Consider the following 115,343-nt stretch of genomic DNA (forward strand, 5'->3'; position numbering starts at 1 on the left):
TGCTGGCCGATGCAGCCATCCCGTCGCAAGCAGCGCGACTTCTCGCACAGCCTGCTGCGCCGGGACGACGGCGAGTATGTTGCACGGTCTGTGAATCATGCGCTCGCATTCTCGCGGCATGTTTCGCCCGAGTTTTGCTTCTCGCTTCGCCCTCTCTTGAACAGGGCGCAGGGAAAGCCGGGTGCCGATTGCACCCATGGGCCCGGTGCAACAGAAAGCACCGGGGTAGGACCACAGGTGTAACCGGGAACTCCGGCTTTCCCTGCGCGATGGGTTACGGCTTATACGTGCTCCCCGGCGAGACCAGACTTGCTTGTCACCGCCATCAGCAAGGGGCGTAGCCTCTTGCTGATAGGACACCTGCCACTAGGGCGTCAGGCCTGCACGACTTCGCCGTCCGCCTCATGCGCACCCGTCTGTTGCGCAATCGGCGTCCACCGCATCCCACCGCGCGTTCGTGACGTGCGCTCGCCCCTCGATCGGGTGGGACAGGCAAATCTATATCATTGAGTTTTGCTTCTGGAAATCAGAAGCTTTTTTGCGCGAGGGCTTGATAGGTTTTGGCTGAGTTGCCCGTCGGGTTGATTTGTCGCAGGGGCCGCGTCCGCATCGCCCTTGATGTTTGAACTCAAAACGCCACCGCCTACTTTGACTCTGACTTCAGAAAGAGCCGTCTGTCGACTTGGACAGAGCCTCGTATGTCAGCAGTTCCTCAAGGCGTATCTCGAGGGCCGGCTTGACCACTGCAAGCGCGTCGCTGCCGGCCACGAACTGCTTCGGCGGATTGTCCATCCCAGCGATCTTGACCAAGACGTCGCCGAGCTTGGCGGGATCACCCTGCTGGGCGCCGTGATAGCCCGACCACATGTTTTCCGCGGTGCCTTCCGCGGCATAATCCTCGATCGTGCTGCCGGCATATTTGGCGTTGTGAGCATCGAGAAGGTCCGTCCGGAAGAAGCCGGGTTCGACCGTCACGATCTTGATCCCGAACGGCTCCACCTCGTGGGCCACCGACGCCGACAGGCCTTCGACGGCAAATTTTGTGGCGCTATAGGCCCCGCAATGCTTGAACCCGACGATACCCGCAAGGGAGCTGATGTTGATGATCCGGCCCGACCGCTGCTTCCGCATCACCGGAAGCACCGCGCGCATCATGTGCATCACCCCGTAGAAATTGGTCGAGATGAGCTGCTCGATTTCGGCGGAGCTCAACTCCTCGAAATTGCCGAGCAGGCTGTAGCCGGCATTGTTGACAAGAACGTCGATGCGCCCGAACGCAGCGATCGCCGCCTCAATTGCCGCTTTCGCCTGCGCCTCATTGGTGACGTCCAACTGGGCGAACGCAAGGTTCTCGCCTGCGACATCGCGCAGGGCATTGCGGACCTTGTCGAGACTGCGGCCAGTCGCGACCACCCGATTGCCTGCTTTCAGTGCCGCCCTGGCAGTCGCAGCGCCGATGCCGCTGCCTGCGCCTGTGATGAACCAGACCTTGCTCATGTTTAACTCCAGCTCTCGGTGTTGAAGGGCAGCCGTTAGATCGTTCGGTCAACCTGCTGCATCTGCAATTTATTCATACGGCCACAGCCCATCATCGATCGGTCCATTTCGGCCTCTGCGAAACAGATAGGGCTGGCGGCTGCTTTCGATTAGCCGCTATAATTCGCTTGGGCTTATGTGCACGGTGCATAAATGAAACGAGACGATCTGTACGACCTCGCAGCTTTTGCCGTCGTCGCGGAGCAAAGCAGCTTTACCCGCGCGGCTGCCGAACTCGGCATGTCCCAATCTGCTTTGAGCCACGCCATGAAATCTCTGGAGGAACGGCTCGGCGTGCGGTTGCTGTCGCGGACCACGCGCTCGGTGTCGACCACCGAAGCCGGCGAGACGTTACTTCGTTCGTTACGCCCTGCACTGGAGGACATCTCCTCCGGGGTGGATGCGGTCGGCGCTCTGCGCGGGAGACCGTCCGGTGTTGTCCGCCTCACTGCGACCAAGCATGCGGTCTCGACGGTCGTGATGCCTGTCTTGCCGCGCTTCTTGGCGTCGCATCCCGACATCCGGGTGGATATGATCGTCGACGACAATCTGACCGACATCGTCGCCGAACGCATCGACGCCGGTATCCGCTTCGGCGACATCGTCGAAAAGGATATGATCGCGGTCCGCATCGGACCGGATATCCGAATGGCCGTCGTCGGCGCGCCGTCGTATTTCGCGCATCATCCGGTGCCCCGAACGCCCCGCGAACTCTCGGGCCATCGCTGCATCAACTACCGGCACATCAGATCGGGCGGACTTTACGCCTGGGACTTTGAGGACAAGGGGCGGCCGTTCCAGGTTCGCGTCGAAGGCCCGCTCATGATCAACAACGCCGACCTGATCCGGGAAGCCGCCCTGGCGGGCCAAGGCATCGCGTATGTCTACGAGGACGAGGTGTTAGCCGATATCAAGGCCGGGCGGCTTAAGCGAATTCTGGAGAGGTGGTGTCCGACCTTTCCGGGCTACTATCTCTATCACCCCAGTCGGCGGCAAACGCCGCCCGCACTGGCTGCGTTCATCGCTGCGCTTCGTTACAAGCCGCAAGCTCCGTAGCGCGAGTGCCTCTGGCCTCCTTGGTTAGCGGCGTCTCTTTAAAGATCGAAATTCGTGGGCAGCATGACGACGTCGCGAATGGTCATACCGCGGGCCCGGGTCAGCATGAACATCACCACCTCGGCCACTTCGCTGGCCTCCAGCAGACTTCCCTGCTCCCTGGCCTCCTGCAGCTTCTCGGGCGGCCAGTCCGCGAGCAGCGCACTGATGACCGGTCCCGGCGAGATCGAGCCGACGCGAATGCCGTGCTTGAAGACCTGGCGTCGCACCGTCTGGACGAAGCAGTTGATCGCCCATTTGGACGACGCATAAACCGGCTCCCATGGCGTCGGAAAATGCGCCGCCAGCGAACTCGTGACGATGATATCGCCGGTCCGGCGCGCGATCATGTGAGGCAGCACGTCGTGCACATTTTTCATCACGACGTTGACATTGAGGTTCAGCATCCGGTCGATTGCCCCGGTATCGGCATCGATGAGGTCGCCGCCGACATAGGTCCCTGCATTGGCATGCAGGATGTCGAGCTGGCCGGCCGTCTCCAGCACCCTCGGCAACAGCGTCGCGCAGTCCTTGGGGTCGAGCAGGTCGATCACCAGCGGGATCACAGCGTCGCCGTGTTTGCTGCAGAGCGCCTTCAAGGCTCTCTCGTCGCGGTCGACCATCACGACGCGCGCGCCTGCCGCCAACATCGCCTCGGCGCTCGCCAATCCGATGCCCGACGCAGCCCCGGTCACTGCGGCAACCTTGCCTTCCAATTCTCTCGCCATCGGTCTCTACCTTGCTGGATCACAACAACATGCGCCGCACTATAGCAATCGCAAGCGGCGTTGTCGGGGCAAAGGCCGGCCCGCTTTTGGGCCTGATGACCCAGTTGGCTGAGCAGCTTTCTAGCTTGTGGCGGTTGGCTGGGTTTCGCCGGGATGCCGTCCTGCACGCTGCGGCAGCAGCAGGATGCAGCCGAGGATGAAGGCCGCGATGACAGCCGAGGCAATCGGGCGGCTGAGCGCCAGCCCGCCATGGTCGACCGGCTTGTCGAGGAAATCACCGACGGTCGCGCCAAGCGGTCGGGTTAGGATGAAAGCGGCCCAGAACAAGGTCACCCGCGAGATGTTGGTCCAGACATAGGCCGCGGCGAGGATGGCCAGTCCGGCCGCAAACACCAGCGCGCCGCCTTCGTAGCCAAGGCCCGTCGTGTCCGCCGCCCAATCTCCCAGCGCTGTTCCCAGGGTCTGGGAGAAGGTGATGGCGGCCCAATAGAAGGCCTCGACCCTCGGCCGGGTCACGGTCTCCACCGCAATCGACCCCTCGACAAGATACCAGAGAACCAGCGTCACCAGCAGCAGCGCAAGCAGCAGCGACGAACCTCCGGTATAGCCGATCCCCAAGGAACGGTCGGCAAAATCCGCCATCGTCGTGCCAAACGTCGTCGAGGCAACGACCGTCAGCCAATACAGCAACGGGTGGAAGCGCCTCGCAAGAATCTGCGCCACAACCAGGACGATGAGTGCGGCAAGGAAAATCGCCGTTCCGGTCAGGTAGCCCCAATCCAAGGTCATCGTCACGGTGTCCCCGCCGGTTTCTCCGAGCGTGGTGGCGGCGATCTTGATGATCCAGAAGACGAGGGTGACTTCGGGCACCTTGGTCAAAGTGTCACGCAGATCGTGGGATTTGAAAGCGGTCATGGCATCGCATCATGTTGTTGCGGGGAACGGGCGAGATTGCGTCAGGACTTTCCGGCGGGCTCCATCACCGACAAAAGCGCGCTGACAGCCTGCTTGCATGTGACGGCGTCCGGCGTTGCCGCACGCAGCGCTTCGAGCGCACGGTCGATCGCCTTGTCGACCGTGTGCCAGTCGGCGGCCGCGCGCGGCTTCAGGCCGGCTTCGGCGTCGTCCCACTGCACCTCGAGATCCTTGATCCTGGTTTTGGCGCCGGCCAGATCGCCCTTGTCGATCAACCCGGCGACGTCGACCACGATGGCGCGGAACGGCGAGAGGTCGCCGAGCTTCGAGGACATTGCGGCTTCGGCTGACGGCATGACCGAGACGCGGCCGTCCGCTTGCCGGTGCGGTTCGCCCGACATGAGGCTCAGCACGCCGATGGTGGACGCCAGGATCAGTCGTTTCATGTTCACTCTCCTCATAGCGGCCCGCGGCATCGCCGGGTATCTGGTCAAAAACGGTTGGAAGCAGACATCACTGCGCAGGATCAGCGCCTTCGCTGCGATCGCCCTCGAAGGTCACCCACGCGACGAGCGCGATGATCATGGTCAGGAAGGCAAGGCTGGTATTGATGGTGCCGAGGCCGACCCCGCCGTAATTTTGCGATTGCGACAACAGATCGCCGAGCGACGCGCCAAGCGGCCGGGTGAGAATATAGGCCAGCCAGAAGGTGAGGACCGGATTGGCGCCAAGCGTATGGAAGACCGCGACAAAGGCGATCAGGACGCCGAACACGACGAGGCCGAGCGCAAAGCCGAGGCCGAGCGCTTCGGTTGCCAGGTCTCCCGCGGCCGTACCAAGCGCAAAGGTCACAAGGACGGCGGCCCAGTAGAACAGCTCACGCCGCGTGGTTACGATGGTGCGGATCGACAGCGTGCGCTCGACCGCGAACCAGATCGTGAACGTTGCGGCCAATGTGCAGGCAAACACGGCCGTGCTGACGTAAAGGCTGATCTCCAGCCTATCGGTCAGGAGATCGGTGATTTGGGTGCCGACGGTGCTGACCAGGACCACCGTCAGCCAGTAAATCCAGGGAGTGTAGCCCCGGGTGCGCAGCTGCAAGGCCAGTGCGGCAAGCAGCAGGGACGCCATGCACGCCGTCGTCAGGTTTGCCCCGAGACCGACATGGACCGCGAGATAATCGGCACCGGTCTCGCCGACCGTCGTTGAGAGCACCTTGATGGCCCAGAAGATCAGGGTGACCTCCGGAACCTTGTTCAGCATCGGCGATGAGCGGACGGGTGACGTCGTGGACACGGCGTTCTCCTGACAGTCAGATGTTCCCAAGCGACGCCGAGATCATGGCCATAGCCGACTTAGGCGCGACTTAGACTGGTCCGCGACGTCGCCCTAAGTCTGCGCTAAGTCTGGCGCATAAGGGTTGGGCGGCCCGGTTCCGGCCGCGGATGAGGATCCAGGGATGCGCGTTCTGCTGATCGAAGATGACAGGATGATCGGCGCGGCCGTGCAACAGGCGCTGAAGGACGCAGCCTACGCGGTCGACTGGGTGACCGACGGCAAGACCGCCATCGATACGGCGGAAAGCGAAGCGTATGAGCTTGCGCTGCTCGATCTCGGGCTGCCGAAGGCCGACGGCCGTGAGGTGCTGCGGCGGCTGCGTGCGCTTGACCGCAGGCTGCCCGTCATCATCGTGACCGCGCGCGACAGCATCGACGACCGGATCGAGGGGCTCGATCTCGGTGCCGATGACTATCTGGTCAAGCCCTTCGAGATCCGCGAATTGCTGGCGCGAATGCGCGCCGTGCTCAGGCGCGATGGCAGCGGCGCCGCCCCGCTTCTGCACAATGGAAAGCTCAGTCTCGACCCGGCGACGCGCGAGGCGTCTTTTGCAGGCGAGAGCGCGCTTCTCACCGCGCGCGAGTTCGCGCTGCTGCAGGCGCTGTTGGCGCGGCCCGGAACGATCCTGGCGCGCAGCGAGCTCGAGCGGCAGATCTATGGTTGGAACGAGGAGGTCGAGAGCAACGCGATCGAGTTCCTGATCCACACCATCCGCAAGAAGCTCGGAGCGACCGCGATCCGCAACGTACGCGGGGTCGGCTGGATGGTGGATCGCACGTCATGATCAGGTCACTGCGCGGCCGCTTGTTCCTCGGGCTGACCGCAATCATCATCCTGACCGGCGCCACCGGCGGCCTGTTGGTCTACCGCTGGGCGTTCCGCGAGGCCGCGGAGCTACAGGACTCGGTCCTGATCCAGCTGGCGAGCCTGGCCCAGAATGGCAGCTTTTCCTCCGGCCAGCCTCTGTTGGGCGTTGAAGAGGACACTGACGTCTGGCTGATCGAGCTCGGAGCGACACCGCGTGGCCCGGCCGACGACCGTCAACTGTTCGGCCTGAAGGACGGCCTGCAGGTCGTCATGCGAAAGGGGCAGCCGATCCGTCTGCTGTTGCGGACGCGACCGGACGGCAGCCGGTTCGCCGTCGCGCAGCCGACCGCGGTTCGCGATGATACGGCACGCGAGATGGCGTTCCGCACGCTGCTGCCGATTTCCGCGCTGATTCCCTGCCTGATGCTGGTCACGGCGATCGTGGTCGCGCACTCCCTGCGGCCGATGGTCCGGCTGGCCGGCAATCTCGACGCAAGGCGCGCCGACGACCTCACTCCGCTGCCGCAGGCCGGCACACCGAGCGAGCTGCACCCCTTCATCCACTCCATCAACGGACTATTGGTGCGAGTAGGCCTGCTGGTGGATCAGCAGCGGCGGTTCGTCGCCGATGCCGCCCATGAATTGCGGACGCCGATCACCGCACTCAGCCTGCAGGCGGAGAACCTCGGATCGGTCGATCTTCCCGAGGAAGCACGCGGCCGCGTTGCCGCGCTCAAGCAGGGCATGCAGCGCACCAAGCATCTGCTTGAGCAATTGCTTGCGCTGGCACGGTATGAGGCGGCGCCGGCCGAGCGAGGCGAGATGCCGTTGATCGCGCTCGACAGTGCCGTCAAGCAAGTCGTCGCCGACCTGCTGCCGCAGGCGCTTGATCGTGGGATCGATCTCGGTTTCCAGCTTGTCGAGCCCCTCATGGTACGGGGCGAACCAGTGATGCTCGCGACGATGGTGCGCAATCTGCTCGACAACGCGCTGCGCCTGACGCCGCGCGCGGGACGCATCGACATCGGTATCTACAGGCAGGATGAGGCGGCGATCCTGCAGATCGAGGACACCGGCCCCGGCATCGCATCCCCGGACCTGGAGCGGATCTTCGAGCCGTTCTTTCGTGGCTCCAGCCCGGAGGGAGACGGAAGCGGTCTCGGCCTGTCGATCGTGAAGCGCGTCGTGGAGGGGCTCGCAGGCGAGATCGCGCTGGAAAACATTACCGAACCTGATCGCTCCGGGCTGCGCGTGACGGTTCGTCTGCCGCTTGCGGCCGATCGGCCAAACGAGGTTTCTGGTGCCGCGTAAGTGCAAGCGGCTTCGGCGGCTGACGTCGCGTGGCCGCGCGAACTGGATCGGCTTGCTGACGAGCCTTGGCCTGGTGCTTTCGCAGCCGGCCGCCGCCGGGCCGCCCTACGTGTCCGACGATCCCGAACCGACCGACACCGGTCATTTCGAGATCTACACTTTCAACACCGGAACAACGACGCACAGCGGCACGGCCGGTGAGAGCGGCATCGATTTCAATTATGGTGCAGCGCCCGACCTGCAACTCACGGCCACCCTGCCCGCGGGCTTTGAGCACATCGCCGGCGGCGGCACCAATATCGGCATGAGCAATGTCGAACTCGCGGCCAAATACCGCTTTCTGCATCAGGATGCGTTCGGCCTCGACGTCAGCATCTTCCCGCGCGTCTTCCTGCCCAGCGGCTCGACCGCAATCGGCGACAACCATGCGTCCGTATTGCTGCCGGTGTGGGTTCAGAAGGACTGGGGCGGCGGATGGTCTGCGTTCGGCGGCGGCGGATGCGTCTTCAGCGACATCCGCGCCGCGGATTTTTGCGAACTGGGTGCGGTCGTCACCTATCAGGTCCTGCCCAAGCTTCTGCTTGGCGCCGAACTTTTTCATCAGACTGCCGATGCACACGGCACACCGGCGACGACCAGCTTCGGCGTCGGCTGGCGGTACGATCTGGACGACAACTATCATCTGCTGGGTTACGTCAGGCGGGGCGTCGAGAATACGAATGAGACTGATCGCTACTCCTGGTACACGTCCATTCTGTTCACCTTTTGAATCAATGTCCGGGAAAGCAGAGTCTGACCAGCAGTCCTGGCGCGTTGTCGTGCAGCTCGATCCGCGCGCCATGCAGGCTCGCAACCGCGGCAACGAGGCTGAGGCCGAGGCCATTTCCCGGCGTGTAGCGGCTTCGCTCAAGCCGATAGAAGCGCTTGAAGACGTGGTCGTGCTGGTCGGCGGCAATGCCGGGACCGTCATCGGCAACCGCGATCACCGCGCCACCCTCGCCGTTGTCGCAGGTCACGGTCACGCGTCCCCCGGCGCGGCCGTGCTTGATGGCATTGTCGACGAGATTGCCGATCGCGTCGAACAGCAGATCGCGATCGCCGGTCATCAGCACCTCGGGATCGCCGGCGAGACCGAGGCGGGTCGCATCCTGCTCGGCCGCGGCGTCGTAGAGCTCGACCACCTCGCTTGCAATCTCGACGAGGTTGACGGTGTGAAACGCGTCCTTGCGGGCGTGGGTCTCGATGGCGGAAATCCGCGTGATCGATGCGAACATGCCGAGCACCGTATCGAGATCGGCAATGGTATCGCCGATCAGCGCCGCGTCGTTATCGCCGTTGCGCGGACCGTGATAGGCCTTCTCCAGCCGCCCGCGCATGCGGGTCAGCGGCGTGCGCAGGTCGTGCGCGATGTTGTCGCCGACCTGTTTCACATCCCCCATCAGGGTCTGAATGCGGTCCAGCATCAAATTGAGATTCTCGGCGACACGATCCCATTCGTCACGACTGCCGCGGAGCGGGATGCGCTGGTCGAGGCCGGACAGCATGATGGCGCGGCTGGTCGCATTGATGGATTCGATCCGGCCGACCGTACGCCGCGTCACCCCGATGCTCGCGCCGGCCGCGAGCATGAAGATCAGCACGATAACCGCGATCGCCGCCGCCCTGATCCGCGCGGTGAAGCCATCGAGATCGCTGATGTCGCTGCCGACCAGCAACCGGTCGCCGCGCGCCAACGTCTCGGTCACACCACGCACCAGCGGGTTGGCCGGGACTGATGACGGCACCGGCGAGCGGAACTCGCTCCATCCCTGCTCCGCGGCGCCGTCCGGCCACCGTGTGAGATTTCCGGCGAGCGCCACAGGTCCGGACCCGACCAGCAGGTAAACATGATCGGCAAAGCCCTTGTCCGCGACGCGCTGCCCGATCAGCGCGATCAGTGCGTCGCGTCCGGACCGCGTGTAAACGTCACGCAGGCCCGCCTGCTCGGCCATGATCGTGCGATCGGCACGGCTGCGCACATAGGAGGCCGTCGACCAGTAGACATAGGCGAAGATCGCCGAGGCGATCAGGCCGAAGGTGCCGATGGCGATCAGCGCCAGGCGGAACGTCGATGATCTGAGGGTCTTAGCCAGGAGCACGGAGGCAGTACCCGATGCCGCGGATGGTATGGATCAGCGGATATGCTTGCTGGTCGTCGACCTTGCGGCGCACGCGGCCGACATAGACATCGATGATGTTCGTCGAGGGATCGAAATGCAGATCCCAGACGTGCTGCAGCAACATCGCGCGCGACACCACGCGGCCTTCGTTGCGCGCGAGATATTCGAGCAGCTGGAACTCCTTCGGCAGCAGCGGAATCTTCCGGCTGCCGCGGCTCGCCGTCCGCGCGATCAGATCGACCGCGAGATCGCCGACCCGCAAAATGGTCTCCTTGGCGACGGTCTCGCTGCGCCGGCCCAGCGCCTCCAGGCGCGCCAGCAACTCGACGAAGGAGAATGGCTTGACCAGATAGTCGTCACCGCCGGCGCGCAAGCCCCGCACCCGATCATCGACCTCGCCGAGTGCGCTGATGATCAGGAACGGCACCGCGATGCCGTCGTCGCGCATCTGGCGCATCACGGCGATGCCGTCGATATCAGGCAGCATGCGATCGATCGTGATCACGGCATAATCGCGCGCCGCGCCGTGGCTCAGCGCCTCGCGGCCGTTTGATGCCAGATCGACGTCATAGCCGCTGGTGGTGAGCTGTTCGACGAGTTGGCCGGCAGTTTCCGGATCATCCTCGACGACCAGAATGCGGCGGTGGGCTCCGGTTATCATCTTGAACTCTCCGAACACCCCGACGGCCGCCACCAGACTATCCCATTCCGGGGCTGGATGGAAACGCCTGGCGGCGACCGCGACAACGGTGCGGCGTTAATACCAACCATCCCCGCACGCGTTGATCCACTGCCATCCGTAGGGCGTCGCTGTCCGGCGCCAGCAACCGTCGTAATAGCCGTCGTAGTACGCGCCGCCGGAGGCAAAGAAGCGGTGGTGGCGGAAGAAGCCGTGATGGTGCAAGCCATGCGGGCCGTGGAATCCGGCGCCGGCAAAGCGCTGTCCGAAGGCCGGTGCGCCCGCGAAACGCGGACCACCGACATGCGCGGCACCGAAATGTCCGCCGCCACCGACGGCGGCAAAGGCCATCCCGCCGCCGCCACGCATCCCGCCACCAAAGCCACCAGCATGCATGCCGCCGCCAAAGCCGCCGCCATGTCCACCGCCGCCGCCACCATGCCCGCCACCACCGCCGCCTCTGGCGAAGGCCGCCGGTGAAAGCGCGACGCCGGCGCCGATCATCGCCGCCAAGAGACAGGTGAAGAATTTGTTTGTCATCGATTGATCCTCCGTCACTGAACCGCGGCTTTGCCGCAGCAGACGCGGATCAGCAGACGCAAGGCAGAGGCTGCGTTCAACTGACAAATGCGCCAGATTCTGACACCGGATTTAGATTGGGTGAAGGATCGTTGATCCTGATACGTTTTCCCGGATCGGCATCACGCGACATTGATGCTGCGGCGTCATTGCGAGGAGCGAAGCGACGAAGCAATCCATCGTTCCGCATATGCGGAAGCATGATTGGTTCGCGGAGCCTGTCATCGGGCGCGCATTCGCGCGACCCGGTGGCTCGCAATGACGTGAGGAGAGTCCGTAGGGTGGGCAAAGCGAAGTGTGCCCGCCATCGCGAGCAGGCGCGTGATGGTGGGCACGGCGCTCTGCGCCTTTGCCCACCCTACGATATCTACGACGCCTGCCTACGTCGGCTTGCCGCGGCCGTTCTTCTCGGCGGCGCGGCGGAGCGCTTCGGCGAGTGCGCCGCCGCTGGACTGCTCAGTCGGTTTACGCGGAGCGGATGACGACATCTTGGCCGAACCGCGCGAATTGTCGCGCGACGGTGGCGCCGCGTCCTTCTTCGCTCCGACCTCGTCGTCGAGGCGCAGCGTCAGCGCGATGCGTTTGCGCGCGACCTCGACGTCGAGCACCTTCACCTTGACGATGTCGCCCGGCTTCACCACCTCGCGCGGGTCCTTGATGAAGGTCTTCGACATCGCGGAGATGTGCACGAGACCATCCTGGTGCACGCCGATGTCGACGAAGGCGCCGAACGCGGCGACGTTGGTCACGGTGCCCTCGAGGATCATGCCCTTCTTCAGATCCTTGACCTCCTCGACGCCCTCCTTGAACACCGCGGCCCTGAACGCCGGGCGCGGGTCGCGACCTGGCTTTTCCAACTCGCGCAGGATGTCGGTGACGGTCGGCAGACCAAAGGTTTCGTCGACGAAGCTTTGCGGCTTGAGCTGGCGCACCACATCGGAATTGCCGATCAGCGCCTTGATGTCGCTCTTGGTCGCCTCGAGGATGCGGCGCACCACCGGATAGGCTTCCGGATGCACGCCTGAGGTATCGAGCGGGTCCTCGCCATTGGTGATGCGCAGGAAGCCGGCGCATTGCTCGAATGCCTTGGGACCTAACCGCGGCACCTCCTTCAGCGCCTTGCGCGACTTGAACGGCCCATTTGTGTCGCGATGCTGCACGATGCTTTGCGCGAGCCCCTGCCCGATGCCCGACACCCGCGCCAGCAGCGGCACCGAGGCGGTGTTGGCATCGACGCCGACCGCGTTGACGCAGTCCTCGACCACGGTATCGAGCGAACGCGCCAGCTTGGCCTCGCCAAGGTCGTGCTGGTACTGGCCGACGCCGATCGCCTTGGGATCGATCTTCACCAGCTCGGCCAGAGGATCCTGCAGGCGGCGCGCGATCGACACCGCACCGCGGATGGTGACGTCGAGTTCCGGCAACTCCTCCGACGCAAACGCCGAGGCCGAATAGACCGACGCGCCGGCCTCGGAGACCACGATCTTGGTCATCTTCAAATGGGGCAGCCGCTGCACCAGTTCGGTCGCGAGCTTGTCGGTCTCGCGCGAGGCGGTGCCATTGCCGATCGCGATCAGCTCGACCCGATGCTCGACCGCGAGCTTGCCGAGCATCGCCAGCGCTTCGTCCCAGCGCCGTTGCGGCTCGTGCGGAAACACCGCTGTGTGCGCCAGCACCTTGCCGGTCGCGTCGACCACGGCGACCTTGACGCCGGTACGGAAGCCGGGATCGAGCCCCATGGTGGCGCGCGCGCCGGCCGGTGCCGCCAGCAGCAGGTCGCGCAGGTTCGAGGCGAACACGCGCACCGCTTCGGTCTCGGCCGCGGTCCACAGCCGCATCCGCAGGTCGATGTTGAGATGGATCTGGATTTTGGTGCGCCAGGCCCAGCGCACCGTCTCCATCAGCCACTTGTCGCCCTTGCGTCCCTGGTCGGAGACCGCAAAGCGGTTCATGATCCGCAGTTCATAGGCGCCCGGCACACCGGCCACCGGCTCCTGCGCCTCCGGCTTGATCGTGAGGTCTAGAATCTCTTCCTTCTCGCCACGGAACAGCGCCAGGATGCGGTGTGAGGGAAGTTTCGGCAGCCCCTGGCTGAAATCGAAATAGTCCTTGAACTTCTCGCCCTCGGTCTTCTTGCCCTTGCGCACCGTGGAAATGATCACGCCGTTCGACCACATCTCCTCGCGCAGCGCGCCGATCAAATCGGCGTCCTCGGCGAAGCGCTCGACCAGGATCGCGCGCGCGCCATCGAGCGCGGCGGCTACATCGGCGACTTCTTTCTCGGCATTGACGAAGGGGGCGGCGACCAGCTTCGGATCGTTCGCGGGCTGGGTCAGCAGCATCTCTGCCAGCGGCTCGAGGCCAGCCTCCTTGGCGATTTCCGCCTTGGTGCGGCGCTTCGGCTTGTACGGCAGATAGATGTCTTCGAGGCGGCCCTTGCTGTCGGCGGCCATGATCTGGGCTTCGAGCACGGCGTCGAGCTTGCCCTGCTCGCGGATCGAATCGAGGATGGCGGTGCGGCGTAACTCGAGCTCACGCAAATAAGTCAGCCGCTCTTCCAGCGTACGCAGTTGCGCGTCATCGAGCGCGCCGGTCAATTCCTTGCGGTATCGCGCGATGAACGGGACGGTCGCGCCGCCGTCGAGCAGCGTCACCGTCGCCTCGACCTGCTCGTCGCGAACCCCCAGCTCCTGCGCAATCTTCTGATGGATCTTTGCCACGCTCGTCTCTTTCAACAGTCGCGCCGCCGGACCTTCGGCTGTGCGGAGGTCGCTTATGGACCATCCCGGAATGATTCATCAAGGCGCGCTGTGGATCAAATTTGGCGTCCCGCAGGCGCTATCTGCAGGACGGATGCCTTCCGCGACTTGACAAATAGATGCGCGCCGCGTTGCCGCCGTAAATTGCTTCCTTTTCGTCCTTTCCGAGGCCCGCCAGCAAGGTCTCGCTGGCCGCGAACCATTTGGCATAGCCGCCGGCGAGATTGACCACCGGCCAGTCGCTGCCCCACAGCATGCGCTGCGGCCCGAACTGCGCAATCACATGATCAACCGCGTCTCGCAAGTCGCCGACCTGCCAGTCGGGCGCGGCCTCTGTCACCAGGCCCGACAGTTTGCAGACGATGTTGGGCCGCGCGGCGAGGCTGGCGATATCCTTTTTCCATTCCGCGATCTCGCCGGTCGCGAGATGCGGCTTGCTGAAATGGTCGAGCACGAATTGCAGGCCGGGATTGCGGTCGACCACCTGGACAAGCCTCGGCAAATGTCGCGGCAGCGTCAGCGCGTCGAACACCAGGCGATGCTGCGCCATGGCATCACACTGCTCGGCTAGCGCCGGGCGCAGCAGCCAGTCGTCATCGGCGATATCCTGCACCATCGGCCGGAGGCCCACGACAAGCTCGCGCGCCGCGATCGCGTCGATCCGCGCCACGGCATCGGCGGCATCGAAATCGATCCAGCCGACCACACCGCAGACGATCTCGGCACGCTCGGCGATATCGAGCATGAACGCCGTCTCCGCTTCGGTCGCCGCCGCCTGCACCAGGATCGTCCCCTCGATTCCGGCGGCAGCGAGATGCGGCATCAGGTCGGCGAGGCCGAAGTCGCGGTAGAGCGGCACGAGATCCGGCGTCAGCCAACCATAGTCGCCGCGCGCCACCGTCCAGACGTGATGATGCGAATCGATCCGCATCACGCCGGCACCGGCGCATCCGCGTCGAGCAGCCGCTCAGCCTTGAGGTCGCGCCAGAGCGCTGACGGCACCGGCGACGACAGCGCAGTGACGTTGCGTTCGACCTCCTGCGGCGTCTGCGCACCCAGCACGAGGCTTCCGACCGCCGGATGGCCCAGCGCGAAATGCAGCGCGGCGGTCGGTAACGCCACGTCATGCGCACGGCAGACGCGCTCGATCTGCGCCACCTTCTGCATGATGTCAGGCGGCGCATCCTTGTAATTGTATTTGGCGCCAGCGACGGCGCCGGTCGCCAGGATGCCGGAATTGAACACGCCGCCCAGCATCATCCCGATGTTCTGTTGTTGCGCGAGCGGCAGGAACTCGGCCAGCGCTGGCTGCTCCAGCAGCGAATAGCGCCCGGCGAGCAGCATGGTGTCGAACGTTCCGGCCTTGGCGAAGCGCACGCACATCTCGGCCTCGTTGACACCGATCCCGATACCCTTGACGACGCGCTCGGAGCGGAGTTTGTCGAGCGCGACATAAGCTCCGTCCATCGCCTCGCGAAACCGCGCCTCGATCGCATCTGCGCCATGGGTCCAGATGTCGACGTCGTGGATCAGCAAGAGCTCGATCCGGTCGGTGCCCAGCCGCAGCAGCGACTGCTCCACCGAACGCATCGTGCCGTCATAGGAATAATCGACCACCGCGCGGTGCGGTGCCCCGCCGACGAAATTCGAGCCGGAGCCGCGTTCGTGGAACGGATCCATCCAGCGCCCGACCTTGGTGCAGACGACAATCTCGTCGCGCGGCAGGCGGCGAAGCGCGGTGCCGGAGCGGTGCTCGGCGAGGCCATGCCCATAGAGCGGCGACGAATCCAGCAGGTTGACGCCGAGCGCAAACGCCCGCTCCGCCGCAGATATCGCGGTGGCGTCGTCCAGCAACCCGAACAGGTCGCCGAGCGGCGCGGTTCCGAAGCCGAGGACGGAGACATCGAGCCCGGTTCGTCCCAGCCTGCGACGTGGCAGGGCCGGAGTTGCTCGATCGGAGGATTGCTGTTGATTCATCGCCTGGCGCCTCGTCCGCAATTCTTCTTGCTTGTGGAGAGACTAAAGCCTTTTCCATTCCGATGCCAAGGGCCGCCCAAGGGCCCCTGTCCGCGCGCCAAAAATGATATCGCGGGTCTCATGCGGTGACCGCGGCCGCCCCTGCATCCCGGGACTGGCTGCGCACGACGGGATCGTGCCAGATGGCAACTCAACATAATCGGCAACACAATCATTCAGGGAAGTGCGCATGTCGGAGAAGGTCGCGGTCATCGGAATGGGGCAGATGGGATCAGGGATGGCGGGACGCCTCAGGGAGTCCGGCCTCGACGTCACTGGCTTCGATGTCAGCGTCGAGCAGCGTGCCCGCCTGACCAAGGACGGCTTTCAGATGACGTCGAGCATCGCGGAGGCCCTCGCCGGGCGGACGCTGGTGTTGACCAGCCTGCCTGATCCAAAGGCGGTGAACGAAGCCTGGCTCGGCGCCGACGGCATTGTGGCACACGCGGCCCCGGGCACTTTGTGCATCGAACTGAGCACCATCGACCCCCAGACGATGCGGCAGGTCGGCGCTGCCGCTGCCGCGCGCGGCATTGCCGTGGTCGATTGCCCGGTTAGCGGCAGCCCCAACGAAGCCCGCGCCGGCAGACTGGTCCTGATCGTCGGCGGCGAGCAGACCGACGTGGCGCGCGCCGAACCTGTGCTCAAGCTGCTCGGCGCCGACTGGAAATACACCGGCCCGGTCGGCACGGCGAAGGTCGTCAAGATCGTCAACAACATGATGTCGATGGGCAACGTGCTGGTCGCCGCCGAAGCATTTGCGCTCGGCGTGGCCGCAGGCGTCGAGCCGGACAAACTGTACGACGTATTGTCGGTTAGCGGCGGACGTTCCCATCATTTCACCAAGCGCTTTCCGAACGCGCTCAAGGGTGACTTCGCGCCGGGATTCAAGATGGAGCTCGGCGAGAAGGATCTGGCGCTCGGGATCGAGCTCGGGCGCGTGACCCACATGCCGACACCCTCGGCGTCGACGACCCGCGAACTCTATGCGCTCGCACTGGCCGAAGGATTTCGCGGCCAGGACATCGTCGCCCTGCTCGCGATGTACCAGAACTGGGCCAAGCCGGCCTGATCGCAAGAGTACCAGCCGACGTCTCTGATCTATCCGGCTGCCGGCGCCTCGAGATGGGCGAGCAACTTTCGCGTTGCCTGCACCAGCTGCTGCCGCTCCCGCGGGTTCAAAACGGCGAGCAGCTCTCGTTCGCGTCCGAGGTGCTCGCCGACAACCGCATCGACCAGTTGCAGCCCGCTCGCCGTGAGCTCGATCCGCAAGCCGCGACGGTCCTCGGGATCGGGCAACCTCCGCAACAGGCCGCGTGACTCAAGGACGTCCAGGCGGGTCGTCATGGTGCCGGTTGCGACCAGCAGCGACGACGCGATCTGCGTGGGGGAGAGCAAATGCGGCGGTCCGGCCCGTCGCAGCGTGAACAGCACATCGGCTTCGCCGACGCTCAGCTGATGTTCGGCCGCGTGAGCGGCAAGGCGTTCCCCGATCAGCCGCGCCACGTGCAGCAAGCGCGCCACCACCGCCATGGCTTCGACATCCTCCAGGTCCGGCCGGACGACACGCCATTGCGACACCAACTGATCCAAATGGTCTTGGTGTTTGTCGGTCATCGCGGCACCGGCACGAACTCCCACGAAGTGAATGGCGCCACACAAATACCGCAATAAACCCGTTCAATGAATTACTTTTTACAAAGCTACTTTTTCACAAGTTACTCTTAGAAGAGCTAAAAGAATGACGATATCTCAATCACTTAAACTCACCCCGCATGAGTCGGTTACGGTCCGCGAGCACAATCCCGGCCAGCTCGTGGTCGAAGCGGTATACACTCGGGGTGGACGATCGCCGCCGGTGCATCTGCATCCCGAGCAGGACGAGCGCTTCGAGATCATGGCGGGACGGCTTCGCGTCGACGTCGACGGACAGGAACGCGAGCTCGGTCCCGGGGCCATATTCGTGATCCCACGCGGCACGCCCCACAAAATGTGGAACGTGGGCGACGAGCCCGTGCGCGCCATTTGGACGACAATTCCTGCCGGGCGAACCCACGAGTGGTTCACTGCGCTCGACCGGCTGCAGCGCGAGGGACGCGTCAATCGCGATGGAATGCCGCCGTTGCTCGTGATGGGCATCTATTTGACGACCTACCGAGATGTGTTCCGCCTCGCCGGCCCGCAATGGCTGCTCCGCCCCGTGCTGGCGACGTTGGCGATGATCGGCCGTTGGCGCGGCTACGAGGTGCCGTCGCCCGGCCGCGGCGTCGAGAGCTCCGCACAACCCGGTTCTTGATCTTCGTCACCGCACGTTCAAACAGAAGCCTTTCGCGACCAGGCTCCGACAAATGTCGGAAGGGCAAAGACGCCCTTTGATGCGACGACTTCCGCGCGCAGCCGCTCGGCAAAGCTGTCGATGGCAACGTCCTCTTCGGTTGCGACGCCAAGCTTGACGATGTGAGGCAAATTGCTGCGCAATCCACTCGCCATATAGTCGTAGCCGTCGAAGTCAGCGCCTCCACCCGCCGGGGCAAACAGGCTCATGCGTGGCTCGCGAAGACCGGCCGAGGCAAAAACGCCGTGCAGGGACAATCCCATTCGATTGTTCAGACCCGCCCGCTGAAACATCTCCTTCACGTAGCCCCACGCCTGCGACAGCAACGGGGACGGCGGAACGGCGATTGGACCGTCGCCCCAGTCGAGGTCCTGAAACGCCACGATACCACCCGGCTTGAGGTGGTCGAGCAATTGTCGAACCATGGCCGAGGGATCCGGCAGATAGATCAGAACGAGCCGGCCGACGATCGCATCGAAATCCCGATCCAGTTCCATCGCGTTGATGTCGCCGACGCGGAATGAAACCTGACTGAGGCCCAGCAAGCGAGCAGCACTCGTGGCCTCCGCGACGATGACGGGATTGCTGTCAACGCCAACGACCCGGCCGCGTTCGCCGACCAGGCCTGCCGCAATGAAGGACACGTTCCCTGCCCCGCTTCCGATGTCGAGGACCTTCATGCCATCAGAGAGTCCGGCGTCCTTGAGGAGTTGCGATGTGGAGGCATCGTAGAGCTGCGACTGCCGCTTGAGCCTGTCGGTCTCCGCGGTGGAGCGGCCCATCACGTAGTTCGGATCGTACCCGGACGTATCTTGCATAGATGCACTCTGCCTTCGTTTCACCCACCACATCAGCGCGTGATCTTCCTGAACTTGTCCGTGAGACCGTCGAGATAGCCGACCCAGGTTGCGTTGATCGGCTGCTCGTGGACCAGCGCATGAAACCGGATCATGATGCAGATCAGGAACAGCGGCTGGATGAAAGCTGAGCGCAACGTCATCGCCAGCAGCGCCGCGACCAGAATGGTGACCAGTACGCCGTAGTCCCGGATCGCTTCCGGCAACACCATCGTCAGAAAGCCGGCGGGGACCAGCAGCAGCAGGCACAGCAGGATGCTCAGGCTCCGCTCGACGACAACCATCCAGATCGATGTCGTCAGGATCGGCTTGGCGTTCTGGCAGTAATAGACCAGGCCGTCCTGAACATTTCGCCGGGGATCGTCGCCGCCACGCGCCAGGTCATAGGACAGCACCACCTTGTCCAGATAGCGCGTCGCCGCGGACAGAATGGTGTTGACCAGACCGACGATGGTGCTGACACCTGGGGTCGGCAGCCATTCGCCGAGCGTATCCAGTCCGTTGTGAAAGGCTCTTAGGACACTCCGAACAAGCACGCTGATTCCGAACAGCGCCGCAACCTCGCCGAACCTGGCCATGACAATCCGGCGGCCATAGGCGAACTGCCCCTCATTGCCGTCACCAATGCGGCCTCGCGTGATCAACTCCGTCAGCACGGCAACATGGCCGCAGGCAATCATGTGCAGCACATAGCGCAGGATGGCTCCCCAGATCCATCCGCCAGCGAGGAGAACGCCAAGCAACCAGCAGACGCCGAACATCGTGGCGACGTGCGCACCAAGCCAGACCGCGCCCCCGACGCCGATCCCGATCCAGACAACGCACGCGACCGCGAACGCCAGCAGGACGCCCCATCGCGCAAGCGCGTAGGGCAGCGTCTCGACCAGCAGCCTGAACGCGGTTGCCAGACCATGATCATGGACCAGCAACGGATATGAGTGGGCGGCTCCCTGGGATTGCCACCCGGCCGAACCCTCGCCGCTTCGGCCGCCGTCATTGGCCACACTCATCTGAGACATTGCTTTCTCTCTCGTTGCCTGACCGAGAACCTATTGCGGGATCAGCTCGACGCGCCGGTTCTTGGCGCGGCCCTCGTCGGTGACATTGCTGGCGATCGGCGCGAGCGGACCGGCGCCATGGCCCTTCAGCCGCGCTGCGTTGATCCCGTAGGTCGTGACGAGATCGGCCGCCACGGCGTCGGCCCGCGCCTGCGACAGCTGCATGTTGGAATCGAATCCGCCGACATTGTCGGTGTGGCCGACCAGATAGACCTTGCGCGCGGGATCCTGCTTCAGGAAGGAAGCGATCTCGTCGAGCGCGGGCCGCGAGTCCGGCTTCAGCTGCGACTTGTTGAAATCGAACAGGATGCCGGACAGGATCACCTGACCTGATGTATCCAGCCGCTTGGCGATTTCGGTGGCCGAGACCGGGACCATGCCGTTCTTCAGCTCACCGGTCTGAATTGCATCCAGCCGCACCACGACCTGGCCTTTCTCAACCGTGACCATCGGGTTGTAGCCGTCGTCGTACTCCACGATGTAAAGCGCGATGTAGGTCTTCGCTGCGCCGTCTTCCTTTACCGCGGCGAGATAACGCGACTGGTCCGGGCTGTAGCCCACGATCTGGCCGCCCGGCCCCATGCTCTCAAAGAAGCTGCCCTGCGACACGCCGAAGGCAGGGCCCTTCGCCTCATAGAGCACGCGATATCCGGCCGACGGCAGATAGTCCTTGTAGCTGCGGAACACCTCCGCCGAGGACGCGCCTTTCGGGACCGTGTACAGCAATTGCGTGAGCCGTCCCTCGAGATCTTGCTTCGCCTCGATCTCGGCCTCGTTGGTGTGGGAGTCGAAGCCGGTGATCTTGCCGGTCGGCAGCGTGTACTCGGCGAAATTCCTGGAATCGCACAGCGCGATCGCGGAATTCTGGAAGCGCATCATGCCATCGAAATCGCGGCAGCCGGCCTTGTCCGCCGCAGCAGCTCGTTGCGCGGTGAAAGCCAGCAGCGCTGCGGCGGCAAGCGATACGGCGGTGTGAACGAATTTGCGTCGATTCGGAATCATCGGGCTTTCCGGTTGGTTGCTGGTCATCATTGAAACGGTGGTCCGGTTGCCTCACGCGACGGGCACCACAGTGCCAACACCTCGGGGCTGGAAGAGGTCGTTGGCGCTGTGAGCCGGCGCGGCCGCGCCCGGGCAGCCGCTGTAACGATCCGGGAGGAGGACCGATGCAGCGGCATGCGATTACTGGCTTGCCGGCAGCTCCGCGTAGTTGCCGTCCTTGTCCCGCCGGTACACGACGTAGTCGATGAGGGTGATGTCGCCCTTCGGCGTGTAGGTGATGTTGCCGAGCACGGTGTCCCAGTTTCCGGCCTTGATCGTCGCTGCGACCTTCCTGGCGTCCGTGGTCTTGGCGCGGGCGACCGCCTCGCTCCAGATCTGGAACGCGGCATAGCTGTAGAGCGTGTAGCCGTCGGGATCGATGCCCTTGTCCTTGAACTTCTTGATGATCGCCGCCGCGGCCACCTTCTTGCGCGGATCAGGTGCAAAGGTGAACAGCGAACCCTCGGCGAGCGGACCTGATATCGCCGCGAATTGCTTGTCGACCAAGGCATCGCCGCCCATCAGCACGGCATTGACCCCCTGGTCGCGCATCTGCCGCAGGATCAATGCTGCTTCGGCGTAGTAGCCGCCGACATAGACCAGATCGATCTGTTCCTTCTTGAACCTGGACACCAGCGCGGTGAAGTCCTTGTCGCCCTTGTTGTAAGCTTCATAGAGCTTCTCCTTCACGCCTGCCGTGTTGATGGCGCTGCGGGTCTCGTCGGCGAGGCCTTTGCCGTAGGTCGTCTTGTCGTGGATCACAGCGACGTTCTTGGTCTTGTAGTTCTTGATGATGTAGGCGGCTGCGACCATGCCCTGCTGGTCATCCCGGCCGCAGACCCGGAACGTGTTCCACAACCGGCGTTCGGTGAATTGCGGGTTGGTCGAGCCCGGAGTGATCTGCAGCACATTGCCCTCGGCATAGGCGTCGGAGGCGGGAATCGACGCCGACGAACAAAAGTGTCCGGCAACGAAAGGAATCTTCATGCCTGCCATCTTTTGTGCGACCGACACCGCCTGCTTCGGATCGCACGCGTCGTCGCCAATTTCCAGTTTCAGCTTCTGGCCGAGCAAGCCACCCTTGGCGTTGATCTCGGCCACGGCCAATTCGGCACCATTCTTGAACTGCTGGCCGAAGCTCGCCTCCGAACCGGTCATCGGTCCGACCACGGCAACACTGATATCCTGGGCGAGAGCCGCGCCTGATAGCGCGAGGCTCATGCCAAACACGAGAAAGTATCGTTGCAGCGAAAACGTCATCCTGTTCTCCTTGAAGGGTCTCGACCGCCTCAATGCGTGGCGACCGGTGACTCGTTCCGAACGGCACGATCATCCGGCGGCCGCCTTTTAGGCGCGTCGCGGATGCGAGGCTCGGACTGAGGCGACAGTGAATTGGACAAATGCGACATATGCCGACGATTTGAGGCCGTGCAATCGCGCGTGGGCGATTATGGCCGCGTCAATGGCTGGGACTGTTCCGGCTTGACGTCGGCTCCGACCGGCGCCTCCGGCTCGACGGCGCCTTTCAGCTCGACCTCGTAATAGCCGCCGACCTTGATGGCTCCCCATTGCGTCGTAACAGCCAGATTGATCCTCTGCTGCGTCGGCAGATCCGCATCGGTGTGCCGGCGGCCGAAATCACCTTCGGACACAACCTCGATATGGGACAAGTGAACGCCATCCGCGTTCCAGAAGTCGAAGTTGATGTGTTGTCGCATCGGATTGCCGAACAGCCCCATCTCCTTGAAAGCGAGTTCGACATCGACATGGCCCGGCCCTGCCATGAACGTATAATACTGGCCGGGGACATCGTTGGTGATGTCAGCGCGATTGACGCCCAACCCGAGCACCGTCGGATGATGCGGATCGGTGGATTGTGCCGCCGACCGGGCGGCAAACCCGCCGACACACAGAACAAGCACCATCCCGCGCAAGACAATCGTCCAGGACCGCTTCAAAACCGCCTCCATGCGCTGGCGCTTGAGCTCCGCTCCGATGGAATCGGAGCGGAGCTCTAGATTCTCTTTTGACGCGTTTTCTTCACGCGAACCGGTATCCACTTCGCTCGAAAACGCTCTAATTCTGGTTCGGAACGAAGATGACGATCTTCAGATCTCCCGACGGCGTGAAGTTTGTGTGGCGGACCTCGAAGCGCGTTGGTCCGGTCTTCTTCACGCCTTCGGCGCAGAAACTGACAAGGTTCGTGGCCTCACCCTTGTCGACGGTCAGATGGAACTCGCCGATCGGCGCCGCCCAATTGGCACCGGTCGAGAGCACATAGGCGATCGACCGTTCGCTAAAGGGCGGATAGGGAAGCTGCCTCGTCGCACGCGCCCGCTCGATGGTGCGGATCAAATCGTCGTCGACGCAATATGCGGCGAGAAAGCCCCGCGCGTCCGGATAATCGCGCCATTTGTCGGCGCCAATGATGGTCTGGACCGAGCCGCCGACGCTCGGACGATAGGTCTGCTCGAACGTGATCTCCCGGCCGGCAGGAAAAGTCTGCGTCCAGGTGTAGGCCGAACGCAACGTCCAGGTCGGCACCAGATGGTCCTGCATCGGACCGCCGGTGCCGTAAGTCTCGATCGCGCCGACGCCGAGCTTGACCAGCTCTGGCCAGTTCGATTTCGGCACCCGGTCCAGCAACTCGCCCGCAGGCCCCCTGATCGGCATCAACGGAATTCCCAGCTTCCGCAACCGGGCCGACTGATCCACGCCGTTCGCCAGCGCGGTCTGTTCGAGGTGCGGCGAGACTGCCTTGCCGTCCACCACGACGTGGAAATCGAAGATGTTTTCAGGATCGTCGGTGGGGATCCCGATATCCTCGTCGCCTTCCTTGCCGACGATGTCGGGCATCGGGAATGCGATCATGATGGTCTTGTCGCCGGCCGACCTGTTGAAGAATTTGTAGACGATGCGGACCTGCTTCTCCGAAATGAAGAGATCCTCAGCACGCATCTCGATATCGGCGTCATGCTTGAAGCGAAGACCACCCGTCTCCAGCGCGGCCGACGTATCGTTGGCCTGCGCACACCAGGGCATCAACCCGGCGAGCAGCACCAGAACGGTTTGTTTGACCATCCGAGGCATCGTCAATTCTTCTCTTTGCTGCTGACAGGTCTTGCCGGTTCCCCGCCCGCGTCGATCAACGCTATGCACGCGAGAAGGCAGAGCCGTGATCCCGATCGGATGGCCGAAGCCAACATGAACGCAGTCCTTCCTGCAATCCCACTTGAATGAGTGCGCGGATAGTCGAACAGGTTCGCCGCTCGGTGATCACTATCTTGCAAAGATCACGTTCCACGCCGTGCGCGGCTCCGGACGCCGGATCTCGACGGTTCCAAATCCTGCTTGCCGCAGGGCATGCCCCACATCATCGACAGACCGGAAGGTGAAGATGTCTGTGGGAAATCCAAGGCGCGCCATGGCGTCACCAGGCAGGAAACCGAGCACGAGCACGCCGTCTGCCTTGAGCACGCGTCTGATCTCGCTTGCGCCTTCGCCCAGCGAGCGCCAGAAATAGACCGTGTTGATGCTGCAGACCTTGTCGAACTGATTGCCCTCGAGCGGCAGCGCTTCGATCTCTCCAACGCGAAAATCGGCCCGCCCGGCATCGATCGCTGTCTGGAATCGCTCCGTCGCCCACGCCACGACATCGCACGAGCGATCGATCCCCGTCAGATGAGCGGCTCGCGCGATCAAAGGCGCGAGCGTGACGCCGCCGCCGAACCCAATCTCGGCGACGCGGTCCGAGGACTGCACGTCGAGCAATTCCAGCGCAAAGCGATTGATCCGGCGGTTGTACCGGTTCATCAGGCCACCAACAAAACGGCCGAAGACGCCGCGTGGGTGAGCGAGATGGCGAGCGATCAAGCGAGGCGGTGCCATGAGTTGTCCTGGGATTTTGCGACGCGCAACCGATCGCACGTGTGACTCGGTGTCCAGCGGGATGCAGGGACGATCACCCGGGAGCCGCCTTCTAAGCGCTTCGGAGGTATGAGGCTCGGACAGATGCGACGGGGAATTGGACATATGCGACATGGGTCCACGATGTGAACCGACGTTGTCTGCGACGCGAACCGATCGAGCGTGTGACACGGCGCCCATGGCGCGGGTAAACCGATTATCGCTTTATCGCCGAGCCGTGTAAGCTTCGAATGATCAGCGCAAGTTCGCTCGCGCTGCGCGCTGCGGCACCATGCGGATTTCCGAGGGCGTCGCGCCGTAATGGCGACGGAACGTGCGGTTGAAATAGGACAGATCGCCGAAGCCGGATTCGAACGCAATGGTGCCGATGGTGCTGTCGATCCGGCGCGGATCGGTCAGCAGCCGATGCGCGCGCGCCAGGCGCTGGCCGAGCACGAATTCCGAGAACGTCGAGCCGGCGTGTTCGAACAGCCTCTGGACGTGGCGCGGCGTGAGCTTCAGGCGCGCCGCGACGGCCGGAAGTGTCAGCTCGAAGCCGAGATTCTTGCTGATGTCGGCCTTGACCGCGGCGAGCCGTGCGGCTCCCAGCCCGCGGTCCTCCGCAACGACGGTTCCGTCGCGGTTCGCGCCGATGATCAGCGCCGCGAGGTCGGTCAGATGAGTGGCGACGGCACTAGCCAGCTCCGGTGTCGCAAGCTGGTAGCCATCGTCCAGCTCCTTGATATAGAACGCAAGCAACCGCATGGCTTCTGTGTTCGCCGGCAACGGACGTATCAGCATGTCTTCGGGATCGCGAACCAGCGATGCGAGCGCCTTGCGAGGCAGCCGGAGGCCGACGAAGCGGCTTGGCGACGACGGAACGACCATGTTGGCGGCCTCCGCGCTCGACTGCAGCACGGCTTGACCCGGGCTGAGCTCGATGTCCTGGCCGCGCTGAGACGCGCGCGTGTTGCCGCTGGTGATGATCGTCAGAATCAGGTCGTCATTGCCGTCGAGCAGTTCGCGCGGCCTTGCGATCCGCAGGTTGCTGCATGCCCAGGAGCCGATACCCAGCCCAGGCAACTCGCGCATGTTCGCTTCGGCATGGAACGCGCCGTCGGTCAGCGGTTCCGGATCGAGCTTCACGACCATCCGCCCGATCTGTTCCCGTAAGATCGGCAAGCGGTCGCGGTCGCTCCAATCCGCGGTCGAGAACCGGAAATCAATGATGTCCGGCGACTGCACTGTCATCGGGTTATCCTCATGGTGGCGGGATTGCCGCTGGGGTACGGCTGATTTGTGGCGGTCAACCAACGCTTCGTTGCAAACACTTCATCGGATGTGTCGCGCCAGTTGATGCAATGTTCAGCGGGAACCCGGAACACGCCGACGGCAACTCCCGCCGCGACAATGGCAGCGTGACAAGTGACGTGAAGGTGTGCCAGCAGGACATGGCCGCCATGCTGCTGGAACTTTCCAGAAGCGATGGCGAGATTCGCGTCAGTCCGATTTCGCCGCGCTATATCGGATCGAAAGCGCGGATCGGCGGCAGATTGCCGTTGAAGCGCTCCACCTCGACCGTGGTGAGCTGACCGGTGCAGCCCTGCGCGAAGGATGAGGTACCGATGTCGCGCGTGAGCACGTTCGGATTGCCGTGCACGCAGAGCGGGTTCTCGTCTTCGGGATCCATCGGGTCGTACCAGGCGCCGGTCGGAAGCTGCACGATCCCCGGCGCGATGCCGTCGGTGACATGCACCGCGGCAAGGCAGGCGCCGCGCGCGTTGAACAGACGGATGATGTCGCCATCGGCGATACCGCGGACGACAGCGTCGCGCGGGTTCATGCGCGCGACCTCACGGCCGCGATGCTTGGCTTGGAGCGAATGTCCGCCGAAGTCGAGCTGGCTGTGGAGCCGCGTGGTCGGCTGGTTCGCGATCAGGAAGAACGGCGAGCCTGGCTCGGGGACATCGGTCTTCTCGAGCCAGACCGGATGTCCCGGACAATCCGCATCGCCATGATCGGCGATCTTCTTCGAGGCAATCTCGATGCGCCCGCTCGGCGTCGGCAGCGGCCGGGCGACCGGGTCCTCGCGAAAACGACGAAGCGAGCCGCCGTCGTCAAGGTGTTGCGGCACGATCAGGCTGCCGCTGTCCCAGAACTCCTCGAAGCTTGGCGCAGCCAGGCCCTGCGCGGCGAGCGAGGCGCGGGTCGGCTCGTAGAGACGCATCAGCCATTGCCGCGCCGTGCGGCCTTCGGTGAAGGCCTCGCGGGCGCCGAGACGCTCGGCGAGATCGGCGAAAATCTCATAGTCGTCGCGCGCGAGGCCGAACGGCTCGGCGATCCGGTGCATCGCGACCATCAGCGGATCGTTGGAGGAGTAGCCGATGTCCTCGCGCTCGAGCGTCATGGTCGCGGGCAGGACAATATCGGCATGGCGGGCCGTGGCGGTCCAGGCGAGCTCATGCACCACCAGCGTGTCGAGTTTGGCGAAGGCCTTGCGCAGGCGGTTGAGGTCCTGATGATGGTGGAACGGATTGCCGCCCGCCCAGTAGACGAGGCGGATGTCCGGATAGGTGCGCGTCTCGCCATTGTAGCGATAGGTCGTGCCGGGATTGAGCAGCATGTCGGCGATACGCGCCACTGGAATGAAGTCGGCGACGCCATTACGACCCTGCCCGAGCGTCGGCCCCGGCACCGCGTTGACGCGCCGGCCGTAATAGCCGATCGCGCCGAGCGAGTAGGCGTAACCGCCGCCGGGAAGGCCGATCTGGCCGAGCGCCGCCGCCAGCACCATGCCCATCCACACCGGCTGTTCGCCATGTTCGGCCCGCTGCAACGAATGGGAGACGGTGATGAGCGCCCGCCGCCCGGCAAGGCGACGCGCGAGTTTTCGGATGGTGTCGGCATCGACGCCACAGATCGATGCGGCCCATTCCGCATCCTTCACTCGGCCGTCCGCCTCGCCGCCGAGATAGCGCAGGAAGACCGGCCAGCCTTCGGTGTAGCGGTCGAGGAAGGCCTGATCGTGCAGGCCTTCGCTGACCAGCGAATGGACGATGCCGAGCATCAAGGCGGTGTCGGTGCCGGGCACGGCCGTCATCCATTCGGCGCCGGCCTCCGCGGGCAAATCGTCACGCAGCGGACTGACAAGGATGAACTCGCAGCCGCGCCGGTGCGCCGCTTCCATGGCGCCGCGCTCGACATGCTTGCTGATCGAACCACCGGCCACCATGGAGTTCTTCAGCGCCATGCCGCCGAACGCCAGCACGATCTCGCTCTCGGCCGCGATCTGCTCCCAGGTGACGTTGCGCTTGGTGATGTCCTCGTAACCCGTCAGGATCTGCGGCAGCAGCACCGATGACGCGCCTGAGGAATAGGAGTTGACCGAGCGCACATAGCCGCCCATCGCGAAGTTGAGGAAGCGATGAACCTGGCTCTGGGCGTGATGGAAGCGGCCCGCGCTGGACCAGCCATAGGAGCCGCCGAACACCGCACCGGGGCCGCGCGTGTCGCGGATCCGCGTCAGCTCGCCGGCGAGCAGATCCAGCGCCTGCTCCCAGCTGACGGAGACGAATTCGTCGCGGCCGCGGCGGTCGTCGGGTCCGGCACCGCGCTCGAGCCAGCCGCGGCGGATCGCCGGCCGGGCGATGCGCACCTGATGGCGCAACGCGGCGGGGAAGTTGCCGATGATGCCGCTCGGATCGGGATCCCCCGCATACGGCCTGACCTCGAGACCATCCTCGCGGAGACGCGCCGAGAACACCCCCCAATGCGACGTGTGCGGCTTGAAGCCGTCGGACAGGTCGAGGCCGGGATCGGGGGCGCCAATTGTCTCGGTCATCGAGTCTTCCTTCATCCGCAGGCCCGCGGCCGGGCCGCTGCTGTCGCAACACTTGGTCGCAACACTTGGGTCAGTCTTTGGGCCAGTATAATGATCCCATCGGCAATGTCGCCGGGTTCAGGGTTGCCGGAAACGCAGGACGCCACGCGCAAATATCGAAAACAACCCCATGCAAAGTAGCCGGCGGCTGCCGACGTTCGACAATGCAACTTGACACGTCGGGCAACTCAGCGATATTCTTCCAATATTCCGAAATCGTGCAAACGCCCCCTCACCCGCAATAGCGGGCTCGCTGGCTACGATTGCGGCCGCAAACCCTCCCCCACAATTGAAACTGCACCGGCTCGCCGCGGCGAACGATCGCCTGCGCGCTTGTCGCGCGCATGCCAGGGACTCTCAACATGAATGCCGCACCTGAAATCACCGTGCCAACGATGGTCACCGCAATCGACGATATCCAAGCCGCCACAGCCCCGCGAATAAAACTCTCGTCGCACGGTTTCCGCATCGACCATCCTGATCCGCAACTCGGCGAACAGCTGATGGCTGACGCACGGGGGGTCGCCGATCGCGACGCGATGGATGGCATCCTGCGGCAATTGGTGAAGGCCAGCGTGAGCGGCGGGAAACCCGACGAGGTCAACCTCGCCTTCATGATTTCGATGGTGAAGAGCCTTCGCCCACGGGATTCCGTCGAGGCCATGCTGGTGGCCCAGATGGTTTCGGTTCATGTGATGGCGATGCGATGCGCCCATCACCTCGCGCATGCGAACGACCTCGCCCAGCACGACAGCGCCGCGCGCGCCTTGGGCAGGCTCGCCCGCACCTTTCCCGCCCAGATCGAGGCGCTCAACAGCTACCGGAGCCAAGGCACACGACCTGGCGAACCCGCCGTCACCGTGCAGAACGTGAAGGTGGAGGACGGCAAGAGCAGCGCCGTTAATTTGATTCGCCATCATCTGAAAGCCGCTGTCGACAACGAAGAGCTTTCGATCATCAACTTCGCATGCTGGTGGTTTCGCGGCGAGGAAGCTCTTGCCTTGGCATTTTTCAGGGAACTATACGCTGGCCTCGGCCCTTCGCTTGGTGCAACGTTCAAGAAGAATCTTCCGAAGCTTGGTGCGCGCTTGCTGCGCGCGGGTTCAACGGTGGGCGCAGCTATCGACTTGGCCGGCGGAGCCGGAGCCGGCACCTTAGCGACCGGCGCGATGCAATGGGCTTCAGGACTTATCGAGGACAAAGATTCTGTAGACAAATTGCATGCTGAGTTGGCGAAGGCGCTCGCCGATCAAACGAAGCGCTTCCTTATCATAATCGATGATATCGACCGTCTCGCGCCCGAGGAAGCGTTGCTGATCTTCCGCCTGGTGAAGTCCGTCGGAAGGCTGCCGAATGTCATTTACCTGCTGGTTTATGACCGCGCGCTTGCGGAGAAGATCGTGGAAGAAAGGTATCCGAGTGAGGGACCACACTATCTCGAGAAAATCATTCAGGCAGGTTTCGACGTCCCCGAGCCGCGGCACGGTGATCTGCTTCAACGGTTGTTGGCGCAGATTGCGGAATTATGCGGGTCGCCATCCGATGAAGACGCCCTCCGCTACATGAACGTGTTTTACGACGTAGTGGCACCGGAAATTCGAAGTCCGCGCGACCTGAACCGCTTGATGAACGCATTGTCGGTGACGTGGCCGGCGGTCGGCGACGACATCGACGACGTCGACTCTGCGGACTTTCTTGGCATGGAGACACTCCGAATTTTGCAGCCGTCGATTTTTCGCGCGCTTCGCGCGAACAAAGAGGCGGTGTGTGGTGCCGAAGGGGCAGGTTCGTCAAAGCCCAAGGCCGAAGAGATCGATACCCTTTTCTTCGGACCTGAGAAAAGAACGGATTTGGCGCAGCGACGACGGTCGCTCATGCGTCTATTCCCTCGCCTCGAATCTGTCTGGAGCAATCTTTCGTACGGCCACGACTCAGCGGCCGAATAGGCTAAGGAGCGGCGCGTGTGTTCGAAAGCACATTTCGACGCCTATTTCCGATTATCCCTCGATGACAACGCTCTCCCGAGGAAAGAAATCGATCATCTGATCAAGAGCGCGGGCGACAGGGCCACCGTTCAGCGCGTTTTCCGCGACGCGTTGAAGGTCACGCGGTCTCAAGGTACGACCAAAGCCGCTCTGCTCTTGGATGAACTGAACCTACATGCCGCCGAAATTACCGACGAAAATGTAGAGCCGTTGCTGAAGGCCCTCTTTGAGATCGCGGACGAACTAGAAGTCGAGTCAGACGTCAGTCGTGGTTTCGGAATGGCGACGAACAGTCTACGACTGCACTGGTTGCTACGCCGACTGACGCTCGAACGTTTCGGCGTAGCGCAACGCTCAGTGCGGTTTATGGCCGCATGCAAAGACGCCTCGTTGGGCTGGCTAATTGACTTCAGCGAGTCCGCCTACCGGGATTATCATCCCCGAGAGGGCAAAAACCCGTCGCCAGCGGAGAAGTGCCTCGTCTTGTCTGCTGACGCGGATCAACTACGCAAAAGGGAGCTAAAAGCTGTTCAGCAGGCCGCAAAATCTGGGGCTCTTATCGATCATGGCCAACTAACATATCTCCTTTTCCGCTGGCGGGAGATTGCCGGGAAGGACGGTGCAGCAGTCAAGAAATGGATCAATATCCAGCTGAAGAAGGATGACGCGGTGGTGAAGCTCGCTAAAGCGTTCACCTCACACAATTGGAGCCAAGGTATGGGGTTTGGTGGTCTGGGCGATAGAGTTGCAAAGCGGAACATCCGGGCCAGCGTGGATTCCTTGGACCAAATCATGGACAGCGCCGGATTCAGACGAAGGGTCGAGAAACTGGCCGCGAAGGATACCTCGCTGAGATCTACCGATGCTGAAATCGTTCGAACATTCTTAAGCGCTTGGCGGAAATGAGACGACGCTCCCCACGCTTGACGACAGATCCCCACAAATTGAAGGAATTACGGTTCCAGTGCACTGAGTTGCGAACGAGAAGTTAAATGCACTGGACTGGACTGCACCGTAGTTGGGTTTACGCGAACAACGCCGTCTGAAGGTCGCCCGTTGACGGTATTCCATCTATGGAATATTTATTGACTTTATTCCTTCTATGGAATATATAGTTTATGGCATGGAACGTCGAATATACCGACGAATTCGAAGAAGAATTCTGGAACGGTCTTAGCGAGGCCGAACAGGAAGATATCACTGCGACAGTGTCTCTTCTCGAAGAACGCGGCCCGAACCTGCCGTTTCCCTATTCGTCCGGCATCGCAGGCTCAAAGCATGGTCACATGCGCGAATTGCGGGTGCAGAGCGGGGGAAGACCCATCCGGGTTTTCTATGCCTTCGATCCGCGCCGCTCGGCGATTTTGCTGATCGGCGGAGACAAGACGGGCAAGGACAGATTTTACGAAGAAATGGTGCCCGTTGCTGACAAGATTTACGACGTGCATCTCGAAGAGCTTAAGAAGGAAGGGTTGATCTGATGGCTGGACATCGTTCATTCAAGGGACTGACCAAGAGCTTTTCGCCGGAGCGCAAAGCACGCGTTGCTGCTCGCGTGGACGTTCTCAAGAAGGAAATGGCGCTGCACGAGCTACGGCAGGCGCGCGAACGCTCGCAGGAAGAGTTGGCGCGTGAACTAAAGGTAGGCCAGCCTGCCGTCGCGAAACTGGAACGTCGCGCGGATATGTATGTCAGCAATCTACGACGCTACATCGAAGCTCTCGGCGGTTCGCTGGAAATCACCGCGCGTTTCCCGGAAGGAAGCGTGAACATCGTTAATTTCGGTGAACTAGGTGAAAAGCGCGCGCAAGAGTCATAGTCGACAATGCGCCTTCGGCTGTTCGCCCGGACGTTGATCGGAGTCTCCCGGCATTATGAAGCGCGTGTTGCGCTGACGGCGTAGATGCGCGCAAGCGGGCGGTCATTCGAGCGCGATCCGCCCACCTGCTACGGTTTAGACAACAGTGTCGAATCCGGCAGCGGCGCGAATTGCATGTCTGCGAGCGCAGATCCGGCGTACGCGCTGGCGAGCAGGATCATGATCCGAACGATGGCAAACATGGTGCCCCCTGTTGTTCTGGCGTTTGTCTCCATATGCCGGAGATTCCTTGCCAGCCGATGAGGAAAGCTGGTTGCCGGCGTCTTGAGTGGATTGGTGAGCGAAGGGTTATCGGCCGCATTCACCAGGCGGGAACCGTACCGAACGATCGCTCGCTGCACTGAACGCGGTGTTCACCGTCGCGATGGCATCGTCGCCTCAATCAAGAAGGCGCAATCAGCGATGCCCATTTTTAGGACTTTTCTTGCCGCCGTGGCGGCATGCCTTGCTTTTCTTTATGTCTACGATGCCTGTTCGCGCATTGCAGGCCCCGCAGCGCTGGTCGTCGCGGAGATCATTGCGCACCGGTGGCCCGCCCCGGACGAATTCCGCTCAGCCGCGGACTTCAGTTCCGAGGCCTCCGTCAACGCGACGGCGGCAGCGCGCGTTAGGGAAACATTTGCGATGTTCATCCCCCGAGACGAAAGGCGCCCGAATGCAACGGTGCAGCCTATGAAGGCATCAGCCCGGCCGCAGGGATAGAGCCCGGCGGTATCGCCGCGATCCATGTGGGGTGACAGTGTACTTAACTCCCATTCTCGAATGGTTCGCGCGCGGCGTTGCCGCGCTAGGTGACGCGGTGCGGCTAGTCGGGGGATGACGATACGGGCGAGCCGGGATTTAGTACGATGCAAGTCATCGTATCAGGCATCAATTGAGTGCACCGTAAGTCCCACCCACTCCCCCTCATCGGCCGTGAACTCCAATCGGCACGTCGCCCATGACTGCCGCCAAAGCGAGGATCGCGGGCTGATCGTCGCTGGCTGCAAGTTGCTCCTGTATCTCGGCAGCATATGCAGCATCTGTGGTGAGGCACGCTTGCGCCGCTTTGCCTAACGCAGTTCCAACCGCTGCTTTCTGAGCAGCGTTAGCACTCGGCAACAGCCCGATGATAGCCTGGAGAGTTCCCGGATTGGATGCCGCCAGGTCTCTCAAGGCCGCTATCATTGCAGGCCCACCGTTTGGATTGTCCTTCAATATCGGGCGGGATCGGCCAAAAATTTATCGATAACAGGCTGAGCGATCTGCCGGCTTGGGCCAAGGCTAGCCGCGGAAGCAAAATCCCCCGTCATGCACGTCAGCGCAAATGCAAGAGCCATCGCGACGCCGAGCCGGGGTTGAAAACAGCGGCGCTCCATAGCAGCCTCCATGAGCCTCTGAAAACAATGTCAGGAACAAGCTGTACCAGCTACATACGTGCCAGGATTTGTCCGATCAACCTAAACTCCGGGATGAGTGTTGTCGATCAGTCACCTAATTCGAGCGCGGCCTTGAGCGGCTTTCCTGGTTCGCCCGCACTCAATTCGGAAGCGCGGCGTCTTGCCACTGGTATCCCATAAGGATACGAAAGCCTTGCAATACGTATCTCGGTAGGATACGTATTGCCCGTGATCAGGACCTTCAAGGGGAAATTTGCCGAGCCGATCCTTCAGGGCCGTATGGTCCCGAAGGGTTTCCCGGCAAATCTCGCCCGGGTAGCCCGCCGAAAACTGATCATGGTAGACTCTGCCGACCTTCTCGAGGCCCTGAACTCGCCTCCCGGCAACCGCCTTGAAGCTCTCAAGGGCGATTTGGCGGGTAAGCACTCGATCCGCATCAATGATCAATGGCGGATCGTGTTCCGGTGGACCGACGCGGGTCCAGAAGACGTGGAGATAGTGGACTATCACTAGCCCGGATCGGCCGAAGCTACAGAACAGGAGATCGCAAATGGCAAAGAAGCTTCCGCCGATCCATCCCGGCGAAATCCTGCGGGAGGAATTTCTCGTTCCGCTTAAGCTGACACCTTACGCAGTCGCGGCCGCGCTGAACGTACCGCGCACCCGGATCGAACGCATTGCCCGCGAAGAAAAGCCCATTACCGCCGACACCGCGCTAAGGCTCGGCAAGTTTTTCAAGACCGGCGCTGCGTTCTGGATGAACATGCAGGCGCGCTTCGATCTCGAAACGGCCGAAGACGTGCTCGCGCCGCAGATCAAGAAGATCGCGTCTTACGAGGCCGCGTGAGTGCTGCGCAAATCGCGCGGGCCGCGCGTCTTGTACCCGAGGTTACCAAGGTTACGCTGACAGTGTACTTAATTTCCATTCTCGAAATAGTCCGCGCGCGGCATTGGTGCGCTGGGTGACGCGGTGCGACTCGTCGAGCATGACGCCAACCGAAAGGCAGGGTGCACCCCCTCAGGCTCAGGACAATCCCGTTCTCAACCGGAGCCGGTCTTCAAGCCAGTCGAAGATCACTTCATTGGCCAATGTGGGGTTGTCGAGATGTCCTTGCATCGCCGCCGTTTCGGCACGCCGAAACAGGATCAAGCTGGCGTCATGATGAATGTTGCCCAGCTTGTTGCCAAATTCGGTCAGGGCGCCTGGAAGCAGCCAGCCGCCTTCACCCGCGGTGACAAGCAGCGGGCAATCGATACTCCGCGAGATCGAGTTGCACTCTTCCAGACACCCTGTCTGCTCGTGGCCGGCGGCATGCCGGAAAAAGAAACTTCGCTCGTGCGAATCCCAAATTCCGGCGTCACAGACCGCCGCGGCAAATCGGGCGTCGCTTGCGGCCGCCCGGGCAACCAGGGAGGAGCTCCAGGCGTCCGCCACGATGGCGATCCGGGTGTTATCGACCCCGGGCTTCTCCGACAGAAAGTCCAGGACGCGGCTCATGGCGGTTTCGAATCTTTGGCCGAGTCGTTCCGGTGGCAAGGCCACCTGAGTGCCCAGCAGATCCACCGCGAGAAGCGAGAGCCCGCGCTCGTTCGCGTGACCGGCGTACTTCGCGATCAACTCTTCCTTGTAGGACCCGGGCTCGCCGATGCAGACGATGACCGGCCCGTTGTCGCGGAAGGCTGACGGCAGAAAGTAGGCCTGAAGGCATACGTCTTCGGTCCAGGGAATCGAAAGCACCTCGCCGGCGGGAACCCGGCTCTTCAGCAAGTTGGTTGCACATCGCCGCATGCCGTCGACGGCGCATGTCAGCAGATCATCAAGAGACTCGAGAGGCCTTGCGGCAGCGTGAAAGTAGGTCATGGCCCGGAGCCAGTTCCGGCGAGCCGTGATCAGGTTACCGTTCTGGAACGAAAGTTCGGCTCTCGCCTCGTTCAGCTCAGCGGTTTTGATCCACTCCTCCGACCACGAGCTCACCGAAGCAAGGTTGATCCTGCTCAACGTCAGCCAGCATTCGGAAACCGTCGCGCCTCCCTCCTGCGCGGCAGCCAGAAGCCGGATGAACTCCGCGGACAGATCCTCGCGATCCGGCCAGCAAGGCCAGCCCTTGTCATCGAACTCGACGCTACTTGACGAGGCGCCTCGCGCCCCACAGCGACCATGCATATTTCGTCAACTCGTTCGCTTCTCGGAAGAGAAGCTGGTCATGTTATCTTATGGCTAGCCAACGATTTCGCGTGAGCCGGGCCCAGGTCTTTGCCTGCCTGTAGTAGCGATAGCTGCAGCTTGGGGCGGCGACGAGGCCCGGCCATGGCGGGGCAGAGATGCGTTGCGCTCATGCATGTGCGGGTGTGTGGATTGTTGCTGACGCAACCGCCTTCCGTGCGGAAGCTCGACAGCATTCAGGAAAACGCGTTTCTAGATTTTGCTAACCTGGAGTTGGCGCCAGCTTGCTCACAGAATCGCGAGACCGAAGACGTCGGCGGTCACTCGACTGTGACTCAGCGAGAGGGTCAGCGTCGGCAATGTCCCGGCACGGCACGAGGCAACACGCGATGCCACGCAGCCTTCGATGCAATCGCTTTCGGCAGGCTACCTACCGCGTGTGCTGGATCAGGCGCGCTCAACCGGGGATTTGAATCCTCTCGAACATGAAGGATCGTTAATGGTTGCCGCCGACCTCGAGAGCCGGCGCAGCAAGCGGATGGACCCGGGAAGCTCCGGCGTTGCGCAATCTGTTGGCCGCGGTCGCCGGCTCTTCCAACCGCCCGCCGCACCTGGTTCCTGTTCGAAGCAAGCCGCCAGGAAGGCAGCAACGCGGCGTAGATCTCACCCTCTCCCCTTGTGGGAGAGGGTGGATTCGATGCGGTAGCATCGAAGCCGGGTGAGGGGTTCTCTCCGCGGAGACAGACCCCTCATCCGTCGCGGATTGCATCCGCGCCACCTTCTCCCACAAGGGGAGAAGGGAAGAGTTACCGCCTCCACAGCCGCACCAGCGGCCCATCCTTGCTGCGCTATTTGAAGGGGACGATGGCGCTGTCCTTGACCAGGTAGCTTTGCAGCGCCAGCGCGCGATCGCTGGACCTGATGAATCGCTCGACGAGATCGAGAAAGATCGAGAATTCCGAATCGCTCATGCAATCCAGCCAGACGTCGTTGACCCTTGATTGCATGGGCGCGAGTGAGTCCAAGAGCGCGCCGCCGCATGGTGTGACGGTCAGCCTGGTACGGCGCCGATCACCCAGATCCCCTGCTTTCTCGACCAGTCCAAGTTCGGTCAAATGTTGGATCGCCTTGGCGACACCCGCGCTGGTCAAACGGAGATGCTCTGCGATGGTTACGGGGAAGACATCACCTCTGCTCTCGAGATGACGGATCGTGGTCAAAATCATGTACTGCATGCCGGCGATGCCGACACGTTCTGCATAACCCTGGATCAGGTCATGGTGGCGCGATGACAAGGAATGCAAGCAGCCCGTCAGGCGCTGCAGCTCCGGGCCGGCTGCTTTCGCAACGCGATCGCCGCGAGGAGCGGTGCGCAACGCCGGCGAGATATTGGCCGTCGCGGGTTTACGGCTGCGGCGTGATTTTGCAGTTGCCTTCGGCATACCGAGCGACGCTTCCTGATCGGGGCCAGTCGCATTTACATGATATAGTCACATAACAAAAATAAATTTCTGTCCATGGTCGATCTGGGCTGCCTTGCGGCGTCGCCATCACCATCCGCGACCGAACCCAATGAAAAACCTCCGGCAGGGCATTGCCGGAGGTTTTGGAGGTTAGTTCATCAAGACGTTTGAGGTCTCCTCACTAGTGTCGGCGGCAAAGCCAACGGCCGTTTATACATTATCCAATTACATTAGTTAATCACATAATAGAGACTTGTTTCAACAAAAACCCCGACGGTTTTCCCGCCGGGGCTCTGTTAGATCGTGATCAGATCAACCGGTATTACCAGTTGCGCTGGGCGCGGAGCAGCAGGCTGACGCCATCCTGGTCCTTCAGCTGGTACACTGCAGCCGGCTTGCCGATCGAGGCGCTGCCGGGATAGGTGATCGTGCCGGCGTACTTCTGATCCAGATGCTGCCAAGTCAGGTCTGCCGTGAAGGTCAGGTTCTTGACCGGGGTCCACTGGGTCTGCGTACCGAGCTGCGCGATGTTGTAGTCGGGGTTGCAGGAGGTCAGGCCAGCGGTGCCGAAGACGGCGCCGAACGAACCACCCACACCGGTGCCGGTCGGGCCGCAGATGTAGGACTTGGACGTGCTGTTATACATGATGCCGGCGTAGGCACCGTAGATGCTGGTGTTCCAATAGGGGTTCCAGTTGTGGACGTATGCACCACGCATACCCCAGGTCGAGACCAGCTGCTGCGAGCCACCGCTCACGAACACGCTGTCCGGAGCAACGCCGAGGCCAATGCTCTGGTAAGCGCCAGCCACGCTGGTGCCACCGAACATCTGGGTTGAACCAGCGAACGACAGGTCGTTGATGTTGTACCTGGTTGCACCGTTGGTATAGACGCCCTGAACGTTGATGGTGTCGCCGGGTCCGGTCGGGATGTTCTTGATCGACAAGGCCAGTGCACCGGCCCAGCCCCACTTGTCATCCGGATGACCGGTGACTTCGGTGGCGCCGTAGTAGGCCGCGTGGTTGTCATGCGCCACGAACGACGCCTGGAACAGACCCCAGGCCTGGTCGACGCGGAGCGCTGCGATCAGGTCCGGAGCAATCGTGCCGGCATAGTCGCTCGCACCATAAGCGCCGAGCGTACCGGTACCGAGCACACCGAGATTCTGCACGCCAGCCTGGCTGTACGCCGCCTGATCCTGCGCCGACAGAGACAGCGACACGCCGTTGCCGAACTGCGCGGTGTAGGTGAACTGGTTCACACCGGTGACGAAGCCGGCGCCGCCGACGAGACCGTCGAAGTTGTTGCCCGGATAATTGGTCCACGGGGCCGAGAACTGCGAGACCGCCTTACCCATGGTGAAACCGGCGAACTGGATGAAGGCGAGGTAGACGCCGAGCCCACCGCCGGCGACACCGCCGCCCGTGGCGTTGCCCGGAGCAGCGGTCGTGCCGATCGGCGCGTAAACGGTCGAGCCTGCAGCGGCGCCCGCTCCGTAGGTGTCCGACGTCCAGCTGAAGGTCGCATCGAAGTAGGTGCGGACCACGCCGTATTCGGTCGCGGTGCGCGTATCGATGTCGAAGTCTTCACGAGAGCGCCAGGTGTAGCCGTTGGTGAAACGGTTCTGGGCGCCGCCGGCGCCAGCGAACGGACCAGAGAAGTCCGAGTTGGTGTTCGCTAGAACGTCCGCACGCAGGTAGCCGCTCAGCTTGATGCAGGTGTCGGTGCCCGGGATGAAGTAGAAGCCGGGACCATACAGCGAGCAAACCTTCACGTACTCAACCGCCTTGGCCTTGACGGGAAGGTCGGCCGCCTGAGCTCCGCTGATCGCAACGAGAGCCGCCGCCGAGCCGAATAAAAGGCCCTTTACCATCTTCATGTTATCCTCCAAGTGATGCCTTGCGCTGTTGGCAAAGCGACAAAAGAACCCCCTCCCGAAAGCCGCTGCCCCGCAGCGATTTTCAAGATTCTAGTGGTCAACTCGGCCACTGCAGGCGTGAGACGGTGGGTGCCCCCCTCCGCCACCGCACGACTATGCATTAGCCTTTCACATGTTCAACTTATATTAGTTAGTCATTCTATGGTTTAGGCCGCCATGTGTCATTCATGCAACGCCTGGGTGTGAACATTTTCGCCAACCCAGCTTCAAAACGAATTGGATATCTGTGAAGATGACTTTTTCGTAAGGAAGGCCATGACCGAGCGCAAATCGACCGACAAACTGCAGGACGCGGCCGAGCGATTGGCCTGGGAGATCGTGTCGACCAGCACCCGCCTCGACGAATTGCGCGGCATCTGGGCCAAGATGATCGGAATCACCGGTCCTCAATGGATGATCATGATGGTCCTGGCGAACGTCGAGGATCGCGCCGTCGGCCTGCCCGTTGGCGCTGTGTCGAGGGCACTGCGCGTCGACCAGTCGTTCGTGGTGACGCAGTCCAAATTGCTCGAAAAGAAGAACCTTCTGCGCCGAAAAAGCTCGACCGAGGATGCCCGCGTCGTCAACCTGTCGCTGACCGACCACGCCCACAAGCAAATGGCCAATCTGTCATCGCAGCGTAAGGAATTGAACGAGTTCGTCTATGCGGATCTCGATCTCAAGGAGCTGCTCCAATTGACCGGCAAGATGAACACCATCAAGACCCGCCTGGAAAAAGCAATATTGAGGATCTCGGTCGACCTTTAAGGACGGCTATCCCACCTCACGCCTTCACGCTCGCATCGATCAGCAGCTTCGCGACCGCGAACGCCGATTGCGCCGGCCCCTCTTCCGACTGCTGGCCGGTGACGTAGATGCCTTCGATCAGCAGCAGCAGGGCATCGCCGAGCACGGCGGGGTGACGCGCGCCCATGCTGGCTGCGAGTTCGCGCAGGCGCTTGCGGAAGACTTTCTTGTTCGCTTCGGCGACCTGCCGCGCGGGATTGTCCCGCGCCGGATATTCCACGGTGGCGTTGGTGAGACCGCAGCCGCGATAGCCTTCGCAGACGGCCCGGGTGGACAGCTGACGAATATAGGCAAGCACGTGCTCGCGCGCATCGGAATAGGATTTTCCGCCGGGCTTCTCAAAATTCTCCCAGAAGTTCAATTCGTAGTCGCGCATATAGGCGGCCGCGAGATCGTCCTTGGACGCGAAGCTGCGATAGAGACTCGGCTTGGTGACGCCGGCCCGGTCGACCACCTCGTCGACGCCGACAGCGCGGATGCCCTCGCGATAGAACAGTTCGCTGGCGGAGGCGCGGATCCGGTCGGCGGCTCGAGCCGGACGTCCCACAGACGGTTCGACGGTTTTCTTCATGATGCTCTTTCGAATCCTCCCGCGGCACGCTTGACAATGTTACTTACCGGTACGTATACACTCTGCATCGCAATACGTACCGGTAAGTAACATGCCAAATTCCCCACTTCAACCCACCACCGTACAACCTGCCCCCGTGTCGAGACGCCCGTTCGGCCAGAAATACGCCTTCGTCGTCGTCGCCGTGATCTTCCTGGCGCTGCTCTCTTCGGCGGGCCTGCGCGCCACGCCGGGCGTGCTGATGCTGCCGCTGCAACAGGCCTTCGGCTGGAACGTCGGCGTGATCTCGTCTTCGGCTGCGATCGGCATCTTCCTCTATGGCCTCGCGGGCCCGTTCGCCGCGGCCGTGATGCAGCGCTTCGGCATCCGCCGCACGGTGCTGGGCGCGCTCGCGCTAATGTCGGCGTCAACAGGCGCCAGCTATTTCATGACCGCGCCGTGGCAATTGTTCCTGACATGGGGACTGCTCTCCGGCATCGGCTCGGGCGCGGTCGCCAATGTGCTCGGCGCCACCATCGTCAACCGCTGGTTCACCACCAATCGCGGGCTCGTCATGGGGCTGCTGACGGCAAGCACCGCGACCGGCACGCTGATCTTCATGCCGGGCCTCGCGGCGCTGGTGCAATGGGGCGGCTGGAAGCCGGTGGTGCTGACGGTGGCCGCGTGCTGCGCGGCGCTGATTCCGCTGGTGTATGTTCTGGTGCCCGAGCGGCCCGCCTCGGTCGGCCTGCGCTCGTTCGGCAGCCCGCACGACGATCATCCCGCGCCGAGGGCTGAGGGCAATCCGTTCACATCAGCGTTCTCAAACCTCGCGCGCGCCGCGAAGACGCGGACGTTCTGGTTCCTGTTCGCCACCTTCTTCATCTGCGGCTTCACCACCAACGGTCTCGTCGGCACCCATCTGATCGCGTTCTGCAGCGACCATGGCATCGTCGAGGTGCAGGCGGCGAGCCTGCTCGCGTTGATGGGGTTCTTCGACCTGTTCGGCACCACGTTCTCGGGCTGGCTCACCGACCGTTTCGATCCGCGCAAATTGCTGTTCCTGTATTACGGACTGCGGGGCCTGTCGCTGATCTACCTGCCCTACTCGGATTTCTCGCTGGTCAGCCTGTCGGTGTTCGCGGTGTTCTATGGTCTCGACTGGATCGCGACCGTGCCGCCGACCGTGCGCATCGCCAACGAAGCGTTCGGCGACAAGAACGCGCCGCTGGTGTTCGGCTGGGTGGTCGCCGGCCATCAGCTCGGCGCCGCCTGCGCCGCGTTGTTCGCCGGCTTCATGCGCTCCGCCCAGGGCGACTATCTGCAGGCCTTCATGATCGCAGGCCTGACCGGCATCCTCGCCGCCGTCCTGTCGCTGATGATCGGCCGGCGGCCAACGCAACCGGTGCTCGCCGCGGCGTGAGGAGGCGGCGATCTCGATCCGTGCTATTTAATTCCAATCATGCAGCAGCCGGACAGCGAAACCTCATCGCCTGGTGTGTCGAGCGCGCCGGCCTCGACGTTGACGCCCGATTCCGGGCCGGGCGTGGCCTACGGCATAGCTTTCGTGACGCACTTGAGGGACCATGGCGTGAGCGGAGCCGCCATCCTGCGTCCCCTGATCGACGACTTGAATGCGCGCGCCGCAATGTCGCCTTTCGACAAGGCAACGGCCGCGCGCGCAGCCTGCAACGCGCAGGACACGGCGAATTGGGGCGCGGGGCCGGTGGTTGCCATGCCGAACGGCGATCTGATCGTCACGTCCAAAATGGTCGCCAGAGAGGGGCCGGTCCTGATCGTCAAGCCGGACGGCGCCGTCCTGCGCGGCACGGCCAACATCGATATGCTCGACGAGACGACGTATGTCGTGTCGAACGTGATTGAGGGGAAATGGCCCGCCAGGGCAATTTGGATCGAGAGCCCGTCGGCATGACATGCGGGCGCGATCAGGACTTGGCCGCAACGTGCCACACCCTGGGGAAGCCCAGTCAAGTGCTGCGATCAACAGATTGACCTTGACTGGACCTCGAATTCGTCTGGAAATGCGTGGCTGGCCGAAGGCCTCAAATCACCTTGCTCCATTCTCGCCCAGCGATCTGGAAAGATGGCAACCCACACATTCGCATGCATCGATGGGCATACTTGCGGCAATCCCGTCCGGCTCGTCTCCGGAGGTGGGCCGCGCCTGGAAGGCGCGAACATGCTGGAGAAGCGCGCTCACTTTCAGCGGGACTACGATTGGATTCGCACCGGCCTGATGTACGAGCCGCGCGGTCACGACATGATGTCGGGCTCGATCCTCTATCCACCGACGCGGCCCGATTGCGACGTCGCAGTGTTGTTCATCGAGACATCTGGCTGTCTGCCGATGTGTGGGCATGGCACCATCGGCACCATCACCATGGGCATTGAGAACGGCCTCATCACGCCACGCGAATCCGGAAAGCTGTCGATCGACGCTCCGGCCGGCAAAATCGACATCACCTATCGGCAGGAAGGCCGATTCGTCGAGGAAGTGCGGCTGACAAATATTCCGAGCTTTCTCTACGCGGAGGGACTGACAGCGCAGGTTGACGGTCTCGGTGAGATCGTCGTCGACGTCGCCTATGGCGGCAATTTCTACGCCATCGTCGAGCCGCAGAGGAATTTCCGGGATATCGCCGACCATACGGCGAGCGAACTGGTGGGGTGGTCGCCGCGCCTTCGCGCAGCGCTCAACGCGAAGTACGCGTTTGTTCATCCCGAGCACCCGGAGATCAACGGTCTCAGCCACATCCAGTGGACCGGCAAGCCGACGACACCGGAGGCGCATGCCCGCAACGCCGTATTCTATGGCGATAAAGCCATCGACCGCTCGCCGTGCGGCACCGGAACCTCCGCGCGCATGGCGCAACTTGCGGCAAGGGGCAGGCTCAAGGTCGGAGACGACTTCGTGCACGAATCGATCATCGGTTCGCTGTTCAAGGGACGGGTCGAGGCTGCCGCCAAAATCGCCGGCCGAGATGCCATCGTCCCTTCGATCGCCGGCTGGGCGCGTATGACCGGCTACAACACGATCTTCATCGACGACCGCGATCCTTATGCCCACGGCTTTTCCGTGAGGTAACCACTCCAGGGCGAGCCACGTCTTTACCTCGCGCAACGGTCATCAAATCCGGGACTGTCATGACCCGTCCGAGGCGGTCGACGCGACATGACATTTAACAACTGGAACAGCGCACGCTCCGCCTGATATTTGGCGGCCGGTCGGTCACGCTGGCGACCCCGCGCCATCAATTTGCCCGCGTCGTCCCGGACCTCCCAATCCCAGCCTCTCCGCGCACGGTCGATCAACTTTACCTCGAGCATTGCGCGGTCCCCATGGTTGCGGGCGAAACCGAGATCCTCAATGTGAGAGGAAAGGTGGACGCGGCAACCGCCTCGAGAGCCGACTGCTCCTCGGCAAGACGCCTTTCGACGAACTGCCGCTCCAGATCCGTGAGACTGGTCTTCAGCAGATTGCGATAACGAGCGATGTTGTTGCGGTGCGCACGCATGAGTGAAAAACTTTCGTCGATCATGTGACTGCCTCCTAGGCCGCCGCGCGTGCTGTGGAACGAAGACGGCAAGGTTTCCCGCCGGGTGGATTGCGAGGGCTGCCGTCGAGTTCGCGCAATGCTTCAAGGATTTCGTCGATGGTGACGGGAGCCCTCAGCCCGGGAGGCGCTCGCAGCGCGGGACACGATGCGATTGCCGAGGCATCGGAAGCCCAAGACGCGAGAATGGCGCGCTTCTCGGCGACCGATAGGTGGGGATGCGCTACGACATCGTTCGGATGATCGAAGGTCGTTGCAGGGTGGAGCAGCGCATCGAAGTCGAAAACGTTGTCGAACGCGGTCGTCGGCCGCATGGTTGCCTCCATTTCACGACGAGGGTGAGAGGCCGCACATCGGCGATGTGCGGCCTTGATGTTCGCTAAAGCGCGATAAGATCTGGTTGAACCATCATCGCGCTTCAGCTCCTTGTTTGAGCATGATCTTTTCGGAAAACCGCTTCACACTTTTCCGGATTATGCTCCAGCATCAGGCCGCTTTGGCTTCGATCTGATGAACGTTGGCCGTCGATCCGCCGTTGATGGCGATGCGCCGCGGCTTCATGGCTTCCGGGATTTCCCGCAGCAGCTCGATCCGCAACAGCCCGTTGTCGAAGGATGCGCCTTTCACCTGCACGTAGTCCGCGAGGCTGAATTGACGCTTGAACTGCCGGGTCGAAATTCCCCGATAAAGGAATTCTCGATCCGCTTTCTCCGCCTTGTTGCCTTCGATCGTCACGACGTTCTGTTCCGCCGTGATCGAGATCTCGTCAGGGGCGAAGCCTGCGACGGCCAGCGTGATCTGGTACCGGCCGTCCGCCAGCCGTTCAATGTTGTAGGGGGGATAGTGGTCTTCGCCGGCCCGTTGGGCGGTCTCGACCAGATCGAAAAGGCGGTCGAAGCCGATGGTCGACCGGAACAGGGGCGATAAGTCTAGAGTGCGCATAGCCAAATCCTCCAAAGAGCAAGATGGGTACGAGCGGGCACCGGACACCATATCCGGGCGCCCGCCTCATTCGTTCGGGCCCTTCAGCAGCGGCGCCCGAAGCCGTCATATGACGACGGCGAGAAAATAAAAAAGCCGAAAAAAAGTTTCAAGGGGGGTGCTGAATTTTTTGATTGGTCGTTTGCTGGCTGGTTAATCTTCGGTGGGAGCGGCTGGGCGTGTCGCCAACCAGGCGTCAGGTGCATACCGGTTGGATCAGGAGGTCATCATGCCAAAATCGTTGTCAGTCCCCGCGCCTGCGGATGCCGCCGAGAGACGCAGCCAGCGCGCGGTCGTGGTTTATCCGGTCGAGACCCTGCCATCCGCGGATTTCGATGTGTTGAATGCCGCGAGGCAAACCTTGAGAAAGGTGAGTGAGGTCATCGTTCCGCCCAGGGACGCACGCAGCTTCACTGTTCCCCGGGGGCACTTCTTTCGAATTGTCAGCATGGAGGGCTCCCAGGTCGGCGATCTCAATCTCTGGAACGCAGACAACCTGTCCGAGCGTTTCTTCAGCGGCAAGACCCGCGCGCTTCACGCAACCCATGTCAGCGTCGGCGATCGGCTGTGGAGCACCCTGCCCCATCTGAGGCCGATGGCCACCATCACCTACGATAGCTTGAGCTGGTACGGCTGGGATGATGACGGAGCTGCCGTGCACGACGTCATTGGAACGCGTTGCGATCCCTACACGAACCGGCTCCTGAAAGGCGACGACTATCACCATTGCTGCCATTCGAACCTGATACGCGCGCTCTCGGCGGCCAAGGGCATATCGATGCAAGAGGCTGAGCATCATGTGCACGACGTGCTGAATGTCTTCATGTGCACCGGGTTTACGCGGGATACCCACCAGTATTTCATGAAGGCCAGCCCTGTGCGGCCAGGCGACTACATCGAGTTCTTCGCCGAGATTGATCTTTTGGGGGCCTTGTCGGCGTGTCCCGGTGGCGATTGCAGCGCGAGCCATTCGAGCGATGCCGCGGCCTGCTATCCACTGAGGGTCGAGGTATGGCAGGCTGATCCGGATAGCCTCGTCAAATGGGTGTATCCAAGCCCAAGTGCTTATCCCGGGACCCACCGATCGTAAGGCCAGCGATCATCTGTTGCACCGTGAAATGGGATGGTCCAGCGTCGCCACAGCGTATTGCAAAATGCGCTACAGTATTCTATATTGCTGCCGTGGAGGTCCATCATGCCGCGAGCGGTTGAACGCAAGGAGCATCCGCTTTCGATGCGGCTGCCGGAAACTGACATTGCCATCATCGATCGGGCAGCGGCGCTGCGTGGCCGCTCGCGCACGGACTTCGTGCGTGACGCGGCAGTGCGTGCGGCAGAGGACGTGCTGATGGAGACGGCGCCCATTCGAATGAGTCCCGCCGGATTCAAAGCCTTCATGGCGGCACTGTCCGGACCCGCTAGCCCTGTACCGGAAATGGTCGAGCTCTTCCAACGTGCGGCACCGTGGGAGACCAAAGCGTTTTCGAGCGAAGTGGATATCGGTTCGCGTGGAGAAAACGCTTCAAAGAAGAAAAGCGGCTCCAACAAGAGGGGCTGAGACTTGGTCATCTCCGGCCCCGAACCACTGACGCCGGCTCATATTCTGGAAGATTTCTCCTGTGGCAAGCCGTCGCTCGATCGATGGCTCAAGACGCGCGCGCTCTCCAACCAGGAAAAGGGCTTTACGGCCGTCCTCGTCGTCCATGAAGCCAGGCGCGTGGTCGGTTATTATGGCCTTGCGCCGACGGCAATCGTGCCGTCACGCCTGCCGCGCTCCATCCGGACCGGTCAACCGCCCGACCCCGTCCCTTGCCTGCTGCTGGGACAGCTTGCGACCGATCAGAACTGGATCGGCAAGGGAATTGGCTCCGGCCTGCTCAAGCATGCGCTGCAGCGGTGTGTCACGGCCGCGAGCCTCATCGGAGGCCGCGCTTTGATCGTCAACGCGGTTGACATTGAAGCCGCCGCGTTCTGGGCGCGACGCGGCTTCATTCCGTCAAAAGACGATCCACTGATTTTGTTCAGGTCGATCGCAGATATTGCGGCATCGCTTCGCTGAGCTATTCTTCGGGATAGCCGGCATTCCCAAGCCGTCGTCAGGCATGGTCTTTCACCCCGAGAAAAATCAACGCGGATCATTTGCTACCGTCGCAGCGTCGGCAAGCAGGAGCACAGGAATTGGACCTAGATCGAGCGGCCACGATTGCTGGACTAAAGATCAAGGTAGTTCGCGATGCTGTTCGCGAGATGGCTCGCCACGACACGAACGACAGTGGGTGGACGGCAACCTCTTTGGCCGATCACATGAAGATTTCGCCAACTCACGCGGAGTGGTTAAGCGAATTACTGGTCGAACAGAAGATTCTCGAGAGAAAACCACCACCATCCTGGGACAAGGACCCAGCCCCCCGAAATCCGTTATGCGCTTGGCGAATATGGCACAAGGTTCACACTCGCCCGAATGCTCAAGCGCATCGACCGCGCAAAAGTCGACAACATTATCGCCGAGCTTTTGAAGCGGGTCGCCGAGATCAATGCTGATTCAAAACTTTGCTACTTTGTAAATGAAATTCGATTGTTCGGCTGCGCAATAGTCAGCGACGCAGAGAGTTTCGGCGATGTCGATATCGCATATGACATCGGCCACAGAAGACGACCGCCCGAATACAAAAAATGGCACGATTGGGCGCGCGAGCGATGGAAGCTCGCCGGTCGCTCCAATCTGAACTTCATGCAGCAGCTTTGCTACGCAGAGCACGAAGTTTTGCGATTGCTCAAGGGACGCAATCAGTATCTGTCCATCCACAACTTTAATGATCTAGTCGGCATTGGTGCCGACAACATCCGGTTATTCATCCTCCCCGAAGGTCAAATTCAAGCCGAGGACAGCGTCTCGGGCGAGGAGTTGCATCGGGTACGAATGGCGAGCGCGAAGGAACGTGCCGAAAAGAAGGAGCAGACGACCGCCAAAGGAGCGGCGTCCACAATTAAAGCAGAACATTCCCCTGAGCAGATCAAGCGACGGATGATCACCGCCGTGCGATCACTCGCGTTTGATCTCCTTCGGGCTATCGATGAACCGTCACCACCGGAAGCGCTTGAGCAAAGTATCATCGTGGCCCACCAGCGAATTAAGGATTATCGCGAGATGAACCTGCCGGACAGGATACCGAACGTTCTCTGCGATGTGCTATCGAATGACGTCATTGAACAAAACTCCAGACCGGACACGTTCGTATTCTCCGAGGATCGCGAACGTATGGCGCAGGATGGAACCGACAAAGCGGATGCGGCTCACACGCAAATCACGCATGCCGTCCTCAAGAAACTCAAGAGCCGTGTCCTCGGCCACCCGAACTATCGATGGGACGACATTTACGTCGAGATCGAGCAAGCATTTCGGTTAAGGCGCGAAGCCGACTTCGAAGAGTATGAATATCGGCGCACACATCCCCGGACAGAGTTCTACGGCGCTGACTTTCTTTCCGACACCGCAGTTTCCACACTCCGTAGCATCGGAAAAGGCAATACTGAGCGACTCCACAAGCAGGCGTTGGGTATCTTGAGCAAATACGACTTCATAAGACCGTTCCGCAAAAAATGGCGCTTAACCCCAAAGGGCGAGCGAGCGATCAAATATCACGCTGAGAAAGATGCCTTCCATGCGAAGAGAAAGGGCAACGGAACGGGCGGAACGGCTGAGCCGTGACGGAGCCCGCATCGTACAAAGTCGTGGAATATCGCACTCTGGCGCTCCCTAGGGGAATCGAACCCCTGTTTCGGCCTTGAGAGGGCCAAATAATGGATCCGCCTCCATCCGTCACCGTTCGCTGGCATCCAATGATTTCAATAGGTTGACTGTTTAGAATCCGGTATTGTTCGCAGACGTACACCATCATATATTCAACAGATATTCGACGTATAACAGTGCGACAAACGCTATGTCCAAGACACTCACCGAGGCTCAGGTCACGACGGCTAAAGCGCGCTCCAGGCTCGAGCTTGGCTTGCATTGGCGTCGCCTCGATGCGGAAGCGCATCTTGGCTATCGCAAAGGAAAACAGGGCGGCGTTTGGTTTGTCCGCTGGCGTAATCACCACGAAGGCGGCAACTATAAGCAGGTGCCAGTCGGCGTCGCCAACGACGTCAATGACAAGCCCGCCGACGGGATTCTGACGTTCGGGCAGGCCGTGAGAACGGCACGGGAGGCCGTAGCTCGAGCCAGAACAGAAGCCGCGTCGCAGGCGGCGGGCCCGGCTCCTACCGTGCGATCGGCCGTTGAAGCCTACGTCAAGGAACGCGACGCTCGAGAAAGACGCCGAACAGGTCGCGACGTCCGATCCGACGCCGGTACCAAGCTGCGGCGCTACGTTCTTGGTCAAGAAAAGCGCGGCAATCAGGAAGCTGCGGAAGCTGCTCCTCTCGCATCGGTGCATCTGCATTTCATGAAAGAAGACGACTTGATAACGTGGCGCGAGGGTTTGCCGGAGGATTTAAAGGTCACGACCAAGCAGCGGTTCGTGAATGACCTCAAGGCCGCACTAAATGCCGCCTGGCCGCGGCTTTCTGCAGATCGGAAGAAACTAAACCCGACGTTCCTCGCCATTGTGAAGGCCGGCTTCAAAGCCGAGCGGATCGATGATGATGATGATGTGTCGGTTGCTCGGGATAACCAGATTCTCACGGATGAGGACGTTGGCACCATCCTTCAAGCTGCGTATGAAGTCGATCAGGAGCAAGGATTTGACGGCGATCTATTTCGGATCGTCGTATGTCTGGCCGCGACCGGCGCGCGGTATGCCCAGGTCAGGCGAATGCGCGTGGGCGACGTACAGGTTTCTGCACGGCGTTTGATGGTGCCGGGCTCCTACAAGGGGCGCGGCGGCAATAGCGGCTCGGACCCGGTCCCAGTGGGCAACGATGTGATTGAGGTGCTTTTGCCCGCAATCGCCGGGCGGCCGAGCGATGCACCTCTTTTCGAGCGATGGATCCATGAACAGGAGCCGGGGGGTATCGCGTGGAGGAAGTCTGAACGCGGTCCGTGGAAAAGAGCCGAACTTGCACGTCCCTGGAAGGCCATTCGCGAGCGCGCCGGTATGCCGGAGGTGATTCCCTATGCTTTGCGGCACTCAAGCATCGTGCGCGGACTCCGAAAGGGCTTGCCCATCCAACAGGTCGCCAAACTGCACAACACCTCAGTCAAGATGATCGAACGGCACTACGCGAAATACATTGCGACCGCCTTGGAAGACCTCGCAAGGGCGGCAGTCGTGTCCCTGGTGCCGCGCAGTGATGGAAACGTGGTGCCGATGGGAAAACGCGCGTAAGTGGTCATCCTGCGGTCTTGACCGAATTCATTCGTCTGATGGCGCCGGTAGGCGTGTGACTAGCGACGTCAATGCGAACATCTGAGCGCCGGCGCGTACGGCAGCGCGCGGCAACGGCTGTTCGAAGACATTCGGACACCATTGGCGGCAAAAGAATTTTCGCCACCACGCGGGCCGCGGCGAATTGTCGAAGCAGGGCTGTTCAAGTATCTGGGGAGCTGCTCGCAAGAGCTGCCGTGCCGATTCGAGATTGCAGATGAGTCCGACGTGGCGCTCCCTAGCGGAAGGGTGAAAAACCTTGGATATCAATAGGTTTGCCCATTGTTCAGCGGCCAAATAACGCACTGAAACTCAATCGGCATTTTCGCGATTGGCAAACGTCGCGGTAACGATCTCTTGGTTCAAACCTCGGAGAGCAGCAGTATTATCGCTGTTATCGGTTATCGGTCGCCAGATCGCGAGCTTTGAATGCTTGCACTGAAGAACGGCTTAGGAGAGTTGGAACATCGCTTTTCGGGACTGAATACTTAGCGCTGATTGGCGCGCTCGAAGCCGAAGCCGCTTTTGACACGCGGTGATATCCCGCTCTAACGATAGCCATTCGAAAACCGTTGCCGCGGCGCTGTCGCCGGCATTCGCTCCGGTTATTCGATGCCCCGCGACTTGAATGACAGAACCTATACCGTTGTATGGTTCGCCCTATCCCTCGACCCCAATCGACCGCAAGTACGCCTCAACGTAGCGTCGTCGATGCCGTGTGTAAGCGGCGGTCACAGGAGACAAACATGAGCCCAGATTACACCTCACGCCCCGGCAATTCGAGACCCGACGAATTGGTTCCATCGCGCTACGCGGTTCGGGTCGGCGAGATTGACGTGCTGGTGGTCAGCGATGGCGTGCTACCGCTCCCAACCGCAATGTTGGCACACAACGCCAACCCGGCCGTCCGAGCGGCCTGGCTGAACGACATGTTCCTGCCGCCGGACGCTTTCGATTGGGCTCTGAACGTGGTCGTGGTGCGTAGCGGCGGTCAGACCATACTCGTCGACGCTGGGCTAGGGCTCGACCCGGACTTGCACTTGCCGCGGGCCGGGCAGTTGATCAAGCGACTGGAGGCCGCTGGCATCGATCTTGCGTCCGTGACCGACGTGGTGCTGACCCACATGCACATGGACCACGTTGGCGGGCTGCTCGTCGACGGCGTGAAGGACCGGCTGCGTCCGGACCTGCGGATCCACGTGGCAGCCGCCGAGGTCAAGTTCTGGGAGGCGCCCGATTTCTCCCACGTCTCGATGCCGCCGGGGTTCCCGGACGCGCTTCGGTCGACTGCCAAGCGGTTCATGAAAGAGTACCGCAGCCAGTTGCGGCCGTTCGAGGACGAGCACGAGGTGGCGCCGGGGGTGATCGTCCATCGCACCGGCGGCCACACACCCGGGCACAGCGTGGTCCGCGTGGCGTCCGGCGGCGACCGGCTGACCTTCGCCGGCGACGCCGTGTTCTCGGTCGGGTTCGAGCACCCCGAGTGGTACAACGGCTTCGAACACGACCCCGAGGAGGCGGCCCGCGTTCGGGTCCGTCTGTTGCGGGAACTGGCGGCGACCGGCGGGCTGCTGGTGGCCACTCATCTGCCGTTCCCATCCGTCGGCCATGTGGCGGTCGACGGCGACGCGTTTCGTTGGGTACCGGCCATCTGGGACTACTGACCGCTTGTTAGGCCCGAACCAGGGCGTGTCCTCATTGCATTTATGAGTGCACGCCCTAGATCGAGAACCGCCATCGGACGGTCGAACAGGAAGGCTACTCTGGCTCGACCGCTCTCCCCTCGCGATGTCGCGATCTGAACGAGCGCTCCCCTTAGGAGCGAGCACGAGCGTTGCTAGGACGTCGTTGACCTCGACATTTGCGTACTGGCATGCGAACCCGCCGTCGATGGTGAATACTCGGAGTGATTGTACGATCTGCGTTGATTTCCCATACGCTGAGGAATGCCGCATGCGGGAGCCTGTGGTCATCGAGTAGCCAGTGCCAAGAAGGCATGCAACGGCCAGGCCGCGCAGTGATCGATCACCTTCTGTCCCGACTTGCGGCACCGATGTCGGCGCAGACCGCGACCTCTTCAGTAGTGTCCTGCCGCCGTCCGGCGTGAGGATTTCTACAAAGACATAGACAATTAAATCGTTGTCGAATTCGCACTGTCCGAGCTGCGAGATGGTGCCGTGCAACCGATACAGAGCCTGTTTGAAAACTAACCTATGTGATCGCGCATTTTCGCGTATCGGGCTAGCCCAATCTTGATGGTGACCAGCACCGGCGCCGCGAATACAAAAAGCAGGGCGACCGCATTGAACGCCGTGTCGAAGGCGATCACGGTGGATTGACCAGTGACGACCCTTCCCAGCAGGCTGGTGGCAGCGCGGCTGGCGGCCACGGCGTCCATTCCTCGTGCAGCGAGCATGGCTGTCGTCGCCGTCAGCTGCTCGGTGACTGCAGGAACACCCGCGGTGACGTTGGCGCTGAGCACCGCAACGTTGCGAACCACGTTGTGGTCGATCAGGGTCTGAAGTCCGGCGACCCCGATGAGACCACCGAGCTGGCGACCGGCATCGAAGAGACCTATGCCGGCCGCGCGGTTGCGGTTGTTAAGGTTGCTGAAAGCGATCAGCGTGATCGACAGAAACAGGAACCCAAGGCCCAGCCCGCGCAACAGAATGGCTGCCATCATGTCGTCCGCGCCGCTTTCGCCGGTCGAGCCGGACAGCATCCACATCGCAACCATGATCATCAGGATTCCAAAGGGCACTGTGGCGACCGGAGGAACGCCCCGCACCTGCATGAGGAAGGCGGCGATCAGGAGCGCGCCCATGAAAAGCGCACCACTTGGCAACAAAAGCTGGCCGGCGTCGGTGGGCGTGAACGCGAGAACGGACACGGCAAAAGACGGGATCAGGAACGCGCTCCCGAACAATGCCGCGCCGGCGACAAAACTAACGATGAAGGCGAAGCAAAAATCCTCCGATCGGAACAACGTGAAATCGAGCAGGCCTCGGCCTTTAGCCATCACTTGCTGGCCGAGAAAAGCCAACAGGGTGACCGCACCGATCACCGTCAGCCACAGGATGCGCGGTTCCTCGAACCAGACCCATCGGCTGCCCTGGCTGAAGACATAAGTGAAGCAGAACAGTGTGACGGAGATCAGCGACAAGCCAGTCCAGTCAAAGGGACGGCGCACGGTGGTGACGTGCCTCGGGCCGTCCGCGATCAACAGGAGTCCGGCAGCCCCCATGGCCACCGGAACGATACTGAAGAAAATCCATGCCCAGGACTGGCTGTCGACCAACCACCCTTGGAGAGCCGGGGCGATCGTCGCCGGAGCGACGACCGACCCCATCGCAAATAGGGCTTGAAGGATCGGCTGGCGGGATCGCGGATAGGCGAGAAAAATGATCGCCTGACCCCCGACAAGCAAGCTGCCGCCGCATAAGCCCTGTATCATGCGGAGCACGACCAGCAGGTCCAGCCGGGCTGTGAGCGCGGCAGTGCCGCATGCCATGCCCATGACCAGCGTTGAACCGACGATCAGGCTTCTCGGATTGACACGGTTCATCATCCACGGCGCTGCTATGAACCCGATCAGCTTCAGAGCGGTGTATCCGATGTCCAGCCAGGCGGACTCGTCAGGAGTTGCATGGGCGTCGCCGCTAATATAGCCGCGCCCGAGCGACAGGACCGTGCCGGCGATCGCCTCCGTCAATGTGGCAAGCACAATGCCTACGACCAGAATGGGCCCGGTCGCAGGTCTGTCGCGACGCGGCGTGGCGGCGACGGCCGTGGTCATGAGCCACTTCTCAAGTCGATCTCGACACGCGCGGACAGACCGGGCACGAGGCGGCCAGGCAATGGATGGCCAACGAACCGGATCTTCACCGGTACCCGTTGAACGACGCGAATGAAATTTCCTGTCGCGTTGTCTACCGGCAGCAGGCTGAATGCAGAGCCACTGCCGGGCGAAAAACTGTCTACTACTACTGAGTCAGAAAGCCACAGTCCCAAGTATTTTCGAATCAATTATGGAGGTGAATCCGACTTCAGCATAGGGGATTTGGATGGGTCTAGCTGGCGCGCAAGACATTGAGTTGCATTTTACCCGCTATGTCGATGAGCTTGTGAGCGTGATCGGGCACGCGGATCGGGCTGGCCCGTTTCACGACTATTGCACCGGGCTGATGATGCCTGGAGAGCGCAAGAGCGTGGAGCCGATGGCCGCGATCACGGCGCCCGGGCGAACCTCTGCACAGCATCAGTCGTTGCTGCATTTTGTCGGTCAAGCAGCCTGGTCGGACGATGATGTGTTGACCAAGGTGCGCCAGATGGTGCTGCCGCGGATTACGCGCGACGGGTCGATCGATGCCTGGATCATCGACGACACCGGCATTCCCAAGAAGGGGCAACACTCGGTTGGTGTTTCACACCAGTACTGCGGGCAGCTTGGCAAGCAGGCGAACTGCCAGGTGGCAGTGACGCTGTCGCTTGCCAATCGCCATGCGAGCCTGCCGGTGGCGTATCGGCTGTATCTACCGAAGGCCTGGGCCGAGGACGATGGTCGCCGCGCCAAGGCGGGGGTGCCCGAGGAGATCACGTTCAAGACCAAGCAGCAGATTGCGCTCGAACAGATGCGCTGGGCGTGCGAGGTCGGCCTTCCCGGCAGCATGGCGCTGCTGGATGCCGGCTATGGCCACGATTCCAAGCTGCGCGCGGGCATCACGGAGCTTGGAAAGCGCTATGTGGCCGGCATTCAGCCGCAGATACTGGTGTGGAAGCCGGGCAAGCGGCGGGGCCCGGCACCGAAGAAAGGGCGCCGTGACGCGCCCGATACGATCCCGGTCAAGGACCTCGCGCTCGGACTGCGGGCAGGAGCCTGGCACATCATCCGATGGCGCGAGGGCAGCAATGAATGGTTGTCCTCACGGTTTGCGCGTGTGCGTGTTCACGTTGCATCGGACCATGAACGGGCCGGCAAACCGACCAAAGAATGGCTGCTGATCGAGTGGCCCGAGGGCGAGAAGGAGCCGACCAAATACTGGCTCTCGACCTTGCCGGGCAACGTCGCATTCCGCGATCTGGTCGATGCCGCCAAGCTGCGCTGGCGCATCGAGCGTGATTATCAGGAACTCAAGCAGGAGGTCGGGCTCGGGCATTATGAGGGGCGCGGATGGCGTGGCTTCCATCATCACGCCACGATGTGCATCGCGGCCTACGGATTCCTGGTCTCCGAGAGGGAGACGATTCCCCCCTCAGGATCTCGTCCCGCCGCGCGGCTCCCGCAACCTGACGTTCGCGGCCGTTACCGACCCCGGGGATCCCCCATTGCGGCCTGAACGCCACGTCCCAAACTCGATCGCCACCGTGCACCGGCGCATCATCGATGCTCTCGTCAGACGATTGCCACGATGTCCGTGCTGCCGCGCCTCAACCGGGCGACGCCTGCGGTTGAACTTGTGACGCAGTAGTACTACTACACCTTCCAACATTTCGTTCGGGTAGCCATCGATCGCGATGCGGGCGCGCTGACCGGGCCGGATATGTTCGATCTGGGTTTCTTTGAAATTCGCCACGATCCACACGTCCCTGACCGGAACGATGTCAAGCAAGGACGCACCCGGCGCGACAAGCCGGCCGATGCGGACCTGACGGTTGCCGATAACGCCGTCGACGGGCGCATGGACTACGGTGTTGTCTAGATCGATTTGAGCGAGATCCCGCGCGGCCTGTGCCTGTGCCACGGCAGCAATGGCAGCTTCGCGCTGGGTGGCAAGTACAGCAATGCGTTGCTGTTGAGCCTCCACCATTGCCGACGCGGCCGATACGGCGGCCTCGGCTCTCGATAGCGCCGTGTCACTTTCATCGACCTGGGCCTGGCTGACGGCGTTGGTGCGGATAAGTTCGCGGCGGCGATCGGAGGATTTGGTCGCCAGATTCCTATCGGCAACGGTCGAACGTCGCTGGGCTTCGGCCTGTCGAACCAGGACATGCTGAAGCTGGGTGTCTGCATCGACATTGGTGAGGCGAGCCAGGGCAGCCTCGACATTGGCCATTGCTTGCGTAAGCCGTGCTCTGTAGTCCCGATCGTCGATCCGGAACAGGACGTCACCAACTCGGACGGCTTGGTTGTCCTCGACCTCGATGGTCGTGACGTAGCCCGCAACCTTTGGCGCGAGTGAGGTTACGTCTCCGCGAACATAAGCGTTGTCGGTCGACGACTCGCCGATCGACCGAGCCCAAGTCCATCCGGCAACCACGACCACCACCGCGCCGAGGCACAGTAGAAAACCGAGCATCTTTTGCTTTTTCGGTGCGATGATGCTCATCGTTCTACATCACTGCGCGGTCCAGCCGCGTTCAACAGAAATTGGCCATAACATCAACAGCAACTAAGCCAGTCCTGAGCCCAACTAAGCCAGTCCTAAGCCGCCATCGATTGCGACCACCTGGCCTGTCATCCACTCCGAACCAGGGCCGACAAGCCTCACGATCCATTCTGCTACATCGTCCGGGACGCCTCGCCGCCCGAGCGGTATGCGCGCGCGCTCCTGTTCCTTGATTGCCGCTGCCTGTTCCAGGGAAAGTCCCATCATGCCCGTCAGCGCGCCGGACTCGATGGGGCCCGCCGCGACGGCATTCACCCTTACGCCGAGTGGCGCAAGCTCCAACGCCCAGCAGCGGGTCAGGTGCTCCAATGCGGCCTTGCTGGCTGCGTAATGGGCCAACCCAGCCACCGCTTTGTGGCCGAAGGTGCTTGAGACGTTGACGATTGTTCCCCTGTTTGCCCGCAGGTAGGGAAGAGCAGCAGCAGCGAGCAAACTTGGGCCGAGCACGTTGACGGAGAAGATGTCCATGATGCGATCGCCTGTCGTATCTTCCAGCGGAAGGATTGCGCCTGCGCCCGCGTTGTTGACCAAAGCATCCACTCTGCCCCAGATATCGACTGCCTTGGCGATTGTGCGCCTGGCATCTTCGGCGGAGGCGACATCCGCAACGAGGCCCTCGATGTTCGCATGCTCAGCCATCGTTTCTTCGATGGGGCCGGGACGGCGGCCGGTCACGAGCACCTTGTCGCCTTGCCTTGCGAAGCGCCGCGCCGCCGCCCGTCCGATGCCGGAGCTGCCGCCCGTGACGATCACGACCTTTTCATGCAACATGTTCGATCACCTTCTGCGGCCATTGAGGAAGCACGTATGCGGATGATCCACGCTTCGGTTTACGGTCGTGCTGAGATTTCCCCGCATTGAGATTGACTTTCGCTGAGATGACGGTGCTCCGTCTGTCGCGCGCACGGTCTCATGTTTCATCGTGGTGAGTTCCAAATTAATCAATGGTAGGCGAGCCGCGCCCCTGGGCGAGACGCGCGGCCCATTTCACGTGAGATGCCTACACCTCGGTTACATGCTCCGGATTAGCTGACGCGAGCGCAGCGGCACGGTTGGCCTGCGGCGGATAGATCCAGACCGTGTTGATCTCCTGCTTGGTCTTCTTTGCCACGGCACCGACCATCTCGATTTTTCGGTCCCAGCCTCGCGTGAAGAGCGCACCGGCCTCACCGAGATCGAGACAGGTGACGTATGCCTTTTGGTGATATGGCTTGGTCGGGACTCCCAACAGGTCGGCGGCGGCATTGTTGCCGGCAAAGGCGCCCATCCGCGTGGCGTGCTGGCACGACATCAGCGCGTAGTTGCCAACATCGTCGCATGCGGCCTTGGCGGCGTCGCCGGTCGCAAACACGCCAGCTACCGACGGCACGCGCAAATCCCGGTCGACGAGCAGCCGGCCGAAATTGTCGCGCTCGGACGGAATCTGCACCGTCAGCGGGGCGGCTCGAATGCCGGCCGCCCAGATCACGGTCTCGGCTTCGATGCGCTCGCCGTCGGAAAGCGTCACGCCCGATTTATCGAGCGCCGCGACGCCGGCACCGAACCGGGTCTCCACACCGAGCTTGCGCAGTGCCTCCTCAATGATGGGACGCGGGCCCGCGCCCATGTCAGGAGCGATCGCCTCACCTCGATCGACAATGATGATCCGCGGATTTGTATCCTTGCCGAGGATCGCACGAAGCCGTGCCGGCATCTCGGTCGCTGCTTCGATGCCGGTGAAACCACCGCCCGCAACGACGACCGTGTCACGCCCGTTTTGTGCCGGCCGATCCGCTAAACTATGCAAATGCCGGTCGAGGGCGATCGCATCGGCGAGTTGGTCAACGCTGAAGCCGTGCTCGGCAAGCCCGGGAATATTCGGACGGAACAGCCGGCTGCCGGTCGCCACGACCAACCGGTCGTAGGAGATCGACTTCCGCGTGCCCATGGTAGAGGCAACTTCCACCAAGCGGGCTTCGGTGTCGACCGTCTCGGCGCTGCCCTGCACGTAGACAACATCGATAGCGTTGAAGACATCCAGGAGGGGCGCCGTCAGAGTTTCGGGTTTCGGTTCGTAAAGCCGTGGGCGGACCACCAGGGTCGGCTCCGGTGCGATCAGCGCGATCTCGAGCTTTTCGGGCGAAACGCCCTGGATGTCGCGCAGGCGGGCGGCCGAAAGTGCGGCGTACATGCCGGCAAAGCCGGCACCGATGATGACAAGTCGCATGTAATCTACTCCAGTAGTTTGAGTTTCCGGTGCAAGGACGTGAGGTGAAGACGCAAGGCTGCTACGAGCGAGAGGAGTTCGGGTCATCGACGTAGAAACCGGCTTACTCGTTGACCCGTACGTTGCTGATGCCATGGGCACCCCAAGAGCGAGCTACAAGGGTCAGGAGAGATCATCGTTCGCGACCTTTACTCCAGTCCGGCGAGCCTCGCCGATCACCGGCATTCTCATGCCATCGCCTTTCTTCGATCGAGTGCAGACAACACGCGCGCACTCCCAACTCCGCGCGCTTTTGCTCTGTCGACGGAAGTAAAATGAAAATATCGAGGGGCGACACTGTGCGAGGGTCTATCTCGCTGGTCCAAGCGGATAGGTTGACTTATCTACCACCTTAGTTCGACGCGCTTGAGCGTAGCTACGCGAACCTGCGGCCAAGGATGTCTCGACGGCTTTGAAGTCATTCCGAAGACACTAACGAGTGCCCGGTAGGTTCGCCGAATGGTCCACTAAAGTGTGCTCTTCTTGGGCCTACCTTTGCCGCTAAAAGATAGCTTTCTTGACTTCTGAAAGTTTCACAAACGGGGCAAGTCATATGAGCGCTATTCAGAGACCGCCAATAGGGCTTCTCGAAAGATATACTGGTGCAGATTTCCTTCCACTCTATACAGCACGAGTAACATTAATCGGAGGCGAAGCGCGTCACGGACGTGCTTCCGGTATCGCCAAGTCCGATGATGGTGCACTGAGCGTAGATCTCCGCCTTCCTAATGAGCTCGGCGGTCCCGGCGGTGGAACAAATCCAGAGCAGCTCTTTGCTGCCGGATTTGCTGCTTGTTTTCATGGCGCGCTCAATTTGATTGCATCAAAGGGCAAGCTTCCGATACGCGACTCTTCTATTCGAGTCAGCGTTACGTTCGGTCGGGATCCAGCGGATGGCTTGTTTCTGCTCAAAGTTGATACGGAGGTTACTCTTCCCGGGCTTGACCGTACGATCGCTCAGGAGTTGATCAAGGAAACAGAGCGGGTGTGCCCTTATTCGAAGGTGCTCCGCCAAGGTTGCGAGAGTACCATCTGGTTGACGTAGAGAGGCGCGTGCTCTCGGGCAACTCTGGCTTCGCCTCTCTGAGTGTCCACCTAAGAAGGCCGTACCTAAGAACGCTCGAGGCGGATAATCAAGGCTGGCGCGAGGGTACGAGCCAGCCTTTGGGCTGGTTCAAGCGACCTGTTGTACCGGGCGATCGTTGGCTTCGACAGGATGGATTCCCCGCAAACCTATTTGTACGCGGTTCCAAAGATTGATTGCGCCGATCATCAACGTTAGGTAGCCTATCTCTTCCTCGTTGAATTGTGCTTCGACTGGCTCGTAGTCAGTATCGGGAGCGCCTGTCTGAGCGATTTGCGTAAGAGCCTCCGTCCATGCGAGCGCGGCTCGCTCACGTTCCGAAAACAGAGGGGACTCTCGCCAAGCACTCAACATGTGAATTCGCATGTTTGTCTCACCTGCCTTGATAGCTTCCTTCACGTGCATATGGATGCAATAGGCGCAGCCATTGATCTGTGACGCTCGAAGCTTGACCAGCTTGAGCAGGCTCGATTCGATGCTTCCGGCGGCGAGCGCTTCTTCGACTCCCAGCATAGCTTTCACGACATCGGGGGCCGCTTTGAAGATGTTCAATCGAGATTTCATTGGTCGTCCTTGATTGCGAGGTTCTTATTCATAGTCACCGCTATCTATGGTCATTGCGCCCGGCAATTAGCGTTCGTAGGTGGTGAGTTCTGTATCGTTCGTGTCCACCACGAATATGGCTAGGAGCCTAGCAGGGTTCGTGTTGCTTGCATTGCGACTGACCCCGTGATGATCACCTGGGTTTTCGATCCAGAACTCTCCCGCCTTGTAGGTTCGCGGCGGCTGTCCGTTGACACCGATCACTACTTCTCCCTCCAAAACGTAGGCCAGAATAAATGCGGACTTAGCATGAGTGTGAGGCGGCGAAGAAATGCCAGGCTCATACTTGACGAGGACTGTCTTAAGTGACTTCCCTGGTAGATTCGGTATCATGCCGGCGAAATCCAGCGTCACGGATGCTCCGGCGTTCTTGGCCGGATGAGATTCCTGAGCCATAGCGGCGTTGACAACGAGCACTAGGCTTACCGCAAGCCAGGTGAGGTGTTTTCGCATTTGGTCTCCCTTTCGTCGTCGTTTTGGAATTGCCCTCTCTACGATCGGGCCAGAGGTCACTTGTGTCCCAAAGATAGCCCGACCTTTATCCGTCCGGGTTACAGCTGATAGGGCCAAATGGGTTCGAAATGATTGTACCAAGGCGGGTCGAGAAGGTGGCGGGAAGTCTGTATCGGATCTCGACCTTGCTGCGCGGTCAAAATTGGCTCATTCGGTCCAGTTCGCGAAACGCTGCGAGCCGATAGCTAGGTCTATGTGCGCTCGCCTATGGCTTCGATGATCCGACGAGCAGGCGCATTGGATAACGCAGAGGCCGACGCATGCCCAGAGCACCCACGCCCATCCACTCGTCAAGTCGCGTACGAGACCCGCGAATGGAGGGTCGATTGCTGCCAGTAGACTTCCGGCGCATTGCGCCATTCCTGAAAGGCTGGCAGCTTGTCTGACGTCGGAAGAGCGTAAGCTTATGAACGCGAGACCGGCGTCCTCGACGTGGTGGATCGCAGATCCTTAGTAGACAATTCCCTACACCTACCGCTCAGTCAGTGCAGTCTCAAGAAGGGGCTTCAAAGCGGTCCAGGCTTGCTTCGCTGCTGTTTCACGGAGGTTCGTCACCCCCAGGATGAGGCCTTGCTTCGCTGTAGTTGGGTTGGCGTACCAGGGGGAAAGTGGCATGGGGGACAAGTTACGTGCGACAGCTCTCCGGGCAATGTCCACGTCGCTTGTTCCTTGAGGGCAGGGTATTAAGACAGCGAGACCCGCCATAACTGGCTCTGCGGCCTCCCCCCTCATTGCCGTCAGAAGCGCGTCTCGTCGTGCAGCGTAGAGACGCTTCATGTGCCTAAGATGGCGCAGATAATTGCCTTCTGCAATGAACCGTGTCACTGCCAATTGCGTCGCGGTGGCCAGAGACGGTGAGAGATAGGCCGCTGCTTCACCGAACTTTGACGTTATTTCTGCTGGAACGACCACGAAGCCAAGGCTCAGAGAGGGCTTCAGTGTCTTACTGAAGCTTCCTATGTGAATGACTTTGCCGTGAGTATCTTCGGATGCGAGCGCAGGAGCTGCTCGACCTGCCAACTGGAGCTCGCTGAGATAATCGTCTTCAATGATCCATCGGTCTCCTTTAGCAGCCCAGCTGAGTAGTTGATTTCGCCTCTCTTTAGACATAGCGACCCCAGTCGGCGCGTGCTGCCCGGGCGTCACAACGGCCAGATAGGCGTCGGGATAGAGCGTCGCGGCACTTACGTCCATCCCGTGCGAGTCGACGGGTATCGGTGCAGCTTTCATCCCAGCCAACTCCAAACCCCAGCGCGTCATCGGAAAGCCGGGGTCTTCTATGAGGGCGGTTCGTCCAAAAGCCCCCAGTACGTGCAAAGTCAATGCGAGTCCGGCCCGGAAGCCGCTGGTAACGATAATTTGGTCCGGGTCGCAGTGAATGCCACGAGCTATCGCAATATAGCTGGCGATTTGACTCCTGAACTCATTGTTCCCGCGTGGGTCAGGATAACTGGTCGAAGCACTGGCTTCCGCTCGAACCGCCCGCGCATGTACGCGTGCCCAGAGCTTGGCGGGGAAAGCATCTTGTGCTGGCACCCCGGTTTGAAACGGGAGAACCGGAAGACCGAAACCACGCACGATCGTCTCGAGCGGGCGGGCTATCTTGAGGTCAGGAACTTCTACCGTTTGAACGGGCTTTTCCGAAACGTAGGTGCCTGCAGCGCCCGCGGTTACGATCAGGTGTTCGTCGAGGAGTCCTTCGTAGGCAACCCGGACTGTGCCGCGGGCGACTCCGAGCTGAGCAGCTAAGTCCCTCCACGAGGGTAGTCGCGAGCCTGGTCGAAGGCTGCCACCCATGATTGCCGTACGGAGATTATGGTGGATCTGCTCTGCGAGTGATAGCGGTCCTGACTTGTCTATCTGGATATCAAAAGCCGAAGCTTCGAATGGCGCATTCATGATGCTTCACCTTGGTCCAATGTGCGATCACTGGATTAACATCCTCCTGTCCAAATTCACAGAAGATGCTCAAGGTCCAGGGGTGTCTCAGGGGAGACAATCTTAGCAGTCGCGCCCAGATCTGGCGGAACGCGCGACCGAACCGGGGATGCACATCCGCCCAGATGCCTAGGCACCCCGATCCAAATTGGCGGAGTGATCCCCAAGCCCTGTTCTGTACCTGAAATTCGCTGACACAGTCGGGCGAATTTCTGGAGAATGCTGCAGGCGTTGGTTTCGGGTTTGGCTCGCAGAGCTTAGGCCAGCTCCTAAAAAGATCCCGCTGCGTCGGAAGCAGCGGGACAAGTTTGGGAGAGCTTGCTTGCTGGCGAGAAGGCCTTGCTCCTAATATCAGTCCGCCTCACTCCGTCGGAGCGACGCTTTCTCGCTTACCACGCTGTCCTTTCGCTTACTGCCTTCCGAGCCGCTCGATGCGTTTACCAGGCGGGTGACCAGGCCAATTGATTACGCCATTCCGCATCGCAGGCGAGTGAAACAGTCGCTCGGCATATTCAGGCACTTTCGAGCAGTCTTTCCACATCCAATCGTACCCAAGATAAAGAAGACGGAAGAGACTCACACCCCAAAAGATATCCGGCAGAGTAAACCCATCGGGAAGGATCCACTCGCCTTTGCCTTCCGCCAACCTTTGGTCCAATTGCACAATGCTATTCTGCGTTGCAGCGATGATGCCCCGCATGTTCGCTGGCGCCGATATGAACCCACGCCCTGCCTCTTCCTTGATGATCTTGTGCTCATACGCGTCCCGAAGCGCGGAATCGGTTGGGAGGCCTGCCAACCGACTACGCACCAATTCGATCTTCTTGTTGTGCGCGCCAAGCATTCCTGCACGAATTTCTTCAGGCCTATCATCCCCGTCGGGATTGGCTCCGTAGAACAACCCAGCATGTGGTATCGCGTCGACAATCGCCACTTCTCGCCAGACCCTATTCTGCCAATGCAGGGGGACCAAACGGCCCTCACTCAATCTATCGAGGTACGCCGCAATCAGCCGCGAATCCGCAACGACCTCCCCCTTCTCATGATCGACCAACGTGGGCACCGCGAGAGCATCGAAGCCTTCATTCTCGACACTTGAGCCTCCAGAGTAGCCATTCACGAATGGGCGGCTACGTGCTATGGCCGACGCCATGCGAAGCTCCACGTACTCCGCCGAATAATTTTCGCTGAACGGCGGCATGATGATCAGCTCGCTGCTCGCGAATGGAACTCCTATCTGAAATAGAGCCGCGCGAATTTTTTGAGAACAGATCGACATCGTGAAGTGAAATAGCTCAAGCCGTGGCGCGGATGACCGACCGTCTCTCGGCTTCGGCGTAACATTACCACCTGAAACGATGCACCTGCGTTCCGCATCTCCAACCGCGGAATTCCTGGCCCGATCCGCCAGCGTACTAACAGACGCCGCTGATTTAGTTGTCATTGTTCTCCCCGATGCTTGAGTCCTAAATCCAGACTGCTGCTCATCGTTTCTCTGGATCCGATATATTTCTTCGCCATCAAATTAGGGCCAGCAGGGCCCCATTTGAAGCTATGCTTTTCCGAACCAAGCGTTCAACGCATCGGACGATACCTTCGAAGAGCAGACTGCCACGTAGCCCTGACGCCTCTCGGCAATAACTTCAACGTCGTCCTAATCTATAGACGATGTGTCCGACATGGCCCGACTTCCCGGCCTGCTCGTGCTGCATTTACTTCTAGACAGTAATCAACCTCCGTATTTTCGGTTGCTTCGCGGCGGTTGACTCTCAACAACTCTGGAGCCAAAACATGACTCTCCTCTTAGTGATCGAAGCTAGTCCGCGCCACGAACATTCGGCTTCCCGTATATTAACCGCTCAATTCGTGGAGAAATGGGCCCGCTCACACCCGAATGGGTCAGTTGTGGTGCGCGACCTTGTGCAATCGAACCTACAGTTCGTTGATCTACCGTGGATCGGAGCCGCATTTACTCCGCCCGAACAGCATTCGCCGGAGCATGCATCGGCCTTGAAGACATCAACCACCCTCATCGAAGAACTCAAGGCGGCCGACCATATTGTAATCGGCACGCCGATGTACAATTTTTCGATTCCGGCACTCCTCAAAGCATACATCGATCAGATCGTCCGCGTCGGCGTTACGGTTTCGACCGCTTATGAAGGAATGCTGAAGAACAAAAAAGCGACAGTAATCCTAACGACTGGCGGTGATTTCTCGCCTGGAGCACCGTTCGCTTCGGCGAACGTGGCGAGCTCGTATCTTAAACAGATCCTGGGCTTCATTGGCATCTCAGATGTTGATATCGTCCTTGCCGTAAAGACCCTCACTATTGACCAGGGCGAGACAACGCTTGCAAATTTTGCTAGCCAATTCGATGCCGAACTCTCGGCAGCAGCCGCTTAGCTGCGAGGGGCAGTTTAGAATCACTACTGCCCCGCGTTGTTGATATCATCGTGTTCGGATGCTGGCGTCCACTCGTCGCCGGCATCCAGTCTTTCGAGTGACATCTGCAGTTCTGTTTGACAGTTTGTGCTCTGCGACTAGGATGGATTTGGAGAGGGCAGCTTCCCACCCTTCATCGTCGTGCTGCAACCAAAGTAACTGCTCGAGATCGCCTTCCAGCTTGCGTCCGCTGGATAGTTTGCAACTTAGGGATCTGCAGTCGACGGAGCACGACACCCAGCGATTGGTTTCTCCTAGGACCGCAAGGCCGCTGCACGTTTCTGTAGCGTTCCGCCGTGCGCTCCGCGAGAGGTTCGGCAGCATCTTCTGGCAACTGGCTTCATAGGCTTGGCAATCGGCGGATCGGGGAATGAAGGAACGGTGAAGACTTCGCCCTGGTCGAGGCCGATAAGCGCCGCCACCCACCATGTCCTCCGTACCCATCACCATCTCGCGCGGGACATCCGTTAACGGCGTTAACGGCATGCCGGCGAACTCCCAGAAGTCGGTGGCCGTGGCACCCGGCAACACCGGCTGCACTCTCGCGTTCTTCTCTCCAAATCGTGCTGAAGCGAGCGCGTCAGCGCGAAAGGTTTGCTGCCGCCATAGAAAGCATTGAGAAGCCCCCGGGGCGACACTAACAATAGACGCCATATAGAGGATTGTGCCGCTGCGCGTGACGAAGCCCGGCGCGGCGGCATAGGTTACAGGCGCCTAATCTTTCGCCTTACCCACGGGGCAGCCCGCCGGAGGATCGCCGATGAACGTCCTCGCAGAGAACAATTCTGGGAACGGGATTTCTTCGAGAGTTGGAGTCAGCCACGCAATTCCTGAGACGCCGAAGTACGCATTGCGGGATCCCAAGGTACGTCGAGTCAGCATCAGGTGGCGATATTTCCACGTTGTAAATTCCTCCGCAATATCGGCAAGTGTCTCACCCAAGTTCTTGATCTCGGGTCGCTCGTCGTACGCAAGTTTCCAGGCACGTTCGACCTCGGGGCTTGGCGTGTAAAGCTGCGAAAAATCGCGCTCAAACTGAGCCTTTGGAATTGGGAGCTTCTCTCGATGGAGGTATGCTAGCACATCGTCGTAGAGGCTCGGTTCGCTAAGGGCCTCATTTAGCTGTCGCCACCTGTCCGGCTGTGGCTTGAAATGCTCCAAGTGTTCTTTCTGTTTGATGCCAAACAGATAAACCATGTGCCTATAAGTCCAGCCTTGGAGAGCGGTATCGCGTCCAAATGCTGCTCCCGCTGCACCAAGCATCGGAAGCAGATCAGAAGGGGTCATCCATGATAGCGAGCGCCACGTTGCGTTGAGTGGCTCATGCGCATCGACCACCCGGCGCAATGCTTGGTGGGCCTTGGCAAGATTGTTCTGCCTCAGGCTCCGTTGGGCTACCTGAAGTTCTCGTACAATAAGTGCCCAATAGAGCTCCATCACTTGGCAGTTGATGATGAAGGAGTATTCTCCGGGATGGTCGCTCACTGTTCGCTGAAGTGTGTGCAGTATCTCTGTCTGCAACCACATACTGTACGGCGTTTGTTCGGCTCGGTCCTTCTCAGTGAGTTGGATGTTCATGGCTTCGTTCCTCTTGTAAGGGTGTCTTCCTAGTGCGGGGTTCATCAAACGCGCATGTGTTGACCGGATGGCCTTGATGCGCGACATGGCGCGACGCAAGAACCTCCGACCATTGGGTGAACGTCACCGACGCACAGTCGAAGATGCTCAAGTCCTCACGCCAATGTTCGCGGTGTTTCGTACCCTTTGGAAAGACCTTCGAGGGTGAACGCATCGTCTAGGATATTGAACGACAGAGATGTTCGCTTAATCCAGTCGTCTGAAGCAATGTCAGCAATTATCGGCGAGCGCGGAATACCCACGATTTTACTGTACCTGTGGGTATCCTCAGAATTAGGCCGGCCTCGGTGCCGACCCCTCGGCATAGTATACCGTTTCGATGATCTCGCGGTGCGCCCGTGGCAACCGATCAACACTTGTCCGGGCAAGAAACGGATCTTCTTGCAATCGATCTCGACGTCCGGCGCATTTACCTCGTTCTCGAGATCAAGTGCCCTCCGGACAATCGATCCTCTCGTGCGTCCGCTGACGCAGGGTCCCCGAGGCGACGCCACCGCAAGTACGCCAGGATCGCTCGCGCGATTAGGGCTCGGAGTCGCTGCCGATCGAGATCCTGGAGCGCAGATCAGCCTACACCAAAGGATAGTTACCAATTGAGCGGACAATAGGCCAGATGGCCATCCGGCGGTCACACTAAGCGAAAGCCATCCACTTGCCCAAGGCGCCCATAGTCGCGATCGTAGATGACGACGAAGCAGTGCGAGACGCTCTTTCGGATCTCCTACTGGTGCTCGATCTGCCGTGCCGCACGTTCGATCGTGCGGAGGCGTTCATGGCCGAATACGCTCCGGGCAAATTTGACTGCTTGATTACCGATGTAAGCATGCCCGGCCGCAGCGGGCTTGAACTCCAGCAGCGGCTGCATGAACTCGGCTCTTCTATGCCAGTAATCGTCATTACGGCCGACACGAATCCGACAACACGCTTACGCGCCACGAGAGGCGGCGCCCATGCTTTTCTCACAAAGCCAATAAGTGGTGATGAACTCTTTCGTCACCTGCAGTCTGCACTCAACTCTGGGAGTTGCCGAGCCGACACAATGGAAACGCGACGCCCGAATGACTAAAATGATCCCAACGACCACGCCAAGCGGACGCGACATTCCATTCGCCCCCGAATCTCGGCCGGAGCTGGCGGACCATGCTTCGGAGAGCATTATCGTCACCGACATGGGGGGAACCATACTTTATTGGAATGCGGCATCGGAAGTCCTTTATGGTTGGCCGGCAATGGCGGTGGTGGGCCACGCTATCGAACGGCTAGCGTCTGTCGGCATTGGTCACGCCGAACGCCTCCCCTCACTTATGCGCGAAGGGCGCTGGACGGGGATCATTCGTCGCCGCCATCCATCCGGCAGGCAGATCGACGCCAGCGTTCGGCAGATTGTGCGGCATGACGTAGCAGGAACCCCTCTCGATGTGGTGGAATTCGGACGCAACGCCGGAGCGATCTCCGATGCTGCGACCTTGCATTTAGAGGCTGACCCCGAACGCCTTCTAGCGGCATGTTGGGAGCTCGATATTGCGCCTGTTCGCTCTCTCATCGATGAACTCGATGACCTCAAACGCCGCGGCATAATGGTCGACCTCGATCAGCATCCGGAAACAATCGACGAACTGCTGGCAGGGATCCGTATCGTAGCTGTTAACGATCGCGCTGTGCGGATGTTTGGGGCGCTCGCTGGTCCCGACCAGATGATGGGCAAGCCCATTTCATCATTCTGGCCTACCGAAAGCCGCTCAGTGTTGGCCGCAGTGATCGCGGACGCGACAGGAGACCATTCTCGTCATTTCTGCAGCAGCCGCACGCTGATTTCCAATGGAGCAATACGAGATCCCATCATCAGGGCTTGGCCCTCAGACGTGTCGAGACCATTAGAAACTGTCTTTGTTACAGTAAGCGGCTCGTCAGTCGATGACCGCATAGCTTTGGAGCCGCAGGGGAGCCAGAAATGCTACCGCAAACTGATTCAGTATCTTCCCCTTGCCCTTTGGCAAGTCGATTCGCGTGGAACCGGCGAACTGTTCGAGCAGCTAAAGGCAAATGGTGTAATCAATATTACGGGCTACCTTGACGAAAATCCGGACCTCGTCGAACTCGCAAAAGACATTGTACGCGTCACGGAAGTAAATCAAAACGCGACTTCTCTATTTCGTGCCGAGAACGCGGCAGACCTCATACAGCCAGTTCGATACCTCTTTGCGGCCGCGCCTGATCTCGCCAAGCGAGTTATGATTGCCCACTTCGAAGGCAGACGGAATCTAATCGAGCAGACGACGATTCTTGCTCTAGATGGAACCATTATAGACGTTTTGTTCACTGTCACCTATCCAGTACCGCCTGAACAACAGGATACAACTTTCATAACGATACAGGATATTAGCGAGCGATTGAATGCGGAGCAGCAGCTTCGCAAATTGCAGGCTGATTTTTCCCATGCGGGCCGTATCGCGACCCTGGGTGAGCTTGCGACCTCAATCGCACATGAGATCAATCAACCGCTTTCAGCAATCGTAACAAACGGCGAAACGAGCTTGAGGTGGCTGGCACACGCGATTCCAAATGTCGAAAAGGTCACGCAGCTTACGTCGAGGATCGTGTCGAATGCGCGTCGAGCAAGCGAGATTATTCATCGCATACGAGGAATGGCAGCTAGGCGCGAGCCCGAGAAGCATCTAGTCGATCTGAACGAAATCGTTGAAGAGGCGTTGCTATTCATCCATGATGACGTCGATTCCAAGTCAATCTCTCTCGTTACTCAATTTGGTTCTCAACTGCCGCAAGTTTTCGGTGACCGAGTTCAGCTCCAGCAGGTCATTATCAATCTACTTGTCAACAGCGTCCAGGCAATTTCACAGAGTTCAACGCCGACGCGTCGGATCGACGTTCGTACATATATTGACAACGACGGTTCGGTTGCCCTTTCCGTGCTTGATAGTGGTCCGGGAATCGTAGACACGAACATGGAACGCATCTTTGAGAGCTTCTTCAGTACTAAGGAACAAGGGATCGGCATTGGCCTCGCCATTTGCCAGTCTATCATTAGTGCACACGGTGGACGCATCTTGGGTTTAAATATTCCGAATAGCGGCGCGCATTTTCAGTTCAATCTTCCGATCCCAGCATCTGTCGGCAGTTATTTAGGTGTTGGCGACGTAGATCGATAAACATCTGCCTTTTCGCCGGACAACAATAGCCGATAACTATCAAACCGATGGTCATTAGATTTCACCAGCTCCCCAACGTTTCGCCTTCACGACGCCAAGCGTTACCAGCAATCGTAATGTTCATGGGGTCGCTTCCGCCTTTGCGGCGACCGGTCGAGCGCGTGGCGTATGTCCCCCAGTCGTCACTGCGAGTTCAGTGTCGGGTCCTCGTGAGACCCAGATCTAGCAGAAAACTCCCGCTGCCTTCGAATGCAGCGGGACAGTCGTATGTCGGCACGACCAAGTTTGAGATAACAACTCTACCTGGGTAGAACTCTTGGCCCGACCCGCAGCTCCCAAGAAAAGGACTGCAGCTACTTGTTAAACCGAGGCGAAGTAGCGGACGCCGGCGCGTCAGGTGCCCAAATACGAAAACTCAAATTTGCGAACACGCTGAAGCCCTTCGAAATCACTGCTGAGTCTATGCCCGCAATTGGCGTACCACCGGACGCTCGCGCCGACACTTCGTCGAACGCCCAGATGTTCAAGGCAGCTGGGCCGAAGTTGTAGCCTACCAATCCCCCCACAGCCCAGACGTTGTAACGGTTGACATTGACCGCCCCCCCGTAGAAAGCGCTCGAGCTATCACTCCCGACCTGGCCGACATAGTATGCGACTGGTCCGACCGTCCAATTTCCGATTGTCTTGGCGGCTGTAAACTCCGCATGCAATACGTCGCCGCTTCGATAGCCGGTTATCGTGTTCTTCGTGTTGAACTCTTCGAAGACGTTTGCAGTCAGATTCCAACCGTCCTTCAGATACGAGACGATCAGCTCTGGTTGGAAGGTCCACCAAGGGCTTCCCACATTTCCAAGTCCGTTAAAACCGGTTTTCGTTCCGTCCGGCACATACATTCCTAGCCCCGTCTTGACGAAAAAGCCGCTATCTCCAAGCTTCCAACTCAACTCGGCCGGAACAACGTACGTGTTGTGAATACCAGACATCTGCATGTCGACCGGGCTACCCACGCTTGTCATGATAAACGGCTGCACCAAGACGGCTGAATAGGTCGCCCCTAGAAAGTTCCACCCTGGGACGAACAGCAAGCCATTCGCCTCGACCGCCGCTTGGACGCCTGTCTTTGCACCGGAGGGATTCAGCAGTGCTTGCCCCGGTCCGGAAAGATTGGCTTGGTATGTGAACACTTGATTGAAGCTGTAGACGCCGGGTGGCGGATCCCCGGCAGTACCTCCGATAGTCAGGCCAGGCTTCTGCGCCGCTCCCGGATATCCAAATTCAAATGCGTTTGCGATTTGCGTGCTCGCGGCAATAATCAATGTCGCAAGGCTCAAGTGTAAAGGTACTCTCAAAGTCATCTGCCCCTCCAGCTACACGTGGCGGCGCCAACGCCATCACGATGTTATTCGCAAGCGATCGAGATGCCGCATGCGGGAGCATAAAAAGTCAAACTCCGGCGGAGGACAATGTACAAGTGGAATCCATGTCACGTATTTCGCGGATGGTGACGTCGCAGATACAGGGATATCACGCAAGGTACCCCAGCGATTACTCTCAACACATAAGCTACGGTGTCAGTGCTCTGAGTGATCAAAACGAGAGTCTCTGTATTCATTTCAGTCGAAGGCAAACGCCGGGCTTAGGCTCTCCGATGAACTCAACGCCAGCGCCCTCTAGCGCTCGTCGAATCTTTTCTACAGTCCCAAACTGAGCATTGATATCATCAGTCATCCGCTCTATTCGGCGGATAGTCGCGATACCGACGCCTGCGGCAACAGCCAGCTGAAATTGCTCCCACCCAACAAGACAACGCGCGGCTTTGATTTGGCGTGCCCAAACGAGCATTAGCTCACTCCGTACATGCTATCGTTTACGTTCGCAAAACGCACTGCGGAGACGCCGCGTCATTCAACGGAGCCCTCGTTCTCATTCGTGAACCTGGCTCTAAGAGTACAGCAGACACACCCGCGGATCTGGTTCACGGTGGCTCGATCAGTCGAATTCAACGCGCTGCTCGACTGCAGTCGAGTTCGAACCCATGCTTCTGAAGCTGCACCGCGAAATTGATGACATCATGATCGCGACCGCTGCGACCAACAATCTGCAGCCCCGCGGGTGGGGCACCTTTCGTTCGCGGCATTGGTAGCGTCATGGCAGGGTACCCGACAAGGTTGAACGGCACGGTGTAGGCCATTAACGCCTTGCGGATGTCACCGACCCACGATCCAATCCTAACATTGTCCGCTCCGACTAGCGGCGCAGGACACGGGCACGTGGGCAACACGAGGAATTCGATTTGCTCGAATAGGGCTGCTATCTTTAACGTGAATTTGCGCCTTGCTTCTTGGGCGTTGGCAAAATCGTCGATGCTGATTTTTCGCGAGCGCTCAAGTCTGGCAACGGTCCCCATTCCATAGCGATCATTGATTAGCTCTAGTGAACTCCGCGAGAAGTGCACCATTCCTGCTTCTGCCAACACCAGGGTGGCGAAGATAGAGTAGGCCTCGTCGAGGCGAGTATTGATCTCAACAACGTGATGACCTCGACGCAATCTTTCAGTGATTGTTGAAAAATCATTCGCGATGTCGGCATCCACCGGAACATCGCTAGGCATAGCAAGTACGCCAATCGTCCGTCTAACTCTGGAGCCGCCGCTGACGTCATCCAGCGAATCATTCATGGCTAGCGCGCGAGCTAGGATAATGAGATCTTCGGCATTTCGGCAAATTAAACCAACATGGTCGAGCGTGGGAGCGAGCGGAAACACTCCTTCGGTCGGCAGAACACCATACGTTGGCTTGAGGCCGACCACACCACAAAGTGCGGCCGGAATTCGAACCGAGCCTCCAGTATCTGTCCCAATAGCAGCTGGAGCCACACCATAGGCAACTGCAGCGGCCGATCCTCCGCTCGATCCTCCCGGTATTCGGCTTCGATCGGTCGGATTGAGCGTATCACCGAACATCTCGCTGGAGGTCGTGACGCCCCAGGCAAATTCGTGAGTGGTGGTCTTGCCGACGATGATAGCGCCGGCATTCCGTAATCGGCGCACCACTCTCGCGTCGGTCCTGGGGACGTTACCGATGTGAGCAGCAGACCCGTAGCGGGTCTCGAGGCCGGCGGTGTCAATTATATCCTTTACGACTATCGGGATTCCCTCAAGATCTCTCGCCAATCCCTTTGCGTACCTCGAGTCGCTCTCTGCTGCGAAGGTTGCGGCATTTTCATCTATTGCTGCAAACGCATTTAGCTCCGTCGCGCAACGTTTGGCCTTCTCGAGAGAGGCCTCCACCAATTGACGAGAGGTTGTTATACCGGCTTCGAGCTGGGCTCGCATCTCGGTGATGGATGGAGATATCATCCTTGTTCACCATAAGCTTTTTAGCAGAGCATCGAGCTTTCGATCCGCGTCTTCCCCGAGGTCGGCGACTTCCTTCTTGTAATTCGCGCGCAAAAGGTCCGAGATCTCTGGAAGCGCCGAGAGACCCATTTCGAATGATCTCAGCCTATCCGGTAGTCCTAAGTGCGACACGAGCCCTTCTATTTTCGCTGCAAGCGTCGCTCCCGGATTGGATTCGCCTGGTGAGTTGAACATGCGAAGCTTATCGCCGTAACGCCCCTCGCAAGAGCGGATGACCGGCGCAAGCGTTATGCATGACGTAACGCTATGTGGAAATCCAAACGTCCCGCCCAGAATGTGACCGATCCGATGGCTGAGCCCATAGATTACGGATGCCGGGTAGAAGTAGCATTGCCACGCTGCCAACTGGAGCTGGAGCAGATCATCTAGACTGACTGCCCCTTCCTCGACGGCTTCTTTCGTCTCTAGCTTGCTCGGCCAGCGGCCCAGCACATCGAAAAATTTGCTTGCCCCGGCCGCGGCCATAATGGCATGCGGATGGTCAATGTCCACCTGACGCATGCCTTCGATGGCGTGATCAAGCCCCTTGATAGCGGACGATAGCAGCAATGCGCGCGGTGTATTGGTAAGAAGACTCGGATCCATCAATACAATCTTCGGAACGGTAGCGCGCTCGGCGTAGCTCCTTTTGAATGGCCGCAAGCCCGATGTTTCGGTAACTCCGAAATAGTGTGAGAACTCGGAGCCGGAAAGAGTAGTCGGCAGAGCAACGATCGGAAGATAGCGTCCTTGGCGAAGTCGGTGGAAATGTGAGACCGCCTTGGCGGCGTCCAGGACGGAACCGCCGCCATAAGCGATGATCGAGCGCGCACCTGTTAGAATGCACCGACCGAGCGCGCTCTCGATGGCGGTGTCGGGAGCGTGTGGCGGGAAGTCCGAAATGACTCCCGAGACATCGTTGAGGTGCGGTAGAATGTCACGGTTAGTTGAGAGCAGAAGCGGCTCAACCGTGAAAATCATCGGTCGCTCGAAACCATCCTCGCGTAGCTCCCGAAGGGTTGGTTCCACGATTCCGTGCCCCCACCGCAGCGTGTCCTGCGGCAAGCACCGCAGGACACCACCGTTGCTCGCGGGTTGTGGCTTCAACACGAGGCGGGCTCCGTCAGTTCGGGGGGATTGGCGTCGGAGCTGGACGTAGTGCGATGTGTCGCTCTATCTCGATGCGCCGGTCTTCGAAATCGGGCGGTAAGCAAAGCTTGGTCCCGAGCTCCTCGAGGGGTTCGTCGATAGTGAGTTGGGTGGGTGTAGAAAGGGCACATATGTGCCCATCCGGGTCCCGGAAGTAGAAGAGCTTGCTGTAGAGAGAATCATAAACGTCCGAAACCTTCACTTCGGCTCGTTTCAAGCGCTCGTGCTCGTGAGCAAGGGCCGCATCGTTCTCCACTTCGAGAGCAAAATGGTGTGAGAGTCCGGTACCCAAACGTCCTGTAGAGTACCCGGGCAACCCAAAGAAGGTCAGCACCGAACCCGGTGACAGGTCATCGTCGCAAGCATAATAGTAGTGCGTACCTCCCCGCTCATCCAGATAGTCCGTCTTTTTGATCAGGCGCAGTCCGACGGTGTCGACGAAGAATTTCTCAGTCCGCTCGGCGTTCGACGAGATCGAGGTGATATGATGAAAGCCGCGCAGCGCAAAGTCGTCCGTGACAGTCGGAACAGGACGGGGCCAAGTTTCGGAGGCCGTCTGCACCTCGTCACGACCGCCGATTAAATTTTCCTTCGGCTGGGCACGGAATCCAGACCCAAGAACCGCCTCATCGTGTCCAAATCCAGGCTCGGTGGTAGCAATCTCGATGATCGCTCCATCGGGATCACGAAGGTAGACCGCGTGGAAGTAGTGGCGATTATACGGCCCGGTGACGTGCACACCCATGTCGGTCAGCCTTCGCTTCCACTTCAAAAGGCCGTTTCTAGTTGGAACGTGAAGCGCAAGATGATGGTTTGTCCCGGCCCCCCAACGCCCCTTCGGGTCTCCAACACGCGGCGAGGCGACCCCGGCAGCAGTCGCTTTTTGATCTACGAAACCAACATCTGGCATCATGTAGAAGATGGGATTCCACTCGATGTAGCTGATCGTGTGTCCACGCTTGCGCTCGCCTTTGAATGCTTGGAATCCGAAAGTTACGATCGGTAGTCGCGGGTCCAAATGATGAACGGTCCGCTTAACGACAGGCAGACCAAGAAGTACAGAATAAAAGTGTTCAACTCTTCCAAGATTTGCGGCCACAAATACTTGGTTGTTGACTCCGCTAACGATCATTTTATTCATTTTCTTGCCTTCGCGATTGCGAGCCGCTGAAGCCGCTCTACCTTTCGCGAGGATGGCAGCGTCATAGAGGGACAGGAAGATACCTGCCCAAAGACGTAGCGTTCAATTTATTGGACAGGAACGAAGGCGGTTTAGCTGGGCCGCTTGTTCGATGGCGTTGAATGGGGGTCTTCTACCGGCGCCGGCTCGAACGCAGTCACGCGAGGTATCTCCCGCGCAAGAAAGTCGACCAGGGACCTCACCGCAGGAAGTAGGCCGCGCTTATACGGTATGAGAGCCGAGAGGCGCGCGTCTGCTGCGATCCAGCGTGGAAGAATTTGCTTCAACTTTCCCGCAGCAATGTCATCTCGACAAATATACCCTGGCAATGCGACGATGCCTAAATTGGCACAAGCGGATTCCTTCAGTGCAACCAGATTATTGCTCTGAAAGCGTGGCGTTGTCTGCACGATACACCTACGCTCGTTCGGTCCCGTCAATACCAAATTGGACGAGCCGCTCCTTGCTATAGAGATGGTGTCGTGTTGGGCGATCTCCTCGGGTGTCGCGGGAGCACCTCTGGTGTCCAAGTATCCGGGACCTGCGAACAAGTACCAGGGCGCGCGTGCGATGGCCCGTTGAACAAGCGACGAATTCTGCAAAGGCGCAGTATGGCCGCGTAACGCCAGATCAAAGCCGTCGGCGACGATATCGACCAAGGTATCGGTAGTAATCGCTACAATCTGAACCTTCGGATGCTTTTGTAAGAATACCGGTATCAAGTCCTTTAATGCGAACTGGGCAATTTCGACAGCCGTCGTCATCCTGATGACGCCACTGGGCTCCGTCGCGCGCTGGCGCACCGCCTCCTCCGCAACTTCCGCCGTCTGCAACAGCGTCTGCGCGTAGTGGTAGAACTGCGTTCCTACTTCAGTCATACCAAAGCGGCGCGACGTTCTATTGAGCAAAGTCACGCCCAGACTGCCCTCAAGCTCTCTTATCCGATGGCTCAAGGTGGACTTCGGAAGGCCTAATGATCTGCTCGCAGAGGTGAAGCCCCCTCTGTCAACCACCTGCACAAAATAGAAGACATCCTTGAGATCGAGCATGAATGTACGATGGCCAATTCTGACTAAGAACCGAAGGTTGCTATAGCGTCGAGCCATCCCCTAAAGATGCAGGTTGGTAAGATATTCTAGACGCTTGCAGTTTTTATCTCAACAGGCGCGGTTTTCCGGCTTGTCTGACGGCAGCGATGGCTCGTAATTTGCTTCGCACCGGAAGACCACAGGAGGGCGCTATGCTTCGTCTTTACGACAGCCTGCTTTCTGGAAATTCTTGGAAAGTTCGAATCCTACTTTCGCAGCTGAACCTCGAATACGAGCGGGTTACGCTGGACCTGGTCCGAGGTGACACTCATGAACCAGATTTTCGCAGAATCAGTCGGTTCTCAAGAATCCCAGCGCTGATGTTGGAGGACGGTCGCACCATCGTGGAATCAGGCGCAATATTAATGCGTTTAGCTGAAGGAACGCCCCTTCTCCCTGACGACAGCTACGCGCGCACCGAGGTCCTCAGCTGGCTCTTCTTTGAACAGGCGGATCTTCAGAAAGCCATTGCGATCCCACGCGTCTACAATCTTCGGGGCCAAGCGTTAGAGATGGCGGACGAAATCGTCTACCGGCACAAGGACGGATACCACGCTCTCAATCACCTGGAGAATTGGATTGGATCTCGAGACTGGCTAGTGGGAGATGGCTACACAATCGCCGATACCGCGGTCTTTGCATATGTGTCTTTGGCTGCGGAGGGCGGATACGAGATGGATCGATATCCAGGCATCGTCGGATGGTTGAACCGTGTCCGAGCAACTAGCGGCTGGGTACCGCTTATCGAAAAGCAGTCTCGCTCGACATAAGCCGTACCCAGCCCGATGATTAGACGTCAATGAACTTTGCGAATGTCTCCGGCTCGACCTTATCGAGCGTCATGTTGTTCTCAGGCAGGCTATTGTCAGCATAGCCCATACACATTCCGGCTACCACCAAGTCACTTTCGGGAATTCCCAACTCTTTGCGCAGCACCGGATATTGCAGTGACCAAATCTGTTGAGGGCATGTATCGAGCCCTCGCCCCTTGGCGGCTAACATAATCGTTTGAAGGAAGATGCCGTAGCAAAGAAAACTCGCCGGGACCAGCCGCCGATCCATCGTGAAAATAAGACCGACAGGAGCGTCGAAGAACATGAATTGTCGCGCAACGTCACGACGACGGCCGACCTTGTCGCTTCTTTCTACACCCTGCGCGTCGCCTAACTGGCCGCGAAATTTAGTGAAGGTTGTCAAGTATGGCTCATGAAGAGGCTCCGGGAAAAACGGATATTCCGGCGCCATGGTTTCGTGATCGCGGTTGAAGGCCTGGACGGCAGCGGCAACTACCCGTTCGCGACCCTTGCCGGTTAGTACGTGGCATCGCCAGGGTTGAGTATTGCTCGAGCTAGGGGCGAACTTAGAGATTGAGAGGATATCTTTGACAAGACCGATGGGGACAGGTTTGTTCGTGAAGCCACGTTTAGTCCGACGACCTTTGATAAGCTCGTCGATGTAGAGTGGACTCTCTTCGCCTTCTGCAACTTGCCGCTGCGCTTCTCGTGTCATTACATCCCCCGGGGTTAAGAACCATGATCAAATGGACCGCATAACCCATCTTCAGGGTTCGAAGGCTGGCTAGGGAAGTGGCTCATCTTCGAACGAAACGTTCGTCAGATTTGAACGATGTGAGCGTTCGTCCGAGGCATAGTCGGTATTTGTCAAAGAAAGCAAAGGGTTGAGATGGAACGTACCAACTGTCTCAGTGAGGACGAACGATACCCCATATTGCGATAGTCCAAAACTGACGCGCCGCACGTCAAAGCGCGACTTGGCCGGCGTATTTCGTCTCTGCCGGCAAAACGGGTGATTTCCTAACGTTGCTTGGTCGTTGAACCGACGGGCGAGAGCATAGTTTGCCATCAAGACAGGTGAACGAATGATCGGGTAATTTTCCGACCAATTGAGCCCTTAAGCGGCCTTCTCTACCTTCGATGCACAATTCCGTTGTCCCTTCACAAGGAAGAGCCGCCGACTCAAATACTGCTTCCGAGATTATAGCCAAGCATTCAAACGCCTTGGTCATACTTTGTAGTCGTGCCGCGACATTTATGACATCACCGAGAGCTGTGAATTTTGAGTCGATTTCGTCTCCCATTGCTCCGACGATTGCCAAGCCCGCGTGCACGCCGACGCCATACCGGATTGGCTCGACAAAATCGGCCGCGAGCCACCGATTTAGACTCTCGACTTGTTCTCTAATCGCATCGATCGCCCGCAACGCGTTTCTGGACGCGCCTTCCCGGTCCTGATTCAGGCCAAATAGAGCCATCAGGCCATCTCCTAGAAGCTGATTGACATCACCGCCAGAGGCCCGAACGGCCTGACCAACCGCGCTGAGAAATCGATTGATGACGAAGACAGTGTCGAAGGGCAACCGAGATTCGGCGAGCCGCGTGGATCCGCGCATATCAACAAACATTGCGACCACGAAACGCTCTTCACCGAACTGCTCACGATCACGCATCGCTCCTTGACGAAGCTTAGAAGGCGAACAGAGCGGAGCAACCGTGATTTCGCACTCAGGGCGAAACTGGCAGGCTAATCGAATTCCGGCGTGAGCGCCGATCCGTCCTAAGACCGCGAGCTCGGATGGCTCTGGTGCCGGTGCACTGCAGCCTCCTAAACCATCGATGACCCTAACTCTACATGTCGAACATCGACCTCGACCGCCACAAACGCTCTCATGCGGGATATTGTGCAGCCTGCTTGCCTCCAAGACGCTAGTCCCTTTTCGAATCTTGATGATACGCCCGTTTGGGTAGTTTAGGCGGATGGTTCCTGTCTTCATGTTTGCAAGCGAACGAATCCCTCGGAACACGAACACCGAGCCGAGCATTGCGCCGTAGGTGAGTAGCAGGGAATCCCGAATGGCAAGAAGGCGCTCTATTTGATACGCCCAACCGACCCTATCAGGGCCCAGGTTGATTTCACGCCAGAGAGCGTTCTGAGACAAAGCGTTCACCGCCCGCCCGCCTTCCACATAGCCTATCAGCGCCAAGGTCGGCAGCAGAACCGCGACGGAGAGCAACCAAGGCTCGACTCTACTGAACCACGGCTTCATTCGAAGCCAATAATACATTCCAAAACAACCGTGCGCCCACGTGACACCAAGTGCCGTAAGCTGGATTGCTCCAGCAGCCGGATCTTGGGTCCATAAATAGTAGAGTAGCTGGGTATACCCCTTTTCCAATCCCTCGACACTCGTCGCCATACGGCTAGCGACGACGTGGCTCATAAGTAACGCGGGGATTGCGATTCCGAGTATAAGCTGGGTCAACTCTCCTCGCGAACCATGAAATGATTTGCGGTCGTAGAGAGCATAAAGTCCGAGCAGAAGGTGACAAAGAAGCGAGCCATAAAGAACGGATAGACCGACCGGATTACGCCATATGAGCGACACTGCGGCTAAACCCAGCTCCATTGCCTCGAGCGAGATAATTCCAAGAGCATGGTTCACCAAGTGCGTGGACACGTACGCGAACAGTATTAGCCCTGTGTAGAGACGGATTTGTCTGAGAGTCATTGCCTGTCTTGATGTCCCCGGAGTTCGTTTGATTCAAATTGATTGACCCAGTGCAACTCGGTGCAAGAGCTACTCGCAACCGGCCCGAGCTTGTCCGCATTTGTGCGTTGAAGTTTTTCTCGCCAGACACGGCAAGAGTCGAACGCATGAGAAGTCCTCCGATCAGTTCAACTCATCACGACCAGCTAGACACTTGAGGGATTCCTCTCCTGCTCAACGGAAAGTCGCCTATATATCGGTGAGACCCAGACGGCAGCCATACGATGGGGGGTGAGAGAGTAGGAAACATCAGAAGCAGCGTGGTAAGTGAGATCGTTTTCAAGTTTATCAGAGGTCGGCGCATAGTCATGTTCCCCGCTAATCTGTCTAAGTCCGCGTGGCCAATGACGTCCGGCACGCATTTGCAAAATCGCCGGCTCTTTCGCTTCTCCGGCGGCATGGCAACTGGCTTAAGCTAGAAGAGGGATGACAGATGGTCGACCGACCAATGGAGCAGTCCGATTATACGGAGGCATAGGATTTAGATTCGCTTGTCTATTTCGATCTCTGGACGGCGCTCACATTTATCCCTTGTGGATACGACCCGTGCTGGGCGCGTTCTCCGCGTCGCAGGTTAGGCTTATGGAGGTGCGCACAGACTGCTCGGCCATCGTCGCGGCTTTTGCGATGCAAGCCGTTGTCGCCGGCGCCATCGCGTCAAAGCAAATGTCAGGCGGTCAAACAACGTGGGTGTTAGTAGCCAAGACGCGTTGTTCCAGTTGATCGCGCTTAACGCTACACCAAAGTGAAGGGTATATTTTTGTGCTTGTACGCGGCGCCAGGTTTACCGCTACTGGAATCCGCTGTCCGTTCAGCAGCAGCTGCTGTTGTAAATGTGAGCGTTCGCGCAAGGGATTTGCTTGGCGAACACGTGTCGTCGCCGCTTCCTTTTTCCGAAGCTGGGCGTCAATGCGCTAGTTGGAAGCACAACGGTGGAACCCGCTTCGCGACGCGCCTGACCGGAGCAAGAGACCACGGCAACCACCCAGGCAATGCCGCCTCAAGCCTACCAGCCAAAATCTAAGTTTCTGCCGTACGCATTTCTGACGGTAAAGTTTCCCACACTCTAACCAAGTGAGCCACCGAGGAGGTGCCCATCTTTTTCATAGCGTTGGAGCGATGCAGCTTCACCGTGATTTCGCTGATGCCAAGTTCGTACGCGATTTGCTTGTTCAATTTCCCATTCACAACCAGATTCAACACTTGTTTCTCTCGGCTGGTCAACGCCTTCAGGAGGGAGATGCCTTTTTGAACCTTGGCATTTTCTGCTCGTCGAACTATATCGCCGTCGATTGCAGCCGCCACCGCATCCAGCAAGGTTTGGTCCCTGACTGGCTTTATTAAAAAATCGGTAGCGCCGGCCTTCATCGCCTGAACGGTCATGGGGACATCCCCAAAAGCAGTCAGGAACACGATCGGGATAGCACAACCATCGGCACGGAGTTGGTTCTGCAAGTCCAGTCCGCTGGAACCTGGGAGTCTCACATCGAGAACCAGGCAGGCAGGCCTGTCGGGAGGCATTTGTTCAAGGACCTCTCGCGTCGAGGCGAAAGCCTGCGCCTCAAATCCTACCGACAGAAAGAGTTCGCTTAAAGCTTCGCGGACTTCCTGGTCATCGTCGACCACGAGAACAAGCGGGCTTTGTTCCTTGGGGTTCGCGTCAACGCCCGTATCGACGTTCGTCATTCCGGCATTGCGCAGGGGCATACGTTACACATAACTTCAAGACTGCGCCTCCACACAGGTCCAAGACCGAACTAGATCAATGTACCAAACGCATCATGCCGGCTAATTGATGGGCGCACCGATGCAACTCACAAGTTCGGCTATCGGTTCGCTATCGGCAAAGGGCTTATTGAGGAAGGGCGCTATTTCAGTATCTGCCGATTTCACTCACAGTGATCGACGGAAGCGCGATCTTAGGCATCTTTAAGCAGATGATGTCGCCGATCTCGCCTCGCACTTCGATTCCTATTCTGAAGTATTTAATCAAGCTATTGATTTAATTACGATTTCTGGCGCACCAATCAACGCGCCGTCGAACAATTCGATGCTCGCAACATTGAAGATGTGCTTCGCGCCGTCCGCCATTTCTGGAGCTATGCGCCCGACACATTTCGTCGGGCGCTAGCCACCAATACAACGGCCGCGTTCAATTGATCGAAGAAACGCGCATGAGCCCCCCTAGTCGACCGAACGATTGACGTCCTCCTGCTACTTGGGTCCTCGCAAATTCAATAGCCCCCTACTGCATATTAGACGAACTGAACGGCGACGCCGCCGAGGGGGCCGAAATCTGCATGGAAGGAGTCGCTCTTTTCTGCGAACGCAACTCGCGTAAACGAACCCGTGAGGACGATGTGACCGGGCTCCATTGTTATGCCTTGTGCCCCGAGCTTGTTAGCCAACCATGCCACGCCAAGAGCGGGATGCCCGAGAACGCCGGCGGCCAGTCCCGTCTCTTCAATCTCGGCATTACGGTATAAAATGCATCCGGCCCAGCGAAGGTCGATATCGTTCGGGCGTACCGGTCGTCCGCCTAGCACAACGCTCGCGGCGGCGCCGTTGTCGGAGATCGTATCGAATATACGCCGTGGGTCCTGAACGCGGGCGTCCACGATTTCAATAGCCGGGACGACGTATTCGGTGGCGCGGAGGGCATCGACCACTCCCACGCCAGGCCCCTTAAGCGGCGCGCCCAGCACAAATGCCAATTCTACTTCGACGCGTGGAACGCAATAGGCGGCGCGCTTCGCCTTGCCGCCATCCGAGATCATCATATGATCGTGCAGGTAGCCGTAATCGGGCTCATCGATTTGAGACGACCGTTGCATCGCCTTCGATGTTAGTCCTACCTTATAGCCGACAAGCTTTGCCCCGCCATCGAGCTTGCGTCGGTTAACCTCCGCCGAAATCGCATACGCATCCTCAAACGAGATGTTGGGAAAGGTCGTCGAGAGCTGGGTCGTCTGCTTTCGTGCTTGTTCGGCGGCAATCAGAATATCCGCCGCCTTCTTATGGTCGGTGATGCTCAACATTTGCGGTTCTTCCTCAGCATTGCGCTGCGCAGTATTTCAAATCGTGTGCATGTCTTCGGGATTCCGTTGCGTGTGTCGCCTCTAGGCTTCCGCGACGCAATCGATCTCCAAAAGGAACTCCTTCCGCGGCAGGCGCGCTTCGATCGTCGTCCGGGCCGGCCACTGCGACGGTTCAGAGCCGAAAAACTCCTTGTAAATCTCATTCATCTCGTCGAAATCGGCGCGGCGATCCAGATAGATGTTGACCTTGGCGATCTTGTCGACCGAGCTCCCGGCATATTCGAGCGCTGCCTTGACGCTCTTCAGTGCATTTCGCATCTGCGCGGCGAAATCGCCCGAAGGGATTTTTGTATTCTCGTCATATCCTGGAAAGCCGGAAACAAAGATCAGGTTGCCAATCCGAACGGCATTGGAATGCGGCGACTTCGATCGTGGAAGCGCCGGATTGTTAAAAATAGTGCGGGCCATGAGGCGTATCCTTCGTTTATGTGTTATCTCTTTCGGAGTTGCGCGACGAGTTGCAATGAGATCGTGTTATTCATTTCTCGACGACCCGTCCGGTCTCACGCTTATTATTTGGTTCCGCTCTCGTCCGCACCGACGCGCCATATGGTCGGTATTTTCCGGTTCTGATTCTCAGACCATTTCTTCCATGCAGCCTGCACTTTCGCGAGGTCCTCCTCGATGTTCACGACTAGAAACTCGCCGCGAAATTCAAGATTTCCGGCTTCGTCGTACCATTCCAACGCATCTACCTCACCGGGCTGCCGATAACGTTCAATCACCAGGCCAATGCAGCCTTCGGGCCGCTGCGGCGAATGACGAACATGCGAAGGAAGAAGGTACATCTCGCCTTCCTTGACGATCACTTGGCTGCGCTTTCGAGTTACAGGGTCGATGAGATTGAGGGTCGCATCGCCACGCAGCTGAATGAATAGCTCCTCGCCCGGATCGTCATGGTAGTCCGGTCGGTAGTTTGGACCGCCGACCATCATCACCAGGAGATTCTGCCAATCGCCTTTCCAAAATTGGCGATTGCCGATCGGCGGCCTAAGGGTAGCCTTGTTCGACTCGATCCAGTCGTCAAGGTTAATGGGACCATTCTTGAGCGGGCTCTGCATGTTGGTCTTCCTGATAGCTAGACGAGGTCATCCACAGCGAGTAACCCTTGATGTGGAGCAAGACACGCTTGCGAGAGCCAAAGGGTCTTGTTGAGAACCCGTCGGTGCGACCGGAAGCGCGTGATATTGACGGTTGAAGTAGACAAGCGAATCTCGCAAAGCGTCGAGGCGAACCGAAGCGACCCTTCCAAACAGTATTGTGTGCGTGCCGCATTCCTGGATGTCGGATATTGTGCAATCAAGAGCTCCTACCGCATCCCGCAAGGCGGGTGCTCCGGTAACCAAGGTGTCCCATCTGTCTTGGGCGAACCGATCTGCCATACTGATGCCGGTCTGACCGGCGAACACAGCTGACAGGTCTTCCTGGCCGGCTCCGAGGACGTTCACGCAGAAGACGCCGTTGCTCTTGAAGACCGCATTCATTAGGCTGGTGCGGTTGAGACAGGCGAGGATGGTCGCTGGATCATCGGTCACGGAACAAACTGCGGTGCAAGTAAAACCGCATCGTCCCGCCGCGCCCTCGGTAGTGACGACCGATACTGCCGCACCAAACTGCGCCATGATATTTCGAAACGCTACGCGATCGATTTGCATGACCCTCTCCTGTTTAGCTGACCAAGGATCGAGACGTCGTCGTTGCTGTGATACGCAGGATCCAGCCAGCCATTTTCGTCATAATCGGCCATGCAGGACGCAGCCAACGCTTCCATTGAGCCCAATGCACCTGATCCCTTCGCCTGCATGAGGGCCTGCATACGGATCGCCTCGTGATTACCTGCGTAGTTGCGTTCATAGAGTTCATGACGACTCCCGAATTCGGAGCCGATCGCGTCCCAGAGCGCCTTCATAATCTTGATGCGTTCCTTGTAGTCGATGCCATTTGAGCCGCGCGCGTACAAAGCCAGATATTTGTCGAGTTCCGGACTTCTGAAATCGAGTGAACTGGATGGCAGGTAGATCAAACCAGAGGCGACAATCTGTTGGATGATCGACCGAACCGCCGGATAGGCTTCCGTCGCGAATATCCGATAAGCCGTACACGCCGTGATATTGGGGAGAAAGGCATCACCAACCCATTTGTCGGGAGTGCCGGCCATAGCGTCAGTCAACGCCCAGAACAGATTCCGCCAGCCGACGATCTCCCCGAGCTGCACCTGGACGCCGCGAAATTCGTCAGTTCCGCACGCCCGCAGAGCTTTGGAAACAAGGCCGACCAAAAACTCGAGCTTAACGGCGAGACGCGTGCAGCCCTGGAAAGTGTATCCATTCAAAAAGCCGGATTGAGGGTAAAATTTCTTGAGCATCCCGATGTCGCGATGTACGAAAACGTTTTCCCAAGGAATGAATGCGTTATCAAAGATGAAAATTGCGTCATTCTCGTCGAAACGACTGGTCAGTGGGTAGTCGAAAGGCGATCCTGTTGCTGCAGCGGTCAACTCATAAGATGGTCGGCAAATCAACTTGATGCCGGGTGTGTTCATCTGCACCATGAACATCACTGCGAGACTATCGTCGGTGATCTCGGCGGCCATATTCTGGCCAAGGAAGTTGTAATGCGTCAGCGCCGATGAAGTTGCCACGACTTTTGCGCCTGAAACATAGATTCCGGCATCGGTCTCCTTTTGGATGCTGACGTAAACGTCCTTCACATCATCGGCCGACTTGTTCCGATCGATCGGCGGATTGGCCAGCGTGTGATTGATGAATGGAACGGCTTCCTGTGCTCGGGCATACCAAGCACGTGCATTCGGCGCGAACTTACCATAAAACTCGGCATTGGCGCCGAGGGTGTTTGTAAAGCTCGCCTTGTAGTCCGGGCTTCGTCCCATCCATCCATATGTAAGACGCGACCAGGCCGCCATTGCGTCCCGTTGAGCGAGAAGATCTTCGCGCGACCTAGCATACTTGAAAAATCGATGCGTATATCCCCCAGACCCCGTATCTGTCTCTGTCGTGAGAACGCTCTTCAATTTCTCGTCATGGAGGGCATCATAGAGCTTAGCAATGGAGACGGCCGAATTGCGAAAAGCGGGATGAACGGTCACGTCCTTGACGCGCTCTCCATAGATCCACACTTCGCGACCATCGCGCAATGACTCGAGATATTCGGCGCCAGTGAACGGCCGTTTCAATCCCTTAATTGTATCTTCAGGTCTAGCACTCATCGATGTTCCCTTCCAAAGGCTATTGAAGCGCCTGCCTCTAACATTTGCTGACCAGCTCCTCGAAGCAACAACCACTTCGCCGAAAACGCTTATACCCGTTCATGCCGCAATCTGCGGCTTTGACCCCTGTCAAGATTCGGCAAATAGACCTCGAGGCGGCGCGGCTTTTGACCGGTACCGATTGAACTAAGATCAATGGCAGTCGTTCTGGATTCGATCCAATCCTTCCTTCGCAACTGCAGTGCAAAACGCCCGTGCGGGAGGATTTTTGCGATACGTCAATGCTGGCTTGCGCGTGATCGAGGTAATCACTGACCCGTAAGATGCGCTTTGACTATCAATTACGTTTGAACATAGGTGCGATACCTAGATCCGTAACGCAGTGCTGTGAATCATTGCGAGTTAGCGCAGCTAAGGACCGGCCTGATCGCATAATCCTGAATGGGATTCGACGCGACATAGCCGGCGTAGCCATTTTCTGAAAATGAGTAGCAGTCGAATACCAAGCGGCACACTGGTGAACGATTTTCCGTCGGAATGCCGGGTCGCATTCGAATAGTTTGATGGAGTGCTCGAACCGAGAAACCTTCGGTTTGCCATTTTTGGAAATTGGCTATCTGGTTGAGTCGCAGGTAGTCCCGACCCCACCTACACTTTCGCCTCCCCGACCAGTTGGGCCGAGGATCGCGCGTTGGTCAAAGCTAATTGAGAGAGACTCCTATGGTAACCCTCTATGACTACGGAAACTCCGTTTGCTGTCAGAAAGTACGAATAACGCTTCGAGCGAAGGGGCTCGACTGGAACGCCATCAGGGTCGAACTTTTTACGAGCGAGCAATACGATCCTGAGTATCTGAAGCTCAACCCAAAAGGCGTCGTCCCAACCTTGGTTTATAACGGCACACCGGTGATCGAGTCGACGCTGATCTGCGAGTTCTTGGACGACACATTTCCTGATCCTCCGCTCATGCCAAAGGATCCAGGCGAACGCGCCCGTATGCGCGTTTGGAGTAAATACGTCGATGAGGGGCTATTCGAGGGAGCGACCGAGATAAGCTTTTCGGCAATGTTCCGCGAGAAGATGAAAAACATGTCGCCTGCACTTCGTGAACGCCGGTTTGAGAATATTGGTGATCCGCGCCGACGTGACCGATATCACTCTACTTACGAGGCCGGCGTTCATTCGCCATTCGTCCTTTACGCGATCTACGCCTATGAGCGCGCCTTCAGGCATATGGAAGCGACGTTGAGCGAACGCGGTCCGTGGCTTCTCGGCGAGGCTCTAACACTTGCCGACATCAACATAATGCCCTTCGTAGCGCGCCTCTCCTATCTGGGCTTGCTGGAAGCGTGGACGGCCGACCGTCCTCGCATCAATGATTGGTGGGCAAGAACTCAAGAATGGCCGAGTTTCAAACGTGGGCTCTCCGATCTTGTGACGGAAGCAGAGTTCGCCGATATGCGGACGCATGGCCCAACGATCCGTGAAGACATCGATAGACTTCTGGTCGGGCTACGTAAGGGCTGATTTCTGCTTGCGAGCCTCCACTGCCGACGCGGGCGGCGAAGAAGTCAGGGATATCCGCGGCCGGCACCAGACAGGTTTTCGTCTGAAGAAGGTCCCGCGGCGACAAGCCAACTGCAGAAAGCGCCGCTTGCAGGAAACACCTGCTCCGCCTGCCGGCCGCAGCGTCGCCGCCAACAAGGCTCCCGTCCCGATCGACCCCGACTTGGCCAGCGATCGCGACCAGGCCCGCTGGGCGATTCATGGTCCCGCTCCGTGTTGTGCCGACTTGTGGTCAGATGCGAGACCGGTGCCCGCAAGGATCGCGACGCCACCAGCTATTCAAAATCGGCCCCTTGCATCGAAGGCGCTGGTAACGGTGCCGAGGCGTCGTGGAGCTTTCGCGATTACACTCGGCAGGCTCTTGAAGCGAGCGATAGCACGCGCGGCAACAACACCATGGAAAACGCGAGTCGAACCTCCATTGACCAACGTCGGCGGCCAATTCATCCGTGATCTAAACTATCGATATGCCGTGCGCCGACTTCCGTTGCGGCATGTCAGCCAGAATGCATTCGTAGCGAAGCGTCTACCCCACTGCGTTCCTTGGCGGACTGCTACGCTGGAGAACGCTTTCTTCGCGGTGTTGCGTTGCGCATTTTGGCCGCATCATCGGCAGCCTAAGACGCGTGATTCTCTAATCGTCACTCGCGGGCCCATTCAAACGAGCTCGGAACAGCTCGCCTCCGACATAAAGCCGGACGTCGTCCCTGAATTCTAGAGCGCGACATATCGCTGCACGCGATTGGCATCGCGCTCGAGATCGAGTGTGGTACCGGACCAAACCGTCCGGCCCTTCTCGATCACGTAGTGATGATCGGCAAGGCGTTTAAGAACATGCAGGTTTTTGTCGATCACAAGGATCGACTGCGCGCGTGACTTCAGCAGCGAGATACATGTCCAGATTTCGCCCCGGATCACTGGAGCGAGGCCTTCGGTCGCTTCGTCGAGGATGAGCAATAACGGGTTCGTCATCAGCGCTCGGCCAATTGCCAGCATCTGCTGCTCGCCGCCCGACAAGGTGCAGCCCATTTGCTTCCGACGCTCCTTCAGACGCGGAAATAGAGTGAAGACTTCCACCAGTGTCCAGGGAGTTGCTCGCCGAAGCCGGTTGGCCGCCGTAGCGACAAGGTTTTCCTCGACAGTCAGGCGCGAAAAAATCTGGCGGCCTTCGGGCACGAGGCCAATCCCGAGCCGCGCGACCGCCTCCGGTTTCCAACCCGCCACGGACTTTTTGTTGAATTCGATATCGCCGGCTCGAGGAGTGAGCAACCCCATGATCGAACGGATCGTGGTGGTTTTTCCCATGCCATTGCGCCCCAGTAGTGTTACGACTTCGCCCTCGCCCACCGCGAGGCGAATATCGAACAGGATCTGACTACACCCGTAACTGGTTTGAAGTCCTTCGACCCGCAGCACTACACGTTTCCTTCGCCAAGATAAGCAATTCGCACTGACTCGTTATTACAGACATCTGCACTGGTGCCCGTCATAATGCACTGGCCATTCACCAGCACCGATATCCGGTCAGCTAATGCAAACACAGCGTTCATATCGTGCTCGACCAGCAGAACCGTCGTCTCGTTCTTGAGCTTTCGCAAAAGGCCGATGGTCGCGGCGCATTCGGTAGTGCCCAGCCCCGCCATCGGCTCATCGAGCAGAAGAAGGCGCGGCTTCGTCGCCAGCGCTATTGCAAGTTCGAGCTGTCTCTGCTCGCCGTGCGATAGTTCCTTGACAGGAACATTCGCCCGGCACTCAAGCCCAACGTCTACCAAACCCTGCAGTGCAGGTTCACGCAGCGAACAGTCGCGACGCGCATTGCCCCAGAAATGATAGCTGTGACCCAAACGCGCCTGAACGGCGAGCGCGACGTTGTCGAGCGCGGAATAGTCAAACAGCAATTGAGTTATCTGGAACGAACGCGCCAGTCCGCGGTGCACGCGCGCAGATGTCGATAGCGTAGTAATATCTTCACCCACGAAATGAATAGTGCCCGAATTGGGCAAAAGCTCTCCGAACAGTTGCGAGATCAATGTTGTCTTGCCTGCCCCGTTGGGGCCAATAACGGCATGCAGTTCGCCGGTGCGGACTTCCAGTGACAGGCTATTCGTCGCGATAAGGCCGCCAAACCGCTTCACTAGTCGATCAACACGCAGGAGTGTGTCAGGCATCCGGCGCACTCCGGCCTTGAAGCAACGACAGAACGCCGCCCCTTGTGAACAGCGCGACCAGCACAAGTATCGGACCCAAGATGACCTGCCAGTGCTCGGTCCATCCCGTCAGGACCGTTTCAAGGCCGACAAGAATAACGGCTCCCAGCGCCGGCCCGAGCAGAGTTGCGCCACCGCCCAGGATTACCATGATCATGAGTTCTCCTGAGCGTGACCAGTGCAGCATGTCCGGGCTTACGAATTTGGAAAAATTCGCCATTAACGCGCCGGCAAGCCCTGCTCCGATGCCAGCAATGACAAATGCCACCAGCTTGTATCGGTAGGTCGCAATGCCAATGGCTGCGAGACGCCGCTCGTTCTGGCGGATGCCGCCGAGAACCAATCCAAACCGCGAGCACACCAGCCTCCAAAACACTCCAAAATACAATGCGGCAATTGCCAAACACACGAAATAGTATGTGGCGTCGTCGGCCATGTTCAGGTTGAAGAGGAGATTTCGCCGCCGGATGATCAATCCATCGTCGCCGCCGTAAATCTTCAGCGAAATGAACAGAAAGAAGATCATCTGCGCGAAGGCCAGTGTAATCATGATGAACTGCAGGCCCGTCGTGCGCAACGATAAAGCGCCTAGCACGAATGCAGCCAATCCGCTGACGATCATTGCGGCAAAAAGCGTGATCAGGAATTGATTGGTGCCGGGAAGAAGACCGAAAAACATATCCTTGGCGGCGAAGTGAAAGTACAGAATGCCAACTACGTAGCCACCGATGCCGAAGTAAGCAGCGTGGCCGAAGCTGACGAGGCCACCATAACCGAGGAGTAGGTTCAGGCTCGCCGCCGCGATGGCATAGATCACCATACGTGTCGCTAACGTGATTAAAGCCGGATCTCCGATAGCATTCGCTGCCAAGGGCAGTAGCAGGAGGCCGCCGGCGAGGATGACGAAACCAACAATACGTGGAAGAGACCTTCTCGAACCCGGTCCAGCCGCAGCGCCCTCAGTTTTGGCCATTGAAAAGCCCCTGCGGCTTGATCAGCAGCACCAGGGCCATGAGCAGATAAATCCCCATAGAGGATAACCCTGTCGCCAGCGCGTCGGCCTGCGATGTCGTCATGAAGCTGCGCAGCAACGACGGCAAAAAGCTGCGCAGCAGCGTATCAGTAATGCCGACGATCATTGCGCCAAAGAACGCACCACGGATAGAGCCGACACCGCCGATCACAACCACGACAAAAGTCAGAATCAGAATTTGCTCGCCCATGCCGACCTGAACGGCAAGCAGCGGACCGGCCATCAAACCGGCAAGACCCGCGAGCAAGGCGCCGAGACCGAAGACCAGCGTATACAACAAGCTAATATCGACGCCGAGTGCGCGGACCATGTCGCGATGAGTTGCGCCCGCACGCACCAGCATGCCGACCCGCGTCTTATTCACGAACAGGTAAAGCCCAAGCGCGACCAACAGCCCGACCACGATGACCGCCAGCCGGTAAATCGGATAAGGCACACCCAGAATGATCTCGATCGTACCGGACAGGGGCTTTGGCACATCAATGAACAGAGGCTGACGTCCAAACAGGATCGTCGCGCCTTCGTTGATGAACAGGATTAACCCAAAGGTTGCGAGCACCTGCTGAACATGGTCGCGCGCATAGAGTTTTCGAATGACAATGAGCTCGATCAGCAGCCCTGCGACGGCAGAAACCGTCAGACCGGCCAAAATCGCCTGAATGAACGATCCAGTACGCTGGGTGGCAAGCGCCGCGCCATAAGCGCCAATCATGTAAATTGAGCCGTGCGCCAGATTGATGATGCCCATGATGCCGAAGATCAGCGTCAGCCCGGCCGCCAGCAGGAAAAGTGCAATACCAAACTGAACGCCATTAAGAATCTGCTCCAGTGCTAACGTCATTGGTTCATTGTTCCGGGACCTTCGCTGCTAGTGCGGCAAGCCGGTGCCGGGACGGGGTGCCACGCTTCCCCACCGCTCAAAGCATGCAGTCTTTCGAATATGCGTCGCCGTGGTTCGACATGATCTTGCCGAGTGTTTTGATGATCGGCTTGCCGGTCGTGTCTCTCTCTACACGACCAGCGTACCAGTCTTGGATAGGATGCTGGTTGCTGCCGAATTTGAATGCGCCGCGCACCGACTCGAAATCGGCCTTCAACATGGCGGCACGGAACAAATCGGTATTGCTGATGTCGCCATTCACACCTTTGAGTGCGGCCCCGATGGCGAGCGCAGTATCATATCCCTGACTTGCGAAATACGTTGGGACCCGATCTGGACCGTATTTCTTTGCCCAAGCTTCCGTGAACTTTTTGTTGGCAGGATTATCAAAATCGGAATTCCAATGAAACGAGAGATTTATTCCGAGCGCCGATTCACCGAGTGCCTTGAGAGAAACGGCATCAACACCTGGCTCTGATAAAACCATTGGGATCTTATTGAGCAAACCGGCCTGCTGGTATTGGCGGATAAAAGCTATGCCAAGCCCGCCTGGCTCAAATTGAAAAACGACGTCCGGCTTAGCGTCACGAATCTGGGCCATTTCAGGCGCAAAGTCGGTCTGATCCAGGCGCGTGTAAAGCTCGCCGACGATTTCACCATCGAAGAACCGCTTGAATCCTGTAAGCGCGTCTTTGCCCGCTTGGTAGTTCGGAGCAAGAATAAAGGCCTTCTTGTAGCCGAGATTGGTGGCATTCTGGCCGGCGCTCTCGTGCAACGCGTCGTTCTGCCAAGGCACGACAAAATAGTTCTTGTTGCAATCCTTACCGGCGAAATTCGATGGTGCTGCATTCGGGCTGACATAAATTCCACCGGCATCGAGAATGTCCGGTACTGTTGCGCCCGCAATATTTGAGAAGATAATGCCGGTGAAGAGCTTGATCTTTTCCGACTTAAGAAACTTGTCGGCAATCTGCTTGCCGGCGCCAGGCTTGAAGCCGTCATCCTCGACCACGACCTGAACGGGAACGCCACCGAGCTTGCCGCTTTCCATTTCAACGGCGAGGTTAAAGCCGTCTCGCGCGTCTGCGCCTAAGTAGCCTGCCGGACCCGACAGAGTGGTGATAAAGCCAATTTTTGTCGACTCCTCCGCTCTACTCGCCAACACCATTGCTGCCCAGAAAAACGCAGCGAGAGACGTTCTCACCGTCATCATACGAACCCCTACGGTTGTGCATCTATCCAAAGCCGACACGATGAATAGTATCGGAATTGCCGAAATGTCATTCGCGAACCAGCCAGCAAATTTCCCACGCCGTGAATGATGCAATACTAGCCCTTCCGAAACCCCGTTAGCGCCAGAGATCAACGCGACGGACTTTGATCCAAGAGTGAGCTACACCGCAGAAACGCGATCGTAACCGCAAACGACTGAGTAAGATCCGAACCAGGCGAAAGCCCATAACAGCGGTTTGCAATGCATTAATCACAAGACCGCTTAAGACCATAGACCGCGCCGAGAGGATCGACGACAACACCGAGTAACCAATTTCGTAAAATGAAGAGCCGAGCTAGTCCCGAAGTATTTGACATTGTGTTGAAGGCGCCGATGTGTTGCAGCGGGCCTTGGTGCTGGCAGGCGTTACAACTTCACGATTGGTCGCTGCTGTTTCACGCCTGCAGCGTTGGCAGGTCTCAAGGGAAAGTACGATCCGCAAAGGGAGCTATCTTGCATCGCAACAAAGCTCCTTCTAGTATGTGATCTGTCTTTGGCGCCTCGCTTTGTAAGAAACGGGACTTGGGTCAGCCTCCTCCATGCCGAGGAACTGGGTCTCGGCGACGAATAGGCGAGCGGAGACTGTGTGCGGGTTTCGGACGATGGACGGAAACCATCACAAGGTTGCGGTTTTTGTGAAAATGGTCATTGCATCGCCGATTAGATCGGGAAATGTTTGCCCATCCTAGTATCACTAGGTGCGATCGAGCAGCGTTATGGAGAGGGACAAACCTTCTGACTCCCGACGGGGAGCGGACGTTCTGAACGTTCCGGCCTACGTCCTCTATGGCGAGAGTTGGACGCAGTCGATTTTTGGTTTCTTTCACATTGAACCATTGTCGGTCCGCAACATCCCCAACAAATGGAGGATATCGCTCCATCGGCACGTAGATTTCGACCAAATTTCAGTTCTATTCAGCGGGAAATGCACGTTTGAGCACGACGGGCAGCAATGGGCTGTCGACGCGCCGTCTTGCGTCTACACACCGGCAAATGTGGTGCATCAGTTTATCTACTCACCGGGCGCAACAGGCTCGGTCCTAAGTTTTTCTTCGGATTTCGCGACAGGACTCAGTTCTGTCGAAGGGGCGACGAATGCCGCCATTCTCCGGCTGGCCAACGCCCGGTTCATTTCACTACGGTCACACGAGCAGATCGTCGCAATGCAAGGCTTGATGAGTCTTCTCACCGAGAAAGCTTCGTCTATTCATCGGAATAGGCGTGATGCGTTGCGCTATCTGTTCAGTTGTGTGTTGCTGGAACTTGATGCTGCGGCTTCAGATCATCCCGCCGGTAGCGGCGTTGAAATCGCTTCGAGTGATGCCGACTTGTTTCGACGGTACCGAACTCTCATTCACGATACGATTGGCGCCATCGGATTTTCCGACGATGCCAAACCTGAGACGCACACAGTCGAAACCTTCACTACGCGTCTTTCGACGACACCCTATGCCCTGAATGCCGCATGTCAGAGCGTTTGTGGTGGTCCAGCCCGCGAAGTGATCCAGAACGCAATACTGGAACAGGCCACGCGGCTGCTCCTCTATACGACGAGGCCGGTGAAGGAAATCTCCTTCCTTCTAGGTTATTCTCATGCTTCCCATTTTGCCCGTTTCTTCAAGCAACGGCGAGGATCTTCACCCGAGGCCTTCCGAAATGCCGTCACTGGTCGGACGTCTGCCGAACCCGAGCCGCCGGAGGCTTGAGCAAATCTGCCACAGCTTCATTGGCTCTGATGTAGTCAACGTCGGGCCGTATGAGGTCGACCTGTGAGTCTGATTTGTCGGAAAGCCAAACCAGTTCCAAATCCTGCTTCCAGGCGCTGCTTCTTCTACATCCGCTCCCGACCGAAAGCTTTAGGTTGACAAGACCTCTGCAACCGCGCGTTCATCCGGTCAGCTGGTTTCGCAGTCCGTAATACTGAAGCGGTCGTTGACGACTTCAGTAAGGGCAAGTTCGAAGATGTCCGAGGACTTCAGCAGAGAAATCAACTCCCGAGCCTCGGCCTTGCGATCGGCACCAAAGAGCGTCAAGGCACCGCCCACTACGGCTTGACGCGAGCCGGCCGCCATTTGGCGCCGGCGAAACGACTTTTCTTGTTCCCCAGTTCGTGTCCATGATTTTGACACTGCGGCGTAGGTGAGGCACTCGGTGCAGCCGTTAAGTCAGCTCTTGGTGCTGTCCTCATTCGCAGACATCGGACAAATTGGCATTCGCCTGGTGCCCGTCCCAGAACGGGATAAGCAACTAGCACAAATCATCGGTTGACCACGGAGCAATGAATGACGGCGTTTGTCCAAATCGTCATAGGCCTATTGGGCGCGTTCATGTTCGCCAATGGCATCTACATGCTTTACGATCCACTTGCCTGGTACTTAATGGTGCCAACCGTACCCGCTACCGGGCCTTTCAACCAGCACTTCCTTCGTGATATCGGCACCATCCATCTAATGATAGGAGCCGGGTACATTATCGGCATGTTTCTTCCGAGACAGCGCTTATGGATGTGGAGTGCCGCCACTTTATGGCTTGCACTCCACGGATTCTTTCACGTCTGGGAGATTGCTGTCGGAATCTGCAGCACGGATGTTATTGCGCAGAATTGGTTCGCGGTTTACTTGCCCGCCGTTATCGGCCTCGCTGGGGTCGTTTGGGTGTACTTTCAGCCTCCAAAAGATGCGCAAGCATGACCCGCAGCGCTCTCGTGACTGGCGGCAGTGGCCTTCTAGGCACGGCCATCATACGGCAACTTGCGGCCCGCAACGTTCCGTTCGCAGCGGGCAGTCGCAGCAAAAAACCCTCAAACTTCATTGGCCAATGGAAACAGTTTGACGCGGTGACCGGAGAAGGACTGCCTGACGCATTGGCGGGGCGCACGATGGTATTCAATTGCGCTACCAGTCAAGCAAAGCCGCAGCAGGATTTGGCTGCTTTGGCGCGGCTTATTGAAGCCGCGCAGCGATCTTCGCTGCATATTGTCTATGTCGGCATAGCCGGAATCGACGAGGCCGCCCGGCATCATTCCTACTATAGAATGAAGCTTGATTGCGAACGCATGCTCTCGCTCAGCGGCATCTCCCACACCGTGGTGCGTCCAACTCAGTTTCATGATTTCGTGGACTTCATGCTTGGCAGATTGACAGTGGGGCCCGTAGTGCTCGCACCGAAAATGATCCTGCAACCCCTCGATGTAGATTTTGCTGCGCAAACGATCGTTGATATCGCTCTAAATGGACCTTCCAACGACAAGAATATCATCTGTGGTCCAGAGAGAATAGAAACGAGACAGTTGGTAGAAACGTGGATGGGATTTCGTCGAAGGCCGAAATATCGCATTTGTGCCCCCTCAATCGGCCCGCTGGCTGCCTTATCTGCAATTCAGCCCGTTGCAGGTCGAACGGGCGGCCTCACGTGGCCGGAGTGGAACAAGCAGCCCAAGTCGTAGAAGTAGAAACAGGTTTCTGACACTCGAAGCCGACCAACAGCTGCAGAAGACCTGTCATCGAAGCATCAGCACTGTTGACTGTGACCGCCAAAGACCGCAACGGATGGCGCAATGACAATGTCGACCTCACAGACCAACATCTTGTTGACCCGACCCAAGACAGAAGTAGAGATTGCCGCCTGTTGGCCAATTATGAGATTGCTCCGCTCGCAATTGACATCGCAATACTCTTTCGTCCAACAAGTTCTTAGACAACGTTTGGATGGATATCACCTCCTCGCAGCAACGACCGGGGGAGTGATAGTCGCTCTCGCGGGCTGGCGAATTCAGGAAAATTTCGTCTTTGGTCGCCATGTTTATGTGGACGACCTTGTCACGGAGGAGAACCTTCGAGGAACGGGTCTCGGATCTCATTTACTCACGGCTTTGGCAAATGAATGTAGAGAATTGAGGTGCGACTACCTTGTCCTAGACACGGCCCTTCGAAACACCGCAGCCCAGAGGTTTTACGAGCGCGAAGACATGCACAAGGTCGCGATCAAGTACATTCGGTTGCCATTGCGATCGCAGACCTGATTGCCGCTATATGCTCGTACTGCCGCGAATTCGACTCTTCAAAAAGTACTCGCTTCAAGCACTTCATGGAAGAACCTGACAAGTGCGAGGCCTGGCCTCTTCACGAGGCTACTGAAGTCTATAAGTAGAACTTGCAGGCACAACACAGCAATTTCGCGCCCTCCACACCTCTCCTGCCAGGATTTGGCAGGATCAAGTTTTGCCCATCGCAAGAGGCCAGCACAACGATCCGCGTGGCGCTCAGGCTACAAGACATGCTTTCCGGGATAACCTAGTCTCGCCGAGAGCGTAGCAGCCGCTTCGGTCAACAATCGGTCTATGTTCCCGTGCGGGGTGATATCGAGGACGCCGTGACCACCCCATACCGAAAGCACCATGACGATCTTCCCCTCGTGGTCAAATACCGGTGCACTAACGGCATCTACGCCCGAAAGCAGATCGCCGCGAACACGGGCAACACCCACCCGCCGGGTCTTCTCAATCAGTTTCCAAAACTCTTCGGCATCGAGTGCTCGCCCGAGATAAGTTGGCTTTGTGCCTTGGGCAAACTCGGCATCGACTTGTGGCCCCACGATCTCCCTCGGCAAAAACGCTGCAAACACCCGGCCCGACGCCGAACTTATGGTCGACAACACCGACCCGATGCGCGTATTCACGGTGGTAGGGCGCAAAGACTCTTTGCGGAGAACGATCGTAGCGCCATGCGTGCCCCAAACCAGCGCAGCTGCCGTTTGGTTGGTCACTTGGTGAAGGTCTGACAACGTCTCGGACGCAAAACGTTGCTCGTCGAGCCGGCCCATAGCGGCGATCCCGAGCACAAGTGCGCCCTGTCCGAGATCATAATGACCGTTCCGCTGGTCTTGCTCGACTATCCCGGCGCGACTCAAGCTCACGAGATATCGATGCGCTTTGCTCGCCGGCAGCCCCGACTTTTCGGCGAGTTCGCGAAGGGCCAGCGGACCATCCGTCTCGGCAAGCGCAAAGGCCAGCCGCAGGCCGATCTCCACACTCTGCACGCCTTGCTGACGCTTTGTCGGTCGCTCTTCTCGAGTCTCGGTTCCCGTACCTATATGCGCCCTATTGGCCTTTGGTTTCCGTCTCAAGAGCAGTGACCTTGTAAGTTTTGGACCCTAGTCACGAGCCAGTTTAATCGCGACGTCAGCCCAACTCCGCCCCTGCGAGCGAGCCAAGTCAAGCTCAATTTCACTTGGCCTCGGTGCCTTTGCCCTGGAAACCGTTGTTATCCCGTACGGGTTTCCGCCATGGACTTCATCGACCTGGCGCATATTGGAATTTCCGTAGCCGGCCGGCACGATAATCATTCCGTGGTGCGCCAACGTGAACCAGGTGGAAACGATGGTGGTTTCCCGACCACCACCGGTACCGGTCGCGGCGAACACAGTGCCGGCTTTGCCCAGTAAGGCTCCTTCGTTCCATAGCTTTCCCGTTTGATCGAAAAACGAACGCATGCTTGAGCTCATGTTGCCAAAGCGCGTTCCCGTACCGAACGCTATGCCATCGTAAGTCGGCAGTTCGTCGACTGTGGCCGTCGGAACATGCTCGAAGGTCTTTTTAGTAGCAAGCGCCCCGGATGCAGCTAACGCGGCTTCTGGAACTGTCTCAGGAACTTGCTTGACGAAGACTTCTGCACCCGATCCTCGCGCACCGTCCGCGACCGCTTCTGCTAGTCGGAAGACATTTCCGTAGAAGCTATGAAACAACACAAGAAGCTTAGCCTGGGTCATGCATGATCTCCTGTCCGCTGCACTGATAAAGTTGGATTCCGAGCCGAGCACGGCTTCGGCTGAGTCGCAGAACCAAGTGAAGCGGCCCTGGGACCAGCCCCTCTTAGCCGATCAAGAATGGTGTGCGGCTCGGCTGACATGCGATCAGCGCGCCAAGCGACATGACCGTCTGGTCGCACGAGCACGAGCTTGCGCTCATACAGTGTCTCGACGTTCCGATCCGTGATATCATGAACGACGATCGGCATCTGACGACGTCTGGCCGCGGCAAGTAGCGGCGTTGCATCGACAGGGATTTTGCCGAATCGGAGCAGTACGTATCCTCCGCCGAAAAGATCGAGCATCGAGCGACCATCCGGGAGCCACGCATGAGGCGCACGTGAGCCTGGCCTGCTCACCGGAAAATAGTCGATCGTGTCGTCAACAAGCGGAGGCGTTCCATCCCAAACAACTATGGGAGAAGGATCATAGCTATAACCCAAGTGGATTCCGAACGGTTGCCATGATTTTGATTTCTCGTTGGCGGATTGAATTTTGGCTCCAAACTCGCGACGCTGAGCTTCTCCCTTACGAGAGTCACTTTCGATCTCTTCGCGTCGTGAATCTTCGGTCAGACGATAGTATTCTTTGACGGATTCGTTCACCGCGCGATGGCAAACCGGGCGCCGTTCGATGTCATAGCTGTCCAATATTCGGGGATCACCCCAGCCGTCATTCACAGCCCCAAGCTTCCATCCGAGGTCAACTGCGTCGGCGATGCCGGTATTCATTCCGTAACCGCCATTCGGCGGATGCGTATGCGCAGCATCGCCGGCTAGGAACACTCGACCGTCCTGAAATCGATCCGCGACCACCCCGCGACGGACCCACTCACCGACCGATTTGATGGAAAAGTTGAAATCTGTTCCGATTGCTCGTCGAATAGCCTTCGACACGTCGATCGCTTTAACGTCGATGCTGTTTGCCCCGTACAGAGTCAACCGCCACGTTTGCCGTCCATCGATTGCAACAAGGGTTCCCCATGTGCCTTCCGGACCGATACAGATATATCGAACGGCGTTCCCCATATTGTGGAGAGATGCAAGATCTTCCGTCACGAACTCAACATTGATCGAGGTATCGAGCGCCCCTACGCCGCGCATATCGATGCCCACAAGCTTTCGCACCGTGCTCGAGAACCCATCGCAGCCGACTATGTAATCGGCCACGAATTCTCGCATTTTACCATCATCGAGATCACGTATCTGCGCGACGACACTCTCGTCGTCCTGACCGAAACTCTCCAACCTGCTGCGAAAGCGAAATTCAGTTGACGGATACGACCGAGCCAAGTCTCCCATGATCGGATCGAATATTGTCTGGGGGCAGTGGCACTGATGCTCCGGACTGAATCTCGAGAGAGCAGCTGAACCTCCCGACGCCGGGCGGATTCGGGCGAGTTCGTAGCCATTCAAGTTGGTCACAAAGACGTTGTCTAAGGGGAAGTCCTGAGGGAATCCCCAGTTCTTGACCTTCTCGGCAATGCCCATTCGGCGACAGAATTCGACTGTCCTGACGCCGACCTGCAACATCTTCGCGGGGCCGACCTTGCCATCACTCTGCTCGATGACGGTGCAACGCACGCCGCGCTGACCGAGATCGGCCGCCAAGGTCAATCCAATCGGACCGGCACCCACAACAATCACTGAAATACCCACCGAACCAGTTGGCATACCGTTACTCCATGATTTCCACTATTCGTAATGCATTTTGTTTTTGATGTCCATTGTTACATTTCCAGAAGCGCACTGAGGGTTAACTCCCATAATTTATTGACTTACGCATGAATATTGTTCTGTATAATGTAATTCATTCTGTTTGTGGAGAAATGTTATGGCCTGGCTTCAAACGACCCTGCGCCTCGTTTCCATTTTGTGCTTGGTGGCTGCCTCATCGACGGCAAGGTCGCAGCCAGTCCCACTGCGGATTGGCGTTCTGGGGGATCAGTCGGGACCGTATGCTGCGATCGGCGGCCCGGGTGCGGTCCTCGCAGCCCAGATGGCTGTTTCCGATTTTGGCGGCCAAGTCTTGGGTAGAAAAATCGAGATTGTTTCTGCCGACATGCAGAACAAGCCGGACCTCGCGAGCGGGATCGCTCGCAAGTGGTTCGACGTTGAAAACGTTGAAGCCATCGTTGATCTTCCAACGAGTTCCGTTGCCCTCGCTGTCAACGAGGTCGGTCGCGAAAAGAAGAAGCTCGTTTTCGTGACGGCGGCTTCGACCGACGATCTCACGGGTTCTGCTTGCTCGCCCTATACAATCCAGATGCTGGAAGACGCGCACGCGCTGGCGGTTGGCACAGCAAAAGCCGTCGTCGCAACGGGCGGAACATCCTGGTTCTTCTTGACACCCGATTTCGCCTTCGGCCACGCCATGGAGAAAGCGGGTAGAGAGGCTATTGAGTCGGCTGGCGGCAAGGTCCTCGGGAGCGTTCAATACCCGATTTCGACAACGGATTTCGCCTCCTACCTCGTAACTGCGAGTTCGTCCCCGGCCAAGGTGATTGGTATCTCGGGTGTCGGCGGTGGCGCTATTTCGGTCGTCAAGCAAGCGGTTGAATTCGGCGTGACCGATAATCAGCGACGTTTGGCCATCTTCCTGCAGTTCATCACCGATATCGAGGGACTCGGATTAGCGAGTTCACATGGCCTGTATACGACCGACGGCTTCTATTGGGACGAAAACGAACAAGCCCGGTCCTGGTCGAAGCGATTTATGGCTCGGCACGGGAAAATGCCGACAAAAGTCCAAGCATATACCTACGCGGTCGTACTTCACTATCTGAAGTCAGTGGCGGCGTCTAATACGATCGATTCCGATCAGGTCCGCGCGAAAATGAGTGAGCTCAACCTCGATCTTTTTGGCAATGCGGCCAGCATCCGCTCCAATGGCAGGGCCATCTATGATCTTACTCTGTACGAGGTAAAGACACCCGCCGAATCTAAGTATCCTTGGGATTACTATAAACCTGTGCGGCGGATCCCTGCGATTGAGGCCTTCGGGGCGGAAAGCGACAATAGATGCAAGCTGCGGGTGGCTCGCTAGGTAAAGATTGCAACGAAACATGAGACCGACCCGGATCCAATGCTGCGACCACGTTGCACGCGCCGCCTGGTCAACATCCGTGTCGGCAAATCGGTTCAGATGGAACACGCCAACATGAACTATGCGCAGACGCTACCGATCGCAGGAATCGCTTGCTTTGCCTTCAGTTTGCGTTCGGCGCTGCGGCTTTTGGGCGTCTATCGCGCGCTGGCGACGTCGGTGGGCTTTCACTCGTCAAATCGACCTTCGCACGTCAAGTTGGTCACGGCAGAGTCTTTCCAATTATCTCTCGCATGACCTCGGATGCTCCACCAGCGATCCGCTCGACACGGGCGTCAATGTATGCACGCGCAATGGGGTACTCGGTCATGTAGCCCCAACCTCCATGCAGTTGGAGACAGGTGTCCACCACGCGTCCCAGCATCTCAGTCGTCCAAAGCTTGGCGATGGCCGCCGTGTTACCATCGAGATGCCCCTCTAGGTAGCGACGAAGCATGTCGTCCACGAAAGAGCGACCAACGACGAGTTCGGTCTTGACATCCGCCAGCCGAAATCGAGTGTTTTGCAGGTCGATCAGTTTGCCCCCAAACAGTCTTCTGGTTTGCGCGTAGCCAACGGTCTGATCAAAGGCGAACTGAGCCTTTGCCTGGCATGAAATCGCGATGGACAATCTTTCGCGCGCCAAGCCCTTCATCAATTGCCTAAAGCCCGCGCCTTCTTCCCCCAATAAAGCATCATGGGAGACTAGGACATCTTCGAAGAAGAGCTCCGAAGTATCCTGGGCATGCGCGCCGATCTTCTCGAGATTTCGTCCACGGTGAAAACCGGGGGAGGCAGCATCAACGAGAAACAGCGAGATCGAATTGCTTTCCGTCGATTGCGCAGTCTTCGCTGCGACCACGACGACGTCCGCGAGCTGACCGTTCGAGATGAAGACCTTTTGGCCTTTGAGCAGCCACCCTCCATCACGACGCACCGCTCGCGTCTTCATCCCGCGCAGGTCCGATCCGGCGTCCGGTTCCGTCATCGCCACCGCGCCAATCGCTTCCCCAGAGACGAGCTTCGGTAGCCACCTAGCCTTCTGTTGTGAATTTCCGAAATTTGACACGTAAGGCGCTACCATTTCGGAATGGATCCAGAAGCCGGGTCCCGACGCGGCGATACGAGCCAACTCCTCGATAACAACCGCGCTATGGAGTGCGTCGCCGCCCGGCCCACCATCCTCCTCCGATACAGTCGGACAGAGGAGTCCCGCTCGTCCGGCTTTCCGCCAGAGATCGCGCGGCACTATCCCGTCCCTCTCCCACTGCGGGTGATGTGGGACAATCTCCTTCGCCAAAAACGCTCTCACTTGCCTCCTGAAGAGACGATGCTCTTCGTGAAACAAGGGCCGATCATCCTCGTCCATCGAATCCCTACCCCGTCCACAGATGCACCCGCGTGGCGCATGCACCGCCCGGCCGCGGATTGGGCCGACGCAAGCTGCGCCCGCCGGTTTTAGTCCTCCAAGCCGTCCGAGGGCCTTGATAGCCTAGGTTCCAAATAGATTAAATTGAAAAACCAATCAACCTATTTGTAATGCTACCGGTGCCCTGGGACGTCTCCTTCGCGGCCGAGAAACAAGGCGGTTCACGGAATCTGCAGAGCCAGACTCGCTGGGCAGAAGACAATTGCCTCTCTTTACGATACAAACTCATCTATCTATAATGCTACTTGATCGACCAGTTTTATTCACGCGACGCGACCAGGACGCGACACAGGGGAGGAATAAATGACGGGCGCAACAAGGTTTCACGCTCTTGCCGCTGTGGCACTTCTTGGCTTGGTGACGGGGGCATCCGCACAACTGAAGAAATATGACCCCGGAGCGACCGATACTGAAATTATGATTGGAAACATCGCTCCTTACAGCGGGCCAGCATCGGCCTATAGCGTCCATGGAAGGGTCGCCGCCGCCTATTTTGACATGATCAACGAAAAGGGTGGCATCAGGGGCCGAAAGATAAAGTTCATTTCATACGACGACGCCTACAGTCCCGCGAAGACCGTAGAGCAAGCTCGCAAGCTCGTCGAAGGCGACGAAGTCCTGTTCATCTTTTCGCCGCTCGGCACTCCGACCAACGCGGCTATAGCGAAATACATGAATGCGAAGAAGGTGCCTCAACTATTCATCGCATCCGGAGCCACCAAATTCCAGAACGCCGCCGAGTTTCCGTGGACGATGGGCTTCCAACCGTCCTACGAGCGCGAGGGACAAGTGTATGGCTCGTTCATTTCAAAGAACCATGCTAACTCAAAAATTGGCATTTTCTTCCAAAACGACGACTTCGGCCGAGACATCATGCGAGGACTGAAGAGGTCGCTCGGAAACGCCGCAACGATCGTCATCGAGGAGCCTTACGAAGTCACCGAACCCAGTATCGACAGCCACATCGTGAAGCTGAAGGCATCCGGCGCAGGCCTGCTCGTTCATATCAGTTCGGCAAAGTTCACCGCTCAAGCGCTGAAGAAGGTTGCAGAGCTCGGATGGAAGCCGATTCAGATCGTGACCAATTCGTCCGCGTCGATTGCCACGGTTCTCCGACCAGCGGGCCTGGACAATGTCCAAGGGATCTACTCGGCGGCCTACCTCAAAGATGGCTCAGATCCTCGCTGGAAGGATGACGCCGGGATTAGGGACTTTCACGCGTTCCTCGATCTGTATGCCCCCACGATCAACAAGGACGACAGTATCATCGGATTTACCTATGCAGCCGCCGAGGCCGTCCAGCAGGTTCTGGAACAATGCGGCGACGAACTTACCCGTGAGAACGTCATGAAGCAGGCCGCTAATCTGAAGCAATTCGCGCCGAAGACGACGCTACCCGGCATCGTGATCAATACCAGCCCGACCGACTACGCGCCCATGAAGCAATTGCAGATCATCACTTTCGCCGGGGACCGCTGGCAGCCGGAAGGCCCGCCGCTGACAGGCGAATGACCCATATCCCGGCGTTGCTCGATAGGCTGGCTGTCACTAGAGGCGGATCCGTAGCCCTTGAAGAAGGGAAGGCATCCTTCACCTGGTCTAGCCTTGCAAGACGCGCCCGGTGTGCCGCTGCAGGATTAATCGCCTGCGGCATTCGACCGGGCGATCGTGTTGGAATATTGGCCCATAACAGCTCGAGCTATATCGTAGTCCTCCATGCGATTTGGCTTATCGACGCGATTGCAGTCCCACTCAACTGGCGACTGACTCAGTCAGAGATCATTGAGCAACTCGAAGATTCCGCCGTAAGCGCCATTCTTGCCGACAACTCGTCACTTCAAAGGGCAGAAGGATCGTGGCCTTCGCCGTGGCGGGGCCGCCTCCTATCCATGGAGACTGACTCACCGTTGTTCTCTCGCGGAAGCAACGTTCCCGAAGGCGCGTTCGACGCCGAAAAGGTATCAGCAATCCTCTACACTGGCGGCACCACTGGGCGATCGAAGGGGGTGAAACTGAGCGCCCGATCCCTCGTCTCGAACGCTAGTGTGGTGTCTCGCGTTCTAGGACTCAAACCCGAAGACCGCTGTCTTCTTACCGCTCCCTTTTTCCACATCGGCGGCGCGGGCATGATCCTTGCCGCAACTTACGCAGGGGCCGCTCAAATTCCTTTGCACACTTTCGAACCAGACTTGGTAATCGATTGCGTGCGGCGGCACCGCATCACCACGGTCTTCCTCGTTCCAACCATGCTCCAGATGCTTTTGAGAGCCCCAGGCTTCTCAGCGGAGGCATTCACTAGCCTTCGCAATGTCTTCTATGGCGCTTCACCTATCAGTGAGATTCTTCTCCGCCGCGCATTAGAAGCGCTTCCCAGCGTCCGCTTCACCCAGGCATATGGTCAGACCGAGATCTGCCCACTCACGGTCCTGACGCACGAGGATCACCTCAACGCTCTGGCGAACGATCCCGTCCGTCTGCGCTCCGCTGGTCAAGCCGTCTGGGAGCAAGAAATAAGAGTGATCGGGAATGATGGAAAGTCGGCCCCAACGGGAGGAATTGGAGAGATCATCGCACGCGGGCCATCGGCAATGGACGGCTACCACAACCGTCCGGAAGAAACTCGAACGGCGATCGCAGATGGCTTCGTGAGGACGGGAGACATTGGATTTTTCGACGAGGACGGCTACCTTACGCTGGTTGATCGTGCAAGGGATATGATTGTATCGAGAGGAGAGAACGTCTACTCGACTGAGGTCGAAAGTGTACTTGGCGCGCACGTAAATGTGGGCCAAGTTGCGGTAATCGGCGTTCCCGACGCGATCTGGGGAGAACGAGTCCACGGCGTCATTGTCCCCAAGGGAGAACTCCCGACCGAGAGCGAACTCATCGCGTTCTGCCGAGAGCGATTGGCCGGATACAAATGCCCAAAGTCAATCGAGTTCATTGGTGAGATGCCACTTACCGGCGCCGGCAAGATCGCCAAGTCGGATCTGCGGCAGCGCCACTGGCAGAACAATGGTCGGGCGATAAGCTAGGCAACCCGACCGCTATCGAAGACGTGGGCCCTTCAGTTGCTCAATGCAATTGATCTGAGAGTACCGCATAAAGCGGCATTGGCGCACCGTTAGAGGCGCACCAACCTCGTTGAGCGCATTGTACCGACAGATGTCCTGCGCGCGAAATCTATGGAACCACATTGCCCAATACAATGGTGCTACTCACGCTGAACATTCCGCCAACACCATGCGCCACAGATATTTTGGCGTTTGGAACCTGCGCCGGCGCAACTCCACGCACCTGCCGCACGCTTTCCTGCAGAGCATACATTCCGTACATGCCAGAATGCATGTAACTGAGGCCACCTCCATTCGTGTTGACTGGCAGTGTTCCTCCGGGAGAGGTGCGACCGTCGGCGATGAAATCCGCTGCCTCACCGGGCTTACAGAAGCCTAGATCCTCCAACCCATAGAGTGGCAAGTGTGCGAACGCGTCGTAAATCATCAAGTGATCGACATCGGCATGACCAATTCCTGCATCTTCGAATGCCATCCCGCCAGACATACGGAATGCTCGCGACGAGGTGAAATCCTTCATCTGACTGATCATCGTCGTCTCCGCAGCCTCGCCCGCTCCCAGGACATAGACGGGCCTGGTCGCGAATTCGGCGGCTCTTTCGGGCGCAGTAACGATGAGCGCGCCTCCACCGTCGGTCTGCGGACAGCACATCAGCAGCGTGAACGGAAACGCGACCATGCGGGCAGACATCACGTCATCTACGGTAATGGGGTCCTTGAAGAAGGCTCTCGGATTCATGGAAGCCCACCGCCGCTGAACCACCGACACCGTTGCCAAACGCTCAAGGGAGATGTTGTAAGCCTTCAGGTATCGCAGAACCGGAATCGTAAACATCGTGGGTGCACCGGTGGTGCCGTAAGGCGCTTCGAATTGCCCGGACAAACTCATCGGAGGCGGAGGCCACGGAAAGAACGGAGCGGGTAGCCTGGACCTTCCGCTTTCGCCGTGCGTGATTAACACCGTCTTGCAAAGCCCCTGACCAATCGCAGCGATCGCGTGGCGAATATGCATCAAGAAGGAGCATCCACCCACGGACGTACCGTCGATCCAGGTGGGCTTTATACCGAGGTAGTGCGCCAGAAGGATCGGATCCTCCCCTGCGGTCGCAAAACCGTCGATTTCGGCGGACCGAATTCCGGCGTCAGCGAGCGCATTGAGCGCCGCATCCGCATGCAACTGCAGCTGTGACACGTCGGGGACTATGCCGAGGCGCGTAGTCTCCGCCGCACCAACGATTGCCGCCTGGGCTTTCCTCATTATCTGCTCCCCTCCGGTTCGAATACAGGCAGCGAGATATCGTCGGAAATCTTTTCGAATGCCACGCGAAGCGGCATGTCGAGCACGAGCGCCTCCGGGGTTTGAGGAACGTTGATAATGTTCGTCATCATACGCGGCCCCTCGTCGAGCTCGACGACAGCAATAGCATAGGGAGCCTCGAAACCCGGCGCCGCTCTGTGACTAATCACGTAGCTATAGAGACGTGCGCGGCCACTCGCCTGTCGGAGCGCCACGTTGCGGGAGTTGCACTCACTACAGAAGGGGCGCGGTGGAAAATAGGTGTGCCCACAGTCTCGGCATTGCTGCAGGATCAGTCGCCCTTCGCGCGCAGCATCCCAGAAATGTTTCGTTTCCGGCGTGGCGGAAGGAATGTGGCGATCGGTTCTCGGCATGACTGCGATCCTAGTGCGATACCGGCATAGCCAGGGCAGTTTCCACTACCGGCGCGTTCGCAAATTCAGCGTAACCGTTGTCGAGCACGACTCTATTCCGTTCGATGACTGAGCAGCGGAATTGAGCCGACCGCGCCGTGTCCATCCAGACCTCGGTCCGAATGGTCTCACCGGGTAGTACGGGCGCTGTGAAGCGAACTTCCATCCGCAGCAAGCGCGAGGGGTCGTGGTCACAAAGGATCTGGAGAAGGGCGTGACCGGCGATCCCATACGTGCAGGATCCATGGAGGATTGGCCGCTCGAAGCCACCCGTCCGGGCAATCGCCGGGTCCACATGAAGGGGATTACGATCACCCGAGAGACGGTAAAGCAAGGCTGACTGCGGTAGACTGCGTAACTCGCAGAAGCGATCTGCCGGACGGTTCGGCATCATTCGGGGCGGTGCCGACGCGCCAATCTCGGAGGAGAAGCCTCCGTTACCGCGCAACACGAAACATCCTCGCTCCGTAGCCAGTGGACGATCGTCCGCGGCGTCGCGAATTCGTCGCTCGAAGTAAAGGAGCGCACCCTTTTGCGCACCCTTGTCGACAAGATCCACCAGCCTCATCCGGCTGATCACAGCGCCTCGCGGCGGGAGCTGCGAGTGAATGAGCAATCCAGACTCTCCGTGCAGCATCTTTGAAAGATCGATCCCGACGTCGCGATCTGCGAGAAATCCAAGATCTGTCATTCCCAAAACGATCGGCATCGTGGGAAACGCCTTAAGTCCTTGCTCATAAACAAACTGCAATTGCCGGACGTCTGTCGGATCGCTGCCGAGGCCCAGACTTAAGGCGTACAGCATAGTATCTTTGTCTTCGTAGCGATGAACGACGTCCTTGAACGGCCAGCTCATCAATCGACGGTGATCGAGCCCCATCTTCAGCCTCCCTAGATCGGATCCCAGCTGAATACGTCGAGGTGCGACGTGAGCGGGAAGAACGATGGGGACATGGCCGGAAGCATCGTGTCCTCGAGACTTTCCATAGTCCATCCGGCATCCCGGTGCACGGACCGGATGGGCCGCGGCTGGCTCATGAGGAAGATCTCGTTTCCCCGCACCTTGAATACTTGGCCCGACACGCTTCCGGCGGCATCGCTCGCGAGGAATGCGCAGAGCGGCGCGATCTTCTCGGGGCCCATTTTTTCCTGGAACATAGCAGCGCGCCTTGCCTCTCCTTCCGATCGGACCGGAACCGCCGCAAGCAATCGACTCCACGCCGAAGGTGCGATGCAATTCGACCTTACGTTGTATCTGGCCATATCGAATGCGATCCCAGTCGACAAGCCAACCACACCCATCTTTGCCGCGGCGTAGTTAGCCTGGCCAATCGCGCCGATCAGAGCCGCAGGAGAAGTAAAGTGGACATAAGAGCCGCTACCTTGCGCCTTGAAATGGGGTGCGGCAGCCCGGGAAACGTAAAAATAGCCAAACAGATGAACCTGAATGACCGACGTCCACTCCTCATCCGTCATATTGTGGAACATGCGATCGCGCAGGATACCCGCGTTATTGATAACGGCATCGATGCGGCCAAAGGTGTCAAGCGCATCTTGAACGATCGACTGCGCTCCTCGTTCGGTCGAAATGCTGTAGGTGTTGGCGACCGCGGTCCCGCCTGCCTTCACAATCTCATCTGCTACTTGTTGCGCAACTGAGGCATCGCCCCCGCCGCCGCCGGACTCCCCGCCCAGATCGTTGACTACAACACGAGCCCCTTGCTTCGCGGCAAAAAGCGCGATTTCGCGTCCTATGCCACGCCCGGCGCCGGTGACGATCACGACTTTCCCAGCAAGTCTTTCGCCTTCCATCCCGTCCCTCATTCAAATTAGCGACGCGTTCGAGGCCGCCCCCAATTAATACAATCAATTTTCCTACTTGATCAACCAGTTTTTGCTGCAACTCGCTATCTCCGCCAGCGCCTTGCGTCGCCTAGCGTTTCAACAGGCCGTAGAGAAAGAAATCCAGCAGCTCGTCAGGAATTGCAGCGGCTACCTTGGCATCTTTGAGATCAACCCCGTGCGCCAGACGGATCAAGGGGGAGAGGCAGAAGAGAAACGAAGAGGCAAGCAGTATCCCCTGGGTCACCAAAAACGTGGGGAGTTCCTTCGCCAAACCAGCAGCTACGGTCGATTTCACGATGTTGTCGAGTGCATCGATCCGCTTCTGAAAGTGCCGCCTTACCAGCCATTCTAACCTGTCGCTGTCGGCAATCGATTCCCGAATGAGGATGCTCGACAGTTCGGTACTATACTCAGACATCGCGATGAACCGCCTCACTATTACGCGGAGCTGTTCGAGCGGCCCCAAATCGCGCAGTTCGCTGAGGTTTAGTGGAAACCGCGCGTCCAGGTCATGCATTAGATAGGTCATGGACTCGCGCCACAACTGGTCCTTCGATCCGAAATGGTAATGGATAATCGCCTGCGAAAAGCCCGTGGCTGCAGCGATCTCGCCAGTCGAGACGCCGTCAAAGCCAAGTTTGGCGAATTGCCTAATGGCGGTTTGGAGAAGTTTTTCGCGAGAGGGGGTCGCAGCCTCGTCCTTTGGCGGCCTGCTACTGGCAGCCGACTTAGTCGATTTGCGGGACAATGCGGCTGGTCGCTTCACTCTCCTCTTACCGCTGTCCGATCTCACAAAAAACTACCCCCTCTCAATGATCAGACGCTCCCGCGTTTGGCGGGCGCCTGCCCGCCCAAGATCAGAGTTTCCAGAAATTTTGATGCACACGCAATACCCCGAAGGAAATGCGGTCGTGGCTTGGGGCGGAATCACAGACCGCAGTCTACCGTGGTTCGCCAGCAAGATCGAGAAACTCCTTCCGAAGTTGGTGCTTTAACACCTTCCCTACTCCGCTTAGTGGAAGCGGAGTATCCCGAAACGCCCAGCTACGCGGGATTTTATACCCGGCAATTAGGCGCCGACAGTGCAGTTGGATATCCTCGGGCAGACCATCGCGAAACCGACCGGGGGCGGTAACCACGACTGCATGTACCCGCTCCCCCCACTGCGGATCGGGAACACCGATGACCGCGCACGAAAGGACATCGGGATGGCTTGCCAAAGCATTCTCTACTTCGTTCGAGAATATATTCTCTCCGCCGGAGATGATCATGTCCTTGCTGCGGTCGAGAAGCGTCACAAAGCCGTCACCATCAATCAAGCCGACGTCTCCCGTGTGCATCCAACCGTCGCGCAGAGAACGCGCTGTGCCAGGCAGGTCGTTCCAATATCCGACCATCACCTGGGGTCCGCGAATGAGGATTTCGCCGGCTTCTCCCGTGAAAGAGGGACGACCATCCTCGCGAACTATCCTAACCTCGGCGGTTGCCATGGGTTGACCGACCGAACGCATGCGACCGCGGGACTGCTGTTGGTCACTATGAAATTCGGGAGCAAGCGTAACGCAGGCGCCACAGGTCTCCGTCATTCCGTAGAACTGACGAAGCCTTACCCCCGGCAACAGGCGCGTCAAGCGATCCAGCAAAGGAGGCGAAATCGGAGCGGCACCATACGTAATCATTTCTAGTGCGGCAAAGGATGCGACCTCGTCGCTCGGCATAAGCGATCGCTCAATTTCGTCCAGCAAAAGGGCAATCATGGTCGGCACCAAGGACAGATGCGTCACTCCGCGCGTCGCCGCGAGGTGCAATGAAGCCTCGGCACTGAACTGCTCAAGGAAACAGTGCGTGCCGGCCGCCAGCGTTAGCGCGTGGCCCATCCCGAAGTCCGCCAGATGGAACATTGGCATGATGTGGGCATAGACGCTGTCCGCACAATACTCCAGCGCCTGCCGCATCTCGAGCACGTGGATGAGAATGTTTTGATGACTTAGAGCCACTCCCTTCGGAAGGCCGGTTGTCCCTCCCGTGAAGAAGATACCCGCAACGTCTGACGCGTTGCCGGTACTACGATCCTCGATAGGGTCGCTGCCCGCCAGGGACGGGTAAGCCGTCCCGGCACCGCTTTCCAAGCAGCGCACCTCAACTCCGGTATCGCGCGCTACGTTCGACACCGTTTCCTGAAAGAAGCGATCAACTAGTAAGAGCTTGACGCCCGCAACTGAGATCGCATGGGCCAACTCGGCTGGGGCAAACCGAAAGTTCAGGGGCACCAAGATAGCGCCGGCCCACAACACCGCATATTGGGCCTTTAAGACTTCGGGGCGGTTTAGCGATAGAATTGCGACACGGTCGCCGGATTCCACCCCGCAGTCCCGTAAACCTGCCGCCAGGCACGCCACCTGCTCGCACAGCTCCGACCATGTGATCGTCTCGTTTGCCGCGGCGATCGCCGTCCCGCCCCCATTGACTTGTCTCGCCCGGCGAAGTGCCGTCGTCAAAGCCACCGCATGCCTCCTCCCAAAGGTCGAATAACGTCAGCATCAATCAGCCGATCAACAAGGATGCTCGATCTTCGAGGGTCAGTTCTTCCAATGACTACCGTTCAGCCGCCGCGCAATATCGGCAACGTGCATGCCCTGAAAGCGAGCCAATTCTAGCTCATTCGCGCTTGGTTGCCGTGAGCCATCACCTCGCGTCAGCGTGGACGCGCCGTAAGGGCTACCTCCGGTGATCTCATCCATCTCGATCAGCCGACCGTCAGAATAAGGCAAGCCAGCGATTAGCATCCCATGATGGAGGAGCGTCGTGTGGAATCCCAGGATCGTCGACTCCACACCGCCGTGCTGGCTGGCCGCACTGGTAAATACGCTGCCCACCTTCCCGATCAAGGCACCAGTGACCCAAAGTGGTCCGGTTTGGTCGAGAAAATTACGCATCTGTGAGCACATATTACCGAAGCGCGTTGGCGTTCCAAAGATGATCGCGTCCGCACCCGCGAGCTTGGCAGGCTCCGCATACGGCACATCCGCAAACGCAGCCCGCGTGTCTCGAGCGCCACTAACCAATAGCACGTCGTCAGGAACCAGCTCAGGAACCTGTAGAAGCGATACCTCTGTATCCTCTATTTCACGAGCGCCCGCAGCAATCGCCTCCGCCATCTTATGAATGTGGCCATACATGCTGTAGAACACGACTTGAATCTTTGTAGCCACTGCAATCACCTCACGAGTTCAACGCCGAATCAAATGGGCGGTTAGCGGCAAAGAACGGAATTGAGAGAAGTCAGGAGATTTTCGACGCTCGCGCTCTCATCAAAATGCGCCAAACGACAAGCGACATACCCGTCCGGTCGTACAAGCACTGCACCTGATGGGTCTATACCGTGGGCTCTGTTGAACGGCACTGTGAACAGGCTGGATAGTCGTCGTCGATGTGGCGGAAGGTCCACAATTTCGGAAGAAGATCCAGGCCGCCCAACCACATGCGCAGCAATTTCAATGCCGACTTTTCCACCTGCGACTTTGGCCGCCCCCAACCAGGCCGATCCGTCATGTCCGGTCATCAGCACAAATTGACCGCGATACAGATCCAGCGTCGAGATGATTTTCTCGCCTTGCTTCAACTCGACGTGTGGGGCGCGCGTCCCCGG

At 59.0% G+C, this 115,343-nt stretch carries 105 protein-coding genes and 1 pseudogene (1 of these 106 running past the window's edge); 36 read left to right on the plus strand and 70 right to left on the minus strand.

The features are described 5' to 3' along the window. Nucleotides 1-660 precede the first annotated feature (660 nt). Entirely contained in the window at nt 661-1,497 is an 837-nt protein-coding gene (locus tag UP10_RS12965; RefSeq protein ID WP_044587731.1) for an SDR family NAD(P)-dependent oxidoreductase, read from the minus strand. 192 nt (nt 1,498-1,689) lie between these two features. Between UP10_RS12965 and UP10_RS12970 the strand changes: the two genes are divergently transcribed. Then, nucleotides 1,690-2,592 (plus strand): LysR family transcriptional regulator, encoded by a 903-nt coding sequence (locus UP10_RS12970; protein WP_044587732.1) that lies wholly within the window; start codon nt 1,690-1,692, stop codon nt 2,590-2,592. A 38-nt stretch (nt 2,593-2,630) separates the two neighbouring features. Here UP10_RS12970 and UP10_RS12975 read toward each other — a convergent pair whose 3' ends face one another. The 4 genes from UP10_RS12975 to UP10_RS12990 all read right to left on the minus strand — a co-directional run bounded on the left by UP10_RS12975 (nt 2,631) and on the right by UP10_RS12990 (nt 5,537). Next, nucleotides 2,631-3,359: an SDR family oxidoreductase gene (locus UP10_RS12975; RefSeq protein ID WP_044587733.1), complete on the minus strand. Its 729-nt coding sequence runs from the start codon at nt 3,357-3,359 to the stop codon at nt 2,631-2,633. 120 nt (nt 3,360-3,479) lie between these two features. Next, the gene (locus tag UP10_RS12980; RefSeq protein ID WP_044587734.1) at nt 3,480-4,274 is read right to left on the minus strand and encodes a COG4705 family protein; all 795 of its coding nucleotides are present in this window, start codon (nt 4,272-4,274) and stop codon (nt 3,480-3,482) included. Between the two features lie 41 nt (nt 4,275-4,315). Then, nucleotides 4,316-4,720 (minus strand): hypothetical protein, encoded by a 405-nt coding sequence (locus UP10_RS12985; protein ID WP_245321724.1) that lies wholly within the window; start codon nt 4,718-4,720, stop codon nt 4,316-4,318. Between the two features lie 67 nt (nt 4,721-4,787). Next, a complete protein-coding gene (locus tag UP10_RS12990; RefSeq protein WP_044587736.1) occupies nt 4,788-5,537 on the minus strand; it encodes a COG4705 family protein in 750 nt (249 codons plus the stop codon). A 196-nt stretch (nt 5,538-5,733) separates the two neighbouring features. On the opposite strand from UP10_RS12990, the gene UP10_RS12995 reads away from it, so the two are divergent. The 3 genes from UP10_RS12995 to UP10_RS13005 all read left to right on the plus strand — a co-directional run bounded on the left by UP10_RS12995 (nt 5,734) and on the right by UP10_RS13005 (nt 8,499). Continuing rightward, on the plus strand, nt 5,734-6,396 hold the full coding sequence (locus UP10_RS12995; protein ID WP_044587737.1) for a response regulator transcription factor: 663 nt from the start codon (nt 5,734-5,736) through the stop codon (nt 6,394-6,396). Continuing rightward, complete coding sequence (locus UP10_RS13000) at nt 6,393-7,730, plus strand: ATP-binding protein (protein ID WP_044587738.1); 1,338 nt, start codon at nt 6,393-6,395, stop codon at nt 7,728-7,730. Before UP10_RS12995 ends, UP10_RS13000 begins: the two co-directional genes overlap by 4 nt. Nucleotides 7,731-7,839: 109 nt before the next feature. After that, nucleotides 7,840-8,499: a hypothetical protein gene (locus tag UP10_RS13005; protein WP_245321725.1), complete on the plus strand. Its 660-nt coding sequence runs from the start codon at nt 7,840-7,842 to the stop codon at nt 8,497-8,499. A gap of 1 nt (nt 8,500) precedes the next feature. Here UP10_RS13005 and UP10_RS13010 read toward each other — a convergent pair whose 3' ends face one another. The 6 genes from UP10_RS13010 to UP10_RS13035 all read right to left on the minus strand — a co-directional run bounded on the left by UP10_RS13010 (nt 8,501) and on the right by UP10_RS13035 (nt 15,883). After that, nucleotides 8,501-9,868 (minus strand): sensor histidine kinase, encoded by a 1,368-nt coding sequence (locus UP10_RS13010; RefSeq protein ID WP_044587739.1) that lies wholly within the window; start codon nt 9,866-9,868, stop codon nt 8,501-8,503. After that, nucleotides 9,855-10,547, minus strand: coding sequence for a response regulator transcription factor (locus UP10_RS13015; protein WP_082077096.1), 693 nt, complete (start codon nt 10,545-10,547; stop codon nt 9,855-9,857). Before UP10_RS13015 ends, UP10_RS13010 begins: the two co-directional genes overlap by 14 nt. A gap of 99 nt (nt 10,548-10,646) precedes the next feature. Next, nucleotides 10,647-11,108 (minus strand): hypothetical protein, encoded by a 462-nt coding sequence (locus tag UP10_RS13020; RefSeq protein WP_044587740.1) that lies wholly within the window; start codon nt 11,106-11,108, stop codon nt 10,647-10,649. 419 nt (nt 11,109-11,527) lie between these two features. Further along, complete coding sequence (locus UP10_RS13025) at nt 11,528-13,867, minus strand: Tex family protein (protein WP_044587741.1); 2,340 nt, start codon at nt 13,865-13,867, stop codon at nt 11,528-11,530. Between the two features lie 118 nt (nt 13,868-13,985). Next, a complete protein-coding gene (locus UP10_RS13030; protein ID WP_245321726.1) occupies nt 13,986-14,837 on the minus strand; it encodes an amidohydrolase family protein in 852 nt (283 codons plus the stop codon). Then, nucleotides 14,837-15,883, minus strand: coding sequence for an aldo/keto reductase (locus UP10_RS13035; RefSeq protein ID WP_044587743.1), 1,047 nt, complete (start codon nt 15,881-15,883; stop codon nt 14,837-14,839). Before UP10_RS13035 ends, UP10_RS13030 begins: the two co-directional genes overlap by 1 nt. Nucleotides 15,884-16,112: 229 nt before the next feature. Here UP10_RS13035 and UP10_RS13040 point away from each other — a divergent pair, with 229 nt between their 5' ends. Next, the gene (locus tag UP10_RS13040; protein ID WP_044587744.1) at nt 16,113-16,994 is read left to right on the plus strand and encodes an NAD(P)-dependent oxidoreductase; all 882 of its coding nucleotides are present in this window, start codon (nt 16,113-16,115) and stop codon (nt 16,992-16,994) included. Between the two features lie 29 nt (nt 16,995-17,023). Here the strand turns inward: UP10_RS13040 and UP10_RS13045 are convergent, their stop codons facing one another. Next, nucleotides 17,024-17,539, minus strand: coding sequence for a MarR family winged helix-turn-helix transcriptional regulator (locus UP10_RS13045; protein ID WP_044587745.1), 516 nt, complete (start codon nt 17,537-17,539; stop codon nt 17,024-17,026). A gap of 124 nt (nt 17,540-17,663) precedes the next feature. Here UP10_RS13045 and UP10_RS13050 point away from each other — a divergent pair, with 124 nt between their 5' ends. Then, on the plus strand, nt 17,664-18,218 hold the full coding sequence (locus tag UP10_RS13050; protein WP_082077078.1) for a cupin domain-containing protein: 555 nt from the start codon (nt 17,664-17,666) through the stop codon (nt 18,216-18,218). Between the two features lie 17 nt (nt 18,219-18,235). Here UP10_RS13050 and UP10_RS13055 read toward each other — a convergent pair whose 3' ends face one another. The 9 genes from UP10_RS13055 to UP10_RS13100 all read right to left on the minus strand — a co-directional run bounded on the left by UP10_RS13055 (nt 18,236) and on the right by UP10_RS13100 (nt 28,960). After that, complete coding sequence (locus tag UP10_RS13055) at nt 18,236-19,075, minus strand: class I SAM-dependent methyltransferase (protein ID WP_044587746.1); 840 nt, start codon at nt 19,073-19,075, stop codon at nt 18,236-18,238. A gap of 32 nt (nt 19,076-19,107) precedes the next feature. Next, entirely contained in the window at nt 19,108-20,133 is a 1,026-nt protein-coding gene (locus tag UP10_RS13060) for a hypothetical protein (RefSeq protein ID WP_156179856.1), read from the minus strand. Nucleotides 20,134-20,163: 30 nt separating this feature from the next. Then, nucleotides 20,164-21,174: an OmpA family protein gene (locus UP10_RS13065; RefSeq protein ID WP_197086794.1), complete on the minus strand. Its 1,011-nt coding sequence runs from the start codon at nt 21,172-21,174 to the stop codon at nt 20,164-20,166. A gap of 180 nt (nt 21,175-21,354) precedes the next feature. Then, nucleotides 21,355-22,473: a branched-chain amino acid ABC transporter substrate-binding protein gene (locus UP10_RS13070; protein ID WP_044587749.1), complete on the minus strand. Its 1,119-nt coding sequence runs from the start codon at nt 22,471-22,473 to the stop codon at nt 21,355-21,357. Nucleotides 22,474-22,661: 188 nt separating this feature from the next. Further along, nucleotides 22,662-23,171 carry a hypothetical protein gene (locus UP10_RS13075; RefSeq protein WP_156179859.1) on the minus strand — a complete coding sequence of 170 codons (510 nt, stop codon included), beginning with the start codon at nt 23,169-23,171 and terminating at the stop codon, nt 22,662-22,664. Nucleotides 23,172-23,289: 118 nt separating this feature from the next. Then, a complete protein-coding gene (locus UP10_RS13080; protein WP_044587751.1) occupies nt 23,290-24,294 on the minus strand; it encodes a DUF4424 domain-containing protein in 1,005 nt (334 codons plus the stop codon). A gap of 198 nt (nt 24,295-24,492) precedes the next feature. Further along, complete coding sequence (locus UP10_RS13085) at nt 24,493-25,101, minus strand: class I SAM-dependent methyltransferase (protein WP_050043648.1); 609 nt, start codon at nt 25,099-25,101, stop codon at nt 24,493-24,495. 273 nt (nt 25,102-25,374) lie between these two features. Next, nucleotides 25,375-26,370 carry an AraC family transcriptional regulator gene (locus UP10_RS13090; RefSeq protein ID WP_044587752.1) on the minus strand — a complete coding sequence of 332 codons (996 nt, stop codon included), beginning with the start codon at nt 26,368-26,370 and terminating at the stop codon, nt 25,375-25,377. A gap of 268 nt (nt 26,371-26,638) precedes the next feature. Further along, entirely contained in the window at nt 26,639-28,960 is a 2,322-nt protein-coding gene (locus tag UP10_RS13100) for a molybdopterin guanine dinucleotide-containing S/N-oxide reductase (RefSeq protein WP_044587850.1), read from the minus strand. Between the two features lie 401 nt (nt 28,961-29,361). Between UP10_RS13100 and UP10_RS45195 the strand changes: the two genes are divergently transcribed. The 6 genes from UP10_RS45195 (at nt 29,362) to UP10_RS13140 (ending at nt 35,089) form a co-directional block, all read left to right on the plus strand. Next, nucleotides 29,362-30,945: a KAP family P-loop NTPase fold protein gene (locus UP10_RS45195; protein WP_197086795.1), complete on the plus strand. Its 1,584-nt coding sequence runs from the start codon at nt 29,362-29,364 to the stop codon at nt 30,943-30,945. Between the two features lie 15 nt (nt 30,946-30,960). Beyond that, a complete protein-coding gene (locus tag UP10_RS42035; protein WP_050043649.1) occupies nt 30,961-31,890 on the plus strand; it encodes a hypothetical protein in 930 nt (309 codons plus the stop codon). Between the two features lie 212 nt (nt 31,891-32,102). Continuing rightward, nucleotides 32,103-32,465, plus strand: a complete 363-nt coding sequence (locus UP10_RS13115; RefSeq protein ID WP_044587754.1) for a type II toxin-antitoxin system RelE/ParE family toxin — start codon at nt 32,103-32,105, stop codon at nt 32,463-32,465. Beyond that, nucleotides 32,465-32,803: an XRE family transcriptional regulator gene (locus UP10_RS13120; protein ID WP_044587755.1), complete on the plus strand. Its 339-nt coding sequence runs from the start codon at nt 32,465-32,467 to the stop codon at nt 32,801-32,803. The genes UP10_RS13115 and UP10_RS13120 overlap by 1 nt, the downstream gene beginning before the upstream one ends. A gap of 1,667 nt (nt 32,804-34,470) precedes the next feature. Beyond that, nucleotides 34,471-34,755 carry a type II toxin-antitoxin system RelE/ParE family toxin gene (locus tag UP10_RS13135; RefSeq protein ID WP_044587758.1) on the plus strand — a complete coding sequence of 95 codons (285 nt, stop codon included), beginning with the start codon at nt 34,471-34,473 and terminating at the stop codon, nt 34,753-34,755. Between the two features lie 37 nt (nt 34,756-34,792). Next, the gene (locus tag UP10_RS13140; RefSeq protein WP_044539033.1) at nt 34,793-35,089 is read left to right on the plus strand and encodes a HigA family addiction module antitoxin; all 297 of its coding nucleotides are present in this window, start codon (nt 34,793-34,795) and stop codon (nt 35,087-35,089) included. 177 nt (nt 35,090-35,266) lie between these two features. On the opposite strand, the gene UP10_RS13145 is transcribed toward UP10_RS13140, so the two are convergent. The 3 genes from UP10_RS13145 to UP10_RS13155 form a co-directional block, all read right to left on the minus strand. After that, nucleotides 35,267-36,406, minus strand: a complete 1,140-nt coding sequence (locus UP10_RS13145) for a dienelactone hydrolase family protein (protein WP_050043650.1) — start codon at nt 36,404-36,406, stop codon at nt 35,267-35,269. Nucleotides 36,407-37,254: 848 nt separating this feature from the next. Next, the gene (locus UP10_RS13150; protein WP_044587759.1) at nt 37,255-37,848 is read right to left on the minus strand and encodes a MarR family winged helix-turn-helix transcriptional regulator; all 594 of its coding nucleotides are present in this window, start codon (nt 37,846-37,848) and stop codon (nt 37,255-37,257) included. A gap of 343 nt (nt 37,849-38,191) precedes the next feature. Beyond that, nucleotides 38,192-39,748: a porin gene (locus UP10_RS13155; protein WP_044587760.1), complete on the minus strand. Its 1,557-nt coding sequence runs from the start codon at nt 39,746-39,748 to the stop codon at nt 38,192-38,194. A 315-nt stretch (nt 39,749-40,063) separates the two neighbouring features. On the opposite strand from UP10_RS13155, the gene UP10_RS13160 reads away from it, so the two are divergent. Next, the gene (locus tag UP10_RS13160; protein ID WP_044539030.1) at nt 40,064-40,555 is read left to right on the plus strand and encodes a MarR family winged helix-turn-helix transcriptional regulator; all 492 of its coding nucleotides are present in this window, start codon (nt 40,064-40,066) and stop codon (nt 40,553-40,555) included. 16 nt (nt 40,556-40,571) lie between these two features. Here UP10_RS13160 and UP10_RS13165 read toward each other — a convergent pair whose 3' ends face one another. Continuing rightward, a complete protein-coding gene (locus UP10_RS13165; RefSeq protein WP_044587761.1) occupies nt 40,572-41,165 on the minus strand; it encodes a TetR/AcrR family transcriptional regulator in 594 nt (197 codons plus the stop codon). A gap of 91 nt (nt 41,166-41,256) precedes the next feature. Here UP10_RS13165 and UP10_RS13170 point away from each other — a divergent pair, with 91 nt between their 5' ends. The 3 genes from UP10_RS13170 (at nt 41,257) to UP10_RS13180 (ending at nt 44,250) form a co-directional block, all read left to right on the plus strand. Then, on the plus strand, nt 41,257-42,567 hold the full coding sequence (locus tag UP10_RS13170; protein WP_044587762.1) for an MFS transporter: 1,311 nt from the start codon (nt 41,257-41,259) through the stop codon (nt 42,565-42,567). A 39-nt stretch (nt 42,568-42,606) separates the two neighbouring features. Then, the gene (locus tag UP10_RS13175; RefSeq protein WP_044587763.1) at nt 42,607-43,077 is read left to right on the plus strand and encodes a hypothetical protein; all 471 of its coding nucleotides are present in this window, start codon (nt 42,607-42,609) and stop codon (nt 43,075-43,077) included. Nucleotides 43,078-43,248: 171 nt separating this feature from the next. Beyond that, nucleotides 43,249-44,250: a 4-hydroxyproline epimerase gene (locus UP10_RS13180; protein ID WP_044587764.1), complete on the plus strand. Its 1,002-nt coding sequence runs from the start codon at nt 43,249-43,251 to the stop codon at nt 44,248-44,250. Between the two features lie 229 nt (nt 44,251-44,479). Here the strand turns inward: UP10_RS13180 and UP10_RS13190 are convergent, their stop codons facing one another. From UP10_RS13190 to UP10_RS13200, 3 genes are all read right to left on the minus strand, one after another. Further along, nucleotides 44,480-44,704, minus strand: coding sequence for a hypothetical protein (locus UP10_RS13190; protein ID WP_044587766.1), 225 nt, complete (start codon nt 44,702-44,704; stop codon nt 44,480-44,482). Between the two features lie 11 nt (nt 44,705-44,715). Beyond that, nucleotides 44,716-45,033: a hypothetical protein gene (locus tag UP10_RS13195; protein ID WP_044587853.1), complete on the minus strand. Its 318-nt coding sequence runs from the start codon at nt 45,031-45,033 to the stop codon at nt 44,716-44,718. Nucleotides 45,034-45,205: 172 nt separating this feature from the next. After that, the gene (locus UP10_RS13200; RefSeq protein ID WP_044587767.1) at nt 45,206-45,661 is read right to left on the minus strand and encodes an Hsp20 family protein; all 456 of its coding nucleotides are present in this window, start codon (nt 45,659-45,661) and stop codon (nt 45,206-45,208) included. A 268-nt stretch (nt 45,662-45,929) separates the two neighbouring features. On the opposite strand from UP10_RS13200, the gene UP10_RS13205 reads away from it, so the two are divergent. From UP10_RS13205 to UP10_RS13230, 6 genes are all read left to right on the plus strand, one after another. After that, nucleotides 45,930-46,790, plus strand: coding sequence for an urea carboxylase-associated family protein (locus UP10_RS13205; protein ID WP_044587854.1), 861 nt, complete (start codon nt 45,930-45,932; stop codon nt 46,788-46,790). A gap of 105 nt (nt 46,791-46,895) precedes the next feature. After that, nucleotides 46,896-47,258, plus strand: a complete 363-nt coding sequence (locus UP10_RS13210) for a type II toxin-antitoxin system TacA family antitoxin (RefSeq protein ID WP_245321727.1) — start codon at nt 46,896-46,898, stop codon at nt 47,256-47,258. Nucleotides 47,259-47,261: 3 nt separating this feature from the next. Continuing rightward, complete coding sequence (locus tag UP10_RS13215; RefSeq protein WP_044587768.1) at nt 47,262-47,759, plus strand: GNAT family N-acetyltransferase; 498 nt, start codon at nt 47,262-47,264, stop codon at nt 47,757-47,759. 402 nt (nt 47,760-48,161) lie between these two features. Further along, nucleotides 48,162-49,409 carry a hypothetical protein gene (locus UP10_RS13220; RefSeq protein WP_044587769.1) on the plus strand — a complete coding sequence of 416 codons (1,248 nt, stop codon included), beginning with the start codon at nt 48,162-48,164 and terminating at the stop codon, nt 49,407-49,409. A gap of 232 nt (nt 49,410-49,641) precedes the next feature. Continuing rightward, nucleotides 49,642-51,027 (plus strand): tyrosine-type recombinase/integrase, encoded by a 1,386-nt coding sequence (locus tag UP10_RS13225; protein WP_044587770.1) that lies wholly within the window; start codon nt 49,642-49,644, stop codon nt 51,025-51,027. A 785-nt stretch (nt 51,028-51,812) separates the two neighbouring features. Continuing rightward, nucleotides 51,813-52,730: an MBL fold metallo-hydrolase gene (locus UP10_RS13230; protein WP_044587771.1), complete on the plus strand. Its 918-nt coding sequence runs from the start codon at nt 51,813-51,815 to the stop codon at nt 52,728-52,730. A 542-nt stretch (nt 52,731-53,272) separates the two neighbouring features. On the opposite strand, the gene UP10_RS13235 is transcribed toward UP10_RS13230, so the two are convergent. Beyond that, a complete protein-coding gene (locus UP10_RS13235; protein ID WP_044587772.1) occupies nt 53,273-54,862 on the minus strand; it encodes an MFS transporter in 1,590 nt (529 codons plus the stop codon). Beyond that, a pseudogene (locus UP10_RS45770) lies at nt 54,859-55,050 on the minus strand (HlyD family secretion protein); the annotation flags it as partial. The gene UP10_RS13235 and the pseudogene UP10_RS45770, both read right to left, overlap by 4 nt. An 80-nt stretch (nt 55,051-55,130) precedes the next feature. Here UP10_RS45770 and UP10_RS13240 point away from each other — a divergent pair. Then, on the plus strand, nt 55,131-56,402 hold the full coding sequence (locus UP10_RS13240) for an IS701 family transposase (protein WP_044587773.1): 1,272 nt from the start codon (nt 55,131-55,133) through the stop codon (nt 56,400-56,402). On the opposite strand, the gene UP10_RS42940 is transcribed toward UP10_RS13240, so the two are convergent. The 3 genes from UP10_RS42940 to UP10_RS13255 form a co-directional block, all read right to left on the minus strand. Beyond that, nucleotides 56,319-57,392 (minus strand): HlyD family secretion protein, encoded by a 1,074-nt coding sequence (locus UP10_RS42940; protein ID WP_082077082.1) that lies wholly within the window; start codon nt 57,390-57,392, stop codon nt 56,319-56,321. The two genes, UP10_RS13240 and UP10_RS42940, sit on opposite strands and share 84 nt — an antisense overlap. An 84-nt stretch (nt 57,393-57,476) precedes the next feature. After that, a complete protein-coding gene (locus UP10_RS13250; RefSeq protein ID WP_044587775.1) occupies nt 57,477-58,223 on the minus strand; it encodes an SDR family NAD(P)-dependent oxidoreductase in 747 nt (248 codons plus the stop codon). 229 nt (nt 58,224-58,452) lie between these two features. Further along, the gene (locus UP10_RS13255) at nt 58,453-59,658 is read right to left on the minus strand and encodes an NAD(P)/FAD-dependent oxidoreductase (RefSeq protein WP_044587776.1); all 1,206 of its coding nucleotides are present in this window, start codon (nt 59,656-59,658) and stop codon (nt 58,453-58,455) included. A gap of 592 nt (nt 59,659-60,250) precedes the next feature. Between UP10_RS13255 and UP10_RS42945 the strand changes: the two genes are divergently transcribed. Further along, complete coding sequence (locus UP10_RS42945) at nt 60,251-60,742, plus strand: Ohr family peroxiredoxin (protein WP_082077083.1); 492 nt, start codon at nt 60,251-60,253, stop codon at nt 60,740-60,742. Nucleotides 60,743-60,871: 129 nt separating this feature from the next. Here UP10_RS42945 and UP10_RS13260 read toward each other — a convergent pair whose 3' ends face one another. The 4 genes from UP10_RS13260 to UP10_RS13275 all read right to left on the minus strand — a co-directional run bounded on the left by UP10_RS13260 (nt 60,872) and on the right by UP10_RS13275 (nt 65,114). Then, on the minus strand, nt 60,872-61,345 hold the full coding sequence (locus UP10_RS13260; RefSeq protein ID WP_044587777.1) for a carboxymuconolactone decarboxylase family protein: 474 nt from the start codon (nt 61,343-61,345) through the stop codon (nt 60,872-60,874). Between the two features lie 66 nt (nt 61,346-61,411). Next, complete coding sequence (locus UP10_RS13265; protein ID WP_044587778.1) at nt 61,412-61,837, minus strand: cupin domain-containing protein; 426 nt, start codon at nt 61,835-61,837, stop codon at nt 61,412-61,414. Nucleotides 61,838-62,368: 531 nt separating this feature from the next. Beyond that, nucleotides 62,369-63,796, minus strand: coding sequence for a MocR-like pyridoxine biosynthesis transcription factor PdxR (pdxR, locus tag UP10_RS42950; protein ID WP_044587779.1), 1,428 nt, complete (start codon nt 63,794-63,796; stop codon nt 62,369-62,371). 448 nt (nt 63,797-64,244) lie between these two features. Then, nucleotides 64,245-65,114, minus strand: coding sequence for a glutathione S-transferase family protein (locus tag UP10_RS13275; protein ID WP_044587780.1), 870 nt, complete (start codon nt 65,112-65,114; stop codon nt 64,245-64,247). Between the two features lie 512 nt (nt 65,115-65,626). Here UP10_RS13275 and UP10_RS13280 point away from each other — a divergent pair. After that, on the plus strand, nt 65,627-66,241 hold the full coding sequence (locus tag UP10_RS13280) for an FMN-dependent NADH-azoreductase (RefSeq protein ID WP_044587781.1): 615 nt from the start codon (nt 65,627-65,629) through the stop codon (nt 66,239-66,241). Between the two features lie 753 nt (nt 66,242-66,994). Here the strand turns inward: UP10_RS13280 and UP10_RS13285 are convergent. After that, entirely contained in the window at nt 66,995-67,858 is an 864-nt protein-coding gene (locus UP10_RS13285) for a tryptophan 2,3-dioxygenase (protein ID WP_044587782.1), read from the minus strand. Between the two features lie 787 nt (nt 67,859-68,645). On the opposite strand from UP10_RS13285, the gene UP10_RS46625 reads away from it, so the two are divergent. Continuing rightward, complete coding sequence (locus tag UP10_RS46625) at nt 68,646-68,984, plus strand: response regulator transcription factor (protein ID WP_502692181.1); 339 nt, start codon at nt 68,646-68,648, stop codon at nt 68,982-68,984. Continuing rightward, nucleotides 68,977-71,085 carry a PAS domain-containing sensor histidine kinase gene (locus tag UP10_RS42560; RefSeq protein WP_197086797.1) on the plus strand — a complete coding sequence of 703 codons (2,109 nt, stop codon included), beginning with the start codon at nt 68,977-68,979 and terminating at the stop codon, nt 71,083-71,085. The genes UP10_RS46625 and UP10_RS42560 overlap by 8 nt, the downstream gene beginning before the upstream one ends. 353 nt (nt 71,086-71,438) lie before the next feature. Here the strand turns inward: UP10_RS42560 and UP10_RS13295 are convergent, their stop codons facing one another. From UP10_RS13295 to UP10_RS13320, 6 genes are all read right to left on the minus strand, one after another. Next, entirely contained in the window at nt 71,439-72,440 is a 1,002-nt protein-coding gene (locus UP10_RS13295) for a SphA family protein (RefSeq protein WP_082077084.1), read from the minus strand. 253 nt (nt 72,441-72,693) lie between these two features. Next, nucleotides 72,694-72,927, minus strand: a complete 234-nt coding sequence (locus UP10_RS42960) for a helix-turn-helix domain-containing protein (RefSeq protein ID WP_044587784.1) — start codon at nt 72,925-72,927, stop codon at nt 72,694-72,696. Nucleotides 72,928-73,084: 157 nt separating this feature from the next. Then, entirely contained in the window at nt 73,085-74,443 is a 1,359-nt protein-coding gene (locus UP10_RS13305; RefSeq protein WP_044587785.1) for an amidase, read from the minus strand. 6 nt (nt 74,444-74,449) lie between these two features. Next, nucleotides 74,450-75,592 carry an iron-containing alcohol dehydrogenase gene (locus UP10_RS13310; protein ID WP_197086798.1) on the minus strand — a complete coding sequence of 381 codons (1,143 nt, stop codon included), beginning with the start codon at nt 75,590-75,592 and terminating at the stop codon, nt 74,450-74,452. A 13-nt stretch (nt 75,593-75,605) separates the two neighbouring features. Next, complete coding sequence (locus UP10_RS42045; RefSeq protein WP_082077085.1) at nt 75,606-76,772, minus strand: VOC family protein; 1,167 nt, start codon at nt 76,770-76,772, stop codon at nt 75,606-75,608. A gap of 131 nt (nt 76,773-76,903) precedes the next feature. Next, a complete protein-coding gene (locus UP10_RS13320) occupies nt 76,904-77,860 on the minus strand; it encodes a LysR substrate-binding domain-containing protein (RefSeq protein ID WP_044587786.1) in 957 nt (318 codons plus the stop codon). Nucleotides 77,861-78,051: 191 nt separating this feature from the next. On the opposite strand from UP10_RS13320, the gene UP10_RS13325 reads away from it, so the two are divergent. Then, nucleotides 78,052-78,669 carry a glutathione S-transferase family protein gene (locus tag UP10_RS13325; RefSeq protein ID WP_044587787.1) on the plus strand — a complete coding sequence of 206 codons (618 nt, stop codon included), beginning with the start codon at nt 78,052-78,054 and terminating at the stop codon, nt 78,667-78,669. A gap of 19 nt (nt 78,670-78,688) precedes the next feature. Here the strand turns inward: UP10_RS13325 and UP10_RS13330 are convergent, their stop codons facing one another. From UP10_RS13330 to UP10_RS13360, 8 genes are all read right to left on the minus strand, one after another. Continuing rightward, nucleotides 78,689-79,408 (minus strand): nitroreductase, encoded by a 720-nt coding sequence (locus UP10_RS13330; RefSeq protein ID WP_044587788.1) that lies wholly within the window; start codon nt 79,406-79,408, stop codon nt 78,689-78,691. A gap of 250 nt (nt 79,409-79,658) precedes the next feature. Further along, complete coding sequence (locus UP10_RS13335; protein ID WP_245321731.1) at nt 79,659-81,359, minus strand: adenylate/guanylate cyclase domain-containing protein; 1,701 nt, start codon at nt 81,357-81,359, stop codon at nt 79,659-79,661. 1,125 nt (nt 81,360-82,484) lie between these two features. Further along, nucleotides 82,485-83,150 (minus strand): response regulator transcription factor, encoded by a 666-nt coding sequence (locus UP10_RS13340; protein ID WP_044587789.1) that lies wholly within the window; start codon nt 83,148-83,150, stop codon nt 82,485-82,487. 569 nt (nt 83,151-83,719) lie between these two features. Further along, a complete protein-coding gene (locus UP10_RS13345; protein WP_044587790.1) occupies nt 83,720-84,502 on the minus strand; it encodes a fumarylacetoacetate hydrolase family protein in 783 nt (260 codons plus the stop codon). Between the two features lie 81 nt (nt 84,503-84,583). Then, entirely contained in the window at nt 84,584-84,970 is a 387-nt protein-coding gene (locus UP10_RS13350; protein WP_044587791.1) for a RidA family protein, read from the minus strand. Between the two features lie 104 nt (nt 84,971-85,074). Beyond that, the gene (gene nbaC / locus UP10_RS13355; protein ID WP_044587792.1) at nt 85,075-85,623 is read right to left on the minus strand and encodes a 3-hydroxyanthranilate 3,4-dioxygenase; all 549 of its coding nucleotides are present in this window, start codon (nt 85,621-85,623) and stop codon (nt 85,075-85,077) included. 27 nt (nt 85,624-85,650) lie between these two features. Further along, a complete protein-coding gene (locus tag UP10_RS42965) occupies nt 85,651-86,217 on the minus strand; it encodes a flavin reductase (protein WP_082077087.1) in 567 nt (188 codons plus the stop codon). Then, complete coding sequence (locus UP10_RS13360; RefSeq protein WP_044587793.1) at nt 86,199-87,788, minus strand: 4-hydroxyphenylacetate 3-hydroxylase N-terminal domain-containing protein; 1,590 nt, start codon at nt 87,786-87,788, stop codon at nt 86,199-86,201. Before UP10_RS13360 ends, UP10_RS42965 begins: the two co-directional genes overlap by 19 nt. Before the next feature lie 720 nt (nt 87,789-88,508). Here UP10_RS13360 and UP10_RS13365 point away from each other — a divergent pair. Next, a complete protein-coding gene (locus UP10_RS13365; protein WP_050043653.1) occupies nt 88,509-89,315 on the plus strand; it encodes a glutathione S-transferase family protein in 807 nt (268 codons plus the stop codon). A 753-nt stretch (nt 89,316-90,068) separates the two neighbouring features. On the opposite strand, the gene UP10_RS13370 is transcribed toward UP10_RS13365, so the two are convergent. The 5 genes from UP10_RS13370 to UP10_RS13390 form a co-directional block, all read right to left on the minus strand. Continuing rightward, nucleotides 90,069-90,770 carry an ABC transporter ATP-binding protein gene (locus UP10_RS13370; RefSeq protein ID WP_044587794.1) on the minus strand — a complete coding sequence of 234 codons (702 nt, stop codon included), beginning with the start codon at nt 90,768-90,770 and terminating at the stop codon, nt 90,069-90,071. After that, nucleotides 90,770-91,522 carry an ABC transporter ATP-binding protein gene (locus tag UP10_RS13375; protein WP_044587795.1) on the minus strand — a complete coding sequence of 251 codons (753 nt, stop codon included), beginning with the start codon at nt 91,520-91,522 and terminating at the stop codon, nt 90,770-90,772. Before UP10_RS13375 ends, UP10_RS13370 begins: the two co-directional genes overlap by 1 nt. After that, the gene (locus tag UP10_RS13380; protein ID WP_044587796.1) at nt 91,515-92,534 is read right to left on the minus strand and encodes a branched-chain amino acid ABC transporter permease; all 1,020 of its coding nucleotides are present in this window, start codon (nt 92,532-92,534) and stop codon (nt 91,515-91,517) included. Before UP10_RS13380 ends, UP10_RS13375 begins: the two co-directional genes overlap by 8 nt. Next, complete coding sequence (locus tag UP10_RS13385) at nt 92,521-93,435, minus strand: branched-chain amino acid ABC transporter permease (RefSeq protein ID WP_044587797.1); 915 nt, start codon at nt 93,433-93,435, stop codon at nt 92,521-92,523. Before UP10_RS13385 ends, UP10_RS13380 begins: the two co-directional genes overlap by 14 nt. A 76-nt stretch (nt 93,436-93,511) precedes the next feature. Beyond that, entirely contained in the window at nt 93,512-94,684 is a 1,173-nt protein-coding gene (locus UP10_RS13390) for an ABC transporter substrate-binding protein (RefSeq protein WP_044587861.1), read from the minus strand. Nucleotides 94,685-95,463: 779 nt separating this feature from the next. Here UP10_RS13390 and UP10_RS13395 point away from each other — a divergent pair. Beyond that, the gene (locus UP10_RS13395) at nt 95,464-96,453 is read left to right on the plus strand and encodes an AraC family transcriptional regulator (protein WP_044587798.1); all 990 of its coding nucleotides are present in this window, start codon (nt 95,464-95,466) and stop codon (nt 96,451-96,453) included. A gap of 189 nt (nt 96,454-96,642) precedes the next feature. On the opposite strand, the gene UP10_RS44145 is transcribed toward UP10_RS13395, so the two are convergent. Further along, the gene (locus tag UP10_RS44145; RefSeq protein ID WP_197086799.1) at nt 96,643-96,780 is read right to left on the minus strand and encodes a hypothetical protein; all 138 of its coding nucleotides are present in this window, start codon (nt 96,778-96,780) and stop codon (nt 96,643-96,645) included. 249 nt (nt 96,781-97,029) lie between these two features. On the opposite strand from UP10_RS44145, the gene UP10_RS13400 reads away from it, so the two are divergent. The 3 genes from UP10_RS13400 (at nt 97,030) to UP10_RS46630 (ending at nt 98,768) form a co-directional block, all read left to right on the plus strand. Beyond that, the gene (locus UP10_RS13400) at nt 97,030-97,437 is read left to right on the plus strand and encodes a hypothetical protein (protein WP_044587799.1); all 408 of its coding nucleotides are present in this window, start codon (nt 97,030-97,032) and stop codon (nt 97,435-97,437) included. Then, nucleotides 97,434-98,192 (plus strand): SDR family oxidoreductase, encoded by a 759-nt coding sequence (locus UP10_RS13405; RefSeq protein WP_050043654.1) that lies wholly within the window; start codon nt 97,434-97,436, stop codon nt 98,190-98,192. The genes UP10_RS13400 and UP10_RS13405 overlap by 4 nt, the downstream gene beginning before the upstream one ends. 192 nt (nt 98,193-98,384) lie before the next feature. Next, complete coding sequence (locus tag UP10_RS46630) at nt 98,385-98,768, plus strand: GNAT family N-acetyltransferase (protein WP_502692182.1); 384 nt, start codon at nt 98,385-98,387, stop codon at nt 98,766-98,768. A 245-nt stretch (nt 98,769-99,013) separates the two neighbouring features. Here UP10_RS46630 and UP10_RS13415 read toward each other — a convergent pair whose 3' ends face one another. The 3 genes from UP10_RS13415 to UP10_RS13425 form a co-directional block, all read right to left on the minus strand. After that, nucleotides 99,014-99,775, minus strand: coding sequence for an IclR family transcriptional regulator (locus tag UP10_RS13415; protein ID WP_156179873.1), 762 nt, complete (start codon nt 99,773-99,775; stop codon nt 99,014-99,016). A 123-nt stretch (nt 99,776-99,898) separates the two neighbouring features. Beyond that, nucleotides 99,899-100,513 (minus strand): NAD(P)H:quinone oxidoreductase, encoded by a 615-nt coding sequence (wrbA, locus tag UP10_RS13420; RefSeq protein ID WP_044587801.1) that lies wholly within the window; start codon nt 100,511-100,513, stop codon nt 99,899-99,901. After that, a complete protein-coding gene (locus UP10_RS13425) occupies nt 100,510-102,225 on the minus strand; it encodes an FAD-dependent monooxygenase (protein ID WP_044587802.1) in 1,716 nt (571 codons plus the stop codon). Before UP10_RS13425 ends, wrbA (UP10_RS13420) begins: the two co-directional genes overlap by 4 nt. A 160-nt stretch (nt 102,226-102,385) precedes the next feature. Here UP10_RS13425 and UP10_RS13430 point away from each other — a divergent pair, with 160 nt between their 5' ends. Beyond that, the gene (locus UP10_RS13430; RefSeq protein WP_044587803.1) at nt 102,386-103,597 is read left to right on the plus strand and encodes an ABC transporter substrate-binding protein; all 1,212 of its coding nucleotides are present in this window, start codon (nt 102,386-102,388) and stop codon (nt 103,595-103,597) included. Between the two features lie 262 nt (nt 103,598-103,859). On the opposite strand, the gene UP10_RS13435 is transcribed toward UP10_RS13430, so the two are convergent. Then, entirely contained in the window at nt 103,860-105,005 is a 1,146-nt protein-coding gene (locus UP10_RS13435; RefSeq protein ID WP_044587804.1) for an acyl-CoA dehydrogenase family protein, read from the minus strand. Between the two features lie 363 nt (nt 105,006-105,368). On the opposite strand from UP10_RS13435, the gene UP10_RS13440 reads away from it, so the two are divergent. Further along, nucleotides 105,369-106,577, plus strand: coding sequence for an ABC transporter substrate-binding protein (locus UP10_RS13440; RefSeq protein WP_044587805.1), 1,209 nt, complete (start codon nt 105,369-105,371; stop codon nt 106,575-106,577). Next, the gene (locus UP10_RS13445) at nt 106,574-108,100 is read left to right on the plus strand and encodes a class I adenylate-forming enzyme family protein (protein WP_082077090.1); all 1,527 of its coding nucleotides are present in this window, start codon (nt 106,574-106,576) and stop codon (nt 108,098-108,100) included. Before UP10_RS13440 ends, UP10_RS13445 begins: the two co-directional genes overlap by 4 nt. 148 nt (nt 108,101-108,248) lie before the next feature. Here UP10_RS13445 and UP10_RS13450 read toward each other — a convergent pair whose 3' ends face one another. The 8 genes from UP10_RS13450 to UP10_RS13485 all read right to left on the minus strand — a co-directional run. Continuing rightward, nucleotides 108,249-109,397 carry a thiolase C-terminal domain-containing protein gene (locus UP10_RS13450; RefSeq protein ID WP_044587806.1) on the minus strand — a complete coding sequence of 383 codons (1,149 nt, stop codon included), beginning with the start codon at nt 109,395-109,397 and terminating at the stop codon, nt 108,249-108,251. Further along, a complete protein-coding gene (locus UP10_RS13455) occupies nt 109,397-109,810 on the minus strand; it encodes a Zn-ribbon domain-containing OB-fold protein (RefSeq protein WP_044587807.1) in 414 nt (137 codons plus the stop codon). The genes UP10_RS13450 and UP10_RS13455 overlap by 1 nt, the downstream gene beginning before the upstream one ends. A 10-nt stretch (nt 109,811-109,820) precedes the next feature. Continuing rightward, nucleotides 109,821-110,729 carry a MaoC/PaaZ C-terminal domain-containing protein gene (locus UP10_RS13460; RefSeq protein ID WP_044587808.1) on the minus strand — a complete coding sequence of 303 codons (909 nt, stop codon included), beginning with the start codon at nt 110,727-110,729 and terminating at the stop codon, nt 109,821-109,823. A gap of 11 nt (nt 110,730-110,740) precedes the next feature. Further along, nucleotides 110,741-111,661, minus strand: a complete 921-nt coding sequence (locus UP10_RS13465) for an SDR family NAD(P)-dependent oxidoreductase (RefSeq protein WP_044587865.1) — start codon at nt 111,659-111,661, stop codon at nt 110,741-110,743. A 121-nt stretch (nt 111,662-111,782) separates the two neighbouring features. Next, nucleotides 111,783-112,460 (minus strand): TetR/AcrR family transcriptional regulator, encoded by a 678-nt coding sequence (locus tag UP10_RS13470; RefSeq protein ID WP_197086800.1) that lies wholly within the window; start codon nt 112,458-112,460, stop codon nt 111,783-111,785. A 175-nt stretch (nt 112,461-112,635) separates the two neighbouring features. Further along, nucleotides 112,636-114,198: a class I adenylate-forming enzyme family protein gene (locus tag UP10_RS13475; RefSeq protein ID WP_044587810.1), complete on the minus strand. Its 1,563-nt coding sequence runs from the start codon at nt 114,196-114,198 to the stop codon at nt 112,636-112,638. A 75-nt stretch (nt 114,199-114,273) separates the two neighbouring features. Continuing rightward, complete coding sequence (gene wrbA, locus UP10_RS13480) at nt 114,274-114,906, minus strand: NAD(P)H:quinone oxidoreductase (RefSeq protein ID WP_044587811.1); 633 nt, start codon at nt 114,904-114,906, stop codon at nt 114,274-114,276. A gap of 41 nt (nt 114,907-114,947) precedes the next feature. After that, nucleotides 114,948-115,343: the 3' end of an FAD-dependent monooxygenase gene (locus tag UP10_RS13485; protein ID WP_283807650.1), read on the minus strand. It continues 1,281 nt past the right edge of the window; 396 of the gene's 1,677 nt are visible here — the last part of the coding sequence; its start codon lies beyond the right edge, outside the window; its stop codon occupies nt 114,948-114,950.

It is taken from the genome of Bradyrhizobium sp. LTSPM299 (genome assembly GCF_000938235.1).
Classification (GTDB): Bacteria; Pseudomonadota; Alphaproteobacteria; order Rhizobiales; family Xanthobacteraceae; genus Bradyrhizobium.

What these genes read in the sequence shown, in the direction of transcription:
- UP10_RS13325 (WP_044587787.1), top strand. Translation starts at nt 78,052, where the DNA reads ATGCTTCGTCTTTACGACAGCCTGCTTTCTGGAAATTCTTGGAAAGTT.
- UP10_RS13375 (WP_044587795.1), bottom strand. Translation starts at nt 91,522, where the DNA reads ATGCCTGACACACTCCTGCGTGTTGATCGACTAGTGAAGCGGTTTGGC.
- UP10_RS13195 (WP_044587853.1), bottom strand. Translation starts at nt 45,033, where the DNA reads ATGCGGCCGACGACCGCGTTCGACAACGTTTTCGACTTCGATGCGCTG.
- UP10_RS42045 (WP_082077085.1), bottom strand. Translation starts at nt 76,772, where the DNA reads ATGAATAAAATGATCGTTAGCGGAGTCAACAACCAAGTATTTGTGGCC.
- UP10_RS13040 (WP_044587744.1), top strand. Translation starts at nt 16,113, where the DNA reads ATGTCGGAGAAGGTCGCGGTCATCGGAATGGGGCAGATGGGATCAGGG.
- nbaC (WP_044587792.1), bottom strand. Translation starts at nt 85,623, where the DNA reads ATGCAGAGCCCGCTCAAGAATGGTCCCATTAACCTTGACGACTGGATC.
- UP10_RS13085 (WP_050043648.1), bottom strand. Translation starts at nt 25,101, where the DNA reads ATGGCACCGCCTCGCTTGATCGCTCGCCATCTCGCTCACCCACGCGGC.
- UP10_RS13280 (WP_044587781.1), top strand. Translation starts at nt 65,627, where the DNA reads ATGACTCTCCTCTTAGTGATCGAAGCTAGTCCGCGCCACGAACATTCG.
- UP10_RS13295 (WP_082077084.1), bottom strand. Translation starts at nt 72,440, where the DNA reads ATGACTTTGAGAGTACCTTTACACTTGAGCCTTGCGACATTGATTATT.
- UP10_RS13380 (WP_044587796.1), bottom strand. Translation starts at nt 92,534, where the DNA reads ATGGCCAAAACTGAGGGCGCTGCGGCTGGACCGGGTTCGAGAAGGTCT.
- UP10_RS13385 (WP_044587797.1), bottom strand. Translation starts at nt 93,435, where the DNA reads ATGACGTTAGCACTGGAGCAGATTCTTAATGGCGTTCAGTTTGGTATT.
- UP10_RS12970 (WP_044587732.1), top strand. Translation starts at nt 1,690, where the DNA reads ATGAAACGAGACGATCTGTACGACCTCGCAGCTTTTGCCGTCGTCGCG.
- UP10_RS13255 (WP_044587776.1), bottom strand. Translation starts at nt 59,658, where the DNA reads ATGCGACTTGTCATCATCGGTGCCGGCTTTGCCGGCATGTACGCCGCA.
- UP10_RS13150 (WP_044587759.1), bottom strand. Translation starts at nt 37,848, where the DNA reads ATGCCGAAGGCAACTGCAAAATCACGCCGCAGCCGTAAACCCGCGACG.
- UP10_RS12965 (WP_044587731.1), bottom strand. Translation starts at nt 1,497, where the DNA reads ATGAGCAAGGTCTGGTTCATCACAGGCGCAGGCAGCGGCATCGGCGCT.
- UP10_RS13000 (WP_044587738.1), top strand. Translation starts at nt 6,393, where the DNA reads ATGATCAGGTCACTGCGCGGCCGCTTGTTCCTCGGGCTGACCGCAATC.
- UP10_RS13030 (WP_245321726.1), bottom strand. Translation starts at nt 14,837, where the DNA reads ATGCGGATCGATTCGCATCATCACGTCTGGACGGTGGCGCGCGGCGAC.
- UP10_RS13465 (WP_044587865.1), bottom strand. Translation starts at nt 111,661, where the DNA reads ATGGAAGGCGAAAGACTTGCTGGGAAAGTCGTGATCGTCACCGGCGCC.
- UP10_RS12995 (WP_044587737.1), top strand. Translation starts at nt 5,734, where the DNA reads ATGCGCGTTCTGCTGATCGAAGATGACAGGATGATCGGCGCGGCCGTG.
- UP10_RS12990 (WP_044587736.1), bottom strand. Translation starts at nt 5,537, where the DNA reads ATGCTGAACAAGGTTCCGGAGGTCACCCTGATCTTCTGGGCCATCAAG.
- UP10_RS13115 (WP_044587754.1), top strand. Translation starts at nt 32,103, where the DNA reads ATGGCATGGAACGTCGAATATACCGACGAATTCGAAGAAGAATTCTGG.
- UP10_RS13265 (WP_044587778.1), bottom strand. Translation starts at nt 61,837, where the DNA reads ATGCGAAAACACCTCACCTGGCTTGCGGTAAGCCTAGTGCTCGTTGTC.
- UP10_RS42560 (WP_197086797.1), top strand. Translation starts at nt 68,977, where the DNA reads ATGACTAAAATGATCCCAACGACCACGCCAAGCGGACGCGACATTCCA.
- UP10_RS13340 (WP_044587789.1), bottom strand. Translation starts at nt 83,150, where the DNA reads ATGACGAACGTCGATACGGGCGTTGACGCGAACCCCAAGGAACAAAGC.
- UP10_RS13140 (WP_044539033.1), top strand. Translation starts at nt 34,793, where the DNA reads ATGGCAAAGAAGCTTCCGCCGATCCATCCCGGCGAAATCCTGCGGGAG.
- UP10_RS13330 (WP_044587788.1), bottom strand. Translation starts at nt 79,408, where the DNA reads ATGACACGAGAAGCGCAGCGGCAAGTTGCAGAAGGCGAAGAGAGTCCA.
- UP10_RS13360 (WP_044587793.1), bottom strand. Translation starts at nt 87,788, where the DNA reads ATGAGTGCTAGACCTGAAGATACAATTAAGGGATTGAAACGGCCGTTC.
- UP10_RS13050 (WP_082077078.1), top strand. Translation starts at nt 17,664, where the DNA reads ATGACGATATCTCAATCACTTAAACTCACCCCGCATGAGTCGGTTACG.
- UP10_RS13275 (WP_044587780.1), bottom strand. Translation starts at nt 65,114, where the DNA reads ATGTCGATCTGTTCTCAAAAAATTCGCGCGGCTCTATTTCAGATAGGA.
- UP10_RS13260 (WP_044587777.1), bottom strand. Translation starts at nt 61,345, where the DNA reads ATGAAATCTCGATTGAACATCTTCAAAGCGGCCCCCGATGTCGTGAAA.
- UP10_RS13180 (WP_044587764.1), top strand. Translation starts at nt 43,249, where the DNA reads ATGGCAACCCACACATTCGCATGCATCGATGGGCATACTTGCGGCAAT.
- UP10_RS13035 (WP_044587743.1), bottom strand. Translation starts at nt 15,883, where the DNA reads ATGAATCAACAGCAATCCTCCGATCGAGCAACTCCGGCCCTGCCACGT.
- UP10_RS13460 (WP_044587808.1), bottom strand. Translation starts at nt 110,729, where the DNA reads ATGGGGCTCGATCACCGTCGATTGATGAGCTGGCCGTTCAAGGACGTC.
- UP10_RS46630 (WP_502692182.1), top strand. Translation starts at nt 98,385, where the DNA reads ATGAGATTGCTCCGCTCGCAATTGACATCGCAATACTCTTTCGTCCAA.
- UP10_RS13455 (WP_044587807.1), bottom strand. Translation starts at nt 109,810, where the DNA reads ATGCCGAGAACCGATCGCCACATTCCTTCCGCCACGCCGGAAACGAAA.
- UP10_RS13155 (WP_044587760.1), bottom strand. Translation starts at nt 39,748, where the DNA reads ATGAAGATGGTAAAGGGCCTTTTATTCGGCTCGGCGGCGGCTCTCGTT.
- UP10_RS13445 (WP_082077090.1), top strand. Translation starts at nt 106,574, where the DNA reads ATGACCCATATCCCGGCGTTGCTCGATAGGCTGGCTGTCACTAGAGGC.
- UP10_RS13250 (WP_044587775.1), bottom strand. Translation starts at nt 58,223, where the DNA reads ATGTTGCATGAAAAGGTCGTGATCGTCACGGGCGGCAGCTCCGGCATC.
- UP10_RS13230 (WP_044587771.1), top strand. Translation starts at nt 51,813, where the DNA reads ATGAGCCCAGATTACACCTCACGCCCCGGCAATTCGAGACCCGACGAA.
- UP10_RS13100 (WP_044587850.1), bottom strand. Translation starts at nt 28,960, where the DNA reads ATGACCGAGACAATTGGCGCCCCCGATCCCGGCCTCGACCTGTCCGAC.
- UP10_RS13220 (WP_044587769.1), top strand. Translation starts at nt 48,162, where the DNA reads ATGCTCAAGCGCATCGACCGCGCAAAAGTCGACAACATTATCGCCGAG.
- UP10_RS42945 (WP_082077083.1), top strand. Translation starts at nt 60,251, where the DNA reads ATGAGCGCTATTCAGAGACCGCCAATAGGGCTTCTCGAAAGATATACT.
- UP10_RS13345 (WP_044587790.1), bottom strand. Translation starts at nt 84,502, where the DNA reads ATGTTGAGCATCACCGACCATAAGAAGGCGGCGGATATTCTGATTGCC.
- UP10_RS13175 (WP_044587763.1), top strand. Translation starts at nt 42,607, where the DNA reads ATGCAGCAGCCGGACAGCGAAACCTCATCGCCTGGTGTGTCGAGCGCG.
- UP10_RS13235 (WP_044587772.1), bottom strand. Translation starts at nt 54,862, where the DNA reads ATGACCACGGCCGTCGCCGCCACGCCGCGTCGCGACAGACCTGCGACC.
- UP10_RS13390 (WP_044587861.1), bottom strand. Translation starts at nt 94,684, where the DNA reads ATGACGGTGAGAACGTCTCTCGCTGCGTTTTTCTGGGCAGCAATGGTG.
- UP10_RS13190 (WP_044587766.1), bottom strand. Translation starts at nt 44,704, where the DNA reads ATGATCGACGAAAGTTTTTCACTCATGCGTGCGCACCGCAACAACATC.
- UP10_RS13060 (WP_156179856.1), bottom strand. Translation starts at nt 20,133, where the DNA reads ATGTCTCAGATGAGTGTGGCCAATGACGGCGGCCGAAGCGGCGAGGGT.
- UP10_RS13120 (WP_044587755.1), top strand. Translation starts at nt 32,465, where the DNA reads ATGGCTGGACATCGTTCATTCAAGGGACTGACCAAGAGCTTTTCGCCG.
- UP10_RS13440 (WP_044587805.1), top strand. Translation starts at nt 105,369, where the DNA reads ATGACGGGCGCAACAAGGTTTCACGCTCTTGCCGCTGTGGCACTTCTT.
- UP10_RS13080 (WP_044587751.1), bottom strand. Translation starts at nt 24,294, where the DNA reads ATGGTCAAACAAACCGTTCTGGTGCTGCTCGCCGGGTTGATGCCCTGG.
- UP10_RS13055 (WP_044587746.1), bottom strand. Translation starts at nt 19,075, where the DNA reads ATGCAAGATACGTCCGGGTACGATCCGAACTACGTGATGGGCCGCTCC.
- UP10_RS13020 (WP_044587740.1), bottom strand. Translation starts at nt 11,108, where the DNA reads ATGACAAACAAATTCTTCACCTGTCTCTTGGCGGCGATGATCGGCGCC.
- UP10_RS42965 (WP_082077087.1), bottom strand. Translation starts at nt 86,217, where the DNA reads ATGCAAATCGATCGCGTAGCGTTTCGAAATATCATGGCGCAGTTTGGT.
- UP10_RS13400 (WP_044587799.1), top strand. Translation starts at nt 97,030, where the DNA reads ATGACGGCGTTTGTCCAAATCGTCATAGGCCTATTGGGCGCGTTCATG.
- UP10_RS13450 (WP_044587806.1), bottom strand. Translation starts at nt 109,397, where the DNA reads ATGAGGAAAGCCCAGGCGGCAATCGTTGGTGCGGCGGAGACTACGCGC.
- UP10_RS13405 (WP_050043654.1), top strand. Translation starts at nt 97,434, where the DNA reads ATGACCCGCAGCGCTCTCGTGACTGGCGGCAGTGGCCTTCTAGGCACG.
- UP10_RS13145 (WP_050043650.1), bottom strand. Translation starts at nt 36,406, where the DNA reads ATGCATGGTCGCTGTGGGGCGCGAGGCGCCTCGTCAAGTAGCGTCGAG.
- UP10_RS13350 (WP_044587791.1), bottom strand. Translation starts at nt 84,970, where the DNA reads ATGGCCCGCACTATTTTTAACAATCCGGCGCTTCCACGATCGAAGTCG.
- UP10_RS13090 (WP_044587752.1), bottom strand. Translation starts at nt 26,370, where the DNA reads ATGACAGTGCAGTCGCCGGACATCATTGATTTCCGGTTCTCGACCGCG.
- UP10_RS42960 (WP_044587784.1), bottom strand. Translation starts at nt 72,927, where the DNA reads ATGCTCGTTTGGGCACGCCAAATCAAAGCCGCGCGTTGTCTTGTTGGG.
- UP10_RS13200 (WP_044587767.1), bottom strand. Translation starts at nt 45,661, where the DNA reads ATGCGCACTCTAGACTTATCGCCCCTGTTCCGGTCGACCATCGGCTTC.
- UP10_RS13160 (WP_044539030.1), top strand. Translation starts at nt 40,064, where the DNA reads ATGACCGAGCGCAAATCGACCGACAAACTGCAGGACGCGGCCGAGCGA.
- UP10_RS13165 (WP_044587761.1), bottom strand. Translation starts at nt 41,165, where the DNA reads ATGAAGAAAACCGTCGAACCGTCTGTGGGACGTCCGGCTCGAGCCGCC.
- UP10_RS13435 (WP_044587804.1), bottom strand. Translation starts at nt 105,005, where the DNA reads ATGGACGAGGATGATCGGCCCTTGTTTCACGAAGAGCATCGTCTCTTC.
- UP10_RS13205 (WP_044587854.1), top strand. Translation starts at nt 45,930, where the DNA reads ATGCCAAAATCGTTGTCAGTCCCCGCGCCTGCGGATGCCGCCGAGAGA.
- UP10_RS13365 (WP_050043653.1), top strand. Translation starts at nt 88,509, where the DNA reads ATGGTAACCCTCTATGACTACGGAAACTCCGTTTGCTGTCAGAAAGTA.
- UP10_RS42940 (WP_082077082.1), bottom strand. Translation starts at nt 57,392, where the DNA reads ATGAGCATCATCGCACCGAAAAAGCAAAAGATGCTCGGTTTTCTACTG.
- UP10_RS13425 (WP_044587802.1), bottom strand. Translation starts at nt 102,225, where the DNA reads ATGCCAACTGGTTCGGTGGGTATTTCAGTGATTGTTGTGGGTGCCGGT.
- UP10_RS13305 (WP_044587785.1), bottom strand. Translation starts at nt 74,443, where the DNA reads ATGATATCTCCATCCATCACCGAGATGCGAGCCCAGCTCGAAGCCGGT.
- UP10_RS13395 (WP_044587798.1), top strand. Translation starts at nt 95,464, where the DNA reads ATGGAGAGGGACAAACCTTCTGACTCCCGACGGGGAGCGGACGTTCTG.
- UP10_RS13170 (WP_044587762.1), top strand. Translation starts at nt 41,257, where the DNA reads ATGCCAAATTCCCCACTTCAACCCACCACCGTACAACCTGCCCCCGTG.
- UP10_RS13285 (WP_044587782.1), bottom strand. Translation starts at nt 67,858, where the DNA reads ATGAACATCCAACTCACTGAGAAGGACCGAGCCGAACAAACGCCGTAC.
- UP10_RS45195 (WP_197086795.1), top strand. Translation starts at nt 29,362, where the DNA reads ATGAATGCCGCACCTGAAATCACCGTGCCAACGATGGTCACCGCAATC.
- UP10_RS12975 (WP_044587733.1), bottom strand. Translation starts at nt 3,359, where the DNA reads ATGGCGAGAGAATTGGAAGGCAAGGTTGCCGCAGTGACCGGGGCTGCG.
- wrbA (WP_044587801.1), bottom strand. Translation starts at nt 100,513, where the DNA reads ATGACCCAGGCTAAGCTTCTTGTGTTGTTTCATAGCTTCTACGGAAAT.
- pdxR (WP_044587779.1), bottom strand. Translation starts at nt 63,796, where the DNA reads ATGAATGCGCCATTCGAAGCTTCGGCTTTTGATATCCAGATAGACAAG.
- UP10_RS13240 (WP_044587773.1), top strand. Translation starts at nt 55,131, where the DNA reads ATGGGTCTAGCTGGCGCGCAAGACATTGAGTTGCATTTTACCCGCTAT.
- UP10_RS12980 (WP_044587734.1), bottom strand. Translation starts at nt 4,274, where the DNA reads ATGACCGCTTTCAAATCCCACGATCTGCGTGACACTTTGACCAAGGTG.
- UP10_RS13430 (WP_044587803.1), top strand. Translation starts at nt 102,386, where the DNA reads ATGGCCTGGCTTCAAACGACCCTGCGCCTCGTTTCCATTTTGTGCTTG.
- UP10_RS13225 (WP_044587770.1), top strand. Translation starts at nt 49,642, where the DNA reads ATGTCCAAGACACTCACCGAGGCTCAGGTCACGACGGCTAAAGCGCGC.
- UP10_RS13210 (WP_245321727.1), top strand. Translation starts at nt 46,896, where the DNA reads ATGCCGCGAGCGGTTGAACGCAAGGAGCATCCGCTTTCGATGCGGCTG.
- UP10_RS12985 (WP_245321724.1), bottom strand. Translation starts at nt 4,720, where the DNA reads ATGAAACGACTGATCCTGGCGTCCACCATCGGCGTGCTGAGCCTCATG.
- UP10_RS13045 (WP_044587745.1), bottom strand. Translation starts at nt 17,539, where the DNA reads ATGACCGACAAACACCAAGACCATTTGGATCAGTTGGTGTCGCAATGG.
- UP10_RS13070 (WP_044587749.1), bottom strand. Translation starts at nt 22,473, where the DNA reads ATGACGTTTTCGCTGCAACGATACTTTCTCGTGTTTGGCATGAGCCTC.
- UP10_RS13320 (WP_044587786.1), bottom strand. Translation starts at nt 77,860, where the DNA reads ATGCTCGATCTCAAGGATGTCTTCTATTTTGTGCAGGTGGTTGACAGA.
- UP10_RS13065 (WP_197086794.1), bottom strand. Translation starts at nt 21,174, where the DNA reads ATGATTCCGAATCGACGCAAATTCGTTCACACCGCCGTATCGCTTGCC.